Raw genomic sequence first — 101,278 nt, 5'->3', positions numbered from 1 at the left:
ACCGACCGGTCAGCTAAATGCAGCTATAACGTCCCCGAGAAGTGCGGAACGTCAGATCAAGAGGTGTTGATCGGCCGCTTTGAGAGCGCCGAACCATTCCTCGGCGACGTAGTCGCTGACGTACTCGATGCTTCCGAGCCGATTCGCGGGCACTTCGAAACCCGAGCGTCGGCTGGTCATGACCAGGCCGGCCAAGCGAAGTCCGGCCGGCCATCCTTCGAACTGGTCGGTGAGGTCGCTGAGCGCGTCGATGTCCGGGTCGACGCCCATGGCGGTGAGCAGTTGCTCGGTTTCGGCCAGGTTGAAGGCCAGGTCGTCCGTGACCACATCGATCACGCCCGGGTCGAGCCGGAATCGGGCAATCGCCTTGGCGTGATGGTGAGCCCGTCCCACGAGAACGAGCGTCGACGACGGCGCAAGGTTGGCGGTCACCTGGCTGAGCAGTGTGGCCGATGCTTCGCTCTCGAGGTGGTGGATGTCGTCGAGTACGAGGACGAAGGGCTCGGTACAGCTTGCGACCATCCGAGCGATGTCGGGATCCGCCTGCGAGTCGGACGCCCCAGTTCTCAGACTGGCCACAATCTGCTCAATGGCGTGGCTCAAGACCAAGGGGTCGTTGTCGATCGCTTCCAGGTTGAGCCAACGCACGACGCGATTGTCCTGAGCGGCCCAGCGCGCCACGAGTGCCGACTTTCCATAGCCCCCGGGGGCCAGGACGCGAATTACCCCGCCGGTCGCCGCGCTGAAGCGATCGTCGAGGCGGGTCCGCTCGATCAGTCGTGACCGGGTGCTCGGCGCACTGAGTCGCGCCGGGGGTCCGACAAAGCGTGTGGGGTCGCGGGTGGCAACCGGGTCACTCACGGCTCAACAAGTCCTTCGACCGACGTGCCTCAGCCAGGGGGAAGGCTGGGGACCGGCGGCCATCGTGATCGCGTCAAAGTACCACGGAGAAAGGGAACCGATGGACGATAGTGCCCCTGCATGAGGGCACTCGACGAGGAGGGGACTCGACGTCTGTTGTGTCGATCTTGGAGGGTGGCCGGCGTCAGCCGGCGAGGATTTTGGCCTTCTCCGTCTCGAACTCGGCATCGGTCACCACGCCCTGATCTCGCAGCGCTGCAAGTTGCTGCAACTGTTCGACGGGCGTGGCAGTGGGTGCGGCCGGCGCTGGGGCTGCCTGGGGCGCAGGCTGCGCCTCCTGCTGTTGTTCGGAGGCCCCCATCGGGCCACCAAACCGTCGCGCTTGGCGGCGCTGAACGCGGCCGGAGACCGCGGTGGCGGTACCGGCCACGACGGCCGTTCGGGCTGCCGCTCGCATCACGGGTCGTCGTCGCAACATGGTGTTCTCGCTTTCTCAGCCGGCCTCGGCCAGCGCGGTTTCCAGGGCGTTGCCCAGGTCGGCGGGGATAATCCCACCTTCGATCAGTTCGCCACCGGCGCGGCGGATCGCTTCGGCGAGCGGCTTCGCCCACAGGTCTTCCCACACCAGTATGAGCACCGATGAGCCGTCGGCGATCGACTCGGCGGCGTGCTCGATGTCCTCGGGGCCGATCATCCCGCCAACGTCCCCATCGAGAGCGGCAAATGCGCTGAGGTGTTCGTGCTCGTCAACCTCGAGCACAACGACGCTGCCGTCGTCACCCTTGGCGACCAACACCAGATCGACGATGCGGATCAAGCCGGCGTCGAGCAGTGCTGCCAGACCATCGGCGATCTCACCCGAGAAGTTGTTCTCGGGGAAGCCGACGATGACGTATTCGAACGGTGCAGCCATGGGCCCTCCACGTCGTGAATTGGTTGCCGGGAAACGTGAGCGGCGTCGTTGGACGGACCGCACGTCCCCACTGCAAGATACCCGAGATGGCGGGCCGCCACCTCCCCCACATCGGGCGATCGGCGCATAGGTGCGTGATCACCCGCTACGGGTGGTGCGGACGGGTGCACGTTGGCGTTTAATGAGTGCGATGTGGGACAACCTGGTGTTCTGTTGCGATGAGGTCGGCCGGTGACGCTGCTCGGTCCGTTCGATCGTCCGGTGGCGCTCAAGCTGCTCAATTCGGAGGTACTTTCAGCGACTCCGCCCGCCTCAGTCATTGTCGAGTGGCCAGAAGGCCAGTCGACACCAGCACAGCCGTCCACCCCGGCCGACGAGCGCCGGCTCGACGTCGCCCGATTTCTCGCCCAAGCGCTGCTGGGTGATTCGGGCGAGGTGGTCCCACAACTCGCCCGGCTCGAGGCGGTGGTCTCCGAGTCGATCGTTGTGTGGAGCCCATCGATGTACACCACTTCGAGACGCGAGCTGGTGGCGGCCATCTTCGACCACGACGATGCCGTCACCTCGACCAGTGTCGAGATCGTGGACGAGGTGATCAGCGGGCCACGGGTCTGTCTCGAGTGGCGGATCACCGGCGTATTCAACAACGCAGGCTTCCTCAACGATGACGTGCTCATCGAGCCGTCGCACTCCGAGATCGAAGCAGCGGGCATGCTGGTGTGCACCTTCGAGGATGAGTACGTCAGCCGAATCTGCTGTCCGTACGACCGCATCGCACTGCTCGAACAGGTCTTAACTCCATCGGCGAATGACCTGGCGCAGCGTTGAACCCCGGGGCCCCGGTTCGGTTCACCCCGATGGGGTGATGACGCACGGGCATGCCGGGCGCATCGTCGACAACACAACGGGGATATGGCGCACCGACGACACGATCGGTGGGTGGACGGCCCGCACAGGAGAACCCATGAGTGACGAAATGATCGACGACCTGGGTCCAGTCGACTACCTGGTCGTCGAGTTCCCGGCCGGACAGAGCAACTTCAACGGCGAGATGGCGGCCGAACTGGCGTCGCTGAATCGGGCGGGCACGATCCGGCTGCTCGACTTGCTGATCCTCCAGAAGGATGCGGACGGCGCGATCGAGGCCTTCGAGGTGGACGACTTCGATGAGGTCGACGGGTTGGTCGAGCTGGAAGGCGAGATCGCCGAGATTCTCGCTGCGAAGGACATCGCCAACCTCGCCGAGTCGATGCATCCGGGAAGCGTCGCCGGATGCATCGTCTGGGAGAACCTCTGGGCCGCACCGTTTGCGTCGGCCACCCGCCGCGCCGGTGGTCAGCAGATCGCCTCCGGTCGAATCCCCATCGAAGCCATTGTCGCCTCCCTCGAGGCGGATACCGACGAACCCGACGAAGGAGCCTGACCATGCCACTCCGACCAGCACGTAGGCGGCGCCGCGGCGTCATCGCAGCCCCGGTTGCCCGAACGGCCACCGCAGTTGGAACAGCAGCCGTCGTCTCCCACGGGGTGCGGCGCCGGCAGACTCGGCGCGTCGTCCGCCGCGTCCGCTGAGCACCGAGGGCATTCAGCCGATCGCCCAATGTGGGTGATGCGGCCCGAGACGGGCCGTTTCTAGGTTGTCGGTCCAGACCGCTGACGTCGCTGTCGGCGCGTCCGCCGGACCCGCAAGCCCACTGGAGACCAACGATGACGAACCGACCCGACAGCCATGCCCGCTCGATGCTGCCGATCCCGGACCGTCCCAAGTTTGGGCACACCACTTACGACGCCAAGGACCCGGAGACGAACTTTCCGCCGATCGAGCCGCTGTTGCCGCCCGAGGGCGCACCCAACGTGCTGATCGTGTTGCTCGACGACGTCGGGTTCGGGGCGTCGACCGCCTTCGGTGGCCCGTGTGCCACCCCCAACGCCGAGAAGCTCGCCGCCGGCGGCCTGAGCTACAACCGGTTTCACACCACGGCACTGTGTGCCCCGACCCGCGCTGCGATGCTCAGCGGCCGCAACCACCATTCCGTTGGGATGGGCTCGATCACCGAGACGGCCACATCGGCGCCCGGCAACAGCTCGGTGCGGCCCAACACCAAGGCCCCGCTGGCCATGACGTTGAAGCTCAACGGCTACTCGACGGCCCAGTTCGGCAAGTGCCACGAGGTGCCGGTGTGGCAGTCCTCGCCGCTCGGTCCCTTCGATTCGTGGCCGTCCGCCGGTGGCGGGTTCGAGACGTTCTACGGCTTCATCGGCGGCGAGAACAACCAGTGGGACCCTGCGCTGTACAACGGAACCACCCCGGTTGAGCCGCCGGCGACACCCGAGGAGGGCTACCACCTCACAGAGGATCTGGCCGATCATGCGGTCAACTGGATCCGCCAGCAGAAGTCCCTCATGCCGGACCGCCCGTTCTTTGCCTACTTCGCCCCCGGCGCCACCCACGCCCCGCACCATGTGCCCGAGGAGTGGCCGGCCAAGTACGCCGGGCAGTTCGCCGACGGCTGGGACGCGCTGCGCGAGAAGACCTTTGCCCGCCAGAAGGAGATGGGGATCATCCCGGCGGACGCCCAGCTCACCCCGCGCCCCGACGAGATCACCAGCTGGGCCGACATGCCCGAGGAGATGAAGCCGATCCTCGCCCGCCAGATGGAGGTGTACGCAGGGTTTCTCGAGCACACCGACCATCACGTCGGCCGGGTGATCGATGCGATCGACGAGCTGGGAGTGCTCGACAACACGATCATCTATTACATCGTCGGCGACAACGGAGCGTCGGCCGAAGGCACGATGAACGGCGCCTTCAACGAGATGGCCAACTTCAACGGCATGGCGGCGCTCGAGACGCCAGAGTTCCTGGCGTCGAAGATCGACGAGTTCGGCACGCCCAGCGCCTACAACCACTATTCGGTCGGTTGGGCCTGGGCGATGTGCACGCCGTTCCAGTGGACCAAGCAGGTGGCCTCGCACTGGGGCGGCACCCGCAACGGCACCATCGTCCACTGGCCCGACGGCATCGAGGAGAAGGGCGGGCTGCGCACCCAGTTCACGCACTGCATCGACGTGGCTCCGACCATCCTGGAGGCGGCGGGGCTACCCGAACCGACGATGGTCAACGGCGTGCAGCAGAGCCCGATCGAGGGCACGAGCATGCTCTACACCTTCAACGAGGCCAGCTCGCCGGAGCGCCACGACCTCCAGTACTTCGAGATGTTTGGCAACCGGGGGATCTACGACCAGGGCTGGAGCGCCGTCACCAAGCACAAGACGCCGTGGATCATGGTCGGCGGCGACCTGCCGGCGTTCGACGACGACGTCTGGGAGCTGTACGACGCAACGTCGGACTACAGCCAGGCGGTCGACCTGAGCAAGGACCATCCCGAAAAGCTCGCCAACCTGCAGCGCAAGTGGCTGATCGAGGCGACGAAGTTCAACGTGTTGCCGATGGACGACCGCACCGCCGAGCGGCTCGAGCCGAAACTGGCCGGTCGGCCGACGCTGGTTCACGGCAACACCCAGAAGTTCTACCCGGGCATGGGGCGGCTGTCCGAGAACAGCGTGGTCAGCATCAAGAACAAGTCGTTCTCGGTCACCGCCGAGGTCGACGTACCCGCTGCTGGGATCGATGGCGTGATCATCGCACAGGGTGGACGTTTCGGTGGCTGGGCGGTGTACGCCAAGGACGGCCTGCTGAACTTCGCCTACAACGTGCTCGGCATCGAGGAGTTCATCGTCACCTCAGACAGCGCGATCCCCGAGGGGACCCATCAGGTTCGTGCGGAGTTCGCCTACGACGGCGGAGGGCTCGGCAAGGGCGGCGACGTCACCCTCTACTGCGACGGTGACCAGATCGGCACCGGTCGGGTCGGGGGGACCCAACCCCTGGTCTTCTCGGCCGACGAAACCACCGACATCGGCTACGAGTCGGGCACGATGGTCAGTTCGGACTACGACCTGGTGACCAGTAAATTCAACGGCAAGATCCACTGGGTGCAGATCGATCTCGGATCCGACACCCACGATCACCTCATCGATCCGGAGGATCGCCACCGGATCGCGATCTCACAGCAATAGGGGAGAACCAGCGCGTCGTCCCCCTGTCCGGCCGATCGCCGGCCGGGGGGTCGACCCTGATAAGGAGTAGCGATGACCCCCTTCCAAACCAACCTGCTGTATCTGTTCGTCGCCGGGCTCGTCGCCGGAGGGCTGGGCTATGGCATCCGCCGGTTCTTTCCGGGCATCGAGAAGGCCGATGCGGCACCGTGGGCGGCGACGCTGTCCTACGTCTCGACAGCGTTTGGCGTGGTCGTCGGCTTCTCGATCCTGTTCCTGTTCGGGCAGTTCGCCGCGGCGCGTTCCGCCGTCGGCGACGAGGCAACCTCGATCGGCACGGCCTTTGAGGAGGCCAAGCTCTTTCCCGCCGCGTCGGAGGGCATCCAGGGTGCGCTCATCTGTTACGGCCGGAGCGTGTCGGAGTTCGACTGGCCATCAATGCGGAACGATGGCGTCGGAGCGTCGCAGGTTGACCAGACGTTCAGCGATCTCGTCGCGTCGCTCGGTCAGGGCGACACGGCGACCACCGGTGCCCTCAACTCGGCCGCCGCAACCAACATGGCCTCACAGGTGGGCAGCATCTCGACCGCACGGGAGACCAGGCTCGTGGCGGCGGAGACCTCGGTGCCGACCATGCTCTGGCTGCTGTTGTTCGTCGGCGCAGCGTTCGTTGTGGCGCTGATCTTCATGGTCACCCACTCGGCCGCTCCGCTCACGCAGTCGTTGTTGCTGGGCGCTTCGGCGATCTTCACGGCAGTCCTGATCCTGCTGGTCGTCTCGCTGAGTCGGCCCTACTCGGGAGGGGGAGGCGCCGTGACGCCAAGGTTGATCGAAGAAACAACGACGTTCATGGAGGCTTCGGCCCCCCAGTTGGCAGCCCAGCCGTGCCCAGCGCCAACGGCTGACTGATCACCCGATCGGGGTGATGACCAAACGGTGATCCAGGTCCATTCTGGACCCATGTTTGCCTATGACTATCCCCTTCTATCCGTCTTCTGGACAGTGCTCTGGATCTACCTGATCTTCGCCTGGTTCATGCTGCTGTTCAGCGTCATCGCTGACATCTTCCGCAACCACGAGATGCGAGGTTTCTCCAAGGCGATCTGGCTGGTCGTCGTCATCTTGATCCCGTTCCTCGGGGTGTTGATCTATGTGTTGGCCCACGGGGACGAGATGAGCCAGCGGAAGCTGGCCGAGGCTCAGGCCCAGGACGCTGCCATGCGGTCCTATGTGCAGGATGCGGCCGGTACCCCAAGCCATGCCGACGAGATCGCCAAGTTGGCTGCGCTCCGTGACCAAGGGGCGATCACCGACGCCGAGTTTGCGGCCGGGAAGGCCAAGATCCTTGCGTGAGCAGTCCGCTTCGGCCGGCTGATGGGCTCGGATCTGCTGTCGGCAAGCCCTCAGCCCACGGGCTGGGGGCTGCCGCAGGTTCCGGACGACTGGACGGTCGTCGATACCAAGCGGGCCGGTCCGTTCGTCGTCGGCGCCCACGTCCGACGGGCCGATGGGCGTCTCGTCGAGTGGCGTGCTCGTGCCCACCGCAAGCGTCTCGGGCTCGGCAGGAGCGATGGGGCCGGTCCGGATCAAGTCCGTCCCGGGCCGACTGCCTCGTGTTGGTGGATGGCCGGTCTGTTCGCCGGCGGGTCCGTCTGCTTCGCCCTGGGGTCGTTGCCCCCGTTCTTCGATGGCGTTGCCCCGTCGGTCGTCGCCGCCACGTTTTTTGGCGGTTCCCTGTTGTTCACCAGTGCCAGTGCCATCCAGTACGACGAGAGTCGGGCTGCCCCAGGGGGCATCGGGCCGGCTTCGAAGCGACGCCCTATACTTCGGAGGCTGCTCGGCGTGTCGCCCAGCAGCCTCGGTTGGTGGTCAGCGGCTGTCCAGTTGGTGGGCACCCTGCTGTTCAACCTCAGCACCTTCGCAGCGATGCAGAGCGGCCTCGACACCCAGCAGGACCGCCGACTCATCTGGGCGCCGGATCTCTTCGGTTCGCTGTGCTTTCTCGTGGCCAGCGGGCTTGCATTCGTCGAGGTGAACGCCGGGCTGATGCCTCGCCCCGACGGATCGACCGGCTGGAGAATCGCTGCGCTCAACATGGTGGGTTCAATCGCGTTCGGCGTATCCGCAGTAGCGGCCCGGTACCTGCCCACCTCGGGGCAGTCGGCCAACATCGCGCTTGTCAACGCAAGCACGTTTGTCGGTGCGCTGTGCTTCCTCGGCGGATCGATGCTGCTGCCGGTCGAGGCGGCGAAGGGTGCCCCGGCAATGGCTTCGGCCGGCTGATGAGCGAGGGGCGGCGACCTGCGCCCGGTGCGGCGATGAGGCGGTGGTGGGCGTCGGCGCGGCCGACCGACCGCGCCGAATTGCAGACCGACGTCGTGGCCGGCCTGCCGGTAGCCATCGGGGGCGTGCCGGACGGCATGGCCGCCAGCGTGCTCGCGGGGGTGAACCCGGTGCACGGGCTGTACGCCAGCCTGGTGGCGCCGATCGCCGGTGGGCTGACGAGCAGCACCCGGCTGATGGTGGTGACCACCACCAGCGCTGCGGCGTTGGCGGCCGGGTCGGCCCTGGCACCGGTCGACCCGGCGGAGCGCACCGAGGCGCTGTTTCTGCTGACCGCGCTGGCTGGCGGGATCATGGTCGCTGCCGGGCTCCTGAAGCTCGGGCGCTACACCCGCTTTGTTTCCCACTCGGTGATGACCGGGTTTCTCACCGGTGTCGCCGTCAACATCCTTCTCTCCCAGCTCAACTACTTCACCGGCGTGCCGTCGCAGGGTGGCCCGGCGATTCGCCGGGCCCTGCACGTGATCACCCATCCGGGCCTGTTCGACTGGCCGACGCTGATCACCGGGCTCTGCGCCATCGCCATCCTGCTCGCACTCCGGCGGGGCCCGGTGGCGTCGTATGCATCGATGGTGGCGCTGGCCGTGCCGACGATTGCGCTTCAGCTGCTCGGCACGGCTGGCGTTGTGCGCGTCGGCGACGTCGGCGAGATCCCGGCGGGCCTGCCGCTGCCGCATATCCCACCGTTGAGCGCCTTCTCGCTCAACGTGGTTGCCGGCGCCTTCGCGGTGGCTGCGATCGTCCTCGTTCAGGGGGCGGGGGTCAGCGAGTCGGCCCCCAACCCAGACGGAACGCCGGCCGATCCGAATCGGGACTTCATCGCCCAGGGTGCCGGCAACCTGGCCGCCGGGTTCTATCGGGGGCAGCCCACGGGTGGCTCGGTCGGCCAAACGGCCCTCAACCGCAGCGCCGGGGCCGTCGGTCGGTGGGCGGCGGTGGCGGCCGGTGTGTGGATGCTGGTCATCCTGGCCCTGTTCTCCAGCCTGGTGAAGGTCGTGCCGATGACGACGCTGGCCGCGGTGCTCATCGTGGCCGCGTACGGTGCGCTTCGCTGGGGCCGGGTGGTCACGGTGTGGCAGGCCGGTCCCAGCTCTCAGATCGCCCTGGTCGCCACCTTTGTGGCCACCCTGTTGCTCCCGATCGCGGCGGCGGTGGGTATTGGCGTGGTGCTCTCGTTGCTCCTTCAGCTCAACACCGAGCTGATGGACCTCAAGGTGGTGCGTCTGGTGCCACTTGAGGACGGCCACTTTGAGGAGGTCAAGGTTCCGCAGCGTCTCGAGGGCCGACGCGTGGTGCTGCTCGACGTGTACGGCAGCCTGCTGTATGCCGGCTCCCGCACGATCGAGCAGCACCTGCCCGACCCCACCGGCGTGGACTCCCCGGCCGTCGTCCTGCGGCTTCGCGGCCGATCGACGGCCGGGTCGACCGCCATGGTCGTCATCGCCGGGTATGCAGATCGTGTGGCCGCTGCGGGCGGCCACCTGTTCTTGAGCGGCGTCAGCGGGCCGGTGCTGGAGACCTTGGAACGTTCCGGGCGGATCGACCTGAAGGAGAAGGTCACCGTCTTCGAGGCCGACGCGATCGTGGGGCACTCCTCCGAAGTGGCGTATCGGGCGGCCGAAACCTGGCTCGAGGATCACCCCACCGGAGGTCGGACGTGAGCGGCGATCGGGTTCAATCTCGGCGTCATCCATCGACGCAGCCGTCGACGCTGAAGACGGCGGCCAGGGATGCCCTGACGCCGGACACGGGGTGCCGCGACACGAGCGCGTCGTTGATCGGCCTGGCCGGGGGCGCTTCTCGATGGGGGCACCGCCTGGCGAGGGATACCCCGCTGACGGGGAGGGACCGCCGCACCGCGTGGCCCTCTCGCCCTTCTCGATCTCGCCCGTCGCGGTGACCAACGCCGATTTCGACCGGTTTACCGACGCCACCGGGTACCGCACGGGCGCCGAAGCCGACGGGTGATCGCTCGTGTTCGCCGGCCTGGTGCCAGACGACGTTCCCGACGTCCGCGGAAATGCTCCTGCGCCGTGGTGGCGACAGGTGGTTGACGCCGATTGGCGACACCCGGAGGGTCCCTACTCGTCGAGCGAGGGGCGCGGCGACCATCCGGTGGTCCACGTCAGCTGGTTGGATGCCCAGGCCTACTGCGCGTGGAGTGGCACCTGCCTGCCTACCGAGGCGGAGTGGGAGTACGCCGCCCGGGGCGGATTCGACCGGCGGCGCTTCCCGTGGGGAGATGATCTCGCACCGGGCGGCCAGCACCACATGAACGTCTTCCAGGGTACGTTTCCTGGTCACAACAGCGGGGAGGACGGCTGGATTGGGACGTGCCCGGTGACCGCGTTTCAACCCAACGGGTTTGGGCTCTTCAACATGACCGGCAACGTGTGGGAGTGGTGTTCGGACTGGTTCTCCGTCACCTACTCGATGGCGCCGAGAGCCGACCCCCAGGGGCCTGTCTGGGGGGAACGCCGAGTGATGCGGGGCGGGTCGTACCTGTGTCACGACTCCTACTCCAACCGCTGCCGGGTGGCGGCCCGCAGCTCGAACAGCCCGGACAGGTGCTCCGGCAACATCGGCTTCCGGGTGGTGATCTCAGGGAACTGACAGGCCTGTGGGCCCACGCGGCTGCGCCCGACGCTTGATGAGCGTCGGGCGCAGGTGCGGTGTATCTCTGTCGTGTGGTCCGACCGGAGGGTCGGACCGGTGTCAGTTGGAGCGCAACTCGCCGCCGTGCACCATCAGCGCCCAGATGACGAGGGCATCGATCACGATGATGATGATCGCCCAAAACGGGTAGACCGGCAGCCACAGGAAGTTGGCGATCATGCTGACCGCAGCGACGATCACTCCTACCGTCCGAGCCAGGACGTTGCCGGTGAACACCCCGAACCCTGACAGCACGATGAGGGCGCCGATGATGACGTGCACCCAACCCCATCCGGTGAGGTCCAGAAAGACGGCGTTGGTGTTGCCGAAAACCACCCAATTGTCGTTGAACAGTGCGACGAAGCCATAGATGATGCTCAGCGTGCCGCCGATGAGCAGCATGGTCCCGGCAAAGTAGATCCAGCCGGTCCAGCCAGTTCGCTCCTCGGTCTGCGTCATGCGTGTGTCGGTCATGGTTTCTCCTCCGTGTTGGATACTCCTAGGACCGTAAAGGTGGGGGGTCGGTCTCGTCGTCGCCCAGATGGGGTGATCGTGATCACAGCGTTGGCCATCCAGGGTTTTTCGGACAGCGAGGTAACGTGGCGATGGCCATCCGGTAAGCGCCGGTCCGGCGCCTCATGATCGGTAGACGATGTGCACCTGATCGAGATCCCGGAACCGAAGGCCTCCGATCCGCTGGTGTGTCAGGTTTACGATGCGATCCTCCGGCCGTCCTTCGACGCCGACGAGCTGCCCTCGGTCGGGGCCGTCACCGGTGGGGTGGGGGGTCGGGCCCACCGCCTGTTGGTCGTCGCCGTCGATGACGAGGTTCCGATCGGCGCCGCCCTGTACACCGAGGACGGAACGGGTGTGGGCAAGCTCGACTATCTGGCGGCGCGACCCGACGGTCGCAGCCGCGGCGTTGGGTCTGCATTGATGGGTCGCCTCGCATCGGTCTGGTCCGACCGAGCGATCGTGGCCGTGCTGGGTGAAGTGCACGATCCGCGCTTTCATGTCGAGGGTCCGGGCGAGCAAGCGGTGGCCATGCTGCGCTTCTGCCAGCGCAACGGCGCCCGGTTGCTCGACATCCCGTGGGTTCAGCCGCGCCTGTCCCCGGCCGGCGCCCGAGTGCACCACATGTTGCTGGTCGACCTGCTTGCCGGGTCCGAGCGAGCGTTGCCGAGTGCAACCCGGGGTCGGTGGATCGAGGGCTACTACCTGGCCGCCGAGGGCGCTGTACCCACCGATCCGACATTCCGGGCCCTGCGGGCACGCGTGTTCGCCCATGATCCCGTCGGCTTCGGTGCGGTTGAGAACCCCCAGGTCGAGCCGCTCGACCTCAGCGGCGTCGATCCGTCGGGGTGCTCGGCTGGGAGGCGTCGGCGGTTGCCGGGTCGGACCCCGGGGCCGGGTAGTAGCGGCGCTTCGCCCAGAGAGCGACGTACACCAAGGCGACGAGGACGGGAACCTCGATCAGCGGGCCGATCGTGCCGGCGAGGGCTTGGCCGCTGGTGACCCCGAAGACCGAGATTGCCACCGCTATGGCCAGCTCGAAATTGTTGCCGGCGGCAGTGAAGGCGACCGAGGCGTTGCGGTCGTAGGGGAGGCCGAGGCGGTAGCCGGAGAAGAACGACGCAAACCACATGACGGCGAAGTAGATGAGGAGCGGGACGGCGACCCGGGCGACGTCGAAGGGTCGGTCGGTGATCTGTTCACCCTGAAGCGCAAACAGGATCACGATCGTGAACAGCAGGCCGTACAGGGCGATCGGGCCGATGCGGGGCAGGAAGCGCTGCTCGTACCATTCGGTGCCCTTGCGCTTCTCGCCCAGCATGCGGGTGAGGAACCCGGCCAAGAGCGGAATCCCCAGAAAGATCAGCACCGATCGGGCGATCTCCCACAGACCGACGTCGAGGGCCTGCGTGTCGAGGCCGAGCCAGCCGGGCAGCACGGTGAGGTAGAACCAGCCGAGCACGGAGTACATGACGATCTGAAACGCCGAGTTGATCGCAACCAGCACCGCGCCCAGCTCACTGTTGCCGCACGCCAGGTCGTTCCAGATGAGCACCATGGCGATGCAGCGGGCCAGCCCGACGATGATCAGTCCGGTGCGAAGTTCCGGCAGGTCGCCGAGGAAGACCCAGGCCAGCGTAAACATCAGGGCGGGGCCGATAACCCAGTTCATCACCAGCGACAGGCCGAGGGTGCGGTGATCGCCGAGGTGTTCGCCGATGCGCCGGTACCGGACTTTGGCCAGCACGGGGTACATCATCGCCAGCAGGCCGACGGCGATCGGCACCGAGACCGTGCCGATCGTGATCTTGTCAAGCCAGTCGTTGAGGTCGGGCAGCGCCCGCCCGAGGCCCAGCCCGGCCACCATCGCCAGGCCGATCCAGACCGGGAGGTAACGGTTGAGGGTCGACAGCCTGGTTGGGTCCGTGGATGTGGGGTCGGCCACCAACGTGTCGCTCACTGCGGGGCGCAGCACGGCGCGCCTGCGTCCTTGGCGATGACGGTGTTGGCCATCTGTTCGGCGTCGCCGGTCTTGACGTACACCTCCCACGGGGCGCCGTCGGGATCGCCGACCCAAGTCTCGGTCTTGAGCGCATAGCAGCAGGTGGTGTCGTCCACACCGGTGGTCTCAAGCCCGTCGTTCGTCAGACGTCCCTCGGCTGCGAGCACCTCCTCCGCTGTCTCGACCTCGACCCCGAGATGGTTCAGGGTGCCCCCGTCGCCACCTTCGATCAGCACCAGCTTCAGCGGTGGGTCGGTGACGGCGAAGTTGGCGTAGCCCGGCCTGCGCTTGTTCACGTCGGTGTTGAACAGTTTGGAGTAGAACTCGACCGCCTGGTCGAGGTTGGAGACGTTCAGGGCGAGCTGGACACGTGACATGGGGGCGCTCCTCGGGCGTTGGGGTGGGGTAGATTGACGGTTGTCGATGTGATCATCGTACCCATACATCGACGCTCGTCAATGTAATCTGGGGACGACGGTGCGTTGGAGGATCGTGATGAGCGCTACTGGCCGGATTCGTAAGGATTCCCCGGTCGTCTGCTGCTCGTCTGTGACGGAGGTCCCGCTGGGCGACGCCGAAGCAACCTCGCTGGCCAGGACCTACGCGGCCCTGAGCGACCCGGTCCGCCTCAGGCTCCTCAGCCTGATCGCGTCCGCTGGGGAGATGTGCTCGTGCGACCTCGTCGAGCCACTGGCCAAGAGCCAGCCGACGGTGAGCCACCACACCAGAATCCTGGCCGAGGCCGGTTTGATCGACGGCGACAAGCGGGGCCGCTGGGTCTATTGGAGGGTGTCGCCCAAACGGTCCAACTTCGTCAGCCAGGTACTCGGCGGCTGAGTGCCGCGTGCCTCGAGTCGTCCCACTTGGCGGTTGCGACATCCTGCGTCCAGCGTTGTCCCGCCAGGAACCGCTTGTCTCAACCGGTTGGCAGGCGCAGGATGAAGTTCTCGATGACGGGACATCGGGGCAAGCGGGGGGCGGCGGCGCGTAGCACCGCTGGTTCTGCGCGCTCCGGCGTCTCCCGCCGTCGCAACAACAGAGACGGAAAGGGACATTATGAACAGCGTCTTCCCATGGCGACGGCTGCTGCGTTTCGGCGCGGTTGGCTTCGCTGCCTTAGTACTTTTCGCATGCTCGGCGCCGGCACCACCGCCGGGCGGTGGCGGCCAGGGGTCGTCGGCGACGGTGCTCTTGGACGGTTTGAGTTCGCCGAAGGGTCTCGACAGTTTCTTCGGCCAGCCGATCGTCGCTCAGGGGGCCTTCGGGCCTCCCGGCCCCGTCCTCTCCTACAGCCGATCACTTTGGCACCAGCCGAAAACGATCGAGCTGAGCGACCCGATCGGCCTGATCGATGTTGCTGCTGCTCACGACGGGTCGCTCTGGGGGCTGGGTAGCGACGCGCAGGACGGTTCTCCCCGCATGCTCTACCGCAAGGGGGCGTTCGACCGCACGTTCCTGCCGGTGGCCGACATCACCGCCTACCAGCAGGGTGACCCGGATCCTTCCGACCTCGAAGATGATCCCACCGAGTCGAACCCGTACGGAGTAGCTGCGTTGAGCAATGGCGACGCGCTCGTCGCCGATGCCGCCAACAACGATCTGTTGCGGATCACCCGCAGCGGTCACATCAGCACGGTGGCTCGATTCGACACCGAGGCGATCTCAACCGATCACCTGGGTGATCCCAACCTCCCGCCAGCGCTGCCGACCGAGGCGGTGCCGACGTCGATCGCCGTCGTGGGGCGGTGGGCGTATGTCGGCGAGCTCAAGGGCTTCCCGTTCCGACCCGGTAGTTCGAGGGTGTGGAAGATCGACACCCGCTCCAACGGTGCGGTGTGTTCGGCCAACCCCGCCAACGCCACCAGCGGATGCTCCTCGGCGATGACGGGCTTTACCGCCATTCAGGACCTGGACATCAACCCGTGGACCGGTGAGACGTACGTGTATCAACTCGCCGCCGGGGGCGTCGGGGCCTTTGAGGAAGGTTTCGATACCGGCAACTTCCCACCCGCTGTGCTGGAGAAGGTGTCGCGCAGCGGCGTCCGCACCGAGCTGGTCCCAGGGCAGCTGAGCCAGCCGGGCGGCGTCGACGTCGGCCCCTTTGGCACGGTCCACGTGACCGACGGGGTCTTCGGCAACGGACGGTTGTTGCGTATCAGCGGCTGACCACCGCATCCCCATGCGGTCACGTGGTCTGGCACCAGGGGGCGCTCCATGTGGGAGCGCCCCCGAGCGCCGGACCGCTCGAACGTTAGAGTCGGCGGGTGCGCGTCGACCCGGCAGCCCACGAGCGCCGCTGGTGGGCGCTCGGGGTGCTCACCCTTCCCGTGCTGATCATCTCGATGGACTCGACGATCCTGGGGTTCGCCGTGCCTCAGCTCAGCGAGGCGCTGCAGCCGTCGAGTTCTCAGCTGTTGTGGATCGTCGACATCTATTCGTTCGTCCTCGCAGGGCTCCTGATCACGATGGGGTCGCTGGGGGATCGCATCGGTCGGCGACGTCTGCTCGTCGCCGGCGCCGTTGCGTTCAGCGCCGCCTCGCTGTTGGCGGCGTTCGCCACCGACGCCAACATGCTGATCGGTGCCCGCGCTCTGCTCGGTGTGGCGGGGGCGACGCTGATGCCATCGACGTTGTCGTTGCTGCGCAACGTCTTCATCGATCCGCGCGAGCGGCAGACGGCGATCGCGCTGTGGGCAACCGCCTTTGCGGCGGGCACGGCCCTCGGCCCGATCGTCGGAGGGTTTCTCCTTGAGCACTACTGGTGGGGTTCGGTGTTCACCGTCGGGATTCCGGTGACCGCCCTCCTGGCGGTGTTGGCGCCTCGGCTCGTTCCCGAATCGAAGGACCCCAACCCAGGGGCATTCGATTTGGTGAGCGCCGGTCTGTCGATGGTGGCGATGCTTCCCACCGTCTTTGCGGTCAAGCTGGTCGCCGAGCGTGGTTGGTCGGCCAGTGCGATGGTCGCGTTGACGATCGGCATCACCGCCGGGGTCGTGTTCGTCCGGCGTCAGCGTCGTCTCGTCGATCCGATGATCGACGTCTCGCTCTTCGCCGTGCCGAAGTTCCGCATGGCGGTGACCGGCAACCTCGTCGCGTGTTTCGGCTTCGCCGGCACGATGTTCTTCGTCACCCAGCACCTTCAGCTCGTCGTCGGCCTGTCTCCGCTCCGGGCCGGCGTTCAGTTGTTGCCGGCGGTCGCCGCCACCATCGTCTTCATGCTTCTGGCCCCGGTCGCTGCCCGCCGGTGGGGTCCCTTTGCCGTCATCGCCGCCGGGCTCGGGTGCGGCGCCGTCGGGTTTGTGTTGCTGGCGCAGGTGGGTGCCGACGGGTCGACGGCGATCGTCACCGCAGCGGTCATCGTGCTCAACGCCGGTCTCGGTGCGGCGATGACCGTCGCCGTCGACGGCATCATGGCCGCCATCCCCGCCGAGCGTGCCGGTGCCGGTGCGTCCGTGTCGGAGACCGCCAACGAGCTCGGCATCGCCCTCGGCACGGCCGTGCTCGGCAGCATCATGATTGCGGTGTATCGCGCCAACCTGGGCTCGCCGACGGGCATCGGCCCCAACGATCTCGCCGATGCCCGCGAGACACTCGGGGCTGCGATCTCAGCGTCGGAACGTTTGGGCGATCCAGCCGGCCCGGCGCTGCTGGAAGCGGCACGCGGAGCGTTTGTCGACGGGGTTCGTGCCGCATCCCTGGTCGCCGTCGTCGCATTGGCCGTGGTCGCTGCGTGGGCGCTTCGCTCTCGTCTGGCCGATAGACCGAAGGACGCGACCGCCCCCAGCGTCCCAACAGCAGCCCAACGCTGACCGTGCCGTTTGCGCCTCGGCAGGCCGATCGGAGTGCCGGGGCGGAGGGGCCGCTCGGTACAGTCGAGCGGTGACCGCACCGGCCTCATCTCACGACGACGAACTGCGGGCGCAGCTGCTCGACGCCACCGACCTCCTTCGGCGGGTCGCCGGGTCGAAGGACCTGCTGGCCTCACTGTCGGTTGAGGAACGCACTGCGCTGTTGAACGCCGCGGGTGATGTGTTCTGTGGCGATGCTGACGAACGCCGCTTGCGGGTCAAGGCTCGGCGCAAGGCCCAGCGGGCCGAGAAGCTCCGCCGCGACGACGACGTGCTCGCCGGCACCGGTATCCGCACCCTGCGGGCCAAGCCGGTGTTCACGACGCCCAACGTGTTCCCACCTGTTGGCTTCGAGCAGGCCGACGTGGCTGATGCCCGCTTCCGCGAGACCGTCGAGCCTCAGCACTGTTATGTGTGTAAGGCCAAGTACTCCCGCGTTCACCACTTCTACGACCAGCTGTGCCCCGACTGCGCCGCCTTCAACTACGCCAAGCGCAGCGAGACCGCCGACCTGTCGGGCACGGTGGCGCTGCTCACCGGGGGTCGGGTCAAGATCGGCTACCAGGCGGGCATCAAGCTGCTGCGCTGCGGTGCCGAGCTGATCGTCGCCACCCGCTTCCCCCGCGATGCCGCGGCCCGCTACGCCGCCGAGGCGGACTTCGCCGAGTGGGGCGACAACCTGGAGATCATCGGCCTGGACCTGCGGCACACGCCCAGCGTCGAGGCGTTCTGCTCCCACGTGCTCCAGACCAGGGACCGGCTCGATTTCATCGTCAACAACGCGTGTCAGACCGTCCGCCGACCCCCGGGGTTCTACAGCCACATGATGGAGGGGGAGACCGCCGCACTCGAGTCGTTGTCGCCGGACGTGCTGGCGCTGGTCGGGGCCTACGAGGGGCTTCGCCGCTACGAGATGCTGCCGGCCGACCCGACCGGCGCAGCGTTGGCGACGGCCGAACCCGAAGGTGCTTCCTCAGCGGTAGCGGGACTGACGCAGGCCGCCGAGCTGTCGCAGGTGCCGCTGTTGCCCGACGAGCACCGCACCGGCGACGACACCCGGGAGGCGTTGTTTCCCGAGGGTCGTCTCGATCAGGACCTTCAGCAGGTCGACCTGCGGGATCGCAACTCGTGGCGCCTCCTGCTCCACGAGGTGTCGTCGGTCGAGTTGCTCGAGACCCAGCTGGTCAACGCGATCGCGCCGTTCGTGATCAACGCCCGGCTTCGGCCGCTGCTGGAGGCCGCCCCGGGCGCGCACCAGCACGTCGTCAACGTCTCGGCGGTGGAGGGTCAGTTCTACCGACGCTTCAAGACGACCAAGCACCCCCACACCAACATGGCCAAGGCGGCGCTCAACATGATGACCCGTACCTCAGCCACCGACTTTCACGACTCCGGCATCCATATGAACAGCGTCGACACCGGCTGGGTGTCCGACGAGGACCCGGTTGCCAAGGCCGAGGAGAAGCGGGCCGAGCACCGCTTTCATCCCCCGCTCGACATCGTCGACGGCGCAGCGCGCATCGTCGACCCGATCATCGACGGCATGAACACCGGCACCCACGTGTGGGGACAGTTCCTCAAGGACTACCGGCCCACCGACTGGTAGGCCGCCGCACCTCCAGCGCCGAACTCGGGAGTGCGCAGCGCGCTCTGGCGGTTGTTTCAGCTCCCGACTTGGGTGGGGGTGCCGAACTCGGGAGTGCGGGGCGCGCTCTGACGGTTGTTTCAGCTCCCGACTACGGACCAGCGAGAACGGCGGGTGCAGGGATACCCTCGCTTGCTATGAGCAACATGACCGACGACTCACCATCCATGCAGGCGTCGAGGGACTCTGCCGACGACATCGGTGCCATCGGCGCAATGTTCATGCTGGACATGGACAACTATGTCGCAGCGGCATCCGTGGGATATGAGGGCCTGGCGTTCTACTTCGGCGGACGCGGGGGAGTGCTGGGTGACGTGCCCGTCGGCGATGTGGTTGAGGCGTTCTGCTTCTTTCCAGCCGCATCGGTGGAGGCTGGCTGGACGCAGGCGGCCACGGTCGAAAGCCGGCACGAATCGGCAGTGCGCTTTGCCCAGGCCGCCCAGACCTGGGCCGCAAAACACCTGCCGGACGACGGGGTTGACTACGAGCGAACCGCTGCGCTGGCAGGCAGGGTCGTTGCTGCCGCAGACGCTGGGACGACCACCATCTTCGACGGGTGGCGTCGCCTGCCCGAGCCCGAGTCGGTGCGTGAGCTCGCTGTGCATCGGGTGAACGCCTTACGCGAACTGCGCTTCGCCTGTCATGTCGCCGAGGTGCGTCGGAGCGGTCTCGATCCGTACGTTGCGTTCATGGTCAAGTCGCCGGGCATGGCCGACGTTTTCGGGTGGCCCGAACCGCGACCCACACCGAGCGAGGCAGACCGCCAAGCCTGGGACGAGGCCGAAGCGGCCACCGATCGCGCCTTTGGAGCCGATCTAGCGGTGCTCAACCCTGACGAGCTGACCGAATTTGTCGCCCTGCTGGGGTCCATGCGGGCAGCCATCAGCTAACCGGCTCATCGACTGCGGGGCTCATTTACGGCGGGGCTGAGGCTGGTCCGGCTCCACGACCGAACTGGGGAGTGCACACTGCGCTCTGGCGGTCGTTTGGGCTCCCGACTTGGTGGGACGTGCCGAACTGTCGAGCTGTGGGCCGTCGGCGGGCGGAAACGGGCCGTCGACGGATCGCCGGGTTCGACACGCCGAGAGCGCGTCCTAGGGTGGCCAGCATGCTTCGACCTGCGTCCCTCACCCGATGATCTCCCTCTCGCCCCCGGTATCTGCCGATGCGGTGCTCGACCTGCTGACACCCGGCGCCGACGTGATCGTGCCCCTCGCCAACGGCGAGCCGACGACGGTCCTCGATGCGATCGAGGCCGGCGCAGATCGACTTGAGGGCGTACGCATCCATCAGATGCACGCTCTCCACGATCGGCCTTACATGCACGGCGCTTACGGCGACCGGCTGCGCCACGTCTCCTACTTCCTGTCCCACATCACCCGGCCCGCCTATTGGGAGGGCACCATCGATCTCGTGCCCAACCACTTCTCTGAGGTGCCGATGATCCTGCGCCGAAGCACCAAGTGCACGGTGGTTGTCGCCGCCTGTTCGCCGCCGGACCAGCACGGCTACTTCAGCCTGGGCACCAACGCCGACTATGTAGCGGGCCTCATCGGCCGGGTGCCGATTTTTCTGGAGGCCACGCCGTACATGCCTCGAACCCGGGGGGCCAACGTGGTGCACCATTCCCAGGTGGCGGGCTGGTGCGAATCCGAGCGTCCTCTGGTGGAGGTGCCGCGCTCCGAGGCCAACGACATCGACCGTGCCATCGCCTCGCTGGTCGCCGAACGGATCCCCGATGGGGCCTCGGTGCAGATCGGCATCGGGTCGATCGCTTCCGCAGTGCTCGATGGTCTACGCGGTCACCGTGACCTGGGCATCCATACCGAATTGCTTCACGATGGCATGGTCGATCTGGTCGAGGAGGGTGTGGTCACCGGGGTGGAGAAGGAGGTGCGACGCAACAGGGTGGTCACCACCTTCTGCCTAGGCACCCGACGCCTCTACGACTGGCTCGAGGACAATGCGGTTGTCGAAGTGCTTGGCGTTGACTTTGTGAACGATCCTCGCGTCATCGCCCGGATGAGCCGGTTCAATTCGGTCAATGCCACCACCGAGGTTGACCTGATGGGTCAGTGCGCATCGGAGACGATCGGCGGGCGCTACTGGTCATCGTCGGGTGGACAGGCCGACTTTGCCCGCGGCGCGATGTACGCGGATGAGGGCCAGGCGTTCATCGTCACCCCATCGCTGACGCGGGATGGACGCAGCCGCATCGTCCCGTCGCTCGCCAGCGGATCGGTGGTGACCACCTTGAAGAACACGGTGGACCACGTTGTCACCGAGCACGGCGTCGCAGAGCTTCGGGGCAAGGCCCTCTCTGATCGAGCTCGAGCCCTGATCGCGGTCGCCGACCCGTCCGTGCGGGACAACCTCACACGCGATGCCCGGACACTGGGGCTGTTCCTTTAACCGGAGTGCGTGGGGCCCCGGTGGGATTATCGGTCGAGCACGGTGAGCGTCCGGTTGGGCACGACCCAACCGAACGCTCCCGGCTTCGGCTCGCTACTTCGGGGCGTCTGCGTAACGGAGGTAGGGCTTGAACTCCTCGACGTTCTCGAACTTTTCCTTGGCGTCCTCGGTGGACATCCCCATGGCCACGATCACGCGGTCGCCGGGCTTCCAGTCGGCCGGGGTGGCGATGGGGTTGGCATCGGTGGCCTGGAGTGCGTCGATCACGCGGACGATCTCGTCGAAGTTGCGGCCTACCGACTTGGGGTAGGTGAGCATGAGGCGCAGTTTGTCCTCGGGATCGACGATGAACACCGAGCGGACGGTGGACGTGTCACCCTCGCCGGGGTGGATCATGTCGTACAGCTCGGCGATCTTGTGGTCGGGGTCGGCAACGATCGGGAAGTTGAGCGGGGTACCCGTGACCTCGCCAATGTCCGGTGCCCAGGCGTGGTGATCCTCGATCGGGTCGATCGAGATGGCCATCGCCTTGGTGTTGCGCTTCTCGAACTCGCCCCCGAGGGCGGCGGTGCGGCCCAGCTCGGTGGTGCACACCGGGGTGAAGTCGGCCGGGTGGCTGAAAAAGACCGCCCACGAACCCTTCTTCCATTCGTGGAAGGAGAGCTCTCCGTCGGTGGTCATGGCGGTGAAATCTGGAGCGGTGTCTCCGAGGCGAAGGCCCATGAAAACGTCCTTTCGTTGGTTGCTGCTGGTCTGCAGCCGTGTATTCGCAGTCCAGACTAGGCAGGTCGCCTCTCCAACAGGTGGCCGTGGCAGTGCGAGCCTCCGTGGTTAGTCTCGAATCGAGACCGAAGGAGGCCGACATGAACCCGCATCCCAGCTCCCCAGCGGACCGAACCAAACGTGCGTTCAGCCCTGCTGCTGTCACCAACAGGACCATGTTGGCAGCTCTGGCCCTGGTGATGTTGGTCGCTGCGTCCTGCAGCAACGGCACGGACCAGGAGTCCTCCGGGACGACCTCAGAACAGGTCACCACATCGACCGTCGAGACCTCGACGACGCTGGACGATGCTCCGACGACGACTGCGGAGGATGCCGCGACGACCACGGTCGATGAGCCGTCGACGACGGTCGCCGAGGGAGCGAGCACGTCGTCGAAACCCTCCAAGGAGTGCCAGGATCTCGAAGAGCGCGACGACGGTCGCTACGACCTCGGTGATGCCGGCACGGTGGTTGTGGCCCGCAATGGCTCCACGCTGGAGTTGGTCGAGGTCAACGAGGCCGATGGCTGGACGGTCGACGTGGACGACGACGATGACGACGAGGTGGAGGTGGAGCTGCGCTCCGACGACGGGACCAAGGTGGAGTTCGAGGCCGAGATCGAGGACGGCGACCGTCTCGAGATCGAGGTGTGCACCCGTCGGTAACCGATCGAAGCATGCAGTGCGGCCGTCGATTGAGGCACGCCGGCCGGCCGAGGTGCGGCCTCGCTAAGGCTGCTTGACCGATACCGCCAGAAACAACGGGTACGCCCGCCCGTCCTTGGTCACGTGATGGATCGAGCGCTCCACGCCGGTGGTGAAGCCGGCGTCGGCGAGCCTGGCGGCCAACTGGTCCGGTTCGAAGCCGTCGTGGGCATGGCCGACGCCGGAGTCGTGGTCGGTGTCGGCGTGGAACGATCCGTCCTCGGCCTCGAGGTCGACGATGCACAGATGTCCCTCGTCGGTGAGCATCTCGGCGAAAGCGGCAAGCACAGGCGGTAGGTCGGCGATGTGGTGCAAGGTCATCACCGTGACGATCAGCTCGAAGCGGTCCTCGGGCACCCCCTCGGTGGCGAGGTCGGTGCCCCACACCCGGGTGGTGGCGGGCAATGACCCGGCTGCCACCTTTTCGCTCGCAACCTCGCGCATGCCCGCCGACGGGTCGGCCAGCGTGATCGGTCCGACCCTCGACGCCAGCTGCTCGGCCACCAGGCCGGTGCCGGCGCCGTACTCGAACAGTCGCATGGACGGCTCCAATGGCACCGCTCCCGCGATGGCATCGGCGACCGCACGAGCCCGCTCGATCTTGGCTTCGTCGTCCCACGTGGCGGCTTTGTCGTCAAAAGAACTCATGGTCGTTCGCTGCTCCTTCGGGTCGCTTGGCTCTGTCCACACTACGGACCGGCCGAGTAACAGAGCGGGGAGGGGGCCATCACGGACCATGCAACCTGGCCTGGTCAAGCGTGTTCTCGTCGGTGCTGCTTGGTCACCGAGGCTGGGTGGTCGGCGGGGCTGGTTGGTCACCGAGGTTGGTTGGTCAGTTGGGTGGACGCTCGACCGAGAACAGGTCGCCCGGCTGGCAGTTGAGCGCCTCGCAGATGGCGCTGAGGGTGGAAAACCGGATCGCTTTGGCCCGGTCGTTTTTCAGGATCGACAGGTTGACCGGTGTGATGCCAACCGTTTCCGCCAGGACGGTCAGGGTCATGCCCCGCTCGTCGAGGAGTCGATCGAGGTGGCAGCGCACCCGGTGTGGTTCCTCCGGCGGCATCAGATCGTCCCCGCTACCTCGTCCTGCAAGCTGATCCCGACGTGCCACACCCAGGCGAGCACGGCGACGCCCAGACCGGCGACGAGCGGCAGGAACGACACGGTGAATACCATCTCGGTGAGGCCGGCGGCAGCGGATCGGCGCAGCAGCAGCATCTCCGCCACGCCGGTCAGCATCGAATAGCCAGTTCCGCCGACGGCGATCAGCCCCGCCAGCGTCCACAGTCGCCGCTCATTGCGGGCGACGAAGGGATCGCCCAGGCGCGCTGAGCGGACGATCGAGTACACCAGCCAGAGTCCGGCGAGCACCAGCAGCGGACCGGACACCTGCCAGATCACCCAGATCACCCGCTGGTCTGGCCTCGGGTCGCTGAAGGTGAACCGTGCGCTGACCGGTTTGCCGATCTCAACGGGTGCCTGGCTGTACGCGGGGTTGATTTGTTCGTTGTCGGAAACGATCGTTGCCTGGTCGTCCCCAAATTCGACGGGAAACGTTGGTTCGGCATCAACGAACGGATGTCCGTCGCCGAACAACCCCAGCGCCGGCCGGTCGAGAGCGATGCTGCCGATGCCGATGCACGTCAAAAGCATGCCCGCCACCAGGACGCTCTCAAACCATCTGACCGAGCGAGAGTAGTTGGTGCCGGACTTTGCATTGGCGGTCATCGCTACTCCTCCGGGTCCAGCGCCTGGTACGCTGCTCATATCGATGATCGATATGACGTGCTCTGATCATGACCTATTGATATTCGATATGTCAAGGGTTGCGTAAGTGTGCAGTGGCGACGCATTCGACATCCCGAGTCTGTGGGGTCCAATGGGATGGTGGCAGGCTGTAAGTCGCCATCATCCGCCGATCCGAAGGCCTTTCAGTGAACGACCGTGCCCTCGAGTGTGATCATGCAAGCCCGCTGTTGCGGGTTAAGAGCTACGACCAGCCGTCGGTGTTTCAGCCGGCCAACCTGCTGCGGGAGGGTCGCCGCCAACTCGGCCGCGCTGAGGTCGATGTCCCGGCGGTGTGCCTGCTCGACCCGGACGGGGACATCGTCCGCCACCTGACCGACACCGGCAGGGCGGTCCGGCATCCGGGCTGGGCCTGCTACCACACGGAGCTGTGGACGTTCGACCTCGATGGCACCGAGGTGGGCGTCATCGGGTGCGCAGTTGGGGCGTCGTTCGCTGTGCTGATCGCCGAGCAGCTGTTTGTGTCGGGCTGCGAGCTGCTGGTCAGCGTGACCTCGTCGGGAATGATCACGCCGCTCGCCGAGGCGCCCTACTTCATCATCATCGATCGGGCGCTGCGCGACGAGGGCACCAGCCACCATTACCTCCCGCCCGGCGACTGGGCTGCCGCCCCGCAGCGCCTCCTCGATCGGCTGGGCGGGCGGATCGATGGCCTTGACCAGGGCGTCGTCACCGGCTCGACGTGGACGACCGATGCCCCCTACCGGGAGACCGAACAAGCCATCGCTGATGCAAGGTCGCGGGGGATCGCCGCCGTCGAGATGGAGGCGGCTGCCCTGTACGCCTTTGCGACGGCCCAACAGCGGGACGTGATGTGTTTTGCTCACGTCACCAACACGATGGCGACCGACGGGAATGATTTTGAGAAGGGTGACGCCGGGGGCGCCCACGACGCCCTCGAACTGGTCTCCGCCGTCGTCGGGGCGCTCCGTTGAGGCTGCGGACGACGTGGGAGACCCTCCCGTGGGGAGTTGGTTCGCTCTGCGACGCGAAACCCCGGCGTGAGCATGATGTGCGCGCTCCCTGGCCGGGCTCTAGCCCACCGCTCGTGGGAGTTTGTAAGTTGATGGTTTGCGAATGCGCTGGCTCCAACCATCGAGCAAGGGACGAGATGACCAAGACCAACCCGGGCAACTTCTTCGAGGACTTCACGCTGGGCCAGGTGATCGAGCACGCCACGCCCCGCACGGTCACCGACGGCGACCGAGCCGTCTACGGGGCGATCTACCCCACCCGGTTCGCGTTGCCGTCCTCGGCTGAGTTCGCCAAAGCGTGTGGGCTGCCACAGGCTCCTGTCGAGGAACCGATCGGCTTCCACATCGCGTTCGGCAAGACCGTTCCCGACGTGTCGCTCAACGCGGTCGCCAACCTGGGCTATGCCGAGTGCCGATTTCGCCGCCCTGTGCTGACCGGCGACACCCTGAGCACCAGCTCAGAGGTGATCGGCCTCAAGCAGAACTCCAACGGCAAGACGGGCGTGGTCTATGTGCGCTCAACCGCCACCAACCAGCACGGTGACGTAGCGATCGACTGGGTCCGCTGGGTGATGGTGCACAAGCGCGACGCCGACGCACCCGCGCCCGACCCGGTGGTGCCCGAGCTGGCCGCCTCGGTCGCAGCCGAGGACCTGATCGTTCCAGACGGTCTGGACTTCACCGGATACGACTTTGTCGCCGCCGGGGAGCCGTACCGCTGGGGCGACTACGAGGTGGGGGAGAAGATCGATCACGTCGACGGCGTGACGCTCAGCGAGGCCGAGCACATGATGGCCACCCGCCTGTGGCAGAACACGGCCAAAGTGCACTTCAACACCGAGGCCCGTCCGGACGGCAAACGCCTCGTCTACGGCGGTCACATCATCTCGATGGCCCGTGCGCTCTCCTTCAACGGCCTGGCGAACGCCCAGCTGATCGCCGCGGTCAACGCCGGGGCCCACACGGCTCCGGCCTTCGCCGGCGACACGGTGTACGCCTGGTCCGAGGTGCTCGACAAGGCCGAGACCGCAGCCCCCGGCGTGGGAGCGCTGCGCCTGCGGCTCGTCGCCACCAAGGGTCGCGACGAGTCGATGACGCTGCGCGGCGAGGACGGCAAGTACGCCGCTGGTGTTCTGTTGGACCTCGATATCTGGGTCCTGATCCCGGTCTAAAGGCCTCGTCCTGCGGTGCGGTCGGCCGACGGGCGAGACGTGGCCCAGCGCTTAGCGACCCGGCACAGCCGTGTCGAGGGTCGGCCGCGTGCCACATAACCAGTGAGCTGACCGGTTCCCAACGTGCCCGCGTTGGCGTCAGCGGGCAGACTTTGGCCCGGAGGTCCCCTTGAACGATTCCCAGGTCATGTCGCAGCCCAACGATGACGCCCTCGCAGCCGCCCGCGAACGCTACAAGCGCGAGCGCGAGAAGCGTCTGCGCGCCGACGGTCTGGCGCAGTACGCACAGCTGACCGACGACTACGAGGAGTACGACCACGATCCCTGGGTCGAGCCGGGCTTCACCCGCGACCCGGTGGTCGAGGAGACCGAAGCGGTCATCGTCGGGGGTGGCTTCGGCGGCATGATGCTGGGGGTCAACCTGATCAACCGCGGCGTTACCGACTTTCGCATCGTCGAGAAGGCGGGCGACTTCGGCGGCACCTGGTATTGGAACCGGTACCCGGGCTGCCAGTGCGACGTCGAGTCGTACATCTACATGCCGTTCCTCGAAGAGACCGGCTACATGCCCAGCAAGCGCTACGCCCCGGCCACCGAGATCTTCGAGCACTCCCAGCGCATCGGTCGCCACTTCGACCTCTACCCCCACGCGCTGTTCCAGACCGAAATTGAGACAGCGGTGTGGGACGAGGATGTGTCGCGCTGGCACGTCACCACCACCCGTGGCGACCAACTCACCGCCAAGTTTCTGGTCACAGCCGGCGGCATCCTGCACAAGGCCAAGCTGCCTGCCATCGAGGGCATCAAGGACTTCGAGGGCCGGGCCTTTCACACCGCCCGTTGGGACTACGACTTCACCGGCGGCAGCCCCACCGAGCCGATGGACGCCTTGGCCGACAAGCGGGTGGGCATCATCGGCACCGGCGCAACGTCGGTCCAGGTGGTGCCACAGCTCGCCCGCGCCGCCAAGGAGGTCTACGTCTTTCAGCGGACCCCGTCCTCGGTGGGCGTGCGCAACAACAGCTTCACCGACCCCGAGTGGTGGAAGACCCTCGAGCCCGGCTGGCAGGCCGAGCGTCAGGCCAGCTTCACCTCGGTCGTCAGCGGCGAGCACCCCGAGAAGGATCTGGTCGGCGACGAGTGGTCGAAGATTTGGGGTACCGACACCCAGAGCGAGCCGACAACGGCGGAGCAGGCCGCCGCCCTCGAACAGCACGACTTCGAGGTCATGGAGACGCTGCGAGCCCGCATCGACGACGTGATCGACGATCCGGAGACCGCCGAAAAGCTCAAGCCCTGGTATGGCAAGCACTGCAAGCGAGTCACCTTCCACGACGAATATCTGGAAGCGTTCAACGAGCCCAACGTGCACCTCGTGGACACCGACGGACGCGGTGTGCAGGAGGTCAACGCCAAAGGGCCCGTGGTCGACGGCACCCAGTACGAACTCGATCTGTTGATCTACGCCTCAGGCTTCGAGGTGACCACCGGACTGGTCAGCCGGCTGGGCTTCGACCCGGTGGGCAAGGGCGGCGTCAAGCTCAGCGAGCGTTGGGCCGATGGGGCACACACCCTGCACGGCGTGCTGACCCACGGGTTTCCCAACCTGTTGATCTGCCACTTCGTTCAGGCGGGGTTTGGGCTCAACTTCACCCACTACCTGTCGCAGTCCACCAACCACATCGCCTCGATCATCGGGGCCGCCAAAGATCAGAACATCACCTCGATCGAGGCCACCGAAGAAGCCGAGGAGGCCTGGCTGGCAACGCTCTGGGAGGCCGGTAAGGGCTTCGGTCGCTACGCGGCCAAGTGCACGCCCAGCTACGGCAACTCCGAGGGCGCCCGCAGCATGGAGGCCGCCCGCAACATCGTTCACCCCGGTAACCTGATGAACTACGTGGCGTACCTGGAGGAATGGCGCGACGCGGGCGACATGCCCGGCACCGTCGTGGTGAGCGCAGAGGACGCCTGAACAACCGTGCGAACGGGTGCGCTTCGGCTCGATGGTTGAGCACAAGCGCACCCGGTTGCTCCGGTCCTGGCCGGTTGATTGCGGAATAGCCCGGTCGGTGCCCGCGTTGCACCAGCCATGAGCCAAGGACACACGATCAGCACGCACGCCGAGGACGTCCACGTCGAGGTTCGCCTCGGCGGTGAGCTCGTCGCCGATTCCCGGAGGCCGGTGTTGCTCGAGGAAACCGGGTTGGCCACCGCGTACTACCTGCCCAAGGACGACCTTCGCTCGGAGGCCCGGCCGATCGAGCTCAGCACCCACTGCCCGTTCAAGGGCGACGCGTCGTACTGGACGATCGAGGTGGGCGACCGCACCCACGACGCGATTGCCTGGAGCTACGAAGAGCCCAACGAGGGCGCCGAGGACATCGAGGGCCGCGTGGCGTTCTTCGCCGACAGGGCCGAGATCCTCGTCGACGGCGTCGCCGTCTGACCCGCGCAAGTCGGGTTCTCCCTCGTCCGACGCTCGGCCGGTCAACGGTCGAGAGCAAGGCTGCGACCGGCCGTCGACCCTTGTTGGGTCACGGTCAAAGGCACCTCGCCCCGGGTGACAGACTCGCCTCATGCTCGATCCGGCCCGTGTGTATGACACCGAACTCGCTGCGCTGTGTGTACCGGGTGAGGACGTCAAGGCCGCCCTCTCGTTTATCTACAGCTCCGGCCAGGAACTGACGGCCCAGCCGACCGACGACCGGGTGAGCTTCGACCCGTTCGACGGCCTCGACGTGCCTACATGGAACCGGGCCACCGAACGCCTCATCGGCGGGGTCAGCCTCGACGCCCGGCAGGGCACCGACGCTTCATTTCTCGTCGGCTCCGACGGGCGCGGTGTCGCGATGACGACCCTGGTGCTCACCAACGCACGGATGCTCGTCGTCAACCACAAGCCGAGCAAAGCGCCGACGGTTGGCTGGGAGCGGCCGCTTGACTCGGTCGCGGGAATTTCCTGGTCGCCTCGGCTTTTTCAATTCGGCCGCATTGAACTGCGGTTTCGGGACGGGTCGGCCGTCCGCCTGATGGCTGGGATGATATCCCCGCTGGCAGCGAGACGGTTTGTCCGGGCCTGGAAGCGGTCGGTCGGTGGAGCGCCCAACCGGGCCGATTGACCCGGGGTAGCGCGAAACCATCGTGCGTTAGGCTGACCTAATAGACAGTTTGGTGGAGCGTTTCTCGGAGGCGAGACCATTGAGTATCCCCATGCAGTACGGACGCGTCGAGCGGCTGGAAGAGCTGACGCCGAACATGATCAGGGTCACCCTGGGCGGAGACGGCCTGGCCAGCTTCGAGCCGACTCCATTCAGCGACCAGTACATCAACGCCCAGTTCGTGCCTGACGGAGCGCCCTACTCGACGCCCTTCGACGTCGACGAGGCTCGGGCGCTACCGACTGCGCAACGTCCGCGAGGTCGGCGAATCACCGTCCGGGATTGGGACCCGGCAGAGCGCCTGTTGACGCTGGACTTCGTTACCCACGGCGACGTCGGGTACGCCGGGTCGTGGGTCCGATCCGCCCAGGTGGGCGACCTGTTGCAGTTTCTCGGCCCGTCCGGCTCGTACCTGCCCGACCCGGAGGCCGACTGGTACCTGCTCGTCGGCGACGAGACCGTGTTGCCGGCGATCGCCGCATCGCTGCCGCACATTCCGGCCGGGCGTCCGGTGGTGGCGGTCGTCCTGGTCGAGGGCACCGAGTGTGAACTCGACCTCAACCTCAACTTCGAAGCGGACCTGACGACGATCTGGTTGCACCGCGACCCGGAGGCGCACGACCACGATCAGCAACTCCGAGCCTTGGAGGACCTGACCTTTCCGGAGGGGCGTGTGGATGGCTTCGTGCACGGCGAGGCCAGCGAGACTCGGGCGGTGCGCCGCCACCTGCTCGCCGACCGCCACGTGCCCAAAGAGCACCTGTCGGCCTCGCCCTACTGGCGATGTCGCTTCACCGACGAGGATTGGCGCCAGGTGAAGAAGGCCTGGGTGGCCGAGATGGAGGCCGACGTCTGAGCATCGTTCCGGCTGCTGTGGTCGGCCATGAGCGCTTGGGAGGGCGCAAGCGGCGCCTGTTGTGATCGGCTTGTTCTCAAAGGTTAGGTGCGCTTAACATTGACCCATCGACGATCTCGGGGGGTCACCGGCGCCTCGTGCTAGGAGGAACAACCGATGAGTTCATGCGACCACGACGGAGCCCCGACCTCGGACCGGACCTTGGATGCCCTGAGAACGACCGCTGCGATTCTCGCCTCGGTCCCTCACGTGTCCGCCCGGGTGCGCACCGCCAGGGGGGTCGTGGTCGACGTTCGTTGGCCACCGTTCCCGGAGCTCGGGCATTCCGCCATGGCCGTCTGCACGTTTCGCCGGGCGGTGGCCAAGGCGACCCAGCTTCGACGGGAGGGCAAGGTGATCGCCATGTTGGGTGTCGGAGGCTCCGAACAGCCCAGGATCGACATTGGGTCGAGCGTTGCCGGCTCCGTGATGCCGGGCGGGATCCTCCGGGTGGAGTGCGAGGACTTCTGGCGTCACGTGGTGGCGGCGCCAGTGGGCGAGGCCATGGCGGTCCATGCACTCGATTCGCTCGACTCCTGCGCCGACGTCATCATGCGCCACGACGCCGAGCTGGATGTCACGGTGCTGCAGTTGCTGACGCCGGCAGGGGATACCGCCGCGTCGGCCGTCGCAGTCGATGCGTTGATCGACGCCGTCGCCGCCATCGGCGTGGCGGATCTCGAAGCCCGGCTCGGCCGTCCGGACCCGGCCTCAGCGCGACAGTAACGACACCCACGGTGCAACTGGGTGCGTTTAGTTCGTACAGGGTGAAGTAAAGACACCCAGACCAGGCATGGGTGTCGTTACTCCATCAAGCTGCCGGCGACGTCAGCGGCGATCTGCTCGCCCGTGACCTCCGACGTGTCGTAGGTCCAGCGGTTCGGGGGCAGACCTGGCCGGAGCGCTTCCGCCCGGTCGTAGGCGAGCCGCAGGATCGCTGGGTCCTTGGACAGGTCTCTGTTCGGATCGGCCTGAACCCGGTCGAGAGCGAGCTCGTAGGTGGTGTCCAGGACGAGCCAGTTCGGATTCGTCCCGTGAGGGAGTGCCTCGAGCAACGCATCGATTTCGCGAGGTTCGTAAAAGGGCCCATGAGCGATCACGTCGATGCCCTGGCACAGCCAGGAAGCGACGAGTTTGCCGTGCACCCGTTGAACCTGTCGGAAGCGCTCGTCGGTGATGGTGCCAAAGCCGCCGATCATCTCGACGGTGTCGTCGATGTCGACGGTCGCCACGCAGCGTCCTGCGCGTCGAAACTCTGCTGCGAGGAGTCGGGCGACGGTCGACTTGCCCGAAGCGATCGGGCCGGTGATGACGACGAGAAGTGCGATAGTGCCCAGTCTTGCCCGCCGCCCGGTGGGAGCGCTCCACCCATACTGGTGACCATGACCATCGATGGCCCTGCAGGTACCGATCACCGCTCGTTCGAACGGTTGGGGCGCCTTGGGCCGGCTGAAGCTGTGGCGTTCGACCAGGCGCACCTGTGGCACCCCTACACGTCGATCCCCGCCACCCCGGCGCCGCTGCTGGCGACCTCGGCATCGGGGTGCCGGCTCAACGTGCGCACCCCGGACGGGGAGAAACGCTCGCTCGTCGACGGCATGTCATCTTGGTGGGCGGCGGTTCACGGATACTCCCACCCCGCCCTGGTCGAAGCGGCGCGCAACCAGTTGGAGTCGATGAGCCACGTGATGTTCGGCGGGCTCACTCACGGGCCGGCGGTCGAGCTGGGACGTCGGCTGGTCGCGCTCACGCCCCCGGGGCTGGAGCGGGTGTTCTTCTCCGACTCGGGCTCGGTGGCGGTCGAAGTGGCGGTCAAGATGGCGCTGCAGCACTGGCGCTCCAAAGGGCAGCCCGACAAGAACCGACTGCTCACGTGGCGCAGCGGTTACCACGGCGACACGTTCATGGCGATGTCCGCCTGCGATCCCGATGGCGGTATGCACTCGATGTGGTCCGGGGTGGTGCCCGCCCAGCGGTTTGTCTCCGAGCCGCCGGCCGGCTTCGACGCTCCGATCGACGAGGCCTTTGTTGTCGAGATCGATCGTGCCCTTGAGACCCATCGCGACGAGCTCGCAGCGATGATCGTCGAGCCGGTCGTTCAGGGCGCCGGTGGCATGCGCTTCCACAACCCGGGCTACCTGCAGGTGTTGCGCGACCGCTGCGACCACCACGGCGTGCTGTTGATCTTTGATGAGATCGCCACCGGATTTGGGCGCACTGGGCCGATGTTCGCCGCCGAGTGGGCCAGGGTCACCCCGGACATCATGTGCGTCGGCAAGGCGCTCACCGGCGGCATGATGACCCTGGCCGCCACCCTGTGCACCGATCGGGTGGGGACGGCGATCTCGTCCGGCGAGGTGCCGGTGCTGGCCCACGGGCCCACGTTCATGGCCAACCCGCTGGCTTGCGCCACGGCCGTGGCCTCCCTCGATCTGTTGGTGTCCTCGGACTATCGCACCTCGGTGAAGCGCATCGAGGGATCGCTGTCGAACGGTTTGGCGGCGGCCGCCGACCTGCCGCAGGTGAGCGATGTGCGGGTGCTGGGCGCCATCGGCGTGATCGAGCTGGACCGCCCGGTCGACATGGGACGCGCCGCGGCAGCTGCCATCGATGCCGGCGTGTGGCTGCGGCCGTTCCGCAACCTGGTCTACGCCATGCCGCCCTACATCTGCAGCGACGACGAGATCGCTGCGATCTGCACGGCGATGCGGGCGGTGGCCGAGGCGCACCCTCCCGCCTGAGAGGCCTACGCCTGGGGTGCCGGGTGCATCACGAGCGTGCGGATGCCACCTGCCAGGATGGGCAGCCCCCATCGAAGGAGCCAACGCCATGTCCAGCCTTCCCACGCTTCCCGACGGTCTCGAGCTCACCCGCACCACCAAGGTGTTCGATAACGACACTGCCCCCGCCGGGCTGCTCAAGGCGCACCAAGTGGCCGAGGGCGTCTGGGCACGGCTCGTCATGCATTCCGGTTCGGCCGGGTTTGTCTTCGAGGACACGCCCGACGAGCTGATCACGGTTGCCGATGGCGGCAACGTGGTCATCCCGCCGCAGCGGCTCCACCACGTTGTTTTGGGAGAGCCGGCGACCTTCGTCGTCGAGTTTTACCGGCCCTCAGCCGAGGAAGAGGCGGATCGGGAGACGGTGACGTTCTCGACCGGCTTGCGCGGATCGCCGGGCCCCATCGACCCCGAATGATCGATATTCCGATCATATGATCGTATTTCCGGGCATATCTTGCTAAGTTGTGTGCATGGACCTCAGCGCACCGCTTTCGGATGTTGCTGCGGGTGTGCGCGGTCGTTTGCTCCAGCACCTCGCTCGGCTTGAGCAGCCGATCAGCCGCCGCAAGCTGGCATCGATTGCAGAAGTAGCGCCATCGAATGCCACCGAGGTGCTCGGCGAGCTCATCGTCGCCGGCATCGTCTCTGAGAGTCGAGCGGGCCGGGCTTCATTGGTGGAACTGAATCCACAACACCTCGCCGTCCCCCACGTCCTCGCTCTTGCCGGGCTTCGCGGTGAACTCATTCGGCGCCTCCGGGACCGGATGTTGACCTGGGAGAACCTTCGCGGCGCATGGCTTTTTGGTTCGGTCGCGCGGGGCGACGCGCACGCCGGATCGGATATTGATGTCTTGATCGTGGTCGATGACGTGAGAGCGGCCGGTCTCCACGACCAGTTGGCGCAGCTGCATGCCGACGTTTTGGGTTGGACCGGCAACGAGCTCCAAGTGGTTGAACACAGCGAGGAGTCGTGGGCCGAACTCGTAACAGCCAGGAACCCGCTGGTGGCCGAGATCCGTGACGATGGCGTGGTGCTTGTCAGCCGAACGCCCATCGGCATGGAGCGAGCATCGTGAGTCGTGCCAAAGGGATACGCAAGCCTTGCGATCAGACGCGCGCACGGCAGCGGCTGGTCGACGCCCGGCAGTTCTTGGAAGCTGCCGAACTGCTCGATGCCCCTGATGTGGTGGCGACCAATGCCATCCACGCGTCGATCGCTGCGGCCGACGCGATTACCTGCTCGGCGCTGGGGGAGCGGTCGGCCGATAGCGACCACGGAGCGGCGGTCGATCTGCTTCGTCAGGTCGATGCAAGCCTTGCCGCAGCGCTCAAGCGTTCACTCGACCGCAAAACGCAGGCAGCCTATGAGAGCGACGACATCAGCAATTCGGTTGCACTGAGTTGCGTGAAGTGGGCAAAGAAGCTCGTCACCGGGGCGAATCGTCGCCTCGAAACCTAGTGATCTCCGGGAAGGCTCTTGAGCCAATGGTGATCGGCGGAGGGCGGGGGAGGGGATGACGTCGGCGGTCGGCCGGTGAAGCTTGGTCGAAGCGGCGCTACGCCCTTGGGAGAAGCCACGTCGACCCGTCGGACGCTCAGCCGGTAGTCACCGGCGGAGGCCACCGTTGCCGTGATCAGCCGTCCGCCGGGCACGTCGGTGTCCACCACATCGGCCAGGTTGCGCACGGTCACAGGGTGGGCGGCGTCATCACATCGGAGGTGCTCAGGCGCCGGATCGGTATGGTCGGCGAAATGCCGACCCCCCACCTCGCAGCGTTCGACCCGTTCACCGGGCCTCCGCAGATGCACGGTGCCCGCCGGGTGGGAGTTCGGCCGGGCACCGAGCTGATCCACCCGCTCGCCGTCACCGGCGAGCGCCCGCTCCGCTTCGAGGTCGTTGGGCTGCCCGACGGGCTTACCGTGGACGGCGACGGCATCGTCAGGGGAACGGCCCCGGCACAGCCGGGCGACCATGAGCTGACGATGGCTGCGTCCAACGAGTTGGGGTCGATCGCCGAGTCGGTCACCCTCTGCGTGGGCGACACGCTGGCGCTCACCCCGCCGATGGGCTGGAACAGCTGGAACGTCTACGGCTCGGCCGTCAGCGCCGAGGTGGTGTTGGCGGTGGCCCAGGCGATGGTCGACACCGGCATGCGCGACCTTGGCTACTCCTACATCAACATCGACGACTTCTGGCACGCCGCCGGGCGTGCCGCCGACGGTCGGCCGTTGGCCAATCCCAAGACGTTCCCCGGGGGCATGGCCCCGGTGGCCGAACGGGTGCACGAGCTGGGCCTGAAGTTGGGCATCTACTCCGACGCCGCCGAGCTCACCTGCGGGGGGTGTTACGGCAGCCTCGGCCACGAACAGGTCGACGCCGAGGCCTACGCCGAGTGGGGTGTCGATCTGTTGAAGTACGACTACTGCCATGCCCCCGTCGGTCGGGACGCTGCCATTCAACGCTACGGGGCGATGGGGCGGGCGCTCGCCGGGGCCGACCGGTCGATCGTGTTCAGCGTGTGCGAATGGGGCCTGCGCCAACCGTGGCGCTGGGCGGCCGATCTTGGCGGCTCCTACTGGCGGACCACGCGCGACATTTTCGACTCGTACTCCTGGCTGCCCCTCGGCGTGCGGGGTCTCGCCGCCCGCAACGTGAAGCTCAACCGCTTCGCCCGGCCGGGCCACTGGAACGATCCCGACATGCTGCTCGTCGGAAACCGTGGTCGGGGCAAGAGCACCGGCGAGCTGCGACTTCCCAAGGGGCCCCGGCCCAAGGTGTGGAGCTTTCGCGGCATCACCGACGTGCAGGCCCACAGCCACATGACGCTGTGGTCGATGATGGCGGCGCCGTTGCTCACCTCCCACGACCTGGCTTCGACCGGCGAATTCGATCGGCGGTTGCTGACCAATCCCGAGATCCTGGCGATCAACCAGGACGAGCTGGGCGTCCAGGCGCGCAAGGTCTCGCCACGCTTCCGGCCGTGGGTGTTGGCGAAGCCGCTGGTCGACGGATCGATGGCGGTGTCGATCACCAACATGGGACGTCGGTCGCGTCGGGTGCGCGTGCCGCTCAGCCAGGTGGGCTGGCACGGCACCGCCCAGGTCCGGGACGTTTGGCGGATGCAGGACGTCGGCCGATTGGATCGCCTCGACGTGGAGCTGGGGCCCTTCGCGTCGGTGGCCTACGTCTGTCGCCGAACTGGGTGACGGCGCCGCAGCCGCAAACCTTGGGCCGACGCTTCGTCGACGGGCCGTCCGGGATAGCTTCTGGACCTGAACGATGACGGAGGATGCCTTCACACATGGACCTACGGCGCATGACCCCGTCCGGCGTCTCGGCGATGATCGACTCGGTCCGTCATCGCAACGATCCGAGCGTGCAGGCCGACCTCAACTGGGAACGCCACGGCGTCGACCTGCCCGCAGGCCTGGAGCTCCAATGGCTGGGCACGGCCGGGTTTCGTCTGGCATACGGGGGGACGACGATCGTGATCGACCCCTACCTGTCCCGGGCACCCCTCGGGGATCTGGCGCTCAACAGCGTGCTGCGCAGCGATGCGGCGAGGGTCGACCGGCTGATCCCGCATGCGGATGCGGTGCTCGTCGGCCACAGCCACTTCGACCATGCGGTCGATGTGCCGCACCTGGCCGCCGTCCACGGCTGCCCGGTGTACGGCTCGGCGTCGGTGCACCACCTGCTCGGCTTGTTCGGGTTGGCTGAGCGCTCGGTGGTCGTCGAGCCGCGCCGGCGCTACGAGGTCGGTCCATTTACCATCTCGTTCACCCCGAGCCTGCACTCGAAGCTGCTGGCGGGCCTGAAGGTGCCAAGCGACGGCGAGCTGACGTGTGACTCGCTCGACGACCTGGGCGGTCGTCAGTACCGGTGCGGCCAGGTGTGGGGGATCACGATCGAGGTCGCCGGCATCACGCTGTACCACCAGGGTTCGGCCGACCTGGCCGACGACGAGGTGACCACCGGCGATGTCGACGTGCTGCTGTGCGGGATCGCCGGCCGCATGTGGTCGCCCAACTTCACCCGCCGGATGATCACCGCATTCGACCCGTCCCTGATCGTTGCCCACCATCACGACGACTTCTTCCGTCCGGTCGACTCCGAGATGGGCTATTCCTTCAACGTCAACCTGGGTGGGTTCGTCGAGGAGGTCGCCGCTGTCGACCCCAACCTGCCGGTGCGGTTGCTCCAGCCGCTCCAAACTGTGACGGGCTCAACAGCGTAGGGGGTTGCCCTCGGGTACCCCCGGGGGTATGCTGACGAACATGTGCCAACGAGTGACGTGTTCAACATGCCAGCGCCCGACCTACGCCGGATGTGGTAGCCACATCGAGCAGGTGTTGGGCGATGTCCCCCCTGCCGATCGTTGCCAGGGCCACTCCCGAAGCGCGGGTGATCCCACCGCCAAGCGTTCTTGGTTCGGGCGCCGCGGCGCCAACGTGTAGCGGTGGACCTGCCCGAGGAAGTCGTTGACGACCTACGGAAGCGCCTTCGCCGCATCGGTGGGCAGATCGAGGGTATCGAGCGCATGCTCGACGACGGCCGGGAGTGTCGCGACCTCGTCACCCAGATCTCTGCCGCCAACCGGGCGTTGGAGCGGACCGGGTTTCGCTTGGTCAGCGCCGGGATGACCTACTGCATCTCCAACCCCGAGGCCGCCGAGGCTGACGGCTATCCGATCGACGAGGTCGAGAAGATGTTCCTGCGCCTGGCCTGAACGGTCGGTCTACGCCTGAGGCGGTTCCTTGAGCTGAGCCTGCATGGCCTGCTCGGCCTCAAACTTCTTCTTGCGCCACGGAGCGATGCCATCGACCTCGGCATCGAGCGAGAGGCTCAGCACGGTTCGCACGACGACGAGCACGCCCAGGGTGACCACGCTCTCGACCGTGCTCTCCACTGCCACGGTCTTGATCACGTCGGCGGCGACCAGCACCTCGAGGCTCAACAGCAGGGTGCGACCCAGGCGGATCCGGCTCTGCTCGTAGGCCGGCTGCTTGCGGATCAGCGCAACGACGGTGGTCCATGCAACCAGCACGGCCCCGACGATCAGGATGCCCACCCCAACCAGCTCGAAGGCTTGGGCAACCTTCGACATCCCCTCGGTGAACTCCATCGCGTCTCCTTCGTAGGCTTACGTGCTCGCCCACGTCGAGGTCGACGTGGTGGTCGGGTCGCTTCGGACGGCGCTGCCACGCCGCCGCAGAAGCTCAGGCGCTGGCGGCTCCATCGATCTCCAGGGTGGTTCCGCTGACGCTGGCGGCCTCGTCCGAGGCCAGGTAGGCGACGGCGGCGGCCACCTCCACGGCTTCGACCAGTCCCCCCATGGGTGACATCGAGCGCTGGAGCAGCGTCATGTCGGCGTCCTCGGGCAGGTGGTAGTCGCTGAGGAACGGGGTGTTGACCGCACCTGGGCACACGGCATTCACTCGCACGCCCGTCGACGCCAGCTCGACCGCCATCGACTTGGTCAGCGCGATGACGCCGCCCTTCGATGCCGAGTAGGCCGCGTTGTAGGGGGTGCCTCGAATGCCCGACAGCGACGCCATGTTGACGATCGCGCCGGTCGTCTCGAGCAGGGCCGGCAGCGCGGCCTGGGAGAGGAAGAATGTGCCGGTGAGGTTCACCTCGATCAGCTTGCGCCATTCCTGCGGGGTGACGTCCTCGATCCGGTTGCCCGCCCCGATGCCGGCCACGTTGACGAGGATGTCCAACTGCGCGTGCCGCTCGAGCGTCTCAGCGATTGCCGCAGCGCAGGATTCGGGGTCGGTGACGTCGCAGATGACGCCGTCCTCGATCTCGGCGATGTCGGCGGCCACGACGGTGGCGCCCTCCTCGACGAGGCGATCAACGACAGCAGCGCCGATGCCGCTGGCGGCTCCCGAGACCAACGCAACCTTGTTCTCCAACCGTTCCATGTGAGTGATCCTGCCTTCAGGGTTCGAACGTGAGGTGATGTCCGAGGGTACCGGTGAGCCCGACGAACATCTCGCGAGTGTCGAAGCGCCATCGCTCGTCTACCCGGTGGAACGTGTCGTGATAGCGGCCGGTGATGATCGCCTGCAGTGGCAGCCCGTCGCTGGCCTGAAACACCGTGTAGTACGAACGTGCCTTGGCGGTGGCCTGGTCCCCGGCGACGGTCACCGCCACGTTGGTGGTGACGTGGTGGGTGCGGGGCGTGCCGTCTGGATGAATGCGCACCGCAGCCTCGTACATGACGCGCACCTGCTCGGAGCCCTCGTAGACCACGCCTGGGGCTGCCTGGATACGGCCGTCGGAGAACAGAGCGGCCACGCTGTCCAGGTCGCCCAGATCGAATCGCTCCGCATACGCATAGATCAGGTTCTCGATCTCACGCTCACTGTTCCCCACGGCACCGGATGATACTGATGCCCCATGGCGACCGACTTCTCAGGCCGGTCCGGTCACCAGCTCGTAGCTGATTTTAAGTCGGCGGTAGGTCGGCTCGGCCCGCTCGTCGCGGGTGAGAAGGATTCGCTCATCGGCGTGAGCAGCCAAGGCAACCAGGCCGTCGTACACCGCACCACCAGCGATCCCGAAACCCGCAAAGTGGTCGAGTATCTCAAGCTGGCTCTGGGTCGGCGCTGGGCACGAGTTCGGAAAGTTGTGCAGGACCACGCGTCCTGCCGACTGTGCACTGAGCCGTGCAGGCCCCGGCAACCGGGTGAGTACCGAGTAGGTCTCGATCGCAGCGTGTCCGGCCAGCGCAGGTTCACGCCTCCGAACAAGATCGACACACCATGAGTGATGGGCGTGGGTGGTGTCGAGCGCTGGAACCGCGACGCTCGTGTCGCAAGCGAATCGCAGGGTTCCGGTCACCGCTGCATTGCGTCCCGAAGTCGGTTGATCACTTCGTCCGTCACTGGCTCATGGTCGCCCTCGGGCGCCAGGAGCACCAGGAAGCCGTCACGTTCTTCAATACGACGCTCCCTTGACACCACAGGCTCCATGCGGATGCCGACGCCATCTTCGTGGATCGTCAACTTCGAATCGGGTCCAATTCCGAACGCCGTGCGCAGCTGCTTGGGGATGACGACTCGACCGACCTTGTCGACTGTTACTTCCATGGCCGCAAGGCTACCCACCATTGGGAATCGATTCCCATCATCGCTGGGTAATCCTGGATTCCTTCTCGATGGTGATGTATGTCGCCCTCGATGGGTTCGCCTCGCGCGTCCTAGCCGCGGGGAACGTCGATCCAGGGGACGTCCTTGTCGGTCCGGGGCTCGCCGGGGAGGCCGAGCACCTGCTCGCCGAGGATGTTCTTCATGATCTCGGTGGTGCCACCCTCGATCGTGTTGGCCCGCGCCCGCAGGAAGGCGTGCCCGGCGGTGCCGCCGGTGAGGGCCGCAATCGTGGGACGCCGGAAGGTGAAGTCGTAGTCGATCTGGCCGGCGGGGCCCATCACATCGAGCACCGCCTCGGAGATGTCCTGGTTCAAGATGGCGCCGACCGCCTTGCCCACCGATCCCTCGGGGCCGGGGTTGCCGGACTTGGCCGCCTGGGCGGCGCGCTGGTTGGTCAGGCGCAGCACCTCGGAGCGGACGTACAGCGCCATCACGTCGTCGCGAACGCCGGGGGCGAGCGTGTCGGCGTTGGCCGTGTAGGCGCTGACCAGCTCGGCGATCGGGCCGCTGCCTGGCTTGGGCGCATTGCCCCCGCCGCCGCTTCCGCCGATGGCGGTGCGCTCGTTCATCAGGGTGGTCAGCGCAGCCCGCCAGCCCTCGCCCTCGGCGCCGATGCGGTCGGCGTCGGGCACCCGCACGTCGGTCATGTAGACCTCGTTGAACTCGGCCTCGCCGGTGATCTGTCGCAGCGGCCGCACGTCCACACCCGGCGCCTTCATGTCGAGGGCGAAGTAGGTCATGCCGCGGTGCTTTCGGGCCTGGGGGTCGGTGCGGGCGACCAGCATGCCCCAGTCGGCGATGTGGGCGAGGGTGTTCCACACCTTCTGGCCGTTGATCAGCCACTCGTCGCCGTCCTTGATCGCCTTGGTGCCCAGACCGGCGAAGTCCGACCCGGCGCCGGGCTCGGAGAACAGCTGGCACCACTTCTCCTCGCCGGTAAACATCGGGCGCAGGAAGCGCTGCTTCACGTCGTCTGATCCGTGGGTGAGGATCGTCGGCGCTGCCAGGGCGATGAAGAACTGGGACAGATCCATTGGTGGCGCGCCGGCCTCGGACAGTCGCCGGTTGACGTTCTGCTGCAGCTGGGGTGCCACACCCAGCCCGCCGTTGCCCTGCGGATACTGCACCCAGGCCAGCCCGGCATCGAACTGGTGCCCCCGGAACTCCTCGTAGCCCTCGGTCGTCGGGTCGTGCTCGGCCAACAGGGCGTCGAGTACGGCTTCAACCTTGGCTGCGTCAGCGTTTGTCATGGCTGACAGTATTCCAGGGCAATCAACAGCGTGCCCCGTGGAGTGGGTTCACGAATCATCGCAGGTGTTAGGCGGCGCCGGTGACCACTCTGGCGTCAGGGCTGGAGGTCGCCCCGCTCTGCCAGCCCGTCGAGCAGCATGTGGAAGTACATCAGCCCGGCGTAGGGGGCCCATGGCTCCATCAGGGTCAGGATCTGCTCCCGGTCGGGTGGGTTGGTGAGGGTAAAGAATCGCTGCAGCTTGTTGCGAGCACCGATATCGTCGGCGGGGAAGACGTCGATGTTGCCGAGACCCCGCAGCAAGGCGTATTCGGCCGACCATCGTCCGATCCCGCGGAGGCCGGTCAGCATCCCGGTTGCGGTTTTCCGGTCGGCCGACGCCAACAGGGTCTCGTCGATGGCGCCCGCAAGCACGGCGTCAGCGCTGTCCATGATGTATTCCGCCTTGCGCATGCTGAAGCCCAGCTGGCGGAGGTCGTGCACCGATTCGCCGAGAACGGCGGCCGGTTCGGGGAACGTGACCATGCCATGGTCGTCGTCCGGACGCACCCCGAACCGTTCGGAGATGCGGTTGAGTAGCTCGATGCCCACCTCCAGGGACAGCTGCTGGTTGGCGACCGCATTGACGAGGGCCTCGAACAGCGTGGGAAACCTGGGTGGCTTCACCCCGCGCATGCGTTCCGCCAGCGGTCCGACCAGGGCATCTTCGTCGGCCAGGGCGTAGAAACCGCTGAGGTCGACGTCCAGCCCCAGCAGGCGGGTCAGCTGCGCCTCGACCGACTGCCGTTCGTCGACCGTGAGGGCACCGGCGGTCAGGTTGCGGACGATCAACAGGGGGTCATCGGGATCGTCGCGCTGTTCAACCTCGACGGTGACCGCCCGATCTCCGACGTGCAGTGCCCGTCGGTAGGTGCCCTCCCAGCGGTCGACCAGGTTCTTGCCCCGCCGCCGCAGCGCCCACACTGTGAGATCCAGGCGAAAGGGCGGGCGTGGACGCAGCAGGATCTCGTCGTCGCCCCCAGTGGCACGGGCTTGAGCGTCGATTCTGCCCCCTGCGGTTTGCCGTTTGACGTCACGGGTACAAATGGACTCCACAAGATATGCGAGGAGTGAGATGTCGAACGACGCCAAGGTGAGCAAGAACATCGTTGAAGTACTCGAGGACGGAAAAAAGGGGTTCGACCACGCTGCTGACAAGCTGGCCGAGTCCAACCGGGCCGACCTGGCACCCATGTTCCGTGAGTTCTCGGAGCAGCGGGCCGGTTTCGCAGCTGAACTCACGACGATGGCTGCTGCCTACGGCGACGAGATCGACGAGCACGGCTCGGTCAAGGGCACGATCCACCGCGGCTGGATGGCCGTCAAGGACGCACTGTCCGGCTCCGACCCCGACGGCATTCTCGATGCCGCCGAGCAAGGCGAGGACCACGCTGTCGATTCCTACAAGAAGGCGCTCGACGAGGACATCTCGCCAGAGCTGAAGGACGTCCTCCGTCGCCAGATGGGCACGGTGCAGGCCACGCACGACCAGGTGAAGGCGCTGCGCAACGCGACCGACTGAGTCCAGCTTCACGCTGTACCTGATGGGCCTTTACCCGAGAGCGAGGCTCCCGGGTGAGGGCCCATCGTCGCGTCCGGCCTGCGAGTCAGCGGTGACCTCGGACGGTGAGTTCGCCGATGCCGGTGCCGTCTCCAAGTCGGCCCAGGTGCACGCCGGCAGCGTCGCACATCTTCGTGAGCTGCTGGCGGCTGACCATCGGTACGTGTTCACGCTGATTCACAAGTTCGGCCTCGACCGGACCGCCGGTGTGACGACCATGCCGGTGCTGTCGGATCGATCCGACGTGATCGTGATCACCGACGAGGCCCACCGCAGCCAGTACGACACGCTGGCGCTCAACATGCGCCGGGCGCTGCCCAACGCCTCGTTTATGGGGTTCACCGGCACGCCGCTGATCGACGGCGAGGAGCTGACCCGGGAGCAGTTCGGCGATTACGTGTCGATCTACAACTTCAGCGATGCCATCGAGGACGGCGCCACGGTGCCGCTCTACTACGAGAACCGCATCCCCGAGATTCAGCTGACCAACGAGAACTTCGCCGACGAACTGGGCGAACTGCTCGAGGATGCCGAGCTCGACGAGGAGGCCGAGGGGCAGCTGGCTCGAAGGTTCAGCACCGAATACACGCTGCTGACCCGGCCCGACCGGCTGCGCAAGATCGCCGAGGACCTGGTGCGCCACTTCGTCGGCCGGCGGTTTGCCGGCAAGGCGATGTACGTTGGGCTCGACAAGGCGGCGGCGGTCCGTATGTACGACTACGTCAGCGAGGCGTGGGCCGAACATCTGGCCGAGCTGCGCATCGAGCACGATGCGCTGCCTGTGTTGGAACGGCCGTGGCTGGCCAGCCGCATCGAGTTGATGGAAACCACCGACATGGCGGTCGTCGTCAGCCAGGCCCAGAACGAGATCGCCCACATGGAGGCGGTGGGGCTGGACATCAAGCCCCACCGGGCCCGCATGATCTCCGAGGATCTCGCCGCCAAGTTCAAGGCCACCGACGACCCGCTGCGCATCGTGTTTGTGTGCGCCATGTGGATGACCGGGTTCGATGCCCCGGCCGTGTCGATGATCTACCTCGACCGGCCCATGCGTAACCACACGCTGATGCAGACGATTGCCCGGGCCAACCGGGTGTTCCCCGACAAGGACAACGGGATGATCGTCGATTACATCGGCGTGTTCCGCAACCTGGAGAAGGCGCTCGCGATCTACGGGGCGGCCAACGTCGAGGCCCGCGTGGACTCGCCCATCCAGAACGTTGAGGCGCTGGGGTCCAGCTGGGTCTGGCTATCGACAAGGTCATTGAGCTGTGTGCCTCCCGTAATGTGGATGTCGTGGCGCTGAGGGAGGCGTCCGGGTTCGAGTTCATCCCGCTGCGTGATGACGCGGTGAACAAGTTGCTGGTGGACGAGATCACGAAGGCCTCGTTTCTGGCGTCGGCACGGCTGGCCCGCAAGCTGTTCAAGGCGCTGCTGCCCGACCCTGCGGCGGCCGCCCACCAGGGCACGATCGCTGCGATCCGGACGGTTGCCGAGCGGATCACCGACCTGTCCCGTCCGACCGGTCCTGACCTCAGCGACGTCACCGACGCGGTCGATGAGTTGCTGGATCGGTCGGTGGGCGCCGAGGAGTACGTGATCCGAGCTGCTGCCGAGGGGAGCGAGCCCGACCCGCTGATCGACCTCTCCAAGATCGACTTCGACTCACTCGCCGCAGCGTTCGCCGGCCGCAAACGGGCCGAGACCGACCGGCTGGCAGCATTGTTGAAGGAGCGGGCCACTGCGGCGGCCACTCGTAAACCGACCCGCCAGGACCTGGTGGAGCGCATCGAGGAGCTGATCGCCCAGTTCAACGCGGGCAGCCTCAACATCGACGAGTACCTCCGACGGCTCGTCTCGCTCAACAACACGCTGTCGGACGAGGAACGCCGGACCATTACCGAAGGGCTCGACGAACAATCGCTGGCAGTCTTCGACCTGCTCACCACGCCCGAGCCGGAGCTGACCGACGCCGAGCGAGCGTCGGTGAAGGAGAGCGCCAAGGAGCTGCTGGCGGAACTACACGAGTGGCTGGTGTTCGACTGGCGACGGAAGACCGAGACGATGGCCGGCGTGCGCACCACGATCAAGAGCGTGCTCGACGACGGGCTGCCGGACGACCCATATCCATCCGAACTTTTCGACACCAAGGTCGACGCCGTCTTCAACCACATCGTCTCGTCGTACGCCGGAGACGGAGCCAGCGTGTACAGCGACGGCGCCGCGGCGCCGTCCGGCAGCACGGCCACGCTACAACAAGGCGATGGAGGACTCGGTGGTGAAGACCGTGGCGGGCTTCCTCAACACCGATGGCGGCACGCTGCTGATCGGGGTCGGGCCCGACCTCAAGACCGTTGGCCTCGACCAGGATTACGAGAAGGTGAAGCCCAAGAATGGCGACGGCTTCGTCAACCGGTTGACCACCCACCTCATCAACGCGATTGGCAATGTCCCGGTGTCGCGAACGCGGGCACGGATCGTTGTGCGCGAGGGCCGGGAGATCTGCCGGGTCGATGTTGCTGCGATGCCCGATGGTGTGCGCGCGAAGACAAGTAAGGCCGACAGCGTGTTCTTCGCGCGATTGAACAACTCCACCCGTGCCCTCCCAGAAGTCGACGTGGCCAGCTACCTGGCCACCCGTCCGAGCCATCTCATGACCGGGCTGACCGCAGGTTGCCCAGGCGCTCCGATTCCCGACGCCAAAAATCGGCAGATGGTCCAATTGGAACGCAATGCCCTCTTGCGGAGACTTGGGCGGCGGAGGCCAGGGGCCGATGCCACTCGTAGGCCAGTGCCGCTCGGAGCTCGGCCTCGGTCAAACAGAAGTCTTCTGCGACGACATCGATCTCTTCGCCAGCGTCGACCAGTTCAGCGAGATTCTCGGTGCGAATGCCGGACACATGCGGAGCACCGAATGCCACGTCCGGCTGGATCGCAACCGGTGACTCGCGTCCGTTGGGCGAGATTCGAATTGCAGGGCCGTCTCCGTCCGCGAAGTCGACCTTGCTGAGGAAGTCCTCGGCAATTGTCGACAGGCCAAGCTGGCCGTCGGGCTCGGTGACGACCAACCACGCGCGGTGACTGAGCTGGCTGTCGTCCTGGATCTTCAACGCCAGCTTCTTTCCAGGAGCAACGAACGGCTTCTTGTGGGCCAACGGGTAGCTGAGGTTGAGCTCCTCTCGAAGCCGTTCAATTAAGCGCCGGATATCCGCCATGGGAACGTCGTGGACTCGGCGGTATTGCCGCACATACCAGCACTCGACGAACTCACCCCAGGTGAGGTTGGGGCTTCCGGTCGGTGCGGTTCGCACGACGGGCTCATACTTCACGCCCTTTCGTGTGCCACCTTCCAACCAATAGCCGAGCGTTGTCTTGGGCATCCTGAGGTAATCAGCGGCCAACGCCACGCTGTACAGCGGGAGATCCAAGGTGGAGAGTTCGCTCATCAGGTTTGAGAGTACAGCGGTCGACGGGTGTGGGAGCGCCACTTTTTGCTCGGTGCGGTAGTGCGTGACCGACCCGGCCTTCAGGGTGAGCCAGTGGGTCAAGACGCTGTCGAGTGCAGGATGCGCTCGATCTCGGTGATCGCCCGGGCGGTGCCGTCCTCCTTGGAGATCAGCTCGGAGAATGCTTGTGCTCTCTCGAAGTATCCGTTGGCGGGGTCGAGGACTGCTGCCACGGCCGCTGCCAGATCGCGGTCCTTGCGCACCCAGGCGCCCGTGCCGAGTTCCCGTTGGCGACGCCCGTGCGCGACCTGGTCGTAGAGGCAGGGGACCACCACGGACGGGACGCCTGCGAGGAGCGCGAGGCTGTTCGTTCCGTGAGCACCGGAGTGAACGATGGCCTTGGATCGACCCAGCAGCGGGGCGAGCGGGATGAACGGATGAACGAGGTGCTGGGGACCGGCGCGTTCGGTGAGATGCGCAGCGAGCGCGTCGTTCGACGCAAGGACCACCGCTCGTTCCTGGAGGGAATCGAGTGCGGCGAGAGCCTGGTCGAAGACCTGCGAATTCGCCGATGCGGCACTGGTACCCAGGGTCACCACGACGGGAGCGTCACCCGCGTCGAGAAACTCGGTTACCTCGCTGTCGAGCCGTCCCCCATCCGGCCCCTCCCACGGGGTGAACCCGAACATCTTGTAGTTGTCGGGCCAGTCGGGTCGGGGCGGGTAGTAGGCGGGGGGAACCAGAGCCAGGTTGGCCAGCGGCGACAACCGGGCGTCCATCACGTTCCAATCCTCGTTGCTCAACCCGAGTTGCTTTCGGAACGCCCGAAAACCCTTGGCGCCGAACATGGGGTCCAACAGTCGGGACCTGGCTCCACGAATCAACAGGCGGTTGACGCGGCGGCCCAGGTAGGGCAGCGAGCTGATCGGGTCGTACTCGGACAACATGATCATGGGGAACAGATCCCCAACCACCAGCGGTACGTCGTGGACTTCGGCGACCATCGACCCGGTCACAGCGGCCGCCGGATGCGAAACCAACAGATCGGCGTCCGCCACCTCCGCCTCCAGCGCCGCGTAAAGTTGCGGCAGGTACGGGATGGTGAGTTCACCAAAGTAGAGGCGCAACATGAGGCCACCACCGAAACGTTTGCCCCATCGCGCCACGTACTCAGCGTGCTGGTCGAGCAGCTTCGGCCCGTAGTCCGTACCCGAGGACGCACATCGGAATGGCTCGGATGCGAAAAGCGTGTGGTATTCCTCCGGCGCAACGAAGACCACGTCGTGGCCCCCTCGAGCGAGGCCTGAGGCGATCGGAACGTACGGAAAGACGTCGCCCCGGTACGCCATCGAATACACCACGATCTTCGTCATGGCCTGTCAGCCTTTCACGGGTTTCATCGCAGTGAGCCGACATGAATACAAGTGTTGAGGTCAAGACAGCGAGCTCGATGGCGAAGGGCAGCTTCATCCGTCCAGCGGTACCTTCCGGGTTAGAGGTCACTCGGACGGGTAGCGGTCACGCTTCGGGCGACGGCCCCGAGCGTGATGGTTCCGGTGGGCGCTCCGAGCTGCGTGTACATGCGATCGCGGAGCAGGGTCTGTTGCCGGGTTGGAAGAGCGGTGCAGTAGGCGCCTGCGGGGCCGATGCCCGCTTGGAACCCGGCCCAGACCTCGTCGAAATCGCGATAGGTGCTGCGTACTTCGATCGTGGTCTCGTTGATGTCGGTGAGCTCGGCCGCGGCGAAGAGTGCGGCGATCTCGCCTGGACGACCCAAGCGGAGGGTGCGGATGGTGTCGTGCACGTCTGGATCGAATTCGAGCGCAGCGTCCCAGAACGCTCCCAGCATCTCCATGCCGTGATCTGCGTCCCAGACACATGCGCCGATCATGCCTCCCGGACGCACGACCCGATGCAGTTCGGAGCTTGCAGCCTGGGAATCACCCACGAAGTGAAGGACCAGCTGGGTGGCGGCAACATCGAAGTGGGCATCGGGAAACGGAATGGCCTCAGCCCGACCCTGATGGACGTCGACGCCGGGGTTGCGAGCGGCGCACTCAGCGACGAAACCGGGCGAGGGGTCGCAGGCTGAGACCGCTGACGCGCCAAGGGCTGCGACGAGCGCAGCGGTCAGCGCACCCGGGCCGCAACCGACGTCGAGGGCCCGCTGACCCGGCTTCAGGGCCAACGTTGCGATGAACTTGGGCGCCAGTACGGCGGAGTAGCGGCCCATGAAGGCGTCGTAGGAGGCGCCGGTGGCCTGGAACATGTGAGGACCGTCGCCTGGTTTCATGGGAAGCCGCTCCTTCATCGAGACGCGTCCCGACCGCTGTCAGTGTACGGCCGTCGGGTTGCCGGCTCGGGCTCCCTTAACCTTCGTCACGACGGCGACGATGAGAAAGCCGACCGCCAGGCCGATGAGCGCGGATGCCAAGGTGTTGACCAGCCACGACAGCACCCCGCCGATGCCGGCGACGTTGCCGGCCGGCTCCTCCAGCGAGTGCACGAACTCATACGGGGCGTGCCAGCCCAACTCGTCGCTGCCGACCAGCAGGATGTGTCCGCCTACCCAGATCATGGCGGCGATGCCGACGGTCGACAGGACGGCCAGCAGCTTCGGCATGGCGTTGACCAACCCCCGACCGACCTTTTGCGAGACGCTGCCCGAGCGCTGGGCCAGGCTCAGGCCCACGTCGTCCATCTTCACGATCAGCGCCACGACGCCGTACACCAATAGTGTGATCACCACGGCGACGATGGCCATGATGATTGCCCGTGACACGAAGCCTTCGTCGATCACTTCCTTGAGGGCAATCACCATGATCTCGGCCGAGAGGATGAAGTCGGTCCGGACGGCGCTCTTGACCGTCTTCTCCTCGATCTCGCGGCCGGATGCCGTCACCACGACATCAAGGTCGGGCATCTCGTCGTGACCGTCGGAGTGGGCACTGAAGCGGTGATGAATCTTCTCGGCGCCCTCGAACGCCAGGTAGGCGCCGCCGAACATGAGGATGATCTCGACGAGGATCGGGACGAACTCGCTGAGCACCAGCGCCGCCGGGAGGATGATCAGCAGCTTGTTTCGCAGCGAACCGGTGGCGATCTTCTTGATGACCGGCAGCTCCCGCTCGGCGGCCAGCCCCTGGACGTAGGCCGGGGTGACCGCCGTGTCGTCCACCACGACACCGGCGGCCTTGGCACTCGCCCGGCCGGCTGCAGCGCCGACGTCATCGATCGATGCTGCGGCCAGCTTGGCCAGCGCTGCGATGTCGTCGAGGAGCCCAAACAGGCCACCGCTCATGTGATCTCCTCACCGCTGGGTGGCGGCCGTCTCCGTCGTTGGTGTGCTGCGCATTCTGTCCGATTCTCGCGGCCCCGGGAACATACGCTCACCGTCCGAGTCAGACTGAGGTTGTTGCAGGAGTAACGAGCAGGGGGCGATTGGACGATGCCGTACAACGACACGCGGGTGATTCACGACGCGGACGCGCACATCATGGAGACACCGACGTGGCTCGGTGACTACGCCGACCCGAAAATTCGCAGCCGGATCGAGCCGCTGAGCTATCCGGGCGGCAACGAGCTGCGCCAGACCGGGGACCCGGCGGATCAGCAACGCGACCTTGGGGAGGCGTTCGAGCGGCTGGCCGAGCGGCATGCGTCCGATGGGTACCGCGCCGATGAGCAGGCCGAGGTAATGGCCCGCAAGAACTTCGCCGCAACCGGCTCGTTCATCGCCGACGATCGGCCACGGGCCCTCGACCTGTTGGGCTTTTCCAGCCAGCTGGTGTTCAACACGTTTCACAATCGTCGCCTCCACGACTGGGAGCACGGCGCCGACCTCGACTTGGCCTACGGCGCAGCCCGGGCACACAACCGGGGGATGACCGAGTTCTGCTCGGTCGATCCTCGGCTGCTGCCCACCTGTTACGTCCCGCTCGCCGACTTCGACCGAGCGGAGGCAATGGCCGCCGAGGCGATCGACGCCGGCGCCGCGGCGCTGCTGGTGGCGTCGGGCTGTCCGTCGGGACACTCGCCCAGCCACACCGGGCTCGATCCGGTGTGGGCCCAGGCCGAGGAGGCGGGCATCCCGATCGTGTTCCATGTCGGCGGCACCGGCGACCTGATCGACCCGAACTACTTCAACAACGGCCTACCGGTGCCACCCGACTTTCACGGCGGCGAGGAGAACTTCCGCTCGGTCGACTACCTGGGCATTCCCCACCCACCGGCCCAGAGCATCGCCACGATGATCTTCGACGGGGTATTCGAGCGTTTTAGCGAGCTGAGGGTGGGCGTGATCGAGCAGGGCGCCATCTGGGTGCCGTCGTGGACCCGGCAAATGGAGTCGGCGTTCGAGGCGTTCGCTCGCCACGAGGAACGGCTACGGGCCTTGTCGCTGCGGCCGACCGAGTACGTCACCCGGCAGATGCGCTTCACGCCGTACCCCACCGAGGACGTCGGCTGGATCGTCGAACAGTCGGGCCCGGAGGTATGTATGTTCTCCTCCGACTACCCGCACGTCGAGGGCGGCCGGCGGCCGATCGAACGTTTCGAGGCGTCGCTGGGCGACGCACCGGAGGCCGTTCGGGACCGGTTCTATCGGGCCAACTTCGCCGACCTGATGGGCACAGCGCTGTCCTGAGTTCATCTGTGACACCCGCCCCTTGGCCCCAAGCTCAACTGGACAGACTGTTTGTGTCAACGCTGATCTACCTCTACGGGCCACCGGCGTCCGGCAAGCTCACGATCGCTGAGCGCGTCGCGGAAAGGGCCGGTGCGAGACTGTTCCACAATCACCTCACGGTTGACGCGGCGCGTGCGGTCTTCGGGTTTCGATCCGACCCGTTCGATCGCGTGGTCCAGCGCTTCTGCCTGGACGTGTTCGCCACAGTGGCGTCGGCCGGCATCGACCTGGTGTTCACCAACAGTTCGGCGTGGGGCGGACGGATGCGCGCCAGCGGTTCGCCGCCTTCGCCGAGGATGCTGCGAACGTCGTGGACGCTCAAGGTGGGCAGACCTTCTTCGTCCGGGTTGACGCCCCGCCGGAAGAACTCGAACGACGCCTCGCCAACGAATCCCGCAGGCGACACCACAAGCTGACCCATATCGCTCGGCTGAGGGAACTGATGTCGAGTCACGACCCTTCGTCGCTCCACCTGGCAGATCTGATCGTAGATACCGCTCGACTCTCTCCCGATGAAGCCGCTGATCTGATCGTGGCATCCTCACCAGGTCTTGAGCGGCTGATCAACTGACGCGTGTGCCAACTTGGACATCGAGCGGAGCGACACAACCGGATGTCAGCGCAATGAGACGTTGAGCGGCTCGGCGTCACCCGATTGGGGTGATTGGAGCAAACGCTCAAGAAATCCGGCCCGATGTCGGCTGAGGGGTGGTATTTTCGCCCGATGACCACCATGGCGGAGAAGACCAGTTCACCGGCTGAGCGGAGGGAGCGGGGGCGCAAGCTGCGCAAGGAGGCTCCACGCTCAACGATGGCGGACTGGACCCCGCCGACCGACCGGCGGCCGGCGGTGGAGATCCTCGCCGAACAGGAGACCACCCGGGTGCCGGAGTTGGTCCCCATCCGTCACGAGCGCATGGTGGTGTCGCCATTTACCTTCTACCGGGGCGCAGCCGCCGTCTTCGCCGCCGACGTAGCGGGAACACCGAACTCCGGTCTCAACGTGCAGTTGTGCGGCGATGCCCACCTCACCAACTTCGGTGTCTTCACGTCGCCCGAACGCAACCTGGTCTTCGACATCAACGACTTCGACGAGACCAATCCCGGCCCGTTTGAATGGGACCTGCAGCGCCTGGCCGCCAGCTTCGAAGTTGCGGGCCGGGCAAACGGCTTTCCTGAGGCGAAACGGCATCGAATTCTGGAGCACCTGGGGCGGACTTTCTGCTCGTCGATCGCCGAGATGGCCGCCTCGGGCTATTTGGACGTCTGGTACGACCACCTGACGATGGACGAAGCGAACGCACGGTGGGGTTCGAAGCTCAGCCCGGAAGCGATGAAGAACCTCGCACGTCTGCTGCGCAAGGCCCGATCGAAGAACAACCTCCGAGCATTCTCAAAACTGGTGACCGTCGTCGACGGGGTGCCGCGCTTCGCCAGCGATCCACCGCTGTTCGAGCGGGTCGAGGAGGTGCTGGCCGACGCTGAGTATGACCAGGTGGTCGACGTCGTCACCAAGGCCTTTGAGTCCTATCGGGATTCCCTCCAAACCGACCGGCGGCTGTTGCTGGATCGTTACCGCTTCGTCGACCTGGCTCGAAAGGTGGTTGGCGTCGGCAGCGTTGGCACCAGGTGCTGGGTGGCGTTGATGATGGGTCGCGACGACGATGATCCCTTGATGCTGCAGGTGAAGGAGGCCGAGGCTTCAGTGCTCGAAGCCCACACCGAAGCCAGCGAGTGGTCGACCAACGGCCAGCGGGTGGTGGAAGGTCAGCGCATGATTCAATCTGCGAGCGATGTCTTCCTGGGCTGGACCCGGTCGCAGGGCGTCGACGGACGTACCCACGACTACTACTTTCGCCAGTTGTGGGACGGCAAGGGTTCGGCCGACATCGACTCGATGCAGCCCGAACAGATGGAGGTGTACGCCAAAATGTGCGCCCACACCCTGGCCCGTGCTCACGCTCGCACCGGTGACGCCGCTGCCATGTCCGGTTACCTGGGGGGTGGCAAGACGATCGCCCGCCACCTCGCCCAATTCGCGTCCAACTACGCCGACCTGAACGCGGCCGACTACACCGCCTTTGCGGCAGCAGTCGGCCGCTAGCGGGCAGGCGTCAGGGGTGTGGGTCTCCCGGCGCCCCGCACTGGCAAAATCGATCGCTGATGGGCGGCCGCACGGCCACCCATCAGCTCAGTGGGAGCTGGCGCAATCCACGCAGTAGTCGGTGTCGGGCACCGCTTCCATGCGCTCGTAGGGGATGTCCTTGCCACATGCGGCACAGACGCCGTAGGTGCCTTCGTCGACGCGCTCAAGCGAATGCTCAAGCTCGGCAACCGCCTCGAGAGCAGCGTCGAGTTCATCCCGGCCCAACTCGCGGTGGACCGGATTGTTCGTGTCGGCAAGAGCTTCGAACGCTTCCGTGGCCTGCTGCACGCGTTCGCGCTGGGCCGCAAGCTGGTCGTTGAGCCAGGTGCGAAGGGTTTGTTCTTGGTCGCCGGTGATGTGTTCGTCGGCACCAGACGGCGTGTTGGGACCAGTAGCGGTGGTCGTCATTGCTGCTCCTTTCCGAGCGGCATGCGTGAAAGTGACGGGCGAGCGCCCCCTGGGCGCGCAGCGAATCGAGGGCTCAACCGTGCCAACGGCCCACCGTAGGGGAGAAGGCTGCGGAGTGCTCTGTAGATATCATACGTCATTAAGGTCAGATACTTGTTGGTTCCTCACACCGTGGGTGGGTGTTGACCAGGTCGGCGATCGTTCTCCATGGTCCAGGGCCGCAGGGATCGCCATGCTGAATGTTGCCGGCCCTCCTCGCTCTGTGACGAAGCCAGCGCGGTCCGTCAAGTGTCCGGCAGGTCGGTTGGGTGGAGTTGTCGAGCCGAAACATGACGCGACCGCGTCCACGCTGTAGAACGGAGGCGATACAACTCAAGGAGGCGGGGCGATGACGACGACCACCCCACAGGGTGCAGGGCCGGCGGGCGGGGGCGGGATCATAGAGACGCGAGGCGGCGACCTCGCCCCTCTGGCCTCTCATGCCCACCTGCTCCAGCCGATTATTGAGCGTGCTCGGGTCGATCCAGACAAGGTCGTCGCCGGTATCCGGGACGGCTCGACGTTCATCGACGTCACCGCGGCCGAATTTCTCGCCCGGGTGCGCTCGCTGGCCAAGGGCCTGATCGGTTCGCAGGTGGAGCCCGGCGACCGGGTGGTGATCATGTCGGCCACCCGCCTGGAGTGGCTGCTGGTCGATTACGCCATCCTCGCCGTGGGCGCCGTGACCGTGCCGATCTACGAGACCTCCGCCGGCGAACAGGTCGATTGGATCCTCGCCGACAGCGGGTCGGTTCTCGCCGTGGCTGAGAACACGCAGATGGCCGAGAAGATCGAGGGCTGCGTAGCCGACCCCGAGGTGGCGTGCCGCGAGGCGCTCGTGATCGACGAGGGTGGCTTGGACGAACTGGTCATCCGTGGCGTCGAGGTCACCGACGAACAACTTGACCAGCGAATCGCTGCGATCAGCGTCGACGACCTGGCAACGATGGTGTACACGTCGGGGACGACCGGGCGTCCCAAGGGGTGCAAGACAACCCACGCCAACCTCCGTTCCAATGTGATGCAGAACCTCGATGCGGTGAAGGACATGCTCGGTAGCGACGATCGCAGCCTGTTGTTCCTGCCGCTCGCCCACACCTACGCCAAGATCATCGCCCTGGTTGGCTCGGAGTACGGGATCAAAGGGGTGTTCTCCTCCGGCATTTCCAACCTGCCCGAGGAGCTGGCAATGGTCTCCCCCACGATGGTGGTGGCCGTGCCCCGCGTGTTCGAGAAGATGTTCAGCGCAGCCCAGCAACAGAGCAAGGCGAAGAATCTCGGCCCGATCTTCGCCCGTGCCACCGAGGTGGCGATCAGCTATTCGAAGCAGCGGGCGAAGGGCTCGGTCGGTCTGTTGACCAAGGCGGAGCACGCGCTGTTCGACCGGCTGGTGTACTCAAAGATCCGGTCGGCCTTCGGCGGCTCGTTGCGTTTCGCATTCAGCGGCGGCAGCCCGCTGGGCGACCGGCTCGCCTATTTCTTCGACGGGGCGGGCGTTCGCATCTTCGAGGGCTACGGGCTGACCGAGACCAGCCCGGTGCTCGCCGTCAACACGCTGAGCGCCTGGCGGCCAGGCACCGTGGGGAAACCGGTGGCCGGGACGACGATCCGTCTCGCCGACGACGGCGAGGTGCTGGCCAAGGGCCCCCAGGTGTTCCAGGGCTACTGGAAGAATGACAAGGCCACCGCCGAGGTGCTCACCGACGACGGCTGGTTCCGTACCGGCGATGTCGGTCGGATCGAGGACGGGTTTCTTCGCATCATCGGCCGTAAGAAGGAGCTGATCGTCACCGCCGGCGGCAAGAACGTCGCTCCGGAGCCGATGGAGGATCGCCTACGTTCGCACTCGCTGATCAGCCAGGCGATGGTCATTGGCGACAACCGCCGCTTCATCTCGGCGCTGGTCACCATCGACGAGGAAGTGTTCGATGCCTGGTGGCCCGGCGAGGCGGGCGACGAGGTGAAGGTGGCCGACGTCGTCGATCACCCCGACCTGCGCGCCAGGGTGCAAGAGGCGATCGACGACGTGAACTCGTCGGTGTCGCGTGCCGAGTCGATCCGCGCCTTCGCCATCCTGCCGCACGATTTCAGCGTTGACGATGGCGAACTGACGCCGACGATGAAGGTGCGGCGGGCGATAGTGGCCAAGCACTATGACGGCCTGATCGACGGCATCTACGCCAGCTGACCCCCACCATCACCGAATCGCTCGGCGCTGCGGGTTGGGCTCAGCGAAGGATCAAGCCGATGCGGCCCAGGTCGACCAAAGCGTCGTTGGCCACGAACTCGACCGAGCCGCCGGTGCGCACGACGTGCTCGATCAGTTCGTCGACGGGATCGTCCATCACCTGCACGTCGGCCGGGGCGGCCGGGACCAAGCGGTACCCGTCCGCCTCGACCGACGGGCGTGCGCGATAGTCCTCCTCGACGACGAGCAGGTGACCTCGGCCCTCCCGGGCCAGCTGCCAGACCTCGTCGATACCGGTGACCGCCTTCTCGGCGTGGGCGGCTGCGCTCAGTTGATCGATCACCTCGGAGCGGCGCGCCTTGAGCTGCTGACGCATGACCGGCCACGACAACTGGCCGAGGTCGTAGGCCGAGGTGTCGTCGTGGCCGCCGTCGATATGGCCGGCGCTCAGCGACGCGTGCTCGGTGACCTCGGTGAAGGTGGCCACCGAGCGTTCGACGCCGGCGACGACGATCGGCAGCGGGTCCGCGCGGGTCACCTCGGCGAGGCCTTTGTCGACGCTCCGGTAGAAGTTGCGGCGCTGCTCCTGGTCGTCACCGGCCGGTTCGCGCGCAAAGCGGCCGGCGACGGCGCGGCGATCGCTGTGAGCGATGTCGGCCGAGAACGGAAATCCATGGTCGGTCACCTCGCTCAAGTCGTCGCGCACCGCTGCAAACAGCCGAGCAACGTGATCGGACACCACGAGCACCCGATAGCGGGGGCTCCTCCGCAGGCCCTGCACCAGCATTCGCGTCGATGGCGTGGTCGCCAGAGCCAGCTCCTCTCGAACCGGGAACGGCAACGGATGCGCTTCGGCCACGTCGGCGGTGGCGACGAGGACCACTCCGTACGCGCCGCCGCCGAGATCGACCGACCCAGCGGCACGATCGAGGTTGGCGATGATCGGGCGGGGATTGTCACTGCGGTCGCTCACCTGCGCGGTGGCATCGGCGACCAGGTTGCGGAGCCGGATGCGGTCCGCGTCGCTGTGGGGCCGGTGTCGGTCGAGCGGGAGCGTGATCGTCACGACGAGCTCGGCCTCCAGCTTCAACAACCGGTTGACAACGTCCAGCATGATTTTTCTCCCAGCTCGCTCGGTTCGCTTCGCTCTGTCTGTTGCCTCGTTCCTAGCACCCGCTCGTCGTCACCGCCCGAGGAGTGACCCTGCGCACCTTCGGCAGCGTTCTGCGGGGCCGCAGCCGACATCGACCACGGCGTCGGCGTCGGCGGGCGGGCCGCGACGGGCCAGACTGTGGGCGTGTGGCGATCCTTTGACGTCGGTGCGGTTGTCGATGCGATGAGCAGCGACGCCCAGGTGGTCGCCGGGGTCGGTGGCCTGAACCGGCAGGTGAGCCGGGCCAAGATCGCAGCCACGTCCGACCAACTGGCCGACGTAGGCGCAGGCGAGTTGGTCGTCACCAGCATCGAGGCGCTGCTCGACGACGGGGAGGCGTGGGAGCACCTGCTCGGACGGTTGGACGCAGCCCAAGTGGCAGCGGTCGCCGTTCGCATCGACGGCGACAACCCACTTCCGGAGGCGCTGTTGCGGGCGGCCGACGCCCAGGCCGTGCCGCTGATCACCTTTCCCAGCGAGGCCGTGCTCGCCGACGTGACCACAGCGGTGCTCGACGCGCTGCTCGATGCTCAGGGCAGGCGCCTGGAGCGCATCCTCGACATTCATCAGCGTTTCACCCCCATCGTCCTCGCCGGCGGGGGCGCCCCGGAGATCGCCACCACCCTGTACCTGCTGCTCGGCTGCCCGGTCGCCGTGCTCGACCCCGAAGGGCGGGCGACCGTGGTCGTGCCCTCCGACGCCGAAGTGGGGGTCGACTTTGCCGAGTCTCGCTGGGTCCGCCAGCCGATCCTGGCCGGGGAGTTCCGCTACGGCGAGATCGTCGCCCTCACCACGGAAACGGAACTCGACGACGAGGGACGGCTGGCGCTGCAACGCGCTTCGTCATCGATCGCTGTGCGGATGGCCCATGCCACCGCCGCCGCCGCCGAGCGGGCTCGCTTTGCGGCGACGTCGCTCGAAGAGCTCATCTCGGGGCACGCCGGCGATATCGCCGATGTGGCCGAGCGGGCGATCAGCTTCGGATGGGATCTGGCCCGCCCGCGGGCCGTGCTGTTGGCTTCGATCGACCCGCCGGTCGATCAGGACGTGGTGTCGACCGCCCTGGCCACCATCTCTGCGGCTGCCCAGACCACGCTGGGACGAGAGGTGATCGTCTGGACCCGCAGCACGACGATCGCCGCACTGATCGCCCCCGAAACCGCCGAACCGGCCGAGCGACGGGCGATCGCCGAACGGCTTCGCCGGGAGCTCGACGAGCGGGTGGTCGACGTCAACGTCAGCATCGGCGTCGGTCGCCGCGTCGACGACCCGATGTCGATACCTCGGAGCTACCTCGAGGCCAGTCGCGCAGTCGACGTCGGGCGGTGGGCGAGGGGCCGCCACATCACGGCGGTGTTCGACCAGCTTGGGCTGGAACGCCTGCTGGCCTCCACTCCCACCGAGGACCTGGCCGAGTTCGTCGAGCAGGCGATCGGACCACTGGTCGATTACGACAGAACTCACCAAAGCGAGCTGGTTGCGACGTTGGGGATGTGGCTGGAGACCCGCAACATGGCCGAGGGCGCCCGGCGCCTCCACGTGCACTACAACACGTTCAAGAATCGGCTGGACCGGATCGAGTCGATCCTTGGAGCGCTGATCGACGACGCCGCCCGGTCGCTTGAATGCGAGGTGGCCGTTTACGTCTTCCGTCATTACGACGGCCCCTGGCACCCCGACGGCGCCTCGTAACGCCTCGCGGCGGTGGTACCACCCACCTGGGGTTGGCGAGCCTCGTCTGCCTGCTCGACGGCCGAGGTCAGTGCAGCGTGACGCCCACGTCCGCGAGCACCTCAGCGAAGCGGTCTGAGCGCAGGAGTTCCTCGGCGGCCGCCAGCTCCGGCGCCAGGTAACGGTCGGGGCCCGGTCCGGCAACCTCGGTTCGCAGTAGCTGATGCAGCGCGTCGGTGGCGGGGGAGGGCTCGAGCGGTGCCCGCAGGTCGATAGCCCGGGCGGCGCAGACGTATTCGACGGCCAGGATCCGGCGGACGTTGTCGATCACCTTGCGCAGCTTGCGCACCGCCAGCCACGCCATGGACACGTGATCCTCCTGCATACCCGAGGTGGGCAGCGAGTCCACCGACGCCGGGGCGGCCAGGCGCTTGTTGTCCGACGCCATCGCCGCAGCGGTGTAGTGGCCGATCATCAGCCCGCTGTCGACCCCGACCTCTTCCGCCAGGAACGGCGGCAACCCCTGGCTGCGGGTGTGATCCAACATGCGGTCCATCCGACGCTCAGCGATCGCACCGATCTCGGAGACGGCGATGGCCAGGAAGTCGGCGGCAAACCCAAGCGGAGCCCCGTGGAAGTTGCCGCACGACTCGACCCGGCCGTCGGGCAGCACCATCGGATTGTCGATGGCGGAGGCCAGCTCGTAACCGGCGACCGAGGTGCAGTGGGCCAGCGTGTCGCGCACCGCCCCGTGCACCGAGGGCGTGCAGCGGATTGAGTAGGCATCCTGCACCCGCACGTCGTCGGGGGTGTCGTGGCTGGCGACGATCGGTGAGCCGGCGAGCATGGTCACCAGGTTGGCGGCGGAGATGGCCTGGCCCGGCTGAGGACGAATGGCCTGAAGGTCGGCGGCGAAGGGTGAGGCGGTGGCCAGCAGCCCCTCGACGGTCATGGCGGTGATGGCATCGGCCTGGACGAGCAGGCGGGCGGTGTCGTCGATCGCCAGGCACAACATGCCGAGAATGGCGTCGGTGCCGTTGGTGACCGCCAGACCCTCCTTCTCGGCCAGGACGATCGGCTCGAGGCCGGCGTCGGCCAGGGCGTTGGCTGCGGGGCGGCGGCGACCGTCGTGGTCAACCTCGCCCTCGCCGAGCAGCGCCAGGGCGCCGTGGGCCAGCGGAGCCAGGTCACCGCTGGCGCCGAGCGATCCGTACTCGGGCACGACCGGCGAGATGCCGGCGTTGAGCAGATCGACCATGCCCTGGGCCACCAGCGGACGGGCACCGCTGTAGCCGAGGGCCAGGGTGCGGGCGCGAAGCAGCATCATCGCCCGGACGACCTCGTCCTCGACCGGGTCGCCCATGCCCGCTGCGTGGGAGCGGACCAGGGCTGCCTGAAGGGCGCGTCGGCGCTCCGGCGGGATCGACACGGTGGCAAGTGCTCCGAACCCGGTGGAGATGCCGTAGTTGGGTGCGCCTTCAGCGAGACGTTCGACCGTTGCCCGGGCGGTTTCCATCGCGTCGAGTGCGGCTGGGGTCAGCTCGACCCGCTCGCCTCGGCGGGCGACGGCGACCACATTGGCGATCGTGACGCCGGGGCCGTCGAGTTGGATGGTCATGTGAGGTCCTCTCCGCTGAAGCGAAGCTCGCGTTCGAGCGCTTCGACGGCATGGTTGAGTGCGGTTTCGTGTTCGGCGCGTTCCTCGATGCCGAAGCGGTGCTCCGGCCCGACGATCGACACGGCGATGCCCAGCGTCCCCTCGACGGGAAGCGCTCGGCTGATGGCGGTGATGTCCTCCTCGATCGCACCGGTGCGATCGACGACCAGGCCGGGGCTGCGCAGCGCCGACCCCAGGGCGGAGTTTTCCAGGGGCACATCCTGGCCGACCCAGCCAACGTGGCGGATCGCCCGGGGGCTCTCCGCGGCGGCGACGTAGGTGCCGATACGTCCGTCGCTGATCGCCAGGTAGGCGGATTCGCCGGTCTCCGCGGCCAGCCGATCGAGGTGGGGCTGGGCGGCGGCGGCGAGTCGGTCGAGCACGCTGCGGTCGCGCAGCGAGGCGGACAGGCGCAACAGGGTGGGTCCGGCCGAGTAGTCGCCTGAATCGTCGCGCTCCAGGTAGCCGCGAACCTCGAGTGCCCGCAGGTAGCGCAGCGTGGTGGTGGGCGTGAGACCGGACGTGGTGGCGGCGCTGGTCAGGTTGCAGCTGTGCTTGGACAGCACGATCTCCAGCACGTCGAGGAGCCTGCCGATCGAGCGAGGGACCGCCGGATCCTCGGATGCCGTGCCGTCGAGCTCCGCGTCGTCGGAGGTGTTCGGGCTGGAGGGTTCGGGTGTCGCCGGGTTCATCGCCTGCTCCGATCGCTTTCGCTGCGTGCCGAGTGTGTCGTCTGGTGACAAACGTTGTTACTGATTGACAACGTAGTGGTGTGACGGCCACACTGCAAGCCATGAGCAACACGTTTGGTCCCCTTGGCACCCCGGTCACAAACATCTCGGCACCCCGCGGTACCAACCTCACCTGCAAGGGCTGGCAGCAGGAGGCCGCCTACCGCATGCTGCAGAACAACCTCGACCCCGAGGTGGCCGAGAACCCCGACGAGCTGGTCGTCTACGGCGGCACCGGTCGGGCCGCCCGCTCGTGGGACGCCTACCGGGCGATGCTTCGGGGGCTCACCTCGCTGGAACGCGACGAGACGATGCTGGTGCAGTCGGGCAAGCCGGTCGGGATTATGCGGACCCACGAGTGGGCGCCCCGAGTGATCATGGCCAACTCCAACCTGGTGCCCGACTGGGCCAACTGGGACGAGTTCCGTCGTCTCGAGGCCCAAGGCCTCACCATGTACGGCCAGATGACCGCCGGGTCGTGGATCTACATCGGCACCCAGGGCATCCTGCAGGGAACGTACGAGTGCTTTGCCGAGATCGCCCGCCTCCGCTTCGGCGGCACGCTGGCGGGGACTCTCACCGTCACCGCCGGTGCCGGCGGCATGGGCGGCGCCCAGCCCCTGGCGGTGACGATGAACGACGGCGTGGCGCTGATCGTCGACGTCGACCAACACATGCTGCAGCGTCGCGTTGACCACCGCTACCTCGACGAGATCGCCCCGGACTACGCCAGCGCCGTCGCCAGGGTGACCGAGGCGAAGCGCACCAAGACGCCGCTGTCGGTCGGGCTGCTCGGCAACGCCGCCGACATCCTGCCCCGTCTGCTGGCCGACGGCGTCGACGCCGACATCGTCACCGACCAGACCAGCGCCCACGACCCGCTGAGCTACCTGCCGAACGACCTCTCCTCCGAGGCGGCCGAGGACATGAAGCGCAACGACCCCACCGAGTTCACCCGGCGGTCGCGAGCGGCGATGGCGGCCCACTGCGAGGCGATGGTCGGCTTCATGGACGCCGGCGCCGAGGTGTTCGACTACGGCAACAGCCTGCGGGCCGAGGCCAAGCTGGGTGGCTTCGACCGAGCCTTCGACTACCCGGGGTTCCTGCCCGCCTACATCCGCCCGCTGTTCTGCGAGGGGCTTGGCCCCTTCCGCTGGGTGGCGCTCTCGGGCGACCCGGCGGACATCGCCGCCACCGACCGGGCCGTGCTCGAGGAGTTCCCCGACAACGAAGGCCTGCACCGCTGGATTCAGCTGGCCGGCGAACGGGTGGCGTTTCAGGGGCTGCCCGCTCGCATCTGCTGGCTGGGCTACGGCGAACGGCATCGCTTGGGGCTGCGCTTCAACGAGATGGTCCGCTCCGGCGAGCTGTCCGCCCCGGTGGTGATCGGCCGCGACCACCTCGACTCCGGATCGGTGGCCTCGCCCTACCGGGAGACCGAAGCGATGGCCGACGGGTCCGACGCCATCGCCGACTGGCCCTTGCTCAACGGCCTGATCAACACCTGCTCGGGCGCCACCTGGGTGAGCATCCACCACGGCGGCGGCACCGGCATCGGCCGGTCGATCCACGCCGGTCAGGTCAGCGTCGCCGACGGCACCGACCTGGCGGCCGAAAAGCTGGAGCGGGTGCTGACCAACGACCCGGGGATGGGCGTGATTCGACACGTCGATGCCGGCTACGACCGAGCGATCGAGGTGGCCGATGAGCGCGGCGTCACGATACCTATGAAGACGGAGGCAACATCATGAGTAACTGGACGATCGAGGGCGACTACGAGGCCGACGGGGCGGTGTGCGTGCGTGGCGCGTTCACCCCCGAACAGATCGGCTGGGCCACCGAGGCGATCGACGAGAACCTCGCCGACCTGTCCCCCAGGGCCAAGCGGGCCAGCGCCGACAGCGACGGGGCCTTTATCGAGGACTTCTGCAACTGGAATCGGCTGCCGGCCATGGAGCGCTTCATCAAGGAGTCGCCCGGGGCCGAGATCGCCGCCGAGCTGACCCACTCCGACACGGTGCGGCTCTACCACGACCACGTGCTGGTCAAGGAGCCGGGCACCAAGCAGCGCACCCCCTGGCATCAGGACCAGCCGTACTACAACGTCGACGGCACCCAGAACGCGTCGATGTGGTTTCCGGTCGATCCGGTGGCCCGGTCGGCCACGTTGGAGTTCATCGCCGGCAGCCATCGGGGTCCCTGGTACATGCCCCGCACCTTCCTCGACGAAGAGGCCAAGTGGTTTCCCGACGGTGCGCTGGCCGAGCTGCCCGACTTCGACAACGAGCCCGACCGCTGGAAGATCCTCGGCTGGGAGCTCGAGCCGGGCGATGCGGTGTTCTTCAACATGTTGACCGTGCACGGCTCCGGGGGCGTGTCCGGCGCCAACCGGCGGCGGGTGCTGTCGGTGCGCTACCTCGGCGACGACATGGTGCACGCCCCTCGGCACTGGACCACCTCGCCGCCCTTCGACGGTCTGGACGCCGAGATCCCCGAGGGGGTGCCGATGGACCATCCGCTGTTCCCGATGCTGTGGACCCGGTCCGACGGACTGGTTGCTGCTTGATGGCAACGCGAGAGGTTCTGTCGATCGGCCACCCGGCGCTGCGGGAGGTGGCCGAGCCTGTTGCGCCGGCCGACGTCACGTCGCCGGCGACCCAGGCGTTGATCGACGACCTCATCGCCACGATGCGCCACGCCAACGGCGCCGGCCTGGCCGCCACCCAGGTGGGCGAGCCGGTGCGCATCGCCGTCATGGAGGTGGGCGACAACCCCCGCTACCCCTACAAGCCCCGCATCCCGCTGACCGTGGCGATCAACCCGGTGATCGAACCGCTCGACGACGAGCTGGTCGTCATCAACGAGGGCTGCCTGTCGGTGCCGCTGCGGGGCGAGGTGCGGCGCCACGTCAACGTGCGGGTGCGCTACCTCGACCGGGACGGCGGCGAGCACGACGAGGTGATCCGTGGGTTGACCGCCGCCACCTGGCAACACGAGTGCGACCACCTGGACGGCGTGCTGTTCATCGACAAGGTGGACGACCCGACCACCCTCAGCACCTGGGACGAGTACGAGACCCACCACCGCGACGCGTTCGTCGAGCGCATCACGGCGTTCGTCGGCCGGGTGGGTTCATGAGCATGGTGGGTTCGTGAGCATGGTGGGTTCGTGAACTGGGTTGGTTCGTGACGGAAACCTCAGCGCTGTTGACCGCGCACGGCCTGCGTTTACGGCGCAGCAAACTGGGTGACGCACGGAGGCGTCCAGCCGCCATGCGGACGAAGGGAGCTCCTGATGGAGCAGCGCATCGACATGTGGAAGCAGGCCCCGGACGCGTTCAAGGCGGTGCTGGCGCTCGAGACCTACGCCAAGAAGAACGTCGACCCCACGTTGTTCGAGCTGATCAAGATCCGGGCCTCGATGATCAACGGCTGCGCCTACTGCCTGGACATGCACACGACCGACGCCGTGGCGGAGGGCGAGGATCCGCGGCGAGCGATCGCAGTGGCCACATGGCGGGAGTCGCCCTATTTCAGCGAGGCGGAGCGGGCGGCGCTCGAACTCACCGACGAGGTCACCCGCATGGGGGAGCACGGCGTGACCGACCGGGTCTGGGACGCTGCACGCCAGCACTTCGACGAACTCGAAGTCACCAACATCGTCATGGCGATCGTGGCCATCAACATCTGGAACCGGGTGGCGGTCACCGCCCACACGCCGGCTGCACCGTTGGCGAGCTGAGTCGGGGAGGCGTCGCCACGCTTGCCGGTTGCACGAAGGCACTGGTGGGCCGGTGAGCAGGGCAATCAGCGGCAGCTACCACTGCGATCTGGCGGTGATCGACGGGGTGGTGGAGGCCGCGGTGGCGATCGATGTCGTCGACGGTCGGTTCGCGTCGATCACCCCGGGTGCCGATCCGCCCGACGGGGCCGTGCGCCTGGCTGGCCTGAGTATCCCCGGCCTGGCCAACACCCACAGCCACGCGTTCCACCGGGCCTTGCGGTCGCGCACCCAGGCCGAGGGCGGCACGTTCTGGACGTGGCGCGAGGTGATGTACCGGGCGGCCGCCCGTCTCGACCCGGACGGCTACCACCGCCTCGCCCGGGCGACGTTCGCCGAGATGGCGCTGGCCGGCATCACCTGCGTGGGCGAATTCCACTACCTGCACCACCAGGCCAACGGCACCCCCTACGACGACCCCAACGCCATGGGCGAGGCGGTGCTGGCGGCCGCCGCCGAGGCCGGCATTCGCATCACCCTGCTCGACACGTTGTACCTGCACGGCGGCCTCGACGGCGACGGGTACCTGCCGGTCGGCGCCGAGCAGCGCCGCTTCTGCGACGCAAGTGCCGAGTACTGGGCGCAACGGGTCGACCTGCTCGGCCCCGATCCCTCGACACAGCGGGTGGGCGCAGCGATCCATTCGCTGCGGGCGGTCGACCCGGCGGCGATGTCGACGCTCACCGACTGGGCGGCGGCGACCGACGCCCCGCTGCACGCCCACGTGTCCGAGCAGACCGCCGAGAACGAGGCCTGCCTCGCCCACCACGGCGTCACGCCCACCGCCCTGCTCGCCGCAGCGGGCGCGCTGGGCCCACGGTTCAGCGCCGTGCACGCCACCCACCTGACCGAGGCCGACATCGTCCTGCTCGCCGACGCCGAGGCGATCGTGGCGATGTGCCCGACCACCGAACGCGACCTGGGCGACGGCATCGGCCCGACGGCGTCGTTCGCCGACGCAGGGATTGCGATGACGCTGGGCACCGACTCGAACGCCTCGATCGACATCTTTGAGGAGGCCCGGGCCTTGGAGCTGCACGAGCGGCTGCGCAGCCAACGCCGCGGCGTCCACGCGGCGCCCGAGCTGCTGGCGATGGCGACCGAGAACGGCCATCGCAGCCTGGGCTGGGATGACGCCGGCACGATCACTGTGGGGGCCCGGGCCGACCTGGTAACGGTGACCCTCGACTCGGTGCGCACCGCCGGCACGCCCCCCGGCTCGGCGATCGAGGCAGCGGTGTTCGCCGCCGCTGCGAGTGACGTCACGCACGTGTTGGTCGACGGGCGTGTGGTTGTGGCCGATGGGCGCCATGCCACGCTCGACGTCCCGGCCGAACTGCAGGTGTCGATCGCAGAGTTGCTGGATTGAGTGTTGCTGGACTGAGTGTTGCCGACCCCAACCAATGCCAACAGAGAGTTGCTGGACCAATGAGTACCGAATCGCTCGTGATCGACAACATCGGCTCGCTGATCACCAACGACCCGGCGTTGGGCCGGGGCCCGCTGGGCATCGTCGAGCACGCCAGCGTCGTGATCGATAACGACGTGGTCGTCGAGGTGGGCCCCGCCGGTGCGCTCGCCGACCGCCGCATCGATGCCGAGGGCGCCTGCGTGCTGCCCGGCTTTGTCGACTCGCACAGCCACCTGGTGTTCGCCGGCGACCGGGCCGAGGAGTTCACCGCCCGCATGGCGGGCAAGCCCTACGACGGCGGTGGCATCCAGGTGACCACCGATGCCACCCGGGCCACGCCCACCCCGGCGCTCGACGCGCTGGTCCGAAACCGGTTGGCCGAGGCGCACCGGGCGGGCACGACGACGATCGAGATCAAGTCCGGCTACGGGCTGACCGTCGACGACGAGGCCCGGTCGGTCGACATCGCCCGCGCCCACACCCCGGAGGCCACGTTTCTCGGAGCGCACCTGCTGCCGCGCGAGTTCGCCGGGCGTGCGGACGACTACATCGACCTGGTGTGCAACGACATGCTCGGCCGGGTGGCGGGCACGGCCAAGTGGGTGGACGCCTTCTGCGAGACCGGAGCGTTCGACGCCGACCAGTGCCGGGCGGTGCTCGACGCCGGCCGGGCGGCCGGGCTGGGCCTGCGGCTGCACGGCAACCAGCTGGGTCACGGGCCGGGCGTGCAGCTGGCCGTCGAGTGCGGGTGTGCCTCGGTCGACCACTGCACCTACCTGACCGACGTCGACATCGAGGCGCTGTCCGGGAGCGACACGGTGGCGACGTTTCTGCCCGCCACCGACTTCTCCACCCGTCAGCCCTACCCCGACGCCCGTCGGGTGATCGACGCCGGCGCCACGGTGGCGTTGGCCTCCAACTGCAACCCGGGGTCCAGCTACACGACATCGATCTCGTTCTGCATCGCCCTGGCTGTGCGGGACATGGGCATGACGATCGACGAGGCGATCGCCGCCGTCACCACCGGCGGCGCTGCGGCGCTGCGGCGCACCGACGTGGGTCGCCTGGCGCCGGGGTTTGCTGGCCACGCCGTCATCCTCGACGCGCCCAGCCATCACCACTTGGCCTATCGCCCGGGTGTCCCCCTGATCCGCCAGACGATCGGTCCGTTGGGTGGTGGCTGACCGTGGCTCGCCGGCGTTGGCAGGCGGCGGTTACTTCTGGGTCGGGTCGGCGGGCACCGCGTAGCTGACCACGGCGTTGGCAGGCAGGTCATCCAGGTGCACGATCGACCGACCGAAGGGCCACAACGAAAGCACGCTCAGCTTGAACGCCTGGATCCCAAACGGAATACCGATGATCGTGATGCAGAGCAGCAGCCCTGCGGCGAGGTGGGCCAGGAAGATCTCCCAGCCGAACAACACGAACCACACGACGTTCGCCCCGACCTCGAGGCACCCGCCGTCGGAGCTGCGCACGACGGTTTTGCCGAAGGGCCACAGCGTGAAGGCCGCCAGCTTGAATGCCTGCACCCCGAAGGGGATGCCGATGATGGTGATACACATCACGAGCCCTGCAAGCGCGTAGCCGAGGGCCAGCCAGACGCCGGCGAAGATGAACCACAAGATGTTGCCGATGGTCCGCATGACCCCGCCTCTCCTCGCCGTTGTCGAAACGCCAGCTCGGTGCTGACGTCATCGCCGGACGCTGGAGAGGGCGCTCGAGGGTGCACTCCCAGGACCGGCCCAACGGCCGTCACCGACGTTACCTCCCACGTTGGCCACCCTGGTTGGACCGTTGGACCTCTTGGCTACCATTCCCGGCTATGACCCCCGCTCAGGCGACTCGACTCTTTGTGACGCACCGATGAAGCGCAGCGATTTCGGTGACGACTTCACCTGGGGCGTGGCCTCGGCGTCCTTTCAGATCGAGGGCGCACCCGATGCTGACGGCAAGGCCCCATCGATCTGGGATGAACTCAACCGCACCGGTCGGATCGCCGGCGAGGGTGGCGACCAGGGCATCGACTTCTACAACCGCTACCCCGAGGACATCGACCTGATCAAGGGCTTCGGGTTCGGCGCCAATCGCATTTCGCTGTCGTGGCCCAGGCTCATGGGCACCGGTCGCGAGGCGCTCAACCCCAAAGGCGCGGAGTTCTACGATCGGGTGATCGACGCGACGCTCGAGGCCGGCATGGAGCCCTGGGTGACCGTCCACCACTGGGACCTGCCGATAGCGTTGTGGAACGAGGGCGGCTGGACGCGTCGGGGCATCATCGAGGACTTTGCCCGCTTCGCCGAGGTGTGCGCCGAGCGCTTCGGCGACCGGGTCAGGAAGTGGATGGTTTTCAACGAGCCGGCCAGCGTGGCCGGCCACCTGGTGTTGGGGTTCTACGGTCGCAAGGGCCTGCATCCCAACACGACCCTGCGCAGCGTGCATCACATCAACCTGGCCTGTGCCGAGGCGGGTCGCCGCATGCGGGCAGCGCTGCCGCCTGATGCCGAAATTGGCACGACCAACGTCATGTCGGTCGCCTACCCCTACGAACCCACCGACGAGCGCACGGCCAAACGCAAGCGTGCCATCGAGGCATTGGCCATCGACATGCATCTCGACCCGGCCGGCGGCCTGGGTTACCCGTTCGAGGCCACCCCGCTCCTCAAGTTGATGAAGCGGCACATCGAAGACGGCGACCTCGAGGCCGCCCGGTTTGAGTACGACTTTATGGGTGTGCAGTGTTACGGACCGCTGGTGGCCCTGCGGAAGCTGCCCGTCATCGGGGCCGTGCCGACGATGACCGTGCCAAGCGCCGAGGCGCGGGTGAGCTCGGCGATCGGCATTCCCCAGGACGCCGACGCCCTGTTGTGGACGTTCCGCAAGTACGCCAACCATCCCGCGGCCAAGCGGATGGTGGTTACCGAAGCCGGCTTCGGCGGTCAGGATCGCCTGGAGCCCGATGGTCGCGTGCGCGACGACATCCGCATCTGGGTGTACCGCCGCAGCCTCGAGGCGGTGCTGGCGGCCAAGGCCGAGGGCATCAACGTCGATGGCTACTTCGCCTGGTCGTATGCGGACAACGTCGAGTGGGTGCTGGGCCGTCGCCCCCGCTTCGGCATCGTCTACACCGACTACGACGACGACTATCGGCGTATTCCGAAGGACTCGGCCAAGTGGTTCCAGCGGCTGTTGACCACCGTCGACGGTGTCGATTAACCCACCGCCGGCGCCCGACGCCATGATCGGCCGGTGACACTCATCGGTTTCGCCATCGTGCTGATCGTCGGGTACTTCGCCGTGACCGGGCTGACCTTCCTGATCCGCCCCGATGCGGTGGCCATGTACAACCTCACCCCCGATGGGCCGGCGGGCCGCACCGAAGTGCGCTGCTACTACGGGGCGCTGGCGTTGGGTCTCGGCGCCTTCGTCGCCTACCTCGGCCTCAACGACCTCGGGCGTGAGGCGGTGCTGGGCGTGTTGTTCATCGCTTCGGCGATCTTGGCGGCGCGTATCGGTGGAGCATTTATCGACCGGGGCTGGTCCGAGGGGTATACCCGCTTGGCCGTGCCGACCGAGTTCGCATTCGTTGCAGCGCTCTCGCTGGTCCTGATCCTCGGGTAAATCCAACCGGCGGTCATGCCCGGCGCCGGGGAGTGCCCCGTTTCGGGTGTCGCTTCCGTGAAGGGCATCGGGACCCCTTCCGCCTAAGGTCAGCGCTCCGGCAGCGGAGGGACCAGCATGTATCAACTCGGATGGGCCAAGGTCGACCTTGGTATCGAGCCGGCCGGCCGGGCGATGAACGGCTACGGCATGTGGAACCACCGAGCGAGGGGGCAGCAGACGCCCCTGTACGCGCGGGCCTGGTACGTGGCCGATGCCGACGGGCGGGCCGCCATCATCTGCTGCGTCGACCTGGCAATGGTGCTGCACACGATGCGCTCCGGCGTCGTCGCCGCCCTGCGCGCCGAGCTCGGCGGCGAGTTTCTCGAGGAGGCGTTTGTGCTCACCTGCACTCACACGCACTCCTCGCCCGGCGGCTGCGGTCACGAGGCGCTGTACAACGTCGTCACCCCCGGGTTCGTTCCCGAGCACCTCGATGCGGTCGTCGCCGCCTGCACCGCTGCGATCCTCGAGGCCAGGGCGAGTGCCGCCCCCACCGACCTGGCCCTCGGCGATACTCAGATTGCGCCCGAGGCCGAAGTGGCCTGGAACCGGTCGCTGGCCTCGTACCTGCGCAACCCGGAGTCGACGCCGTTGGCCGACACCCAGGCTCACCTGGCGCTCGACCGCAGAATGCGCGTGCTCACCGCGCGGCGCGACGGCGAGCTCAACTCCATGCTCAGCCTGTTCGGCGTGCACTGCACCAGCCTCGGCAACACCCTGGAGCGCCACGACGGCGACAACAAGGGCTACGCCGCCGCCGGTGTCGAGGCCACCCTCGCCGCCGATGGGGTGAGCAACCCGGTGGCGATCTTCGCCCAAGCGACCGCAGGGGACGTGTCGCCGCACTACCACGGGCCGGGCGACGTAGCCCGACGCAAGCGGATCTCGGGCGAGGCCGAGTACGTCGAGGCCGAACGCAACGGCGCCGTGCAGCGGGACGCGGCCATCGCCGCAGCGCGGGCCGACGGCTCGCTCAGCGACGTCGGGTCGTCGATCGAAGGGTCGATCGACGGTGTGCTCACGTACATCGACTTCACCGACGTCGAGGCCGACGCCCGGTTTGCCGGTGGGGTGACCGGCGCCCGCACCGGCAAGCCATGCCACGGCGTGGCGTTCTTCGCCGGCACGCGGGTCGACGGCCCGGGCATGCCCAAGCCGATCGCCGTGGCCGCACGCCTCCAGTCCCGGCTGCTGCGCTGGCGACGCCTGAGGAGGGTCGACCGCATGCCGGCCGCCGAGGCCGAGGCTATGCGGCGACTGTACGAAACGCAGGATCCCAAGGACATCCTGATGGAGGACGAGCCCAAGCTGCAGTTGGGGACCCCCATCGCCAAGTCGATGGTGCCCGACTGGGCCGACCCGTCAGCTGCCGAGCTGAAGCGCCAAGCGAAGATCGGGGCGCTGGATCGCAGCTCGCTGGTGCCCACGGTGCTGCCGATCCAGATCGTACGGATTGGCACGCTGGCGCTGGTGTGCTGCCCGGGCGAGTTCACCACGATGTCCGGCCGGCGCGTGGTCGACACCGTGCGCCCCGTGCTCGAAGCCGACGGCGTCACCAACGTGCTGTTCATGAGCTACTGCAACGACTACATGGGCTACGTCACGACGCACCAGGAATATGACGAGCAGGCATACGAGGGCGGGCACACCATCTTCGGCCGCTGGACGCTCGCCGCGTTCCAGACCCGCTTCGAGCGGCTGGCCCAACAACTGGTGAAGCCCACTGTCGAGCGGGACTACGACAGCGAGACCCGTCCCGCCCCGCAGCCGGCCGACGAGCTGGCGCTGCGCAGCAACCTACCGGTGCCCTGAGACCGTCCCAATACCCTCCTCAAAACCGCAACTGGGGAGTGCACACTGCGGTCTGGCGGTCATCTGGGCTCTCCCGAGTTGCGGGTGGGTCCGGAAGTGGGGAGTCCAGAGCGCTGTCAGACGGTCGTTTGGGCTCCCGAGTTGCGGCTGGGTGCCGTTACCTCATGTCTTGGATGGGTGCCGCGTCATTGACCCGCTGAACGAAGCCGGCTGCGCAGCTGCTCGGCCACGTCGGCGACGCGATCGTCCAGCGCGCCGCTTGCTGTGACGACCTTGGGAAGCCCCTTCGGCCAGACAACCACCACTCCGTTGACCCGGTGGGGGTGTTTCATCAACGGCCACTTGGCGCCGATGAAGCACAGCACTCCACGGATCTGCACGTCGGCGAAGTCGTCACCGAGGGCGGTACGAACCACTTTGACCTGGCGGAGCACACCGTCGACCGTCTTGGTGCGATCCCGGCCGTTGACATAGAGGTGGGGGTCGTGGCGGAACAGCCCGCCCTTGTCCCTCACCTCAAGCTTGCCCGTGTACTTCTTGGCGTCGATGACGAACACGCCCGAAGGGCCGACGACCAGGTGGTCGATGTTGGCCCGGCTGCCGGGAATCAGCCGGTCGTGCAGCACCTCGATGCCCCGAACGCCCTGTAGTACCTCGCCGACGCGCCGTTCTCCCTCGGCGCCCACCTTCCATGCCGCAGTCGCCTGCGACTCCGGGGTGATCCGCGGCTTGGCGGTGAGCGCGGTTGCCACTCGACCCATCACCGGCCGCTCGGCCTTGATCTGTTGGCGCCACTGGGCGTCGTCGGCCACCTTCTGATGTTTCGTGGCCAGCTCGCGTTCCGACCGACGGTGATACTCGTTCTGGGCCGATGCGCCGGCGGTGTCGGTAGCGTCAGCAGACACGGGGGCAACGGGGGCAATCGGCTCAACTTGAGGCAGATCGGTGCAGTGTGTCGGCGCTGGCTCCGCAGCCTGCGGCAACGGCTCGGGTGCAGGCCACGTCGGGTCCGGTGCACGTGTCGCCGGGTCCGGCGGCTGCCAGGGGGGATCCGGCGTCTGCGGCGTCGGCAACCCTGCATGGGGCGTGGGGTTCGACTCGTGCGAGGCGTGGGGTCCCGTTGGGCGGGTGCCTTCGTCTCGATCGTCGTCGGACGGTGGCTGCTGACCCATGTGGGTGGCCCGCCATCCCGCGACGAAGCGATCGAAAATGTCGCGCAGCTCGGCACGGTCCATCGTGATCCGGCCGGTCTCGAGGTTTATCCGGCCGATCTTGGATCCGTCGGGCTGGGAGACGTACAGCATGTCGTGGCCGTAGACGCGCTTGCGGATCGCCACCAGCTCGTCTTTGCCTTGGCTGCCTCCGAGGTCGGACGTCACCGGCGTTCGAGGTTCACCGCTTAACCACCGATTCTCGTCGGTACCGAAATGCGCGTGCTCCACTGATCCTCCGACGTGAGTCGATTTGGTGTCCTGGGCTGAGGCCACCGCGTTCACGAAACCGCAGTAGGGAGTTCATAACACGCTCAGATCCGTCATGCGGCCTCCGGCCCGGGGAGTCCGGTAGCGGGGAGTGCAGAGCGCTGTCTGGCGGTCGTTTGGGCTCCCGAGTTGCGAGTGGTGGGCGAACTCGGGAGTGCACACTGCGCTCTGGCGGTCGTTCGGGCTCCCGAGTTGCGAGTGGGGTGGGTGGGGAGTTCGGGCGGACCGACGGGTGGGCGTGGCGGTGGGCGGGGTTGGGTGCTGTGGGAGGATCGCAGCTCGCGACGAAAGTGGGCAGGCACATGGCCGAAGGCACAGAGGCTGATCGCACAGCCGGCGATCACCCAGAGGTCGAGCGCATCGAGGTTGACCGCACGATCGCCGCCGAGCCGCCGGCGATCTTTGCGGTGCTGGCCGATCCCGCCGGACACGTGGACATCGACGCCTCAGGCATGCTGATGTGGGCCGAGGGCGAACCGGCGACGGCGGTCGACGATCGCTTCGTCGTGCACATGGACCGAGACTCCCTCCGCGATTACGACCTGGGCGAGTACGAGGTGATCGTCGTCATCACTGCGTTTGACCAGGACCGTGAGATCGCCTGGACGATCGACGGTGCCATGCAGCCCCCGTTGGGCCACGTGTACGGGTACCGGTTGGAGCCGGTCGAGGGCGGCACCCGGGTGACCTCCTACTACGACTGGTCCGACATCAACGAGGTGTACCGCGGAGCGGGGATCTTCCCCGTGATCACGGAGACCAACCTGCGGGCCACGCTGGGGATCCTGGCGCGGAAGGTCGCCCCGGGTGCCGGCCGCCCCGACGCCGGCTAAGTCCAGGGTCGTTGGGAGCGTTCGCTCCAGTACCGCTCCGACTCGATCGGGGCGACGGCGGCCAGGACGGAGTCCGGATCGAGGTCGGACATCACCTGGCAGGCCTGCAGGTTGGACCGCAGTTGGTCGACCGTGGCCGCACCGCTGAGGACCACGTCCGCCCACGGCTGAGACGCGGCCGCCGCCAGAGCGACGGCGTCGGGGGGCCAACCCCCGAGGTGGGCAGCGTCGGCCCGGTCGCCCGAGCCGGCCAGGCGGCCGTTGGCCAGCGCCTCCTTGACGATCACGCCCAGTCCGGCGTCGTGGGCCTCGTCCAGCGCCGGCCCCGCCGAGCGTTCCAACAGGTTCCAAGTGGCCTGCACCGTGGCGAAGAGCAGCGTGCCGTCCACGGCGAGCTCGAGCGCACGTCGGATGACGTTGGCTTGCTCTGGTCCGCTGGTGGTCAGTCCGATGCGCACCCCGGTGGCCCGCAACTCGTTCAGCGCACCGGTCACCGCAGCGTCGTCGAGCACCGGCGAGTCCGGAGTGACCGAGTGGATCTGGTAAAGGCCGAGGTGGTTGCCCAATTCGGCCCTGGACTCTCCGAGTTGGCGCCGCAGGGCTGAGAGGGAGTGGTCCTTCACCTCGTGGATGGTGGCGTCTGGATCCCAGTCGGCCACGTAGGTGTAGCCCCACTTCGATCCGACGGTGAGCCCAACCCGACCCCGCCGGTTGAGCCACCGGCCGAGGAAACGCTCGCCCAGGCCGTAGGACCGGGCGGTGTCGAAGTAGGTGATGCCCCCGGCCAGCGCTGCGTCGAACACCTTGCCCGCTCGCGCTCCGAGCGAATCGGGGTCTGCGGCGCCAGCCAGGTCCTCGCCGTGGCCATCGTTGATGTACAGCGGTCGACCGAGGGCGGCGGTGCCCATGCCGATCATCGAGACCGTCGGCCCAGCGGCGCCGAGCGTGTGCTGCTGCATCGAGGGGGTCATCACCCGAAGATATCCCCGCATCGGTGGGTTGAGCTGAGATGACGTCGGGGTATATCTGCAGGGCCGGTCGGATACCGACCCGGCCGAGCCAAGGAGCCCAGATGTCCGACTTTTCCCACCTCAGCGCACTCTTCCTCAATTGCTCGCTGGAGTACGATCCGGCCGACTCTCACACTGCGAGGTTGATGAGCCGCTCGGCGGGCATCATGGAGGCCGAGGGGGTGTCGGTTGAGACCGTTCACGCCCTTGAGCACGTCATCCCCCACGGGATGTACCCGGACCTCACCGAGCACGGCCGTCCCCGAGATGACTGGCCCGAAATCCAGGCGAAAATCATGGCCGCCGACATCTTCGTGATGGGTACGCCGATCTGGTTGGGTGTGAAGTCCAGCGTGGCCACCCTCGCCGTCGAGCGCATGTACGCGTCGAGCGGCGAGACCAACGACAAGGGGCAGTACCTGTACTACGGCAAGACCGCCGGGTGCATCGTCACCGGCAACGAGGACGGCGTGAAGGCCTGCTCGATGGACATCCTCTATGCGATGTCCCACATCGGATACACGATCCCGCCCCAGGCCGACTGCGGCTGGATCGGCGAGGTGGGGCCGGGCTCCAGCTACGGCGACGTCGTCGAGGGTTCGGATGTGCCGACTGGGTTCGACAGCGACTTCACCAACCAGAACTGTACGTTCATGACGTGGAACCTGATGCACACCGCCGCCATGTTGCGGGCCAACGGCGGCTTTCCCACCGACGGCAACCGCGCCGAGGACTACCAGAACTTCACCAACGCGGCCGACCAGTCGGTTGACCCGATCGGCTGAGTACTGCGACCGGATCGACTGAGCGGATCAGGAACTTCGTACCAGCCGATTGCGCCCCGGTCGGCCTAGCCGACCGGGTGGGCGGTGGGCGTCACTCGGGCTCGATGAAGATGCACTCGCCGGGGCACTCCTCGGCAGCCTCGATCACGCTTTCGATCTCTCCATCGGGGATGCGGGCGAGGCCTTCGTGGCTGGCAGGGTTGGTCACGCCGTCGAAGAGCTTCTCGGTACCGAAGTTCCCGGAAGATTCCTTGACGTAGTAAAGGCCATCGTCTTGGGCGAAGAACACCTCGGGGGCGATCTCCTCGCACAGGCCGTCGCCGGTGCACAGATCCTGGTCGATCCAAACGTGCATGAAATCGTCTCCTGTCCGCATCTTCGGCGGGGTCTCGATGGTCGCTGCGAACGAGCGGAACCGACTGGCTCGGTGCCGACGGCGGTTCGCCTTGTGAGCGGGTCAGACTAGCCCAAGGCTTCCGGATCTCCCTCCCCGCGAGAGGCGGCGTCCGCTCCCGCAGCGGAGGCATTAGTTGATCAGCGGGTCCCTCGGCATGCCGAGGATGCGTTCGCCGATCTGGTTGCGCTTGATCTCCGAGGTGCCGCCAGCGATCGACAGCGCACGGTGCATCAACACCATCTGGTTGCCAATGACCGCGTCACCGTCCATGAACACCGCATCTGGGCCGTACAGCTCGGTGAGGATGGCGGCGGCATCGTGGCCGAGTTCGGAGAGCACCAGCTTGGTGACAGCGCCCTCGGGCCCGGGCTCGCTGCCCGACACGGCGCGGTTGGTGCTGCGCAGGTTGAGCAGGCCCATCGCATGATGGTCAGCCAGGTAGCGCCCCAGGCGAGCTGCCCCGCCGCCGAGGCGCTCGGGGTGGGCGTCGTAGGCCGACATCAGCAGCTCGGGGGGCATGGCCATGCCGCCGTCGCCGCTGCCGATGCTGACGCTTTCGTTGCCGAGCGTGGCGCGCGCCACGGTCCAGCCGCCGTCGACCGGCCCGACGACGTCATCGTCGGGCACGAAGACGTCGCTGAAGAAGACCTCGTTGAACTCCTTGCCGCCGTTGACCATCTTCAGCGGGCGCACCTCGACGCCCTCGGCGTGCATGTCGATCACCATCATCGTGATGCCGTCATGCTTGGGGACATCCGGGTTGGTGCGGACGGTGGCGAAGCCCATGCCCGAGTAGTGGGCGCCGGAGGTCCACACCTTCTGGCCGTTGACCAGCCAGCCGCCGTCCACCCGGGTGCCCTTGGTCGTGACGCCGGCGGCGTCGGAGCCGGCGTCGGGCTCGGAGAACAGCTGGCACCACACGACCTCCTGGTCGAGCGCCGGCTTCACCCAGCGCGCCACCTGGTCATCGGTGCCGTACTGGATCAGCGTGAGGATGTTCCAGCCGGTGATGCCGTAGGAGGGGCGGGTCACCTTGGCGGTGCCGAACTCCTGCTCGATCACCAGCTGTTCGATTGGCCCGGCGGCCCGCCCGTAGGGCTTGGGCCAATGCGGCATGGCGTAGCCGGTCTCGACCAGCTTGGCCTTCTGCTCTTCCTCGGAGAGGTCGGCGAGCTCGTCGACGAAGGCTCGCACGTCGGCGCGGATCGTTTCGGCCTCGGGCGGCAGCTCGACCGTCTTGGCCCGGGTCACGCCCCGACGGGCCAGGTCGACCAGGTCGGCCGCGGCCCCGTCGGCGTCGAGGAAGTGCAACAGCGTCGTCGCCCGGCGGAGGTAGAGGTGGGCTTCGTGTTCCCAGGTGATGGCGATGCCGCCGTGCACCTGGGTGTTGAGGTTGGCGCACAGGTCGGCTGCGGGGGCGGCCAGCGTGGCGGCCACTGCGGCGGTGTAGCTGAGCTGATCGCCGCCGGTGGCGGCGGCACGCGCGGCATCCCAGGTTGCTGCGGTGGCCATTTCGGTGGCGACTGCCATGTTGGCGCAGTGGTGCTTCACCGCTTGGAACATGGCGATCGGCCGACCGAACTGGATGCGCTCCTTGGCGTACTCGGCGGCGGAGTGCGTGCACTCCGCCGCGATGCCGACCGCGTCGGCGGAGAGGATCACGCGTGACAGGTCCACGAGCGCCTGGGCCCCACCGGCCAGCACGGTCGCCGGAGTGTCGTCGAGGGTGACGCGGGCCGAGCGGCGGGACGGGTCGAGGTTGGGCGGGGTTTCGACGGTGACGCTGGGGTCGTTCACTTCGACGACCGCGACGTCATCGCCGACCGCGATGAGCAACAGGTTGGCCAGGCCGCCGCCGAGCACCACGCCGGCCGAGCCCGAGACGCTCGATCCGTCAAGGGTTGCCGTGGCACCCAGGGCGACCGCAGCGGTGCGGGAGCCGTCGGCCAGGCCGGGCAGCAGGTTGGCGCAGGCGGCTTCGTCGCCGCTGGCGGCGATGGCGGCGCTGGCGATCACCGTGGGGACGAACGGTCCCGGCGCCACCTTGCGGGCCAGTTCCTCGACGACGACGACCAGCTCCTCGAGGCCGAAACCGGAGCCACCGTAGGCTTCGGGCACGTGCAGGCCGAGCCAGCCGAGCTTGGCGATCTCATCCCAGGCGGCGGGAAGGTTCTCCTCGGTCGCCTCGAGCAGGGAGCGGTTGGCCTCGAGCAACTGCCGCTTGTCGGCCAGGTCGGCGACGGTGGCGCCCAGCGCCTGGTGGTCTTCGGTGATGGCGATGGCCATGATGCGTGCTCCAAAGGGGTCAGATACAGCGACGACGGGGCCCAGACTCTACGCCGGGGACCCGGTTCCCTGCGATGTCCGGAGGACCTTCACTCTCCGCTAAATGAGAGAATTCACCAATCCCTCATTGGGTATAGGGTGGCTCCATGGCCGATGACGAGTCTGCTTCGGTACCCCTGGGCAAGGGGGAGCAGACTCGGTTGGATATCCTCCACGCCGCCATTGCCCGCTTCGGGCGGGACGGGTTCAGGGGCACGTCGGTGGCCGACATCGCCCGCGACGCCGGGGTGAGCGGCACCGCCGCCTACGCCTACTTCGACAACAAGAAGGCCCTCTTTCTGGCCGCCCTCGACGAGGACGCCGCTTCGGCGATCTCGGAGGGCATGGCGATTGTGTTCGACGAGTCCGTCGGTCATCGCTGGCGCCAGGGCCTGCTGGTGAGCCTCGTCGAGGCGGTGAGCCGCCATCCGCTCGCCCGTCGTGTGCTGGCCAACCACGAGCCTGACGTTCTGGACCGGGTGGTCGATCTGCCGGCGCTGGCCGAGCTGCGCAAGGCGGTGGCGGCCCGGCTGACCGCCGAGCAGTTCGATGGGCAGATCCGCGCCGACATCGACCCTGCGGTCGTCGGCGCCGGCATCGTGTCGATCATCCTCTCCCTGCTGATGACCCTCACCCAGCTGGGCGAGCATGCACCCACCGACCAGGCGGCTGACGTGGTGGCCGTGTTCGAGGCGGCGCTCGACCCACCCCGCTGAACTGCTTCGACGTGGCCAGGTCGTCGGGGGTGGCCACCTGCTGGATCGAGGCGGCCGCCGAACTCCAGCCCCGAACTGGCCTTGCCTACCAGGCGAGTTCGTCGCATCCCTCGTGGTCGCTCGGCTCCACCTGCAGGGTGGCGTGGCCGATGTCGTAGCGCTCCTGGAGCAGGCTCCTCGCCTGGTCGAGCACCCCGTGCGAGCGATCCATCGTGTCGACCACCAGGTGGACCGAGGCGTTCTCCATCTCGGAGGTCAGCGTCCACACGTGCAGGTCGTGCACGTCAATCACGCCAGGGATCGCCGCCAGCGACCTCCTGACCTCCTCGAGGTCGATCTCCGGTGGCGCCGCTTGGAGGAGGATCCGCACCGCCTGGTTGCCGAGGCGCCAGGTGCGAGGCAGAATCCACAGCCCGATCGCCGCCCCGATCACCGGGTCGACCCACGTCCAGCCGAACACCTGCAACAGGACGGCGGCCACGATCACCCCGACCGACCCGATCGTGTCGGCCACCACCTCGAGGTAGGCGCCTTCCACGTTGAGGCTTTCCGAAGCGCCCTCGCGCAGCAACGCGAAGGCGATCAGGTTGACGACCAGGCCGATGCTTGCGACGACCAGCATGGGCACGCCGAGCACCTCGGGCGTGCCGGTGATGCGCTTGATCGCCTCGATCAGCACGTAGATGGCGACGCCGAAGAGCAGCAGTGCGTTGACGAACGCCGCCAGGATCTCCAGGCGATACAAACCGAAGGAGTGCTGGCCTGCGCTGGCCTTCTTCGCGTGACGGTTGGCCAGCTGGATGGCGGCCAGTGCCATGCCGAGGCCGATGACGTCGGTCAGCATGTGTCCGGCATCGGAGAGCAGCGCCAGGGAGTTGGTGAGCAGTCCACCGATCGCTTCGATGACGAAGTAGCCGGCGATCAGGACGAAGGCGATCAGCAGGCGCTTCTGGTGCCGGGCCCCGGCCCGGAGCGCGCCGCCTCCGTGGTTGTGGTCCCCGCTCATGGGGTCGCCTCGCCCACGGTGCGGGCGTGAGCGCCCCACTGACCGACGGTGTCGTGGGCGCTGTGCGCTCGAGACAGCTGAAGCGTCATGGCCACGACTGGCACGTCTTCACAGATGTGAGGATGACCCAGCACTCGGCGGTGGTCAACTACCCGGCGGTGCTCACCCGTCGGCTGCCGGGTGCTCCTCGCCGGGAAACACGTCGGTTTCGGACTGGTGCCATACCGGATGGTCGCCCGCTGTCTCGACGTTGAATCCGTACTCGAACACCAACGATCCGCCGAAGGTGGCGCCCAGCGACACCAGCAGTGCGATCACGACCGAGAGCACGGCGATGGCGACCGGGGTGGCGGCAGCGACGTTGAACTGCGACAGCCGCCAGGCCAGGTTGATCAGCGCCAGCACCGTGACGGTGACCATGATCGCAGCGTGCGTGTTGATCGTGCGCCTGGCCTGGGTGCCGGCCTCGGAGGAATCCCGGGCGTCCGCCAAGCCGGTGAGAGCGGCGAACACCGAGACGATGACGCCGGCGATGAACAGGTAGGTGCCCGCGTGCCACAGTTCGTCCGCCCAGGCTCGACCATCGCCGGCGATCGTCGAGATCACGTCGAACACGGCGGCGATCAGGTAGGCAGCGATGGGCACATCGGTCAGGGGTGGGTGCGACGGCTTGCCCGATAATCCGCGCGGTCCCTTGAACGTGCGGCCCTTCATGGTCAATGTCGGACGGACCGAGAACTTGCGCATGTGACGCTCCTCGCTTGGTTGGTTCGTGAACTGGTCCTCGTGGGCGATGGTCGGTGTGGTCGGGCGCTCCTGAGGAGCGTGACCCCCGTCATTCAAACTACGGCGGTCTAACGTCAATGTAAAGCCATTTTAGAAGTCAGGGGGCCGGATGCGTTGGCTCGGACGCTCTACCGTGGGGCAGCAAACGATCGGGCGAGCGATGACGGGGCAGCATGGTTGAGCGCAGTCAATGGGTGGAGATCACAGACGAGGACCCGACCCACTCCCAGCGATACATCGAGCGCTTTCGCACGATGGCGGAGGCGGGCCGGGATCTGGCCGGGGAGGCCAGGCTGATCGATGCGATGGCGCCGCGCTCGGCTCGCATCCTCGATGCCGGGTGCGGGCCCGGTCGGGTGGGGTCGACGTTGGCGGAGTTGGGTCACGAGGTCGTCGGTGTCGATGTCGATCCGGTGCTGATCGCCGAGGCTCAACGGGAACACCCGGGTGCAACCTGGCTGGTGGGCGACCTGGCCGAACTCGATCTGCCCGCCGTCGGCGTCGCGGCCGACTTCGACGTGATCGTCTGCGCCGGCAACGTGATGACGTTCCTGGCGCCGAGCACCCGCAGCCTCGTGGTGTCACGCCTCGGCGCCCACCTGGCCGACGGCGGCCGACTCGTCGTCGGCTTCGGCGCCGAGCGCGGCTACCCCTTCGACGAGTTCCGTGACAATGCCGAGGCCGCTGGCCTGGTCCTCGACCTCGAGGTGAGCACCTGGGATCTACGCCCCTTCGGCGAGGAGTCCGAGTTTCTCATTTCGGTCCTCAGTCGGCCGGCCTCCTCCGATTGAGGCGGTGGGGGAGAGCGGGCTCTCAGGGCGGCGGCAACCAACCCATTTAATGAGGTGTTGGCTAGAATATTGTGATGACCTCCTCAGCGCCGTCGATGTCCCGCCCTGGCACGGTCACCCAGGAGTTGCCCGCCGCTTGGCGCAGCGGGATCGCCTTCGTCGCCGTGGGGAGCGCCGCAATCGTCGTCGGTGGGCTGGTGGCCGCTGTCACGCGACCCACCGGCTTCGATGAGGGTCCTTGGGTGGCCGCCTTCCTCGTGCTAGTCGGCGGTGTGGCCCAGATTTTGGTCGGGGGCGGCCAGGCAGCGCTGGTCGCCGACGCTCCGTCGAGGGCGACGCTGTCGGTCGAGCTGGCCACCTGGAACCTCGCCTGCGCCGCCACCGTGATCGGCACCCTGATCGCCAGCCCGCAGCTCACCACGCTGGGCGGTGTGGCGCTGATCGCGTCGCTCGTCGTCTTCTTGGCAGCGGTGCTCAAGCACGGGGCGCGCCCCGGCTGGGTGAGAACCGTGTACGTCGCGGTCGTCGGGTTTGTGCTGCTGAGCACGCCGGTGGGGTTGGTACTGGCCTGGGTTCGCCACGGTTGAGCGGTGCCGCATCTCGGCTGGAGCAGGAAGGGGCCCCATCCGGGCCGTATCCTGGCGGGTCGACCACGCCCGTCACCCTGAAGCCACCTGGACTCACATGCTCGACTTCTCACACATCCCCGTCGTCGAGCTCGGCGGCCTCCAGGGCAACCCATCCACGCGGCGGGCGCTCGCCGGCCGGCTGCGGGAGATCTGCCACGAGATCGGATTTCTCGTCATCACCGATTTTGGGGTCGACCCCTCGGTGACCGGTGACGTCTTCGACCTGATGGACGCCTTCTTCGCGCTGCCGGAGGCGGACAAGGCGCTGATCGACAAGGCGCGCTCGCCGCACTTTCGCGGCTGGGAGGCGGTCGGCGCCGAGCAGACGAACAACCGGGTGGACGTCCGCGAGCAGATCGACCTGTGGTCGGAGTGGCCGGTCGACGCCGGCGGCGGGGCCGCGTACCTCCAACTGCTCGGTCCCAACCAGTGGATGCCCGACGAGCTGCTTCCCGGCGGCCGAGCGGTGATGCAGCGGTGGTTCGCCGAACTCGGTGCGGTGGCCGACCGCCTGCTCAGGTTGATGTCGGTCGGGCTGGGCCTGGCCGAGGATCACCTCGTGACCTACTTCGGCGACCAGCCGATGTCGCTCACCAAGCTGATCAACTATCCGCCCACCCCGGCGGGTCAGGCCGGCGTCAACGCCCACCACGACACCGGCTTTCTCACGCTGCTCGCCACCGGGCCGGTGCCGGGCCTGCAAGTGCAGAACCCGTCCGGGGAGTGGATCGACGTCCCGCCTCGCCCGGACGGGCTGGTCGTCAACCTGGGCGAGTTGCTCCAGGCGATGACCGGCAACTACCTCGTCGCCACCAAGCACCGGGTGATCACCGACCGGCGGCGCCGCTCGGCCGCCTACTTCCACGGTCCGTCGCTGGATGCCCGGCTCGATGTCCTACCCCTCGACGCATCGTTTCGGGAGGCGGTCGCCGCCAGCGACCGCCATGTCGGCGCCGGGTTCATGGCCCAGCGCGCCGAGACCGAGGCCGGGGTGGCCGACATGGCGAGCGATCACCGCCCCGACACCTATGGCGAGCAGCTCTGGAACTACTTCGCCCGTAGCTATCCCGAGCTGATGGAGCGCCACTACCCGGCCGCCGATCGCTGATCTTCTATCCCGATCATGTCGGCGGCGGAACGACCAGTGGATCGGCCCAGCGGGACCCGAACGTGGCCGGCGTCGCGTTCGGGCAGCGAGGCCGGAGCATCGATAGCGTGGCGATCTGCGTTGAGGAACGAGGGGGAGCGAAGCAATGAGTGATCCGATGAGCAACCGACTGGCCCAGCCTGATTTCTGGAATCGGCAGCTGGCCGAACGCATGGCGGAGATGGCCGAGATTCGGGCCGCCGGTCCGTTTGCCCGCACCTCCTTCATCAACCCGCTCACCGGTGAGACCGAACAGTTCTACGGGGTCACCCGCTACGCCGACGTCGTCGAGATCTCCAAGCGACCCCACGACTTCTGTTCGGGCAAGGGTGCCGTCTCCGTCCCCGACATGCCCGAGGAAGCGCTCAACTTCTTTGGCTCGTTCATCAACATGGACGACCCTCGCCACGCCCGCCAGCGCGGCATCGTCGCCCGGTCGTTTACGCCCCGTCAGCTGCAGGGCGTGCTGGATTCGGTCGAGACGATCTGTACCGAGGTGATCGACGGATTCTGCGCCGACGGCGAGGCCGATCTGGTCACGGCGTTCGCCCAGCCGTTCCCGTTGCTGGTGATTTGCGACATGATGGGGATCCCCCGCAGCGAGTTCGACACCGTGTTGACGGCGACCAACGTGATCCTGGGCGGTGGCGACCCGGAGTTCATGGGCGACGGCGATCCGCTGGAGGCGCTGTTCACCGCCGGCCTGGCGTTGACCGGCCTGATGAACGAGCTGGCCGAGGATCGCCGGGCCAACCCAACCGATGACCTCACCTCCAAGCTGGTGCACAACGATGTCGGGGAGGACATGTTGGACCCGAGCGAGATCGCTCCGTTCTTCATCCTGTTGGCGGTGGCGGGCAACGACACCACCCGCACGGCGATCAGCCACGGTATGAACCTGCTTGCTCTCAACCCGGACCAACGCCGGGCGTGGCAGGACGACCTCGACGCCGTCAGCCCCACGGCGGTGGAGGAGATCGTTCGGGTGGCCTCCCCGGTCACCTACATGCGGCGCACGGCCACCCGCGACATATCGCTGTCAGGCCAGGACTTCGTCGAGGGCGACAAGCTGGTCATGCTCTACGGCTCGGCCAACCGCGACGAGCGGGTGTTTGCCGACCCCGAGCGCTTCGACGTCCGGCGTGATCCCAACCCGCATCTGGGCTTCGGCGGGCCCGGCCCCCACTTCTGCCTGGGCGCCCACTTGGCCAGGCGCGAGGTGTCGGTGGCGTTCCGCCAGCTGCTCACCCGGCTGCCCGACATCGAGGTCGACAGCCCCCCGGTGCCGCTGCAGGGGATGGGCATGCCGCTCGTCGGTGGCATCAAATCGCTGCCGGTGTCGTTCACGCCGAGCGACCCGCTCGGCTCGCACTAAAGGCACCCATGCCCGAACTGGGTGGCTTTACTGGAAGCCATCCGAGCGGCCGCCGTCCACCGGGACCGCTGCTCCGGTGAGGTAACCGGCCTGCTCGGAGCACAAGAAGGCGGCGATCTGACCGAAGTCGGCCGCGTCGCCCACCCGCCCCATCGGCACGTCGGCAGCCGCCCGGTCCATGTTGTCGCCGTACAGGCTGCGTAAACGATCGGTGGCGTGCAGGCCGGGTTGGATCGAGTTGACCGTCACCCCGTCAACGGCGATCTCCAGCGCCAGCGATTTGAGAAACCCGGTGGCGCCGGCCCGGGCCATCGTCGACAGCATCAGGGCGGGTGTCGGCTGGCGCACCGAGGCGGACGTGATCGCCAGCACCCGTCCCCAGCCCGCCTCGCGCATCGACGGCACGGCGGCCTCGCACATCCCCACGGTGGACAGCGCATTCAGCTCGAACGCCTTGGCGTACTCCTCGCCGGCGGTCGAGTCGAAGCCCCCGGCGGGTGGACCGCCGGCGTTGGCGACCAGGATGTCGACGCCACCCAGCCGCTCGACCGCCTCGACGACAAAGCGCCGGCCGCCCTCCAGGCCCGTCACATCGCATCGGATCCCGACGACGTCGCCGCCGTCGGCCCGCAACGACGCGACCGCGCCATCGAGTCGCTGCTGATCGCGCCCGCAGATCGCCACCCGCACGCCGTCGGCCGCCAACGCTGCAGCCGTCTCGTAGCCGAGGCCTGACGACGCTGCCGCTACTGCGGCGCCACGGCCGCTGATTCCAAGGTTCATCAGTTCAGGGTAGCGACGGTGGCTCGGACTCACTCCGTCCAGGGAAGGTCGGCCGGGTCGAAGCGAAGCATCGAGGCCGATTGGCTGGCGGTGGCGAGCAGGGTGCCCGACTCACTCCAGATATGAGCCGAGCCGTGCCCGTAGTCGCCGACCGCCAGGTGGGGTCGCAAGTCGACCAGCACCCACTCGGTCTCCTCAAAGGCGCCGATGCGGATCGAGTTGTCCAGGCTGATGCCGCCGGCCATCACCCCGCAGGCGTGGGCAACGGACAGTGGCACCATGTCGGCCAAATACGCAGCGATCGCCGGCGTGATCGCCACCCGGTCCCGTCGGCGCACCCACACGCACATCCGACCGGGTCCGGGGTCGGGGTGGGCAACGATCGTGGGCTCGCGGAAGTCGAGTGCAGCGTTGAAGCCGAGCTCCCAGAGCTGTTCGGGGAATTTGGCGGTGATGCCGGCGTTACGGGCCATGCCAACGAACGGGCTGGACCAGCGTTCGGAATCCTCTGGTGACGACACGGTGGGCGACCGCTCGAACGTGCCGGCCAGCCCATGGTCCTTGTAGTGACCGGTGGCCCCCAGCGAGGCGAACATGATGTCGCCGGCGGCGTTGGTGCCGGTGACCCGCACTTGGTTGGTGCGGCGTCCCGGGGCGAGCACCTCGGCGTGTACCGAGATCTCCTCGTTCGCCGGTGCGGTGGCGATGAACTGGGTGGTCATCCACAACGCCGTGCGGTCGGACACCGCCTCGGCGGTGGCGATGGACACTGCGATCGCGGTGCCGCCGTAGAGCCGTCCGTCGAGCCGGGCCAGGTGGTTCTGGACGGTGAAGTGGAAGCGGCCGTCGCCCGTGCCGGGCAACAGGCCGAGGAAGTCCTCGTCGGTGGTCATCGGCGCACCGTACCGGGGGCGCCATCGCCCGGACGAACAGCCCCGTCGGGCATCGGCGCTTCGATATCGCCGACGGCCGGCTCGCTAGGCGCAGCGACGCAATACGCTGCGGAGATGAGCAGTTCAGTGGATCCTCCTGACCCCGGGGCCCGTCGGTGAATCCCGGCCGCCCTCAGCCCGGGTCACCGCTCGACCCGCCGGCAGGCTGGGCTCGCTCCCCCGAGGTGGTGCTGGTGCGCCACGGCGAAACCGAGTGGAGCAAGAGCGGTCGACACACCGGGCGAACGGACGTGCCGCTCACCGAGCACGGGCGTCAGGAGGCTCGGCACCTGGGTGTGGCGCTGGACGGTCGGTCGTTTGCGCACGCATGGTGCAGCCCCCTGAGCCGTGCAAGCGACACCTTCGAGTTGTCGGGGGTCGACGCGCCGGTGGAGATACTCGACGATCTGCTCGAGTGGGACTACGGCGACTACGAGGGCGTGTCCACCGCCGAGGTGCGGCGCACGATTTCGGACTGGTCGGTGTGGACCCACCCGGTCACCGGAGGCGAGTCGGTCGAGGCGGTGGGGGAGCGGGCCGATGGTGTGATCGCCCGGCTACTCGAGGTCGGGGGCGACACGGTGCTGTTCGCTCACGGCCAGTACCTGCGGATCCTGGCCGCTCGGTGGATCGGGCTACCCGCCGAGGCCGGCCGGCTGCTCAGCCTCGACACCGCCGCTGTCTCGGTGCTCGGCTACGAGCGGGAGACGAGGGTGATCCGCCGCTGGAACCAGAGTGGATACGCCGGCGAGAGCAATCACAGACGGTGACGCTGCTCTCGACACCACCCTCCCTGTCAAGGCCCGGGTTGTCGCTGCCAGGGGCTTGGTTACTGCTTCCAGGGGTTTGGCTAGTGCTGACAGGGGCTGAGTTGCTGCTGCCACGTGTCGGGCTAGTGCTGCCATGGGCAGTGCCGACACTGGTTGCCGCAGCAGGGTCGGGCGGCCAGCGTTGTCGCCGTCATGACGAACAGGCCGGTGGCCGGGTCGAGGTAGCCGTCGTCACCCGCTTGTGAGGCGGCATCGTGGGCTGCCATCGCCGCCTCGAAATCCCGATCCTGAGGGCCGAACCGCTCGAACGACGGCCGCTTCCAATCGGCCCGGAGCCGTTCCGGGGAGGCGCCGGGCATCAGGACCTTTGGGGTGCTGGGCAGGTCGTGTCGGTCGCTGTCATCGGCCGATGGCGGTTGCCAGGCCTTTGGGGTCGGCGACGCTGACCCACAGCGCCGAGTGGTTCTTGAGCCCGATCACCTTGCGGATCGGCTTCTTGAACGCGACGCACAGGCCGGAGGTGTGGTTGGTGCCGAAGGTCAGGCCGTCGTCGGCAAAGCTCAGACGAGGGCCGACGGCCGTGTACCAACGGTGGGGCCCGGTGATTTCGGTGTGGTCGATGTTGTCGAGCGGGGTCTCGACGGAGAAGTACCCGTACTTGGCTCGGAACATCCCGTCTTCGGTCAGGTCCACCCCATCGGTGTCCCTGACGCCGAGCACGACGAACATCGGCTTCCACCGGTTGTCGAGCCGATATGGAAATGTCGCTGATGTCGCCATCGGTGCAGCTTGCCAGAACCGCATGACAACGCCGAGGCGCCCGGACCCGAATACTCCGGTACGGTGACAGAGTGAAGAAGATCATCGCCCGCATCGCGCTCTTCCTCGGGCGTTACAAGCTGGTCAACCGTCCCCCGGACGAACCGGTGATGCTCCTCATCGCAGCACCGCATACCTCCAATTGGGATTTCATGTTGATGCTGTTCATGGCGTGGGCCAGTGACCTGTCGCCTCGCTGGCTGGGCAAGCGTGAGATGTTCGACGGCATGCTCGGCCCGGTCTTCAAGCGTCTCGGCGGTGTGTCGGTCGACCGCGACAACCCCGGCAACCTGGTCGATGACCTGGTGGCCGAGGCCCGCACCACGTCGTCGCTAGCGCTGGTCGTGCCGGTGGAGGGCACACGAGAGAAGGGCGACTACTGGAAGTCGGGCTTCTACCGCATTGCCTCCGAGGCCGACATTCCCATCGTGCCCTCCTTCCTCGATGGCCCCACCCGCACGGGTGGCTACGGCCCGACCGTCATTCCGTCGGGTGATCTCTCGGCTGACATGGACAAGTTCCGTGCGTTCTATGCCGACAAGCGCGGCGTGAAGCCGAAGAACAAGACCACTCCGCGTCTACGCGAGGAAGACTCGGCGATCGCCTGACAGGCGCGGCGGCGCACCCATTTCGGGCTCACGCCGTGTAGCTCCTGGTTAGTATCGAATCCGTGAGCGACTACGTGATTCCCGATCCGGAGCCCAAGGAGATCGACGAACAGTTGTCGATCGAATTGCGCCACCTCGCCGACAACGCCGTCCTGAAGGCCAAGCCCCAGGGCGATGAGCGCTGCGACAACTGCCTGTACTACCTGGAGAACACCGCCGAGATCTCCTACTGCTGGCATCAGAAGCTGCGCATCCTGGTTGGCGGCGAGTGGTGGTGTCAGTGGTGGGAGGAGATCGCTGAGTAAGGACCGCACTGCCCCGTCGGACCCGCCGTCGTATTGGAACGGCGTCGACACCTCAGCCAACGACCGCGCCCACGTGTTCCACTCGTGGTCGGCCCAGGCGTTGATCAACCCGCTGGCGATCGCCGGCGGCGAGGGCAGCTGGGTGTGGGACTTCGACGACAACCGATACCTGGACTTCAGCTCCCAGCTGATGAACGTCAACCTCGGGCACCGTCACCCCAAGCTGGTGGCGGCGATCCAGGAGGCGGCCGGACGTCTGGCGACGATCTCTCCGGTCCACGCCAACGCTGATCGCTCCGAGGCGGCTCGGCTGATCGCCGAGGTTGCCCCTGAGCAGCTCAACAAGGTGTTCTTCACCAACGGTGGCGCCGATGCCAACGAAAACGCCATCCGCATGGCGCGTTTGCACACCGGACGCCACAAGGTTCTGGCCGCCCATCGCAGCTATCACGGCGCCACCGCCGGTGCGATCACGATGACCGGCGACCCGCGTCGCTGGGCGTCGGAGCCGTCGATCCCTGGGGTGGTGCGCTTCTTCGGGCCGTACCCCTACCGCTCGTCGTTTCACGCCGATAGCCCGGCGCAGGAGTGCGACCGGGCGCTGGCCCACCTCGACGAGCTGTTGATGTTCGAGGGTCCGCACAACGTGGCAGCGATCATCCTCGAACCGGTGGTCGGTACCAACGGCATCCTCGTGCCGCCCGACGGCTACCTGGCCGGCGTGCGGGAGCTCTGCGACCGCCACGGCATCATGATGATCTCCGACGAGGTGATGGCCGGTTTCGGCCGTTGCGGCGAGTGGTTCGCCATCGACCGCTGGGACGTCGCTCCCGACATCATCTGCTTCGCCAAGGGGGTGAACTCCGGCTACGTGCCCCTCGGCGGCGTGATCATGTCCGACGAGATTGCCGCCACCTTCGACGAGCGGGTCTACCCGGGCGGGCTCACCTACTCGGGGCATCCGCTCGCCTGCGCCTCGGCGGTCGCCTCGATCGGCGTGTTCCGCGACGAGAACATCTTGGAGTCCGCCCGCACCCTGGGCACCGACGTGATCGGCCCGGAGTTGGAGCTGATTGCTGAGCGGCACCCGTCGGTTGGCGAGGTGCGCGGCCTCGGCGCCTTCTGGGCGATCGAGTTGGTGCGTGATCGCGATTCCCGCGAGATGTACGTGCCTTATAACGCTTCTGGCACCGATGCGAAGCCGATGGCCGACGTCGTGGCGGCGATCAAGGAGCAGGGCGTGTGGGTGTTCGCCCACTTCAACCGGATCCACATCACCCCGCCGTGCAACGCGAGCCATGACGACGTGCGCACCGGCCTGGCGGCGATCGACAAGGCCCTCGAGGTGGCCGACGACCACATCGGGTGAGGTCTTCTTGCTGAGCGCGACGGGACCTCGGCGATCCGCTGAACTCTGCCGCTATCGCGCGCTCTACGACGCGATAGCGGCAAACCTCGCCGTTCAGCTGTCGCCCTAGGTGCGGATCATGGAGGCATCAACCGACGGCATGGTCGTCGCCATCTCAGCATCTGAGCGAATCCCCGAGATGGAGCGCCGCTTCTTGGCTGCCCATCCCGGGGCGGAGCTGCTGTGGACCCCATATGTGGAGTCGCTGGAGGCGCGGTCGTCCAAGGCCCGGCACGGCGGCGTCAACGCTGACGGGTTGCCGACCCCGGAGATCACCGACGAGTTGCGCGACGCCTGGGCCCGCACCCAGGTTTTGGTTGGCCTGGATCTACCCGCCGAAGCGGCCGAACTGTTTCCCCGACTGGAACTGCTCCAGCTGGCGTCCGCCGGATACGACAAGTGCGATCTGGGTGCGTTGGCGTCAATGGGGGTGCGCCTGACGACCGCCAGCGGGCTGGCCGCACCCAGCATCGCCGAGTTCGTGATGGGTCGGCTGCTGGCGGAGTGGAAGCACTTCCGCGCCCTTGACGCCCAGCAGAGGGCGCACGACTGGACGCAACAGATGGGCGGCGAGGTGGCGGGTCGCACCTTGGGCATCGTCGGCCTCGGTGCGCTCGGTCGGGCGATCGCCCGCCGGGCGAGGGCTTTCGACATGATCGTGCTGGCCACCAGGGCGTCGGCCCAAGCGGGCGACAGCGACCCCGACGTGGACGAGCTCTATCCGGCGGCGGCGCTCGACGACATGCTGCAGCGGTGCGATGCGGTGGTGGCCACGCTGCCGGCCAACGAGTCGACGTTCGACATGTTCGATGCTTCGCGGTTCGCCGTGATGGCCGAGGGCACGGTCTTCGTCAACGTCAGCCGAGGCTCGCTCGTGGTTGAGACCGACCTGATCGAGGCGTTGCGGTCAGGTCATCTGCGGGCCGCCGTCCTCGACGTGACTCGGGTGGAGCCACTGCCCTCTGACGATCCGCTGTGGGACGCACCCAACTTGTACTTGTCGCCCCACACCTCGACGTCGCTCGACCGCTACGCCGACAACCTGGTGGATCTGGCGGCAGACAATCTGACTCGCTACGTCGAGGGCCAACCGCTGCGCAACGAGGTCGACCTCACCAACCGATCCAGCTCGGGTGGCCTGGTTGCAGACGAGGTCTGATGGGCAAGTTTGCTGACAGTCGGATCTTGATGGGGACGCTGATCGTGACGCTGCTGGCGTTGGCCTACTTGGGTCTGGCCCCGACCAACGACGCAAGCTTCTCGTGTCAGACCCTCCCGGTGGTCCGGATGGTCAATCCCGAGGCCGAGGCCGCCCCTCCCGGCTTCTTCGACTCCGGCACGCAATGCAATGCCGACGCTCAGGGAAGGGCTCGCTCGATGGGACTGGTCCTTGTGATCGGCGCCATGGCCACGGCCATCGCGGCGCTGTTGGCACACCGAAGGAACCAACGTGGCTCTGCACGCCCTGCCCAACCGGAACCAGCATCCGGTCGAGAGGAATCCTCCCGCTGAGGTCAACCCAGCTTGGCGAGGAAGGCCTCAACTGCATCGGTCCAAGCAAGGAGTTCGCCGAGCGTCGACGCCACCTGCATGGTGGCGTTGGGCAGGAGGTCGGCCAAGGCCTCGGCCGTGGACACCGGATGGCCGGGATCGCCCGACCAGGCCAGGATCAGCGTTGGCGCGGCGATGGTGGCCACGGCGTCGGCATCGGGCAGGTCGGCGTGGCTGGCCCCGCGAAACACTGCCGCCAGCCGCTGCGGGTCGGCTCGCCGCAGCGACTCGGCCCGCAGCTCGCGGAAGTTGTCGACCTCGACGAAGGGATCGGGCGGCGGCACCGCCGCCGACGCCTCGATCAGGGTCTCCACCCCGCCGGTGTCGACCATGTCGGCCATCGCCTCGTACAGCTGAGCCTGGTCGCGGCGGGTGTCCCACGCGGTCGGTGGGATGGTCAGCACCATCGCCCGCACTCGATCGCCGAGGTTGAGCGCAGCGTGCAGGGCGGTGGCGGTACCCATCGACGCGCCGCCGAGCACCACGTCGGCGAGGCCGAGCGTCTCGATCAGGCCGACCTCGTCCAGCGCCAGCCGGTCCCAGGCGCCGTCGTCCGGCGTGGCGAGCGGGCCGGACTCGCCGTGGCCGCGCGCATCGAAGCGCACCACCCGACGGGTCCGGCGGATCCGTTGCCAGTCGATCATCGGGAACTCGTTGTCCTCGGCGACGCTGCGGCTGAGGCCGTGCCCCCACACCAGCGGCGTTCCGTCGAGAGCGCCGTCCTCGGTCGGGCCGACATCCTCGTAGGCGAGGTCGATCCCCCGAATGCGCACGGTTGTGATCATGTTGGCGCCTGATTGGAGAAGATGACGCAGCCTGCGGCGGCGAACATGCCGCCGACGCCCAGGCACACCGACACCTCGGCGCCGGGCACCTGGGCGGGGGCGACGCCCCGCATCTGGCGGATGCTCTCCTGGAGGGCGTACATGCCGTACATGCCCGAGTGCATGTAGCTAAGGCCGCCGCCGTTGGTGTTCATCGGCAGCCAACCGCCGGGGGCGGTGTGGCCGTCCCACACGAACCCAGCCGCATCGCCAGGGGCACAGAACCCCAGGTCCTCCAGGCCGTAGAGGGGCAGGTGGGCGAAGGCGTCGTACACCATGAGGTGATCGACGTCGGCGTGGGCGATCCCGGCGGAGGCGAAGGCGTCTGCGCCGGCCACGCTGAAGGCACGCGACGTGGTGAAGTCGGCCATCTGGGACACCATGGGGGTCTCGGTGCTCTCCCCGTGGCCGAGCACGTACACCGGCCGGTTGGGGAAGTCTGCGGCCCGTTCGGCCGAGGTGAGGATGAGGGCGCCGCCGCCGTCGGTCACCAGGCAGCACTCGAGCAGGTGGAACGGGTAGGCGATCATGCGCGAGTCGAGCACGTCGTCGACCGTGATCGGGTCCCGGAACGTGGCCCGGGGGTTCAGCGCCGCCCAGTTGCGTTGCACCACCGCCACCTGCGCCAACTGTTCGTGGCTGACGCCCCGCTCGGCCATAAACCTCAGGGCCGGGATGGTGAACATCGTCGGCGGGCCGGTCACCCCGTAGGGCGCCTCGAACTGCGCGGGCAGCCCGCCTCGACCACCCCACGGGGCGGTGCCCACCCGCGACCTGCCGCTTTCGGCGTGGGTGATCAGCACGGTAGTGCACAACCCGGCCTCGATCGCAGCGGCCGCGTGGCGGACGTGGATCATGAACGAGCAGCCGCCCACCGACGTGCCGTCCACCCAGTGCGGGGTGATGCCCAGGTAGTGGGCCACGTCGGTGGGGCGCTCGCCGGCGGTGGCGAACCCGTCGATGTCGGCGACGGTCAGCCCGGCGTCGTCGAGCGCGTTGAGCGCCGCGTCCGCGTGCAGCTGGATCTGGCTGATGTGGGGGAGCCGGCCCAGCTCGGTCGTCTCCGCAGCCCCGACGACCGCCACCCGCGCGCCGGTCACGACGCGCTCCCGGCCGGAGTGGCGGCTGCCGGCCGGAACAACGGCAGGCTGATGTCGTCGGTGATCGCCTCGAAGGTCACCTCGACGGCCATGTCCAGCTCGAGCGCCTCGGGGGTCTGCTCGCAGGCGACGATGTTGGTCATCATGCGGGGCCCCTCGGCCAGTTGCACGACGGCGATCGAGTATGGGCCGTCGAAACCGGGATGGGGCCGGTGGCTGATCACGTAGCTGTACAGCGTGGCGTCCCCCGAGGCGTCGAACACCTCGACCGCTCGGCAACTGCACGCCGGGCAGAAGGGTCGGGGCGGGAAGTACGCCTCGGAACAGGCGGTGCAGCGTTGCAGCAGCAGCCGCCCCGCCCGGGTGCCGTCCCAGAAGTGCTGGGTTTCCGGTGTCGGCACCGGCACCGGCCTGCCATTCGCGTCGCTCACGATCCCCCTCGCTTGGACATTCAGATCAGGGTAGGCCAACCGCAGAGTTCGGCGTCGTTGACCTCGCATCAGACCTGATGCCGCACAGCGATCGTACCCACGCTCGATCTGGGTGCGATCACTGTGACCCGGTCCTCAGCGATCGCACCCAGATGCACCTTGGGTGCGATCACTGCGGCGAACCCGGTGACCCGCAGCGGACGGCGGTCGTGTGAAAGCCAGCCCGCATCGCCTCCCCCAATCCAGGAAGATGACAAGTAGCCTTCGCTGAAGGTCGAGAGGAGTTCGGATCTCATGCCGGTGGTGTTGCGAGTCGACGGGTTCCGCTTCCTCTTCTATTCAAACGAGGGCCATCCGAGAGAACCTGCGCACATTCACGTGCTGAGAGGGCGAGACGAAGCAAAGTTCTGGCTGCTTCCGGAAATTGCTCTGGCGTACAATGATGGTTTCAACGCACGAACGCTCAACCGGATTGGGAAGTTGGTTGGGCTTCACCGAGACGACTTGGAAAGCGCTTGGCATGAGCACTTCGCCTGAGGCAGTGAGTTTTGATGATGACTCTATGTGGGTCACGCTCGGCGACGGCCGTACCATCGGAGTGCCCTTGGTGTGGTTCCCCCGTCTCCTCCGTGCCACTCCAGCTCAGCGCGAATCGGTCGAGCTGAGTCGTCGCGGCCTGCACTGGGAAGCGCTCGACGAAGACATCTCGGTTGCCGGTCTCTTGGCTGGTCACGGTGACTTGACGCGCGAGCGAGCTCCAGCCGCGTAGTGCTGAGACACTCGAGACTGTCGCCGTCACATTCTGCAGCCAGGCTGGCCGCGGTGGCGACTAGAGCAGGCCGAGCTGCAGCTTGACCGCGTCGCTCATCATGTGGGCGCCCCACGGCGGGCTGAACACCATCTGTACCTCGGCCTCGTCGACGCCGGGCACGGCCTCGGCCGCCCGCTTGGCGTCGGCGGTGAGCACGTCGCCCATGCCGCAGCCCGGTGCGGTCATCGTCATGTCGATCTCGATGCGGCGACGACCGTCGTCCAACATGACCTCTTCGGTGCGATAGACCAGCCCCAGCTCGACGATGCTGACCGGGATCTCGGGGTCGTAGACCTCCTCGAGCGCCTCGGACACGTAGTCCATCGAAAACGACCCCTTTGCCCGCTCGGCGTCGCGTGCGATCTTGGCGGCCAGCTCTTCGGGCAGCTCGCGTCCCAGCGCGTCGGCGTCCATGCCGTCGATGCGCATCAGGTTGCCGTAGTCGGTCTTCACGGTAAAACTGCCGCCTAGCTCCTGGACGACGCGCACCTTCTCGCCTTCCTTGAGGACGACTTTCTCGCCGTTGGGCACGGTGATGGCGTCAAGGTCGCGGGGCAACGGCCGCATGGCCGATTGGATCGTCATGTCACGTCCTGAAGCTTGGCCTCCCGGTGGAGGTCGTCGTGGCCGATTGCCACCTCGGCGTGCTTGGCGGTGACAATGCCCTTGAGATGGTCGCGCAGCGACTTGGGCTCGACGGTGTCGATCACCTCGCGAATGAAGGCGTCGATCAGCATGCTGCGGGCCAGATCGGCGGCGATGCCGCGGCTCTGCAGGTAGAACATCGCCTCGTCGTCCAGGCGTCCGACGGTGGCGCCGTGGGTGCAGCGGACGTCGTCGGCGAAGATCTCCAGCCAGGGACGGGAGTCGGCCTGGCCGTGCTCGCTCAACAGCAGGTTGCGGTTGGTCTGGTGGGCGTCGGTGTCGACCACGCCCGGGCGCACGATGATGTGCCCGCTGAACGAGCTGCGGGCCCGCTCCTCGATGACCGACTTGAACTCCTGGTCGCTGAAGCAGCTCGACGCGGCGTGATCGGCCGTGATCATCGTGTCGTGGCGCTGGCGCTCGTTGAGCACCTGAAGCCCGGCCAGGTTGGCGGTGGCGTGTTCACCGGTGAACTCGACGCGAAAGGCGTTGCGGGCGATGCGGGCGCCGAGCATGACCGACGTCGAGGCCAGCGTGCTGTTGGCGCCCTGGAACACGTCGGTGTGGCCGACGTGGATGGCCTGGTCGGCCTCGGCCTGTACCCGGTGATGGGCCAGCGTGGCGCCGGCGCCCAACACCATCGTGGTGTCGGCGTTGTTCAGGGCTGCACCGCTGAGGCCCACGTATGACTCGATGATTGAGACCGATGCGTCCTGGCCGACGTGGATCACGGTGCGGGGGTGAGCGACCTCGAGGGTGTCGCCGGGGGCGGTCAGGTGCACCACGTGTACCGGCGCCTCGGGGATCGCCCCCGCTGCGGCGATCACGACGGCGGCGTCGCCCCCGTCGGCGCGGTTGAGCGCCTGAAACCCGTCGGACAGTTCGCTGCCATCGGCCAAGGCGACCAGAGCCTGATGGTCGGGCGGGGCCTGACTGCTCGGCCCGCACCAGACCTCGGACGATTCGGCGGCGTTGGACAGCTCGGGCGAGTAGGCACCGTTGACGAACACCAGGCGCGGGCCGCCGTGGATGCCGGCCAGCGATTCGACCGTCGCCAGGTCGACCGGGCGAGCCGGCGCCGGCGTGGCGTCGCCAAGTGCGGCGCTGAGCTCGTGGTGAGGTGAGTAGTGCCACGGCTCGTCGTGGCGGGTGGGCATGCCGTGCTCGGTGATCCAGGCGAGTGCGTCCGAGCGTCGTTGTGACGTCCCGTTGGTGGCGTCGGCCGACTCCGGGCGGACCAGGTGATCGAACGGGGTGGTGGCCACGGTCACGAGGTCGGGGCGGCGAGGCTGGAGGCGTAGCCCTCGGCCTCGAGCTGGGTGGCGAGCTCGGGTCCGCCGGAGCGGACGATCTTGCCGCCGTTGAGCACGTGGACGTGGTCGGGGCGAACCATCTCAAGCAGGCGGGGATGGTGGGTGATGATGATCATCGAACGGTCGGGCGAACGCAGCGCCTCCACCGCGGTGGCCACCACCCGCATGGCGTCGATGTCCAGCCCGGAGTCGATCTCGTCAAGGATGGCCAGGCGGGGCTCGAGCAGGCTGAGCTGCAGCACCTCGTTGCGCTTCTTCTCGCCGCCGGAGAACCCGGTGTTGACCGATCGGCTAAGGAACGCCGGGTCCATGTCGAGGAGCGCCATCGCGTCCTTGGCCTTTTTCAGGAAGTCGGTGGCGGCGATCTCGGGCAGGCCCTGGGCCGTGCGGCGGGCGTTGACCGCGGTGCGCAGGAAGTACATGTTGCCCACGCCGGGGATCTCGGTGGGGTGCTGAAACGCCAGGAACAACCCGGCGTTGGCGCGGTCCTCAGGCTCCATCGCCAGCAGGTCCTCGCCGTCGAAGTCGACGCTGCCGCCCAGCGTGTAGCCGTCCCGTCCGGTGAGCACGTTGGACAGCGTCGACTTGCCTGCCCCGTTGGGGCCCATGATGACGTGTACCTCGCCGGCGCCGACCTCCAGGTCGAAGCCGTTGAGGACGGTTTTGCCGTCGATGGTGGCCGTGAGATTTTTGATGGAGAGCATCAGCCCACCGTCCCTTCCAAGCTGAGTCGCATAAGTGCCTGTGCCTCGACGGCGAATTCCATGGGGAGCTCGTCGAAAACGTCGCGGCAGAATCCGTTGACGATCATCGAGGAGGCGTCCTCCTCGTCGAGGCCGCGCTGGCGGCAATAGAACAGCTGGTCCTCGTCGATCTTCGAGGTTGAGGCCTCGTGTTCGACCTGCGCCGTCTCGTTCTTCACCTCGATGTAGGGGAACGTGTGGGCGCCGCACTCCGACCCGATGAGCAGCGAGTCGCACTGGGTGAAGTTGCGGGCGCCCTCGGCGGAACGCAGCACCTTGACCTGGCCCCGGTAGGTGCTCTGGGCCTTGCCGGCCGAGATGCCCTTGGCCAGAATCGTGCTCTTCGTGTTTTTGCCGATGTGGATCATCTTCGTGCCGGTGTCGGCCTGCTGCATGGCGGTGGTCACCGCCACCGAGTAGAACTCGCCGACAGAATCGTCGCCCTGCAGGATGACGCTGGGGTACTTCCAGGTGATTGCCGAACCGGTCTCCACCTGGGTCCAGGAGATCTTGGCCCGATTGCCGGCGCGGCCCCGCTTGGTGACGAAGTTGTAGATGCCGCCCTTGCCCTCGGCGTCGCCGGGGTACCAGTTCTGGACGGTGGAGTACTTGATGTCGGCGTCGTCGAGCGCCACCAGCTCGACCACTGCGGCGTGCAACTGGTTCTCGTCGCGCATCGGGGCGGTGCAGCCCTCGAGGTAGCTGACGGTGGCGCCCTCTTCGGCGACGATCAGCGTGCGCTCGAACTGGCCGGTCTGGGCGGCGTTGATGCGGAAGTAGGTCGACAGCTCCATCGGGCAGGCCACGCCGGCGGGGATGAAGCAGAACGAGCCGTCGGAGAACACGGCCGAGTTGAGTGCGGCGAAGAAGTTGTCGCGGGGCGGTACCACCGTGCCCAGGTACTTCTTGACCAGCTCGGGGTGCTCGGCGACAGCCTCGGAGAAGGGACAGAAGATGACGCCCGCCTCGGCGAGGGTGGCCTTAAACGTCGTGGCTACCGAGACCGAGTCGATGATCGCGTCGACCGCCACGCCGGAGAGCCGCTCCTGCTCGCCCAGCGAGATGCCCAGCTTGTTGAAGGTCTCGAGGATCTCGGGGTCGACCTCGTCCAAGCTCTTCGGGCCGTCCTCCTTGGGCTTGGGGGCCGCCCAGTAGTGCATGTCCTGGAAGTCGATCGGCGGGTGGTGCACGTTCTGCCAGCTGGGCTCCTCCATGGCGAGGAAGTGCTCTAAAGCCCCCAGCCGCCACTCGAGCAGCCACTCCGGTTCGTTGTTCTTGGCGGAGATCAGGCGGACGACGTCGGCGTTCAGGCCCTTGGGCGAGAAGTCGGTGTCGATGTCGCTGTGGAATCCGTAGGCGTATTCCCGTTCGACGAAACTGTCGAGGACATCAGTCATGGTGCTCCTGCGGTCGCGATCAGACAATAAACCTAGCGCGGAGGGTGTTTATTGACAAGACGCCGGAACTCGGCACGAATTGCCGGGCCGACCGACGCCCGGGTGCCCCAAGTTACGCGATCGACCCTCGGTTCCCCCATCGGGAGGGCAGGTGGTTCGGCGTTTCGTCGTTCGGCGCGATTCAGCGCCGTTGGTCGGCGAACCACTTGAGGGTGTCGGCGACGGTCTCGTGGATTGGCCGCACCCGGTAGCCGAGCTCGGTGGCGGCCTTGAAGTGGCTGACGCTGGGGGCAAAGCGGAGGGCGTGCAACGAGTCGGGGGTGAACAGCGGGATCCTCGTCCGCGGGGTCAGCTTCATCACCAGCGGTCCGAGCGGGGTGAGCAACGACAACGGCACGTCGAACCTCGGGGCCCGGGTTCCGGAGATCCCCGCGACGAGCTGTCCGAGCTCCTTGAGCGTGATCCGGGTGCCCGACAGGAGATAGTTCTCGCCACGGCGCCCGTGTTCCCAGGCGGCGATCAGGCCGTTGACCACCTCGCGGACGTCGACGAAGTCGAATCCGCCGGCGACGTTGACCGGGATCTTCCGGTCGCGCAGCTCCAGGATGGTTTCGCCAATTCGGGACGGGGCATAATCGTGGGGACCGATCACCCCGGTTGGGTTGACGATGACCACGTCGAGGTCGTCGCCCGCCGCCTTGAGCAGCGCCTGCTCGCCGGCGTACTTCGACCGGTCGTACGCCGGGGCATGTTCGTCGATCGTGCGCGGGCCGGTCTCGTCCAGCGACGGCCCGCACTTCTCCAGATCGAAGGCGTGCACCGAGGAGCAGTGCACCACGCGCTCGACCCCAGCGTCCCGGGCGGCGTTGGCCACGTTGGCGGGTCCCTCGACGTTGACTTTCCGCACCTCGCCGGTCGGGTCGCCGACGATCGAGATCATCGCAGCCAGATGAAAGACGACGTCGGCGCCGTCGAACGCCGCAGCGAGGGAGGAGCGGTCGCGGACGTTCACCTCGACGAAGTCGACGTCCAGGCCGTCGAGGGCTGGGCTGCGCCGAAGGTCGGCCGCGCACACCTCGATCCCTCGGTCGAGCAGGCTGCGGAGGAGGTTGGCTCCGACGAGCCCGGAGGCTCCGGTGACGGTGGCACGGGTCATGGCGGTCCTCGCAGGGTATGGGGGGCACATTGGCGTCCCGGCCGCACCGAGCACGCCATCGATGCGCACGAGCAGCACGTAGCGGCCCGGCGGGACC

General features: G+C 67.1%; 105 protein-coding genes and 4 pseudogenes. 62 read left to right on the top strand and 47 right to left on the bottom strand.

All coding sequences use genetic code 11. The features are described 5' to 3' along the window. Nucleotides 1–51 precede the first annotated feature (51 nt). From PKD89_RS06405 to PKD89_RS06395, 3 genes are all read right to left on the bottom strand, one after another. Nucleotides 52–861 (bottom strand): hypothetical protein, encoded by an 810-nt coding sequence (locus tag PKD89_RS06405; RefSeq protein WP_324332325.1) that lies wholly within the window; start codon nucleotides 859–861, stop codon nucleotides 52–54. A 184-nt stretch (nucleotides 862–1,045) separates the two neighbouring features. Beyond that, nucleotides 1,046–1,222, bottom strand: a complete 177-nt coding sequence (locus PKD89_RS06400; protein ID WP_287380352.1) for an SHOCT domain-containing protein — start codon at nucleotides 1,220–1,222, stop codon at nucleotides 1,046–1,048. Between the two features lie 132 nt (nucleotides 1,223–1,354). Then, nucleotides 1,355–1,774 (bottom strand): DUF6325 family protein, encoded by a 420-nt coding sequence (locus PKD89_RS06395; RefSeq protein WP_287380354.1) that lies wholly within the window; start codon nucleotides 1,772–1,774, stop codon nucleotides 1,355–1,357. Between the two features lie 231 nt (nucleotides 1,775–2,005). Between PKD89_RS06395 and PKD89_RS06390 the strand changes: the two genes are divergently transcribed. The 8 genes and pseudogenes from PKD89_RS06390 (at nucleotide 2,006) to PKD89_RS06355 (ending at nucleotide 10,789) form a co-directional block, all read left to right on the top strand. Beyond that, a complete protein-coding gene (locus PKD89_RS06390; RefSeq protein WP_287390214.1) occupies nucleotides 2,006–2,602 on the top strand; it encodes a nuclear transport factor 2 family protein in 597 nt (198 codons plus the stop codon). A gap of 136 nt (nucleotides 2,603–2,738) precedes the next feature. Next, nucleotides 2,739–3,197: a DUF6325 family protein gene (locus tag PKD89_RS06385; RefSeq protein WP_287380359.1), complete on the top strand. Its 459-nt coding sequence runs from the start codon at nucleotides 2,739–2,741 to the stop codon at nucleotides 3,195–3,197. A 284-nt stretch (nucleotides 3,198–3,481) separates the two neighbouring features. Continuing rightward, nucleotides 3,482–5,854, top strand: a complete 2,373-nt coding sequence (locus PKD89_RS06380) for an arylsulfatase (protein ID WP_289010260.1) — start codon at nucleotides 3,482–3,484, stop codon at nucleotides 5,852–5,854. 72 nt (nucleotides 5,855–5,926) lie between these two features. Then, the gene (locus PKD89_RS06375) at nucleotides 5,927–6,742 is read left to right on the top strand and encodes a DUF4239 domain-containing protein (RefSeq protein WP_287380361.1); all 816 of its coding nucleotides are present in this window, start codon (nucleotides 5,927–5,929) and stop codon (nucleotides 6,740–6,742) included. 51 nt (nucleotides 6,743–6,793) lie between these two features. Then, the gene (locus PKD89_RS06370; RefSeq protein WP_287390212.1) at nucleotides 6,794–7,186 is read left to right on the top strand and encodes an SHOCT domain-containing protein; all 393 of its coding nucleotides are present in this window, start codon (nucleotides 6,794–6,796) and stop codon (nucleotides 7,184–7,186) included. 21 nt (nucleotides 7,187–7,207) lie between these two features. Next, on the top strand, nucleotides 7,208–8,116 hold the full coding sequence (locus PKD89_RS06365) for a YrhK family protein (RefSeq protein WP_289010259.1): 909 nt from the start codon (nucleotides 7,208–7,210) through the stop codon (nucleotides 8,114–8,116). A 35-nt stretch (nucleotides 8,117–8,151) separates the two neighbouring features. Then, entirely contained in the window at nucleotides 8,152–9,837 is a 1,686-nt protein-coding gene (locus PKD89_RS06360; protein ID WP_289010258.1) for a SulP family inorganic anion transporter, read from the top strand. 142 nt (nucleotides 9,838–9,979) lie between these two features. After that, nucleotides 9,980–10,789, top strand: a pseudogene (locus PKD89_RS06355) (formylglycine-generating enzyme family protein). A gap of 102 nt (nucleotides 10,790–10,891) precedes the next feature. Here the strand turns inward: PKD89_RS06355 and PKD89_RS06350 are convergent. Then, nucleotides 10,892–11,305, bottom strand: coding sequence for a DUF7144 family membrane protein (locus PKD89_RS06350; RefSeq protein ID WP_287380370.1), 414 nt, complete (start codon nucleotides 11,303–11,305; stop codon nucleotides 10,892–10,894). 180 nt (nucleotides 11,306–11,485) lie between these two features. On the opposite strand from PKD89_RS06350, the pseudogene PKD89_RS19925 reads away from it, so the two are divergent. Further along, a pseudogene (locus PKD89_RS19925) lies at nucleotides 11,486–11,773 on the top strand (GNAT family N-acetyltransferase); the annotation flags it as partial. 397 nt (nucleotides 11,774–12,170) lie between these two features. Here the strand turns inward: PKD89_RS19925 and arsB are convergent. Further along, nucleotides 12,171–13,304 (bottom strand): ACR3 family arsenite efflux transporter, encoded by a 1,134-nt coding sequence (gene arsB, locus PKD89_RS06345; RefSeq protein WP_425591232.1) that lies wholly within the window; start codon nucleotides 13,302–13,304, stop codon nucleotides 12,171–12,173. Further along, nucleotides 13,301–13,723, bottom strand: a complete 423-nt coding sequence (locus PKD89_RS06340; protein ID WP_287390201.1) for an ArsI/CadI family heavy metal resistance metalloenzyme — start codon at nucleotides 13,721–13,723, stop codon at nucleotides 13,301–13,303. Before PKD89_RS06340 ends, arsB begins: the two co-directional genes overlap by 4 nt. A 172-nt stretch (nucleotides 13,724–13,895) precedes the next feature. Here PKD89_RS06340 and PKD89_RS06335 point away from each other — a divergent pair, with 172 nt between their 5' ends. The 6 genes from PKD89_RS06335 (at nucleotide 13,896) to PKD89_RS06310 (ending at nucleotide 21,251) form a co-directional block, all read left to right on the top strand. Continuing rightward, on the top strand, nucleotides 13,896–14,183 hold the full coding sequence (locus PKD89_RS06335; RefSeq protein ID WP_287390199.1) for an ArsR/SmtB family transcription factor: 288 nt from the start codon (nucleotides 13,896–13,898) through the stop codon (nucleotides 14,181–14,183). Between the two features lie 219 nt (nucleotides 14,184–14,402). Next, nucleotides 14,403–15,512, top strand: a complete 1,110-nt coding sequence (locus PKD89_RS06330; protein ID WP_289010256.1) for a ScyD/ScyE family protein — start codon at nucleotides 14,403–14,405, stop codon at nucleotides 15,510–15,512. A 98-nt stretch (nucleotides 15,513–15,610) separates the two neighbouring features. Continuing rightward, entirely contained in the window at nucleotides 15,611–17,155 is a 1,545-nt protein-coding gene (locus PKD89_RS06325; RefSeq protein ID WP_289010255.1) for an MFS transporter, read from the top strand. Nucleotides 17,156–17,225: 70 nt separating this feature from the next. Then, on the top strand, nucleotides 17,226–18,800 hold the full coding sequence (locus PKD89_RS06320) for an SDR family NAD(P)-dependent oxidoreductase (protein ID WP_289010254.1): 1,575 nt from the start codon (nucleotides 17,226–17,228) through the stop codon (nucleotides 18,798–18,800). Between the two features lie 176 nt (nucleotides 18,801–18,976). After that, nucleotides 18,977–19,729, top strand: a complete 753-nt coding sequence (locus tag PKD89_RS06315) for a helix-turn-helix domain-containing protein (RefSeq protein WP_289010253.1) — start codon at nucleotides 18,977–18,979, stop codon at nucleotides 19,727–19,729. Nucleotides 19,730–19,973: 244 nt separating this feature from the next. Beyond that, the gene (locus PKD89_RS06310) at nucleotides 19,974–21,251 is read left to right on the top strand and encodes an acetyl-CoA hydrolase/transferase family protein (RefSeq protein WP_287390191.1); all 1,278 of its coding nucleotides are present in this window, start codon (nucleotides 19,974–19,976) and stop codon (nucleotides 21,249–21,251) included. Nucleotides 21,252–21,344: 93 nt separating this feature from the next. On the opposite strand, the gene PKD89_RS06305 is transcribed toward PKD89_RS06310, so the two are convergent. Continuing rightward, entirely contained in the window at nucleotides 21,345–21,974 is a 630-nt protein-coding gene (locus tag PKD89_RS06305; RefSeq protein ID WP_289010252.1) for a peroxiredoxin, read from the bottom strand. Between the two features lie 215 nt (nucleotides 21,975–22,189). On the opposite strand from PKD89_RS06305, the gene PKD89_RS06300 reads away from it, so the two are divergent. After that, a complete protein-coding gene (locus PKD89_RS06300) occupies nucleotides 22,190–22,678 on the top strand; it encodes a hypothetical protein (RefSeq protein WP_289010251.1) in 489 nt (162 codons plus the stop codon). A gap of 63 nt (nucleotides 22,679–22,741) precedes the next feature. Here the strand turns inward: PKD89_RS06300 and PKD89_RS06295 are convergent, their stop codons facing one another. The 3 genes from PKD89_RS06295 to PKD89_RS06285 all read right to left on the bottom strand — a co-directional run bounded on the left by PKD89_RS06295 (nucleotide 22,742) and on the right by PKD89_RS06285 (nucleotide 24,445). After that, nucleotides 22,742–23,365: a class I SAM-dependent DNA methyltransferase gene (locus PKD89_RS06295; RefSeq protein ID WP_289010250.1), complete on the bottom strand. Its 624-nt coding sequence runs from the start codon at nucleotides 23,363–23,365 to the stop codon at nucleotides 22,742–22,744. Between the two features lie 184 nt (nucleotides 23,366–23,549). Further along, a complete protein-coding gene (locus tag PKD89_RS06290) occupies nucleotides 23,550–23,780 on the bottom strand; it encodes a helix-turn-helix domain-containing protein (RefSeq protein ID WP_289010249.1) in 231 nt (76 codons plus the stop codon). Continuing rightward, nucleotides 23,780–24,445 (bottom strand): DUF2975 domain-containing protein, encoded by a 666-nt coding sequence (locus PKD89_RS06285; RefSeq protein WP_287380398.1) that lies wholly within the window; start codon nucleotides 24,443–24,445, stop codon nucleotides 23,780–23,782. Before PKD89_RS06285 ends, PKD89_RS06290 begins: the two co-directional genes overlap by 1 nt. Nucleotides 24,446–24,651: 206 nt before the next feature. Between PKD89_RS06285 and PKD89_RS06280 the strand changes: the two genes are divergently transcribed. The 7 genes from PKD89_RS06280 to PKD89_RS06250 all read left to right on the top strand — a co-directional run bounded on the left by PKD89_RS06280 (nucleotide 24,652) and on the right by PKD89_RS06250 (nucleotide 31,448). Beyond that, nucleotides 24,652–25,458 (top strand): nucleoside phosphorylase, encoded by an 807-nt coding sequence (locus tag PKD89_RS06280; RefSeq protein ID WP_289010248.1) that lies wholly within the window; start codon nucleotides 24,652–24,654, stop codon nucleotides 25,456–25,458. 176 nt (nucleotides 25,459–25,634) lie between these two features. After that, nucleotides 25,635–26,669 (top strand): MaoC family dehydratase, encoded by a 1,035-nt coding sequence (locus PKD89_RS06275; protein ID WP_289010247.1) that lies wholly within the window; start codon nucleotides 25,635–25,637, stop codon nucleotides 26,667–26,669. A gap of 187 nt (nucleotides 26,670–26,856) precedes the next feature. Next, a complete protein-coding gene (locus tag PKD89_RS06270) occupies nucleotides 26,857–28,641 on the top strand; it encodes a flavin-containing monooxygenase (RefSeq protein ID WP_289010246.1) in 1,785 nt (594 codons plus the stop codon). Nucleotides 28,642–28,758: 117 nt separating this feature from the next. Further along, nucleotides 28,759–29,115: a DUF427 domain-containing protein gene (locus PKD89_RS06265; RefSeq protein WP_289010245.1), complete on the top strand. Its 357-nt coding sequence runs from the start codon at nucleotides 28,759–28,761 to the stop codon at nucleotides 29,113–29,115. Between the two features lie 130 nt (nucleotides 29,116–29,245). Then, complete coding sequence (locus PKD89_RS06260; protein ID WP_289010244.1) at nucleotides 29,246–29,788, top strand: hypothetical protein; 543 nt, start codon at nucleotides 29,246–29,248, stop codon at nucleotides 29,786–29,788. A 91-nt stretch (nucleotides 29,789–29,879) separates the two neighbouring features. Beyond that, nucleotides 29,880–30,683 carry a siderophore-interacting protein gene (locus PKD89_RS06255; protein ID WP_289010243.1) on the top strand — a complete coding sequence of 268 codons (804 nt, stop codon included), beginning with the start codon at nucleotides 29,880–29,882 and terminating at the stop codon, nucleotides 30,681–30,683. Between the two features lie 156 nt (nucleotides 30,684–30,839). Further along, entirely contained in the window at nucleotides 30,840–31,448 is a 609-nt protein-coding gene (locus tag PKD89_RS06250; RefSeq protein ID WP_289010242.1) for a hypothetical protein, read from the top strand. A 77-nt stretch (nucleotides 31,449–31,525) separates the two neighbouring features. On the opposite strand, the gene PKD89_RS06245 is transcribed toward PKD89_RS06250, so the two are convergent. Next, complete coding sequence (locus PKD89_RS06245) at nucleotides 31,526–32,137, bottom strand: AAA family ATPase (RefSeq protein WP_287390173.1); 612 nt, start codon at nucleotides 32,135–32,137, stop codon at nucleotides 31,526–31,528. Between PKD89_RS06245 and PKD89_RS06240 the strand changes: the two genes are divergently transcribed. From PKD89_RS06240 to PKD89_RS06225, 4 genes are all read left to right on the top strand, one after another. Further along, a complete protein-coding gene (locus PKD89_RS06240) occupies nucleotides 32,105–33,463 on the top strand; it encodes an adenosylmethionine--8-amino-7-oxononanoate transaminase (protein WP_287380414.1) in 1,359 nt (452 codons plus the stop codon). The two genes, PKD89_RS06245 and PKD89_RS06240, sit on opposite strands and share 33 nt — an antisense overlap. Nucleotides 33,464–33,551: 88 nt before the next feature. Then, nucleotides 33,552–33,920, top strand: coding sequence for a DUF1971 domain-containing protein (locus PKD89_RS06235; RefSeq protein WP_287380416.1), 369 nt, complete (start codon nucleotides 33,552–33,554; stop codon nucleotides 33,918–33,920). Between the two features lie 55 nt (nucleotides 33,921–33,975). Beyond that, nucleotides 33,976–34,581, top strand: coding sequence for a nucleotidyltransferase domain-containing protein (locus tag PKD89_RS06230; protein ID WP_287380418.1), 606 nt, complete (start codon nucleotides 33,976–33,978; stop codon nucleotides 34,579–34,581). Beyond that, the gene (locus PKD89_RS06225; protein WP_289010241.1) at nucleotides 34,578–34,964 is read left to right on the top strand and encodes a hypothetical protein; all 387 of its coding nucleotides are present in this window, start codon (nucleotides 34,578–34,580) and stop codon (nucleotides 34,962–34,964) included. The genes PKD89_RS06230 and PKD89_RS06225 overlap by 4 nt, the downstream gene beginning before the upstream one ends. Here the strand turns inward: PKD89_RS06225 and PKD89_RS06220 are convergent. Further along, on the bottom strand, nucleotides 34,961–35,191 hold the full coding sequence (locus PKD89_RS06220) for a hypothetical protein (RefSeq protein ID WP_287380421.1): 231 nt from the start codon (nucleotides 35,189–35,191) through the stop codon (nucleotides 34,961–34,963). The genes PKD89_RS06225 and PKD89_RS06220 overlap by 4 nt on opposite strands. 66 nt (nucleotides 35,192–35,257) lie before the next feature. Between PKD89_RS06220 and PKD89_RS06215 the strand changes: the two genes are divergently transcribed. The 3 genes from PKD89_RS06215 (at nucleotide 35,258) to PKD89_RS06205 (ending at nucleotide 38,235) form a co-directional block, all read left to right on the top strand. Next, nucleotides 35,258–36,712 carry a glycoside hydrolase family 27 protein gene (locus PKD89_RS06215; RefSeq protein ID WP_289010240.1) on the top strand — a complete coding sequence of 485 codons (1,455 nt, stop codon included), beginning with the start codon at nucleotides 35,258–35,260 and terminating at the stop codon, nucleotides 36,710–36,712. A gap of 95 nt (nucleotides 36,713–36,807) precedes the next feature. Then, the gene (locus tag PKD89_RS06210) at nucleotides 36,808–37,743 is read left to right on the top strand and encodes an MBL fold metallo-hydrolase (protein WP_324332320.1); all 936 of its coding nucleotides are present in this window, start codon (nucleotides 36,808–36,810) and stop codon (nucleotides 37,741–37,743) included. Between the two features lie 222 nt (nucleotides 37,744–37,965). After that, nucleotides 37,966–38,235 (top strand): metal-sensitive transcriptional regulator, encoded by a 270-nt coding sequence (locus tag PKD89_RS06205; RefSeq protein WP_287380427.1) that lies wholly within the window; start codon nucleotides 37,966–37,968, stop codon nucleotides 38,233–38,235. A gap of 9 nt (nucleotides 38,236–38,244) precedes the next feature. Here the strand turns inward: PKD89_RS06205 and PKD89_RS06200 are convergent, their stop codons facing one another. The 7 genes from PKD89_RS06200 to PKD89_RS06170 all read right to left on the bottom strand — a co-directional run bounded on the left by PKD89_RS06200 (nucleotide 38,245) and on the right by PKD89_RS06170 (nucleotide 43,007). After that, nucleotides 38,245–38,631, bottom strand: a complete 387-nt coding sequence (locus PKD89_RS06200) for a DUF1622 domain-containing protein (protein WP_289010238.1) — start codon at nucleotides 38,629–38,631, stop codon at nucleotides 38,245–38,247. 94 nt (nucleotides 38,632–38,725) lie between these two features. Further along, nucleotides 38,726–39,433, bottom strand: coding sequence for an SDR family NAD(P)-dependent oxidoreductase (locus PKD89_RS06195; RefSeq protein WP_289010237.1), 708 nt, complete (start codon nucleotides 39,431–39,433; stop codon nucleotides 38,726–38,728). A 16-nt stretch (nucleotides 39,434–39,449) separates the two neighbouring features. After that, nucleotides 39,450–39,887 carry a nuclear transport factor 2 family protein gene (locus tag PKD89_RS06190; RefSeq protein WP_289010236.1) on the bottom strand — a complete coding sequence of 146 codons (438 nt, stop codon included), beginning with the start codon at nucleotides 39,885–39,887 and terminating at the stop codon, nucleotides 39,450–39,452. Nucleotides 39,888–39,926: 39 nt separating this feature from the next. Continuing rightward, complete coding sequence (locus PKD89_RS06185) at nucleotides 39,927–40,154, bottom strand: hypothetical protein (protein WP_289010235.1); 228 nt, start codon at nucleotides 40,152–40,154, stop codon at nucleotides 39,927–39,929. Between the two features lie 197 nt (nucleotides 40,155–40,351). Further along, complete coding sequence (locus tag PKD89_RS06180; RefSeq protein WP_287380435.1) at nucleotides 40,352–40,603, bottom strand: AbrB/MazE/SpoVT family DNA-binding domain-containing protein; 252 nt, start codon at nucleotides 40,601–40,603, stop codon at nucleotides 40,352–40,354. Between the two features lie 110 nt (nucleotides 40,604–40,713). Continuing rightward, nucleotides 40,714–41,913, bottom strand: a complete 1,200-nt coding sequence (locus PKD89_RS06175; RefSeq protein WP_289010234.1) for an acyl-CoA dehydrogenase family protein — start codon at nucleotides 41,911–41,913, stop codon at nucleotides 40,714–40,716. Between the two features lie 95 nt (nucleotides 41,914–42,008). Next, the gene (locus PKD89_RS06170; RefSeq protein ID WP_289010233.1) at nucleotides 42,009–43,007 is read right to left on the bottom strand and encodes a DNA-3-methyladenine glycosylase family protein; all 999 of its coding nucleotides are present in this window, start codon (nucleotides 43,005–43,007) and stop codon (nucleotides 42,009–42,011) included. A 19-nt stretch (nucleotides 43,008–43,026) separates the two neighbouring features. Here PKD89_RS06170 and PKD89_RS06165 point away from each other — a divergent pair, with 19 nt between their 5' ends. The 4 genes and pseudogenes from PKD89_RS06165 to PKD89_RS19800 form a co-directional block, all read left to right on the top strand. Further along, the gene (locus tag PKD89_RS06165) at nucleotides 43,027–43,473 is read left to right on the top strand and encodes a ferritin-like domain-containing protein (protein WP_289010232.1); all 447 of its coding nucleotides are present in this window, start codon (nucleotides 43,027–43,029) and stop codon (nucleotides 43,471–43,473) included. A 91-nt stretch (nucleotides 43,474–43,564) separates the two neighbouring features. After that, nucleotides 43,565–44,818, top strand: coding sequence for a type I restriction enzyme subunit R domain-containing protein (locus PKD89_RS06160; RefSeq protein ID WP_289010231.1), 1,254 nt, complete (start codon nucleotides 43,565–43,567; stop codon nucleotides 44,816–44,818). Then, nucleotides 44,800–45,624: pseudogene (locus tag PKD89_RS19805) on the top strand (type I restriction enzyme endonuclease domain-containing protein); the annotation flags it as partial. The gene PKD89_RS06160 and the pseudogene PKD89_RS19805, both read left to right, overlap by 19 nt. A 151-nt stretch (nucleotides 45,625–45,775) precedes the next feature. After that, nucleotides 45,776–46,057 (top strand): annotated as a pseudogene (locus PKD89_RS19800) (AlbA family DNA-binding domain-containing protein); the annotation flags it as partial. Nucleotides 46,058–46,163: 106 nt separating this feature from the next. Here the strand turns inward: PKD89_RS19800 and PKD89_RS06150 are convergent. From PKD89_RS06150 to PKD89_RS06135, 4 genes are all read right to left on the bottom strand, one after another. Further along, nucleotides 46,164–46,958: a DUF433 domain-containing protein gene (locus PKD89_RS06150; protein WP_289010229.1), complete on the bottom strand. Its 795-nt coding sequence runs from the start codon at nucleotides 46,956–46,958 to the stop codon at nucleotides 46,164–46,166. 98 nt (nucleotides 46,959–47,056) lie between these two features. Further along, the gene (locus tag PKD89_RS06145; RefSeq protein ID WP_289010228.1) at nucleotides 47,057–48,331 is read right to left on the bottom strand and encodes a glycosyltransferase; all 1,275 of its coding nucleotides are present in this window, start codon (nucleotides 48,329–48,331) and stop codon (nucleotides 47,057–47,059) included. Between the two features lie 119 nt (nucleotides 48,332–48,450). Then, complete coding sequence (locus PKD89_RS06140) at nucleotides 48,451–49,227, bottom strand: class I SAM-dependent methyltransferase (protein ID WP_289010227.1); 777 nt, start codon at nucleotides 49,225–49,227, stop codon at nucleotides 48,451–48,453. Nucleotides 49,228–49,290: 63 nt separating this feature from the next. Further along, complete coding sequence (locus PKD89_RS06135) at nucleotides 49,291–50,259, bottom strand: DUF808 domain-containing protein (RefSeq protein WP_289010226.1); 969 nt, start codon at nucleotides 50,257–50,259, stop codon at nucleotides 49,291–49,293. Between the two features lie 147 nt (nucleotides 50,260–50,406). Here PKD89_RS06135 and PKD89_RS06130 point away from each other — a divergent pair, with 147 nt between their 5' ends. Further along, a complete protein-coding gene (locus PKD89_RS06130; RefSeq protein WP_289010225.1) occupies nucleotides 50,407–51,603 on the top strand; it encodes an amidohydrolase family protein in 1,197 nt (398 codons plus the stop codon). Nucleotides 51,604–51,754: 151 nt separating this feature from the next. Here the strand turns inward: PKD89_RS06130 and PKD89_RS06125 are convergent, their stop codons facing one another. Then, the gene (locus PKD89_RS06125; protein ID WP_324332319.1) at nucleotides 51,755–52,066 is read right to left on the bottom strand and encodes a hypothetical protein; all 312 of its coding nucleotides are present in this window, start codon (nucleotides 52,064–52,066) and stop codon (nucleotides 51,755–51,757) included. A gap of 303 nt (nucleotides 52,067–52,369) precedes the next feature. Between PKD89_RS06125 and PKD89_RS06120 the strand changes: the two genes are divergently transcribed. Further along, on the top strand, nucleotides 52,370–53,749 hold the full coding sequence (locus PKD89_RS06120) for a DUF2252 domain-containing protein (RefSeq protein ID WP_289010223.1): 1,380 nt from the start codon (nucleotides 52,370–52,372) through the stop codon (nucleotides 53,747–53,749). An 87-nt stretch (nucleotides 53,750–53,836) separates the two neighbouring features. On the opposite strand, the gene PKD89_RS06115 is transcribed toward PKD89_RS06120, so the two are convergent. Then, nucleotides 53,837–54,199: a TraR/DksA family transcriptional regulator gene (locus PKD89_RS06115; protein ID WP_289010222.1), complete on the bottom strand. Its 363-nt coding sequence runs from the start codon at nucleotides 54,197–54,199 to the stop codon at nucleotides 53,837–53,839. Between the two features lie 388 nt (nucleotides 54,200–54,587). Between PKD89_RS06115 and PKD89_RS06110 the strand changes: the two genes are divergently transcribed. Continuing rightward, a complete protein-coding gene (locus tag PKD89_RS06110; RefSeq protein WP_289010221.1) occupies nucleotides 54,588–56,426 on the top strand; it encodes an AMP-dependent synthetase/ligase in 1,839 nt (612 codons plus the stop codon). 40 nt (nucleotides 56,427–56,466) lie between these two features. Here PKD89_RS06110 and PKD89_RS06105 read toward each other — a convergent pair whose 3' ends face one another. Beyond that, a complete protein-coding gene (locus PKD89_RS06105) occupies nucleotides 56,467–57,540 on the bottom strand; it encodes a hypothetical protein (protein WP_287390129.1) in 1,074 nt (357 codons plus the stop codon). A 183-nt stretch (nucleotides 57,541–57,723) separates the two neighbouring features. Here PKD89_RS06105 and PKD89_RS06100 point away from each other — a divergent pair, with 183 nt between their 5' ends. After that, nucleotides 57,724–59,271, top strand: coding sequence for a helix-turn-helix domain-containing protein (locus tag PKD89_RS06100; protein ID WP_289010220.1), 1,548 nt, complete (start codon nucleotides 57,724–57,726; stop codon nucleotides 59,269–59,271). A 67-nt stretch (nucleotides 59,272–59,338) separates the two neighbouring features. Here the strand turns inward: PKD89_RS06100 and hutH are convergent, their stop codons facing one another. Both hutH and PKD89_RS06090 read right to left on the bottom strand, forming a co-directional pair. Next, complete coding sequence (hutH, locus tag PKD89_RS06095) at nucleotides 59,339–60,868, bottom strand: histidine ammonia-lyase (protein WP_289010219.1); 1,530 nt, start codon at nucleotides 60,866–60,868, stop codon at nucleotides 59,339–59,341. After that, complete coding sequence (locus PKD89_RS06090) at nucleotides 60,865–61,599, bottom strand: IclR family transcriptional regulator domain-containing protein (RefSeq protein ID WP_287390123.1); 735 nt, start codon at nucleotides 61,597–61,599, stop codon at nucleotides 60,865–60,867. The genes hutH and PKD89_RS06090 overlap by 4 nt, the downstream gene beginning before the upstream one ends. A gap of 101 nt (nucleotides 61,600–61,700) precedes the next feature. On the opposite strand from PKD89_RS06090, the gene hutU reads away from it, so the two are divergent. The 6 genes from hutU (at nucleotide 61,701) to hutI (ending at nucleotide 68,013) form a co-directional block, all read left to right on the top strand. Further along, the gene (gene hutU / locus PKD89_RS06085) at nucleotides 61,701–63,389 is read left to right on the top strand and encodes a urocanate hydratase (RefSeq protein ID WP_287390121.1); all 1,689 of its coding nucleotides are present in this window, start codon (nucleotides 61,701–61,703) and stop codon (nucleotides 63,387–63,389) included. Further along, nucleotides 63,386–64,204: a phytanoyl-CoA dioxygenase family protein gene (locus tag PKD89_RS06080; protein WP_289010218.1), complete on the top strand. Its 819-nt coding sequence runs from the start codon at nucleotides 63,386–63,388 to the stop codon at nucleotides 64,202–64,204. Before hutU ends, PKD89_RS06080 begins: the two co-directional genes overlap by 4 nt. Next, the gene (def, locus tag PKD89_RS06075; protein ID WP_289010217.1) at nucleotides 64,204–64,776 is read left to right on the top strand and encodes a peptide deformylase; all 573 of its coding nucleotides are present in this window, start codon (nucleotides 64,204–64,206) and stop codon (nucleotides 64,774–64,776) included. The genes PKD89_RS06080 and def overlap by 1 nt, the downstream gene beginning before the upstream one ends. A 156-nt stretch (nucleotides 64,777–64,932) precedes the next feature. Continuing rightward, the gene (locus PKD89_RS06070; protein WP_324332316.1) at nucleotides 64,933–65,379 is read left to right on the top strand and encodes a carboxymuconolactone decarboxylase family protein; all 447 of its coding nucleotides are present in this window, start codon (nucleotides 64,933–64,935) and stop codon (nucleotides 65,377–65,379) included. Between the two features lie 52 nt (nucleotides 65,380–65,431). Beyond that, the gene (locus PKD89_RS06065; protein WP_289010215.1) at nucleotides 65,432–66,787 is read left to right on the top strand and encodes a formimidoylglutamate deiminase; all 1,356 of its coding nucleotides are present in this window, start codon (nucleotides 65,432–65,434) and stop codon (nucleotides 66,785–66,787) included. 59 nt (nucleotides 66,788–66,846) lie between these two features. Further along, on the top strand, nucleotides 66,847–68,013 hold the full coding sequence (hutI, locus tag PKD89_RS06060) for an imidazolonepropionase (protein WP_289010214.1): 1,167 nt from the start codon (nucleotides 66,847–66,849) through the stop codon (nucleotides 68,011–68,013). Nucleotides 68,014–68,043: 30 nt separating this feature from the next. Here hutI and PKD89_RS06055 read toward each other — a convergent pair whose 3' ends face one another. Continuing rightward, on the bottom strand, nucleotides 68,044–68,475 hold the full coding sequence (locus PKD89_RS06055) for a YccF domain-containing protein (protein ID WP_289010213.1): 432 nt from the start codon (nucleotides 68,473–68,475) through the stop codon (nucleotides 68,044–68,046). 220 nt (nucleotides 68,476–68,695) lie between these two features. On the opposite strand from PKD89_RS06055, the gene PKD89_RS06050 reads away from it, so the two are divergent. The 3 genes from PKD89_RS06050 (at nucleotide 68,696) to PKD89_RS06040 (ending at nucleotide 72,304) form a co-directional block, all read left to right on the top strand. Beyond that, nucleotides 68,696–70,045, top strand: a complete 1,350-nt coding sequence (locus PKD89_RS06050) for a glycoside hydrolase family 1 protein (protein ID WP_289010212.1) — start codon at nucleotides 68,696–68,698, stop codon at nucleotides 70,043–70,045. 33 nt (nucleotides 70,046–70,078) lie between these two features. Beyond that, nucleotides 70,079–70,450, top strand: coding sequence for a DUF4345 family protein (locus PKD89_RS06045; protein ID WP_287380491.1), 372 nt, complete (start codon nucleotides 70,079–70,081; stop codon nucleotides 70,448–70,450). Between the two features lie 117 nt (nucleotides 70,451–70,567). Next, complete coding sequence (locus PKD89_RS06040; protein WP_289010211.1) at nucleotides 70,568–72,304, top strand: neutral/alkaline non-lysosomal ceramidase N-terminal domain-containing protein; 1,737 nt, start codon at nucleotides 70,568–70,570, stop codon at nucleotides 72,302–72,304. A gap of 185 nt (nucleotides 72,305–72,489) precedes the next feature. On the opposite strand, the gene PKD89_RS06035 is transcribed toward PKD89_RS06040, so the two are convergent. Beyond that, a complete protein-coding gene (locus PKD89_RS06035; protein WP_287390102.1) occupies nucleotides 72,490–73,683 on the bottom strand; it encodes a nuclease-related domain-containing protein in 1,194 nt (397 codons plus the stop codon). Between the two features lie 404 nt (nucleotides 73,684–74,087). Here PKD89_RS06035 and PKD89_RS06030 point away from each other — a divergent pair, with 404 nt between their 5' ends. After that, entirely contained in the window at nucleotides 74,088–74,618 is a 531-nt protein-coding gene (locus PKD89_RS06030) for an SRPBCC family protein (RefSeq protein WP_287390100.1), read from the top strand. On the opposite strand, the gene PKD89_RS06025 is transcribed toward PKD89_RS06030, so the two are convergent. Beyond that, nucleotides 74,615–75,589 carry an aldo/keto reductase gene (locus tag PKD89_RS06025; protein ID WP_289010210.1) on the bottom strand — a complete coding sequence of 325 codons (975 nt, stop codon included), beginning with the start codon at nucleotides 75,587–75,589 and terminating at the stop codon, nucleotides 74,615–74,617. The genes PKD89_RS06030 and PKD89_RS06025 overlap by 4 nt on opposite strands. A gap of 101 nt (nucleotides 75,590–75,690) precedes the next feature. Here PKD89_RS06025 and PKD89_RS06020 point away from each other — a divergent pair, with 101 nt between their 5' ends. Further along, nucleotides 75,691–76,413, top strand: coding sequence for a flavodoxin family protein (locus PKD89_RS06020; RefSeq protein ID WP_289010209.1), 723 nt, complete (start codon nucleotides 75,691–75,693; stop codon nucleotides 76,411–76,413). A gap of 91 nt (nucleotides 76,414–76,504) precedes the next feature. Here PKD89_RS06020 and PKD89_RS06015 read toward each other — a convergent pair whose 3' ends face one another. Both PKD89_RS06015 and PKD89_RS06010 read right to left on the bottom strand, forming a co-directional pair. Next, complete coding sequence (locus PKD89_RS06015; protein WP_287380503.1) at nucleotides 76,505–76,768, bottom strand: ferredoxin; 264 nt, start codon at nucleotides 76,766–76,768, stop codon at nucleotides 76,505–76,507. Nucleotides 76,769–76,939: 171 nt separating this feature from the next. Then, nucleotides 76,940–79,096, bottom strand: coding sequence for an acyl-CoA dehydrogenase (locus PKD89_RS06010; RefSeq protein WP_289010208.1), 2,157 nt, complete (start codon nucleotides 79,094–79,096; stop codon nucleotides 76,940–76,942). Between the two features lie 146 nt (nucleotides 79,097–79,242). On the opposite strand from PKD89_RS06010, the gene PKD89_RS06005 reads away from it, so the two are divergent. Next, a complete protein-coding gene (locus PKD89_RS06005; RefSeq protein WP_289010207.1) occupies nucleotides 79,243–79,851 on the top strand; it encodes a TetR/AcrR family transcriptional regulator in 609 nt (202 codons plus the stop codon). Nucleotides 79,852–79,936: 85 nt separating this feature from the next. Here PKD89_RS06005 and PKD89_RS06000 read toward each other — a convergent pair whose 3' ends face one another. Continuing rightward, entirely contained in the window at nucleotides 79,937–80,857 is a 921-nt protein-coding gene (locus PKD89_RS06000; protein WP_289010206.1) for a cation diffusion facilitator family transporter, read from the bottom strand. A gap of 162 nt (nucleotides 80,858–81,019) precedes the next feature. Beyond that, a complete protein-coding gene (locus PKD89_RS05995; protein ID WP_289010205.1) occupies nucleotides 81,020–81,604 on the bottom strand; it encodes a DUF2231 domain-containing protein in 585 nt (194 codons plus the stop codon). 212 nt (nucleotides 81,605–81,816) lie between these two features. Here PKD89_RS05995 and PKD89_RS05990 point away from each other — a divergent pair, with 212 nt between their 5' ends. From PKD89_RS05990 to PKD89_RS05975, 4 genes are all read left to right on the top strand, one after another. Next, complete coding sequence (locus PKD89_RS05990; RefSeq protein ID WP_289010204.1) at nucleotides 81,817–82,434, top strand: class I SAM-dependent methyltransferase; 618 nt, start codon at nucleotides 81,817–81,819, stop codon at nucleotides 82,432–82,434. A 74-nt stretch (nucleotides 82,435–82,508) separates the two neighbouring features. Then, complete coding sequence (locus PKD89_RS05985) at nucleotides 82,509–83,021, top strand: hypothetical protein (RefSeq protein ID WP_289010203.1); 513 nt, start codon at nucleotides 82,509–82,511, stop codon at nucleotides 83,019–83,021. A gap of 97 nt (nucleotides 83,022–83,118) precedes the next feature. Next, nucleotides 83,119–84,171: an isopenicillin N synthase family dioxygenase gene (locus tag PKD89_RS05980; RefSeq protein ID WP_289010202.1), complete on the top strand. Its 1,053-nt coding sequence runs from the start codon at nucleotides 83,119–83,121 to the stop codon at nucleotides 84,169–84,171. A gap of 157 nt (nucleotides 84,172–84,328) precedes the next feature. Further along, nucleotides 84,329–85,585 carry a cytochrome P450 gene (locus PKD89_RS05975; protein WP_289010201.1) on the top strand — a complete coding sequence of 419 codons (1,257 nt, stop codon included), beginning with the start codon at nucleotides 84,329–84,331 and terminating at the stop codon, nucleotides 85,583–85,585. A 27-nt stretch (nucleotides 85,586–85,612) separates the two neighbouring features. On the opposite strand, the gene PKD89_RS05970 is transcribed toward PKD89_RS05975, so the two are convergent. Then, nucleotides 85,613–86,368, bottom strand: a complete 756-nt coding sequence (locus PKD89_RS05970; protein ID WP_289010200.1) for an SDR family oxidoreductase — start codon at nucleotides 86,366–86,368, stop codon at nucleotides 85,613–85,615. 29 nt (nucleotides 86,369–86,397) lie between these two features. Next, nucleotides 86,398–87,261 (bottom strand): acyl-CoA thioesterase, encoded by an 864-nt coding sequence (locus PKD89_RS05965; protein WP_289010199.1) that lies wholly within the window; start codon nucleotides 87,259–87,261, stop codon nucleotides 86,398–86,400. A gap of 233 nt (nucleotides 87,262–87,494) precedes the next feature. Here PKD89_RS05965 and PKD89_RS05960 point away from each other — a divergent pair, with 233 nt between their 5' ends. Further along, nucleotides 87,495–88,070, top strand: coding sequence for a histidine phosphatase family protein (locus PKD89_RS05960; protein ID WP_324332315.1), 576 nt, complete (start codon nucleotides 87,495–87,497; stop codon nucleotides 88,068–88,070). Nucleotides 88,071–88,192: 122 nt separating this feature from the next. Here the strand turns inward: PKD89_RS05960 and PKD89_RS05955 are convergent, their stop codons facing one another. Together PKD89_RS05955 and PKD89_RS05950 are read right to left on the bottom strand one after the other, a co-directional pair. Continuing rightward, complete coding sequence (locus PKD89_RS05955; protein WP_287380524.1) at nucleotides 88,193–88,429, bottom strand: DUF5522 domain-containing protein; 237 nt, start codon at nucleotides 88,427–88,429, stop codon at nucleotides 88,193–88,195. Between the two features lie 40 nt (nucleotides 88,430–88,469). Beyond that, the gene (locus PKD89_RS05950; protein WP_289010197.1) at nucleotides 88,470–88,850 is read right to left on the bottom strand and encodes a hypothetical protein; all 381 of its coding nucleotides are present in this window, start codon (nucleotides 88,848–88,850) and stop codon (nucleotides 88,470–88,472) included. Between the two features lie 71 nt (nucleotides 88,851–88,921). Between PKD89_RS05950 and PKD89_RS05945 the strand changes: the two genes are divergently transcribed. From PKD89_RS05945 to PKD89_RS05925, 5 genes are all read left to right on the top strand, one after another. Further along, nucleotides 88,922–89,497 carry a 1-acyl-sn-glycerol-3-phosphate acyltransferase gene (locus PKD89_RS05945; RefSeq protein WP_289010196.1) on the top strand — a complete coding sequence of 192 codons (576 nt, stop codon included), beginning with the start codon at nucleotides 88,922–88,924 and terminating at the stop codon, nucleotides 89,495–89,497. Between the two features lie 62 nt (nucleotides 89,498–89,559). Then, complete coding sequence (locus tag PKD89_RS05940; RefSeq protein WP_289010195.1) at nucleotides 89,560–89,802, top strand: hypothetical protein; 243 nt, start codon at nucleotides 89,560–89,562, stop codon at nucleotides 89,800–89,802. Next, complete coding sequence (locus PKD89_RS05935; protein WP_349257324.1) at nucleotides 89,795–91,171, top strand: aspartate aminotransferase family protein; 1,377 nt, start codon at nucleotides 89,795–89,797, stop codon at nucleotides 91,169–91,171. Before PKD89_RS05940 ends, PKD89_RS05935 begins: the two co-directional genes overlap by 8 nt. Nucleotides 91,172–91,289: 118 nt before the next feature. After that, nucleotides 91,290–92,369 (top strand): D-2-hydroxyacid dehydrogenase, encoded by a 1,080-nt coding sequence (locus PKD89_RS05930; protein WP_289010193.1) that lies wholly within the window; start codon nucleotides 91,290–91,292, stop codon nucleotides 92,367–92,369. Then, the gene (locus PKD89_RS05925) at nucleotides 92,369–92,722 is read left to right on the top strand and encodes a hypothetical protein (RefSeq protein ID WP_287380536.1); all 354 of its coding nucleotides are present in this window, start codon (nucleotides 92,369–92,371) and stop codon (nucleotides 92,720–92,722) included. The genes PKD89_RS05930 and PKD89_RS05925 overlap by 1 nt, the downstream gene beginning before the upstream one ends. Nucleotides 92,723–92,724: 2 nt before the next feature. Here PKD89_RS05925 and PKD89_RS05920 read toward each other — a convergent pair whose 3' ends face one another. The 3 genes from PKD89_RS05920 to PKD89_RS05910 are packed head-to-tail and all read right to left on the bottom strand — an operon-like array spanning nucleotide 92,725 to nucleotide 95,116. Beyond that, nucleotides 92,725–93,546 (bottom strand): alpha/beta fold hydrolase, encoded by an 822-nt coding sequence (locus PKD89_RS05920; protein ID WP_289010192.1) that lies wholly within the window; start codon nucleotides 93,544–93,546, stop codon nucleotides 92,725–92,727. Beyond that, nucleotides 93,543–94,685 carry a thiolase C-terminal domain-containing protein gene (locus PKD89_RS05915; protein WP_289010191.1) on the bottom strand — a complete coding sequence of 381 codons (1,143 nt, stop codon included), beginning with the start codon at nucleotides 94,683–94,685 and terminating at the stop codon, nucleotides 93,543–93,545. The genes PKD89_RS05920 and PKD89_RS05915 overlap by 4 nt, the downstream gene beginning before the upstream one ends. Further along, nucleotides 94,682–95,116, bottom strand: a complete 435-nt coding sequence (locus tag PKD89_RS05910; RefSeq protein ID WP_289010190.1) for a Zn-ribbon domain-containing OB-fold protein — start codon at nucleotides 95,114–95,116, stop codon at nucleotides 94,682–94,684. The genes PKD89_RS05915 and PKD89_RS05910 overlap by 4 nt, the downstream gene beginning before the upstream one ends. 294 nt (nucleotides 95,117–95,410) lie before the next feature. On the opposite strand from PKD89_RS05910, the gene PKD89_RS05905 reads away from it, so the two are divergent. Both PKD89_RS05905 and PKD89_RS19795 read left to right on the top strand, forming a co-directional pair. Continuing rightward, nucleotides 95,411–95,653 (top strand): DUF4160 domain-containing protein, encoded by a 243-nt coding sequence (locus PKD89_RS05905; protein ID WP_289010189.1) that lies wholly within the window; start codon nucleotides 95,411–95,413, stop codon nucleotides 95,651–95,653. Further along, entirely contained in the window at nucleotides 95,637–95,885 is a 249-nt protein-coding gene (locus PKD89_RS19795) for a DUF2442 domain-containing protein (protein ID WP_349257322.1), read from the top strand. Before PKD89_RS05905 ends, PKD89_RS19795 begins: the two co-directional genes overlap by 17 nt. Nucleotides 95,886–95,945: 60 nt before the next feature. On the opposite strand, the gene sufT is transcribed toward PKD89_RS19795, so the two are convergent. The 5 genes from sufT to PKD89_RS05880 all read right to left on the bottom strand — a co-directional run. Further along, nucleotides 95,946–96,512, bottom strand: coding sequence for a putative Fe-S cluster assembly protein SufT (sufT, locus tag PKD89_RS05900; RefSeq protein ID WP_289010188.1), 567 nt, complete (start codon nucleotides 96,510–96,512; stop codon nucleotides 95,946–95,948). Next, the gene (gene sufD, locus PKD89_RS05895; protein ID WP_289010187.1) at nucleotides 96,509–97,837 is read right to left on the bottom strand and encodes a Fe-S cluster assembly protein SufD; all 1,329 of its coding nucleotides are present in this window, start codon (nucleotides 97,835–97,837) and stop codon (nucleotides 96,509–96,511) included. The genes sufT and sufD overlap by 4 nt, the downstream gene beginning before the upstream one ends. Before the next feature lie 2 nt (nucleotides 97,838–97,839). Further along, entirely contained in the window at nucleotides 97,840–98,589 is a 750-nt protein-coding gene (gene sufC, locus PKD89_RS05890) for a Fe-S cluster assembly ATPase SufC (RefSeq protein WP_289010186.1), read from the bottom strand. Further along, nucleotides 98,589–100,025 (bottom strand): Fe-S cluster assembly protein SufB, encoded by a 1,437-nt coding sequence (gene sufB, locus PKD89_RS05885; protein ID WP_289010185.1) that lies wholly within the window; start codon nucleotides 100,023–100,025, stop codon nucleotides 98,589–98,591. The genes sufC and sufB overlap by 1 nt, the downstream gene beginning before the upstream one ends. Nucleotides 100,026–100,206: 181 nt before the next feature. After that, on the bottom strand, nucleotides 100,207–101,278 hold a 1,072-nt coding region (locus PKD89_RS05880), incomplete at its 5' end, for an NAD-dependent epimerase/dehydratase family protein (RefSeq protein WP_324332313.1).

Source organism: Candidatus Neomicrothrix sp. (genome assembly GCF_035329545.1).
Classification (GTDB): domain Bacteria; phylum Actinomycetota; class Acidimicrobiia; order Acidimicrobiales; family Microtrichaceae; genus Microthrix; species Microthrix subdominans.
This window is presented reverse-complemented; position numbering and strand designations above follow the sequence as displayed.

Bases quoted from the DNA above. Each gene is read 5' to 3' on its own strand.
- PKD89_RS06135 (WP_289010226.1), bottom strand. From the start codon at position 50,259: ATGAGCGGTGGCCTGTTTGGGCTCCTCGACGACATCGCAGCGCTGGCC.
- PKD89_RS06270 (WP_289010246.1), top strand. From the start codon at position 26,857: ATGTCGCAGCCCAACGATGACGCCCTCGCAGCCGCCCGCGAACGCTAC.
- PKD89_RS06010 (WP_289010208.1), bottom strand. From the start codon at position 79,096: ATGGCCATCGCCATCACCGAAGACCACCAGGCGCTGGGCGCCACCGTC.
- PKD89_RS06025 (WP_289010210.1), bottom strand. From the start codon at position 75,589: ATGACCCCCTCGATGCAGCAGCACACGCTCGGCGCCGCTGGGCCGACG.
- PKD89_RS06290 (WP_289010249.1), bottom strand. From the start codon at position 23,780: ATGCCGCCGGAGGAACCACACCGGGTGCGCTGCCACCTCGATCGACTC.
- PKD89_RS05975 (WP_289010201.1), top strand. From the start codon at position 84,329: ATGAGCAACCGACTGGCCCAGCCTGATTTCTGGAATCGGCAGCTGGCC.
- PKD89_RS06140 (WP_289010227.1), bottom strand. From the start codon at position 49,227: ATGTTCCAGGCCACCGGCGCCTCCTACGACGCCTTCATGGGCCGCTAC.
- PKD89_RS06310 (WP_287390191.1), top strand. From the start codon at position 19,974: ATGATCTCCCTCTCGCCCCCGGTATCTGCCGATGCGGTGCTCGACCTG.
- PKD89_RS06295 (WP_289010250.1), bottom strand. From the start codon at position 23,365: ATGAGTTCTTTTGACGACAAAGCCGCCACGTGGGACGACGAAGCCAAG.
- PKD89_RS06080 (WP_289010218.1), top strand. From the start codon at position 63,386: ATGAGTAACTGGACGATCGAGGGCGACTACGAGGCCGACGGGGCGGTG.
- PKD89_RS05950 (WP_289010197.1), bottom strand. From the start codon at position 88,850: ATGGCGACATCAGCGACATTTCCATATCGGCTCGACAACCGGTGGAAG.
- PKD89_RS06115 (WP_289010222.1), bottom strand. From the start codon at position 54,199: ATGACGACCACCGCTACTGGTCCCAACACGCCGTCTGGTGCCGACGAA.
- PKD89_RS06020 (WP_289010209.1), top strand. From the start codon at position 75,691: ATGTCCGACTTTTCCCACCTCAGCGCACTCTTCCTCAATTGCTCGCTG.
- PKD89_RS06380 (WP_289010260.1), top strand. From the start codon at position 3,482: ATGACGAACCGACCCGACAGCCATGCCCGCTCGATGCTGCCGATCCCG.
- PKD89_RS05955 (WP_287380524.1), bottom strand. From the start codon at position 88,429: ATGCCCGGCGCCTCCCCGGAACGGCTCCGGGCCGATTGGAAGCGGCCG.
- PKD89_RS06340 (WP_287390201.1), bottom strand. From the start codon at position 13,723: ATGTCACGTGTCCAGCTCGCCCTGAACGTCTCCAACCTCGACCAGGCG.
- PKD89_RS06165 (WP_289010232.1), top strand. From the start codon at position 43,027: ATGTCGAACGACGCCAAGGTGAGCAAGAACATCGTTGAAGTACTCGAG.
- PKD89_RS05930 (WP_289010193.1), top strand. From the start codon at position 91,290: ATGGAGGCATCAACCGACGGCATGGTCGTCGCCATCTCAGCATCTGAG.
- PKD89_RS06375 (WP_287380361.1), top strand. From the start codon at position 5,927: ATGACCCCCTTCCAAACCAACCTGCTGTATCTGTTCGTCGCCGGGCTC.
- PKD89_RS05905 (WP_289010189.1), top strand. From the start codon at position 95,411: ATGCCGGTGGTGTTGCGAGTCGACGGGTTCCGCTTCCTCTTCTATTCA.
- PKD89_RS06395 (WP_287380354.1), bottom strand. From the start codon at position 1,774: ATGGCTGCACCGTTCGAATACGTCATCGTCGGCTTCCCCGAGAACAAC.
- PKD89_RS06030 (WP_287390100.1), top strand. From the start codon at position 74,088: ATGGCCGAAGGCACAGAGGCTGATCGCACAGCCGGCGATCACCCAGAG.
- hutU (WP_287390121.1), top strand. From the start codon at position 61,701: ATGAGCAACACGTTTGGTCCCCTTGGCACCCCGGTCACAAACATCTCG.
- PKD89_RS06130 (WP_289010225.1), top strand. From the start codon at position 50,407: ATGCCGTACAACGACACGCGGGTGATTCACGACGCGGACGCGCACATC.
- PKD89_RS05920 (WP_289010192.1), bottom strand. From the start codon at position 93,546: ATGATCACAACCGTGCGCATTCGGGGGATCGACCTCGCCTACGAGGAT.
- PKD89_RS06385 (WP_287380359.1), top strand. From the start codon at position 2,739: ATGAGTGACGAAATGATCGACGACCTGGGTCCAGTCGACTACCTGGTC.
- PKD89_RS05980 (WP_289010202.1), top strand. From the start codon at position 83,119: ATGCTCGACTTCTCACACATCCCCGTCGTCGAGCTCGGCGGCCTCCAG.
- PKD89_RS06240 (WP_287380414.1), top strand. From the start codon at position 32,105: ATGACCATCGATGGCCCTGCAGGTACCGATCACCGCTCGTTCGAACGG.
- sufB (WP_289010185.1), bottom strand. From the start codon at position 100,025: ATGACTGATGTCCTCGACAGTTTCGTCGAACGGGAATACGCCTACGGA.
- PKD89_RS06180 (WP_287380435.1), bottom strand. From the start codon at position 40,603: ATGGAAGTAACAGTCGACAAGGTCGGTCGAGTCGTCATCCCCAAGCAG.
- PKD89_RS05995 (WP_289010205.1), bottom strand. From the start codon at position 81,604: ATGCGCAAGTTCTCGGTCCGTCCGACATTGACCATGAAGGGCCGCACG.
- PKD89_RS06210 (WP_324332320.1), top strand. From the start codon at position 36,808: ATGGACCTACGGCGCATGACCCCGTCCGGCGTCTCGGCGATGATCGAC.
- PKD89_RS06125 (WP_324332319.1), bottom strand. From the start codon at position 52,066: ATGGGTCAGCTTGTGGTGTCGCCTGCGGGATTCGTTGGCGAGGCGTCG.
- PKD89_RS06015 (WP_287380503.1), bottom strand. From the start codon at position 76,768: ATGCACGTTTGGATCGACCAGGATCTGTGCACCGGCGACGGCCTGTGC.
- PKD89_RS06215 (WP_289010240.1), top strand. From the start codon at position 35,258: ATGCCGACCCCCCACCTCGCAGCGTTCGACCCGTTCACCGGGCCTCCG.
- PKD89_RS06365 (WP_289010259.1), top strand. From the start codon at position 7,208: ATGGGCTCGGATCTGCTGTCGGCAAGCCCTCAGCCCACGGGCTGGGGG.
- PKD89_RS06275 (WP_289010247.1), top strand. From the start codon at position 25,635: ATGACCAAGACCAACCCGGGCAACTTCTTCGAGGACTTCACGCTGGGC.
- hutH (WP_289010219.1), bottom strand. From the start codon at position 60,868: ATGACCATCCAACTCGACGGCCCCGGCGTCACGATCGCCAATGTGGTC.
- PKD89_RS06090 (WP_287390123.1), bottom strand. From the start codon at position 61,599: ATGAACCCGGCGACACCCGAACCCTCCAGCCCGAACACCTCCGACGAC.
- PKD89_RS06110 (WP_289010221.1), top strand. From the start codon at position 54,588: ATGACGACGACCACCCCACAGGGTGCAGGGCCGGCGGGCGGGGGCGGG.
- PKD89_RS06000 (WP_289010206.1), bottom strand. From the start codon at position 80,857: ATGAGCGGGGACCACAACCACGGAGGCGGCGCGCTCCGGGCCGGGGCC.
- PKD89_RS06145 (WP_289010228.1), bottom strand. From the start codon at position 48,331: ATGACGAAGATCGTGGTGTATTCGATGGCGTACCGGGGCGACGTCTTT.
- PKD89_RS06050 (WP_289010212.1), top strand. From the start codon at position 68,696: ATGAAGCGCAGCGATTTCGGTGACGACTTCACCTGGGGCGTGGCCTCG.
- PKD89_RS05925 (WP_287380536.1), top strand. From the start codon at position 92,369: ATGGGCAAGTTTGCTGACAGTCGGATCTTGATGGGGACGCTGATCGTG.
- PKD89_RS06250 (WP_289010242.1), top strand. From the start codon at position 30,840: ATGAGTTCATGCGACCACGACGGAGCCCCGACCTCGGACCGGACCTTG.
- PKD89_RS06150 (WP_289010229.1), bottom strand. From the start codon at position 46,958: ATGAGCGAACTCTCCACCTTGGATCTCCCGCTGTACAGCGTGGCGTTG.
- PKD89_RS05965 (WP_289010199.1), bottom strand. From the start codon at position 87,261: ATGACCACCGACGAGGACTTCCTCGGCCTGTTGCCCGGCACGGGCGAC.
- PKD89_RS06315 (WP_289010253.1), top strand. From the start codon at position 18,977: ATGAGCAACATGACCGACGACTCACCATCCATGCAGGCGTCGAGGGAC.
- PKD89_RS05990 (WP_289010204.1), top strand. From the start codon at position 81,817: ATGGTTGAGCGCAGTCAATGGGTGGAGATCACAGACGAGGACCCGACC.
- hutI (WP_289010214.1), top strand. From the start codon at position 66,847: ATGAGTACCGAATCGCTCGTGATCGACAACATCGGCTCGCTGATCACC.
- sufC (WP_289010186.1), bottom strand. From the start codon at position 98,589: ATGCTCTCCATCAAAAATCTCACGGCCACCATCGACGGCAAAACCGTC.
- PKD89_RS06330 (WP_289010256.1), top strand. From the start codon at position 14,403: ATGAACAGCGTCTTCCCATGGCGACGGCTGCTGCGTTTCGGCGCGGTT.
- PKD89_RS06200 (WP_289010238.1), bottom strand. From the start codon at position 38,631: ATGGAGTTCACCGAGGGGATGTCGAAGGTTGCCCAAGCCTTCGAGCTG.
- PKD89_RS06400 (WP_287380352.1), bottom strand. From the start codon at position 1,222: ATGGGGGCCTCCGAACAACAGCAGGAGGCGCAGCCTGCGCCCCAGGCA.
- PKD89_RS05970 (WP_289010200.1), bottom strand. From the start codon at position 86,368: ATGAACCTTGGAATCAGCGGCCGTGGCGCCGCAGTAGCGGCAGCGTCG.
- PKD89_RS06230 (WP_287380418.1), top strand. From the start codon at position 33,976: ATGGACCTCAGCGCACCGCTTTCGGATGTTGCTGCGGGTGTGCGCGGT.
- PKD89_RS06070 (WP_324332316.1), top strand. From the start codon at position 64,933: ATGGAGCAGCGCATCGACATGTGGAAGCAGGCCCCGGACGCGTTCAAG.
- PKD89_RS19795 (WP_349257322.1), top strand. From the start codon at position 95,637: ATGAGCACTTCGCCTGAGGCAGTGAGTTTTGATGATGACTCTATGTGG.
- PKD89_RS06360 (WP_289010258.1), top strand. From the start codon at position 8,152: ATGAGGCGGTGGTGGGCGTCGGCGCGGCCGACCGACCGCGCCGAATTG.
- PKD89_RS06255 (WP_289010243.1), top strand. From the start codon at position 29,880: ATGCAGTACGGACGCGTCGAGCGGCTGGAAGAGCTGACGCCGAACATG.
- PKD89_RS06265 (WP_289010245.1), top strand. From the start codon at position 28,759: ATGAGCCAAGGACACACGATCAGCACGCACGCCGAGGACGTCCACGTC.
- PKD89_RS06175 (WP_289010234.1), bottom strand. From the start codon at position 41,913: ATGACAAACGCTGACGCAGCCAAGGTTGAAGCCGTACTCGACGCCCTG.
- PKD89_RS06260 (WP_289010244.1), top strand. From the start codon at position 29,246: ATGCTCGATCCGGCCCGTGTGTATGACACCGAACTCGCTGCGCTGTGT.
- PKD89_RS06300 (WP_289010251.1), top strand. From the start codon at position 22,190: ATGTTGGCAGCTCTGGCCCTGGTGATGTTGGTCGCTGCGTCCTGCAGC.
- PKD89_RS06305 (WP_289010252.1), bottom strand. From the start codon at position 21,974: ATGGGCCTTCGCCTCGGAGACACCGCTCCAGATTTCACCGCCATGACC.
- PKD89_RS05985 (WP_289010203.1), top strand. From the start codon at position 82,509: ATGACCTCCTCAGCGCCGTCGATGTCCCGCCCTGGCACGGTCACCCAG.
- PKD89_RS06105 (WP_287390129.1), bottom strand. From the start codon at position 57,540: ATGCTGGACGTTGTCAACCGGTTGTTGAAGCTGGAGGCCGAGCTCGTC.
- PKD89_RS06055 (WP_289010213.1), bottom strand. From the start codon at position 68,475: ATGCGGACCATCGGCAACATCTTGTGGTTCATCTTCGCCGGCGTCTGG.
- sufT (WP_289010188.1), bottom strand. From the start codon at position 96,512: ATGACGATCCAATCGGCCATGCGGCCGTTGCCCCGCGACCTTGACGCC.
- PKD89_RS06350 (WP_287380370.1), bottom strand. From the start codon at position 11,305: ATGACCGACACACGCATGACGCAGACCGAGGAGCGAACTGGCTGGACC.
- PKD89_RS06005 (WP_289010207.1), top strand. From the start codon at position 79,243: ATGGCCGATGACGAGTCTGCTTCGGTACCCCTGGGCAAGGGGGAGCAG.
- def (WP_289010217.1), top strand. From the start codon at position 64,204: ATGGCAACGCGAGAGGTTCTGTCGATCGGCCACCCGGCGCTGCGGGAG.
- PKD89_RS06120 (WP_289010223.1), top strand. From the start codon at position 52,370: ATGACCACCATGGCGGAGAAGACCAGTTCACCGGCTGAGCGGAGGGAG.
- PKD89_RS06195 (WP_289010237.1), bottom strand. From the start codon at position 39,433: ATGGAACGGTTGGAGAACAAGGTTGCGTTGGTCTCGGGAGCCGCCAGC.
- PKD89_RS06285 (WP_287380398.1), bottom strand. From the start codon at position 24,445: ATGACCGCCAATGCAAAGTCCGGCACCAACTACTCTCGCTCGGTCAGA.
- PKD89_RS06370 (WP_287390212.1), top strand. From the start codon at position 6,794: ATGTTTGCCTATGACTATCCCCTTCTATCCGTCTTCTGGACAGTGCTC.
- PKD89_RS06235 (WP_287380416.1), top strand. From the start codon at position 33,552: ATGTCCAGCCTTCCCACGCTTCCCGACGGTCTCGAGCTCACCCGCACC.
- PKD89_RS06040 (WP_289010211.1), top strand. From the start codon at position 70,568: ATGTATCAACTCGGATGGGCCAAGGTCGACCTTGGTATCGAGCCGGCC.